The following is a 96,310-nucleotide window of genomic DNA, read 5'->3' as shown; positions in this document are numbered from 1 at the left end:
AGACAGCCAAGATGAACAACGTCGATCCGCTCGACTGGCTCTCCCAGACATTGACCCGCATCGCTCAAGGCTGGCCGGTATCCGAGCTCGAGGCGCTTATGCCGTGGAACTTCAGGCCTGACGCCATCAGCTAACCGCTTACAGTGCGACTCCATTGTTAACCGCTCTTCCTTCGACAGCTTAGACAATTCTAGTCGTTTCTCCTGATCAATGCCCGGCAGTGAGTCAGGTAAGAAAACTTCATCAATAGCTGATTGGATTTTTGACCGAGGGACGCGACGCATGGCTTTTATGCCTTATGTAGCTACGTCGGTTCCGTGTCATACTCGTCGGAACGAAAGCAGCTCTGGAATTCCTCGCATTGTTGGTAATTCGGAGGGGAGCACAGAATGAAACCTGCAGATTGACAGATTTGGTGGTAGAGGTTTTCTTCCACTCATATTGTGGGTGTTCTCAGCAGCGAGCTGGGGGAATGATTGGCGACCAATCTGGTTCGTTCGCCCGGGTCGTGAGGCCGAACTCCTTCCATAGGTCATCATCTCGCAAGCGCGAAGCGCAATAACTTTGGCAAATAGGCTGCTGATGAGCTCGTGCGGCCGGGCGTAATTCAGCAACAGACCATGCAACAGTCCTTGTCGACGCCAACCTCTGCATCCCGCACGTTTTCAACGGCAAATGACAAAGTAAGCGTGGTTGGATAGCGCATCTCGGAGTTCAATCTGCGAAATCCGGCACCTCCGTAGCCGTCGCCTCGCCGGCCTCAACCTCCTCCAGTGCCCGCGAAAGTACGCAAGTGATGACATACTGATCGAAGTCAATTTCGCCCTTCAGAAGGGGGTAGTGAGACAGCCACCGCTTCAGAGCGTCGCTTTGCAACGCGAATTTTTCGGAAGCTCCACTCCTGCTCACCCCGATCGGGTGCTATGGAGCTCAGCAGGATGCCTTCGCCGCGGCGGAGCCCGGAGGTACCATTCGTGCGGTCGGCGCGGCAGAAGATTGGCTTCACTTCCAGGCAGCGGAGCAGTATCCTAATGGCGCCGATGCTCACTCGCCTCTATGTGCCTCTACGCACCATGGCGATGGTCCTAGAGGCGCAGGCGTTTCTGACCCGGAAGTGTCCGTGACAAAAACGACGAGGTATCGAAAAGACGCGCGTTCTTGGCAATCAGTGCGCAACCTCCCGGCGTTTTTTCGAGGGGCTGCCTCTAAGGAGGTATGCAATGACACTCGCCACATCAACAGTGTTGCTGATCACACTTGGGGCGATCTCCGTCTGTACTATCGTTCCAACCGACGCCCATCAAGCGAAGAGCGGCTGGACCTATCCTCCGGCGTGCTGCAAGGCCCACGGTTTGAGTGGAGATTGTCAGTCCATTCCGACTCAGAACATTCGTAGAGGGGCCCGCGGTTTTTCCGTCTTACTGCATGCGGGCGACCACCACCTCGCGACAAAACCACATCTTTTCTTCATTCCGTATGGGGACGAAATCCCTTCCGGAGATGGCCGGTATCATATCTGCCTTCACCCGACTGAAAACGACGTGAACTGCTTCTTCTCGCCGCCTGACAGTACCTAACTAGCTTTGCCAACTTGGCCACCGCTAGCTTCTCCACTCGTATCACTGGCGCTGAATCAGTACGCATTCTCCATTTCAAATGGTTCTGAATTAGTTAATGGCTATGGGCCAAGTGCGGGTGTAGGGATCCCGACTTTAGCTTTGAAGCGGTTTTCGAAGCGCCAGGACTCTTTCCCAATTTCTACAATGGTGAGTCAACCAATCGAGCAGTGCTGTCGTCATCTTGGCATCACCGAACGCCGACGGGCCGTTCACCGAAGGCCATGTTCGCCGGTGACGAGGATCGAGGTGCGCTCGTAAAGCCTGCGGATAAGATGGAACAGGAGCGGGCCTCCGTCCTTCGCGAACGGCAGATAGCCGATCTCATCGAGGGTGATGAAGTCGAGGCGTGTGAGGTAGTCGACTATCCGCCTTGCTTGTCGTCACGGGTTTCCGGTTCCAACCGGTTGACCAGATCGATGACATTGAAGAAACGGCCGCGCATCAAGTCCATGAAGCGATCTATAGAGTCTGATCTGCCAGCCCCTACGCGGCGTCTCCTCATCTCCCCAATCGTAACACCTTTCATCCTATAAAGCTAAGATCTGGAAATGCAGGGACATACAACCGCACTGGCTCCTGATCCTTCCACCTCAGAAGGGACCGTGATTTCGCCCGGGTCGGCCTTACGCCACTTCGATCGACCGAAGGAAAGCAACGGTTCGGCCGAACATCCAAAATGGCATCGAACGCTTAGACGCCTTCTGAACATCGGGGCGAGCGCTGTTGTGCCCTGGGTCAGACGTGGCAAGAAGCGTTGACGTTTGAGCAACCCTTTGAAGGTGGATATCCCGGGTTATTCACCTGGTGGATCAATGCCATACAAACAATTAATTTTACGAAGCCGTGGGATGTTATTAAACACCTCGACTATGAATTGGGGATACCATGATGTTGCTCCACCGGAGAGCAGCCGAGGGCTAGGTCACAGACCTGGCCGATAAATGGAGACGAATATGGCCAACGTGGAAATGCAGAACGCACTCTCGTCTGCCAATCAAGTGCGGAGACATAGCTCTGGGTCCTTTCTTCGCCTACTGCAAGAGCCTCGTCGCATTACACCGAATACCAGCCATAACCCGTTCGGGTCGCCACAAAAGCTGAACAACCACTAATCGAACTTCCCAATCCTTGGGTTCTCAAAAGTGAACGGAGCTGTGGGTATGCGAGATGGGGTGTTACTCGCCGCGAAGTCATACAGGGAATGTGAAGGATCCAATATCATTTCAGCGTGAGCATTATGTTCAGCTCATCGGCGTCAGCATCGGTTTCAGAGCCAACGGCTTTACGAAGAGAACCGCAAGGATGTTAAGTATGGGTGAGGTAGTGAGCCTGGCGCTTTCGGAGCGGGGCTTTCGATCACCCTTTCGAAATTAACTTCGCACTTTTCAGGGCCCGGGCGGGTAAAAATGGAAGGTTTTGGAAAAGGGAATTAGAACGGAGAAATTTATACTGGCAATGTTTCCGAACGAAGCTCTTTGCCATTCCATATGCGTTATCGGTACGGCAACGCAGATAAATCCATTGATGAAACTGTAGACTGCATTCTTGGAGCAGCCACCTGATTGCGGACACGAGAGCCGTCGCCAGCAATCGCATGCTCGTAACGGTAGATGAAGCGGGTGGCGTCCTGGTCTAGGGGGTGAAAGCTGAGCAGGTTCAATAAACTCGAAGCCCCCAACAATTATCGGCTCTGGAGGTGCGGCCTCCAATTCCTGCCAGACCCTCAAACCACCTAGCGCAACGGGCTTCGGATAGATTTTCCGGCGCCGCCGTAACCATAAGATAATTCAGTGTAAACTTAAGAACGGCGAATAATTCCTGGCGAAAGACATCGGGGCCACCCTCCGGTCCTGGCCACCGAAAACTCGCCGCCAAACTTGGAGACATTCAGATGACAAACTCTCTTCCCGCAAAGCTGATGGTTGGCATTTTCGACCATTTGGACGAAGACGGCAGAGAGATTGCGCGCCAATATGAAGATCGCATGAAGTTGGCAGAGGTTTGCGATCGCCTTGGCTTTTATGGATATCACGTCGCAGAGCACCACTGTACCCCCATGGTAGGGGACCTTCGCCGAATCTATTTCTAGCAGGCGTAGCTCAGCGCACGCAGCATCTTCGTCTCGGTCCGTTGGTTATGCTATTGAACCTTTATCATCCGATACGTGCGTTTGAAGAAATTTGCATGCTGGATCATCTGAGTGGTGGCAGGCTCGAGTTGGGCATGGGACGCGGCTCCTTACCAATCGAATGGGGCTTTTTCGGTATTGAGGAGGAGGTGGCGACATCGCGCTATCTCGAAGCCAGCGAGATCGTCATCCAAGCGATGAAGGGAGGAACCCAAGCTCTTTCCTATAAAGGCGACCACTTTGAACTCGACAAAGTCCCGTTGATGTTGAGGCCACACCAACGTCCTCAGCCTCCGACATGGATTACAACCAGTCGTCCTGAGGTTGCGCGGTGGGCGGCTGAGAACGATACAAATCTTGCCTGCGGCGGCCCAGCTTCTGCTGTTCGCCAGATCACTGATGCCTATCGAGCACACGAGAGACATACCGCCGGGGCAGGAAACGGGCGCCATTCCTTGGGTTGGTCCGAATGGTGGTGGCCGGCAGCACGACGAAGCATGCCATTTCGCTCGCGGCCCCTGCTTATCAACGGTGGCTTCGGAGCTTTAAGTTTCTGTACGAGTTAAACGGGATACAGACTCCTCAGAACCTCCCGCCAGATTTTGATGCAGCAGTAGACTGTCAGTTGTGCGTAGTTGGTACTGCGGCGTCAGTTAGGCAAGATCTTCTCGATCATGTCGAGGAAGCAGGTGCTAATTATCTTCTTTGCCAACTGGCGTTTGGCGATTTGCCATTGGAAGCTTCCTATTACACTGCAACGAGCGTTCACTCTGGAGTTATGGCTTAATCTGGACTGGCCTCAGGTTGCTTTCCGAGCACAGAGATTAGGTCTCTGTGGCCGCGCCCTCAAATCGGTTGAGGAGCGCAAAGGCGAATTCAGCCATCGCCGTAGGAACAACCATTGTGGAAAGGCTGCATTATTGGATAGTTAAAAGATATGCGATTTAAGGGCCTCGATCTCAACCTCCTTGTCGCGCTCGATGCACTAATGATTGAGCGCAACCTTACTGCGGCGGCACGTAGCATCAATCTGAGCCAGCCCGCAATGAGTGCAGCCGTCCGACGGCTCCGCTCCTATTTCCGCGATGAACTTTTTACGATGCGTGGTCGTGAATTTGTTCCAACGCCGCGTGCGGAAGACCTCGCGCCTGCGATTCGTGAAGCTTTACAGCATATTCGGCTCAACATCATATCCTGGGATAAATTTACTCCTGATCAATCAGATCGTCATTTCAGAGTAAGCTTGTGCGATTTCGTTACAGTTGTTCTTTTTCAGAAGATACTGGAGCGTCTTGCGCGGGAGGCGCCCGGCATTAGCTTTGACTTGCTGCCTCTTACTGACAATCCAGACGAGCTCTTGCGACGCGGCGACGTAGACTTCCTTATTAGCCCACCGTTATTCATGTCGAGCGCGCACCCTAAGATAGATCTATTTCAGGAACGACTGACTTGCGTCGGCTGCAGTAATAACAAACAACTTGAGGAAGCCCTTACTGCCGAGGAGTATTCATCGATGGGGCACGCGGTAGTTAGGTTCGGTCGGACGCAGCAGCCTACCATAGAAGATTGCTTCTTGCAGGAGCATGGCCTCAAGAGGCGGGTCGAAGTCGTTGTTTCAAGCTTAGCATGATCCCCGCCGCCCTGATGGGCACTGATCGCATCGCAACCATTCCATTACGATTAGTTGGGCTTTTTGAGGAGAAGATACCATTGCGGATGACTGCGCCCCCGATAACGCTGCCGACATTCACCGAGGCGGTCCAATGGCCGGTACTTCAAGACAAAGATCCGGCGAATATCTGGATGCGAGATATAATGGTTCAGGAGGCAGCGCGATTGCCGTGACCATCTTGAAACCTGGGAAGCTGGGCTGCGTTGGATCGATCGACCCGCGACGTAGCCGATTAGCTGAAGACGGCACCACCTGCGACTGACCCGCAGGCCATTTTATCGACGAAGCTGAGCGCCAGTCCGTCGCCGGTCGGCCGCCCTTCGGACGATTGCGCGACCTGCGGTCTAGCACCTTCGGCGGCAAAGCGAAGGGTGCTGGGGGACCACAATTGCTGGTATTGTTCGTTTCTGATGGTTTTTGGTGCATCTGCTAAGCTCCGACGCTGCTCCTACGCAAGCAGGGACGGAGGCCTCGGGAATGTGGCCAGTGTTCACGTTTAACCGCTTCACAGGGGATTCAATCTCGAATTCTGAACTAGATTATGATAGCAGCCTTTCTAACCGCGGCTTCTTCAGCGATCCAATGCGAGCGCTCCAATGTGAATTTTCATGCGCTTGGGCTCTGAAACGCCTGTTTGGTGGGTGCAGTATCATGACGGATCTAAATACCACATGCTCTCCTTCGGCCTCGGCCGCGAATTCTCCGCGTTAGTTGAACTTGTTCGGACTCGGCAGATCGTACTCAAGCAGGAACCTCCGTCAGGAACCGGATTATTGCAGCGAGCCATGTATTTTAGGTGCGTTGGAGGAAATCATATGGGAAGCTTCCTCAACCAATATCTCCCTAAACCAGATGCTCCCTGGATCGGCATTATGTAGCGCTGGCCATTGAACAGCTTCGGTGAAGACGGGAAGCGGTAACGGAAGGTTGATGATCCGCAAAGGGAAAGTACTTTCGTAATGCTCGACTAAGCGAAGCGGTAGGTTAGCTATGCGTTTCGTGCCACGCAGGACTGATGTATTAAGCTAAACCCTTGCACGACGACCTCCACCCGCCTCTGAATCCCATTCTCGAGCAAGAACCAGCCCTCGACCGATGGCTTCAAAAAGCGCCCAAACGCGGCAGCGACGTGTCCCATGGAAACATATTGCTCAATCGTCAGCGCTGAAGGTAGGTCCACATTTGTCGAACAGGCTACACATACAAATTTCTCTGTGAACAGCTTTGCGCTCGGATGTGCGCCCGAGAGAAAAAATTCAGGCAGGATGAGGAAATCGACGTCACCGCGGCTAAGCATTTCGTACGGATCACTATCTAAAGGCAGCAACTCGAAGCTGACTGCGGGCGCTTCTCGAGCAACGCGCTCAATGATCTTATTGAAGTATATCAGCATCATGAAATCGGACAGAACTATTCTAAAGCATCTGTCAGACTTCGACGGGTTAAATGGCTCCCAAGAGATGATTGAGCATTGTACTTGCAAGAGAGTTTCGCGCACTGCCGAGGCAAGTCCTTCGGCACGTGGCGTCAGCCGAAGTTCTCGACCATTCATTGTAAACAATTCGTCGCGGAAATAGTCCCGCAGCCTGCCAATGGCGGCACTCATGCTGGCTGACTTAGATTGATACTACGTGCGGCAGCCGTTAGGTTGCGCTCGGTCGTGAGCGCGTCCAGTGCAACGAGCAGGTTTAGATCAAGACCCTTGAAACGCATCTTTAGTCACATCCAAACAACGGATATTTTATATCCAAACAATCAATTTTTCCAGTACAGAACCTTCCAGCGTAGATCCAATGAAGGTTCGTCAAAAAGGCTTAGGTTAGTTTGACGATCTATTAAGTAGCGTTCATAGTTACGATAGACGTTATAGTTGCAGATAGTCTAATTTAAGTATGGAAAGGCGCCTTAGCAATAGGCGATGTGGAGCGGCGTCACTGAGCGACATGACATTCGGAACGCTAGTGAACGGAATGGGCGGAAGTAGGTGCATCATATCGCGACACCGGAGGGCTTTGGTGATTGGTCGCTCGCGGCGGTCGGGCGCTATGCGCAACGGATGAGCCGCACGCTGGCTATCGACGGGCGGGGCTCCTTCTGTTTGGAGCCGGCTCAAGATATTGGTGGCGTGCCAGTAATCTGTGATGAAAAGATCAACGCGCCTGAAGGCGCTTGAGGAAGAGCCGACATGTTCACGAAGAAGTTGGAGCGCGGCCGCTTCATCTGGCCGTCGGCAGCCGACGGCAGATCGGAACGCATCCATTGGACGGATGAGTTCCATCCAAACAAATGATTTCACTTGCTTATACCGGTGCCATTAGAAGCGCTCAAACAGTGCGTATCAAGTAGTTGCTCTGTCGACGCCTGGACAGAGTATTAAGTGGAGGTTTAGGTATGAGCCCTCAGGTGCGGTGGAAAGTGTGCTGGGAAAACGAGTTGGAGCTCTCTGACCACACGGAGCTCGCAGATTTCTTTCGGAAGACCTATGGGCCAACTGGCGCTTACAACGCCCTTCCATTCGAAGGTGCTCGTAGTTGGTCAGGAGCTAGGCCCGAGCTTCGCGTAATAGGCTATGATGCGCACGGTGTGGCCGCTCATATGGGGTTGTTGCGTCGTTTCGTTCGGGTTGGCGAGGTCGATCTACTCGTATGCGAGCTTGGATTGTGGGGCGTGCGTCCAGATCTTGAGGGGTACGGCATCAATTCAATGCGCATTGTTTACCCAGTGCTGCAGCAACTTGGCGTTCGGTTTGCGTTCGGCGGTGTTCGGCAGGCGTTGCGCAACCTTGTTCTCAGGCTCTGCCGAAATGGTCTTGCGACTGTTTTGGAAGGGGTACGCGTGCGATCCACCCTTGCCGATGTTTATCTCAACCTCCCGCCGACGCGCTGTGAAAACGTAATTCTGGTAGTATTCCCAATAGGATGCTCAATGAGTGACTGGCCATCGGGGACCTTGATCGAGCGGAATGGCCCTGAGCTATGAAAGAGCATGGTCCCATAGGTGAAGTTATCCGAAGAGACGGTGGCGGCCCAGTGATCGGTGCGTCTATCTAACCCTCGATGACGGACCGACCCACACGATGACACATCCCGACCTTTCGATCTGCGAACGCTTAGACGTCAAGCGTGAGATATTCGAGACAAGCGGGACTATCAGGGACATATGCCCCGAAGCCTCGCAGGCGATGCGACTACCTTGTCTGCGATCGTTCTGGCAATCGCGACGTAGTCACACCTGTGCACGGATACTGTGGGCAGGCGCTTCGCGGTTCAATGTCATTCTCCCGCCAAAGAACATGGACAAACGCAAAGTCCAGATTGTTGCTATCAGGGGATCATCGGAATAGCTTTCACCGTCGATGCGACATGGAGAATTATTCACCTCGTGCCGTAGTGGTGCTTGCGCCGCCACGGCTTGTCGTCGATACCAATCACCGAGGGCGGGGTCGATGGCGGTTCCTTGTCTGCGGATGACACAGAGCAAGGTGTCGTCTCTAACGGAAGCATCAGCCGCTGGGCAAACCGCGCCGCCGGGCGTCCTCCAAGCGCCAACTGGTGAACGACATGCTCGAGGCGTCCGTCTGTCATAGGGCGGCAGCAGATCGTCAAACCGCTCAGCAAATACTGGCTGCCGCAGAGCACGGCATCGGAGCCTGCGCACAAGCGCACTGCCGACCATACTGCGATGGCCGACAACCCAGATCTTCTTGTTGGACAAGTCGTACACTTAGAGCTCTTCCCGACTGTTCAGGGCCTTCCAGTGCTTGACACCTCGCGCACCTTCTCGGCGACGAGCTTCCGAACCGGGTTCTTGTGTTGCCAGCCCAGCTTCTGGCGGGCCTTGGTCGGATCACCGGCAGAAGATCGACTTCCGTCGGGCGGAGGTATCGAGGATCGCCTTCCACAAGGCAGGCACCGGACGCGGAGTCGTAGCCATTTCGTCGACGCCTGACGCCTTCCATTCCAAAGCAATGTCCACGTCGGCAAAAGCCCGCTCGTGAAATTGGCGGACACTCGTCGTCTCGCCGGTCGCCAAGACGTGGCCATCCGGCTTGTCCTGCTGCAACATGCGCCACATGCCCTCGACATACTCACGTGCGTGGCCCCAGTCGCAGCTCCTGGCGCTGTTTTTGGCCAGCTGTCGGGCGCTGCGGGCCTGCGCGATCGAAGTTGGCTTGTTCAGCCACAAGGCAAAGCTCTATCACCTGGGCGCTTGCAGCGTCGCCCGTGCGATACGCCATTTCTCTCTTGGCTACAGGGATGTGCGATTGTCTCCAGTTTTCGGAGCTTCGTTTGATCCTGCTGATAGTCGCGGTCGCCCTGCCGCGCGGTCGCCCTAGCGGTGCAAGTGATGCCCTTACGACACCGTCTGTCGGCTTTGTCTTGTCGGCGACATTAGGGTTGGTTGGCCAGTTTCCTGTGCTGGCTCGGGCTAACTTCCTGAAACCCAACAAAAAGATCTTTCCTTCGGCTCGATCGGCCCACATGGCACGGGTTTTGAAGATTGCCCTGGGAGGCGGCGCGAGCTGCCGGCCTTTTACTCAGCGATGGATGGAACGAAAGAAGGAAGGCGATATGTCAGATTTGCGTCAAATCGCATTTTACGGCAAAGGGGGGATCGGCAAGTCCACCACCTCCCAAAATACGCTCGCAGCGCTTGTCGACCTCGGGCAGAAGATCCTGATCGTCGGATGCGACCCGAAAGCCGACTCCACCCGGCTGATCCTGAACGCCAAAGCACAGGACACGGTTCTGCATCTGGCAGCACAGGAAGGTTCGGTGGAAGATCTTGAGCTCGAGGACGTGCTCAAGGCCGGCTACAAGGGCATCAAGTGTGTGGAGTCCGGCGGTCCGGAACCGGGCGTCGGCTGCGCCGGGCGCGGCGTCATCACCTCGATCAATTTCCTCGAGGAGAACGGCGCTTATGACGATGTCGACTACGTCTCCTATGACGTGCTTGGCGATGTGGTGTGCGGTGGTTTCGCGATGCCGATCCGTGAGAACAAGGCCCAGGAGATCTACATCGTGATGTCCGGCGAGATGATGGCGCTCTATGCCGCCAACAACATCGCCAAGGGCATCCTGAAATATGCCCATTCCGGCGGCGTGCGGCTCGGCGGCCTGATCTGTAACGAGCGCCAGACGGACCGCGAGCTCGACCTCTCCGAGGCGCTGGCTGCCAGGCTCAATTCCAAGCTCATCCACTTTGTGCCGCGTGACAACATCGTCCAGCACGCCGAGCTCAGGAAGATGACGGTGATCCAGTACGCGCCGGACTCCAAGCAGGCCGGGGAATATCGGGCGCTAGCCGAGAAGATCCATGCCAATTCGGGCCAAGGGACCATTCCGACCCCGATTACCATGGAAGAGCTCGAAGACATGCTGCTCGACTTCGGCATCATGAAGAGCGACGAGCAGATGCTGGCCGAACTACAGGCCAAGGAGTCAGCGGTGGCTGCGGCTCAATAACTGCCGCTGTCGACAGGACGCGCTGGCCCTTGAGCCAGCGCGTCCTTCCACGAAAGACGCTTCGTCGACGACGACATAACCCGAACCTTGAAAGGGGCAGGGGCCCATGAGCCTTGATTACGAGAATGACAGCGTTTTGCATGAAAAGCTCATTGCGGAAGTGTTAGCGCAATATCCAGACAAGGCGGCAAAGCGCCGCAAGAAGCACCTCAGCGTCGCAACGAGCGGCGACGAGCCTGGCGATGAGCCGAAGGCGCTTTCCGAATGCGACGTCAAATCAAACATCAAGTCCATTCCGGGCGTGATGACGATCCGCGGCTGCGCCTATGCCGGCTCCAAAGGCGTGGTATGGGGGCCGGTCAAGGACATGGTCCACATCTCGCACGGGCCGGTCGGTTGCGGTCATTATTCCTGGTCGCAACGCCGCAACTACTACGTCGGCCTGACGGGCATCGACACGTTCGTGACGCTGCAGTTCACCTCAGACTTCCAGGAAAAGGACATCGTGTTCGGCGGCGACAAGAAGCTTGAACAGGTCATCGACGAGATCGAGGCGCTTTTCCCCCTCAACAACGGCATCAGCGTGCAGTCGGAATGCCCGATCGGGCTGATTGGCGACGACATTGAAGCGGTGTCGCGCAAGAAGGCCAAGGAGCACGAAAAGACGATCGTGCCGGTGCGCTGCGAGGGCTTCCGCGGCGTCTCGCAATCGCTCGGCCACCACATCGCCAACGACGCCATCCGTGACTGGGTTTTCGACAAGAACGAAGTCGAGTTCGAGACCGGCCCTTATGACGTCAACGTCGTCGGCGACTACAATATCGGTGGCGACGCGTGGGCTACGCGCATTCTATTGGAGGAGGTGGGGCTGCGCGTGGTCGGCAACTGGTCGGGTGATGCCACGCTCGCTGAGGTCGAGCGCGCGCCAAAGGCCAAGCTCAACCTCATCCACTGCTACCGCTCGATGAACTACATCTGTCGGCACATGGAGGAAAAGTACGGCATCCCGTGGATGGAATACAATTTCTTTGGTCCGTCCCAGATCGAAACCTCCCTGCGCGAAATAGCCAAGCACTTCGGTCCGGAAATCGTCGACAAGACCGAGGCTGTCATCACCAAGTACCGGCCCCTGGTCGATGCTGTCGTCGACAAGTACCGGCCGCGCCTCGAAGGCAAGACGGTGATGCTCTATGTCGGCGGCCTGCGTCCTCGCCACGTCATCACGGCCTATGAGGACCTCGGCATGCGGATCGTCGGCACCGGCTACGAGTTCGCCCACAACGACGACTATCAGCGCACCGGCCATTATGTGAACAAGGGTACGCTGATCTATGACGACGTGACCGGTTACGAGCTGGAAAAGTTCATCGAAGGCATCCGCCCCGACCTTGTTGGGTCCGGCATCAAAGAGAAGTATCCGGTGCAGAAGATGGGCATCCCCTTCCGCCAGATGCACTCCTGGGATTATTCGGGCCCCTATCACGGCTATGACGGCTTTGCCATATTCGCCCGCGACATGGATCTGGCCATCAATAATCCGGTGTGGGATCTCTACGACGTCCCCTGGAAAAAAAAGGCCGCGCCAGCTGAGGCGGTTGCGGCCGAATGAGAGCTTGGCCTGTCTTGGGAAGGGGCAGGCCAGGCCCTTCCATCGGCCTTGATCCGCACTCGTGACAGATGACATCCCATTGCCGCCACCGGTGCGGCGCGATGAAAAGAAAGGTGCTTACTATGCCGCAGTCGGCGGAAAAAGTTCTCGATCATGCTCCCCTGTTCCGCGAGCCGGAATACAGGCAGATGCTCGCCGAGAAGAAAGCCAATTTCGAATGCCCCCACCCGGATCAGGTCGTTGCCGATCAAAACGACTTCACGAAGACCTGGGAGTATCGCGAAAAGAACCTGGGCCGCAAAGCCCTGGTCGTGAACCCGGCCAAAGCCTGCCAGCCGCTCGGTGCCGTCTTCGCAGCCGCAGGCTTTGAGCAAACGATGTCCTTCGTCCACGGCAGCCAGGGCTGCGTCGCCTATTACCGTTCGCATCTGTCGCGTCACTTCAAGGAGCCTTCATCGGCGGTCTCGTCCTCGATGACGGAGGACGCGGCGGTGTTCGGCGGGTTGAAGAACATGGTCGACGGGCTCGCCAATACATACAAGCTCTACGATCCGAAGATGATCGCCGTCTCGACCACCTGCATGGCCGAAGTCATTGGAGACGACCTTCACAGCTTCATCGAAAACGCAAAGAACGAAGGGTCGGTCCCGCACGACTTCGATGTTCCTTTCGCTCACACACCTGCCTTCGTCGGCAGCCACGTCGATGGCTATGACGGCATGATCAAGGGCATTCTGGAGAACTTCTGGAAAGGCAACGAGCGGAAGGAGGTTGCCCAAGCCATCAACATCATTCCCGGCTTCGACGGCTTCTGCGTCGGCAACAACCGCGAACTGAAGCGCCTGCTCGACATGATGGGCGTATCCTACATCTTCATCCAGGATGCCTCCGACCAGTTCGACACGCCGTCTGACGGTACGTACCGCATGTATGACGGCGGCACGAAGATCGAAGACGTGAAAACGGCGTTGAACGCCGAAGCGACCCTGTCGCTGCAGCACTATAGCACGCGCAAAACGCTGGAATATTGCAAGGAGGTCGGTCAGGCTACGGCCTCGTTCCATTATCCGCTGGGTGTCCAGGCGACCGACGAATTCCTGATGAAGGTCTCGGAGATTACCGGCAAGGAAATTCCTCCGGCACTCGGCCTGGAGCGCGGCCGTCTCGTCGACGCTATGGCAGATAGCCAGGCCTGGCTGCACGGGAAGAAATACGCGATCTACGGCGATCCTGACTTCGTCTACGCTGTTGCCCGGTTTGTCTTGGAAACCGGCGGTGAGCCGACCCACTGCCTTGCTACCAACGGCACGTCGGCCTGGGAAGCCGAGATGAAGGCGTTGCTCGCATCCTCGCCCTTCGGCAAGGCTTCCCAGGTCTGGGCGGGCAAGGACCTGTGGGCGTTGCGCTCGCTGCTCTTTACCGAGCCGGTAGATCTTATGATCGGCAATTCCTATGGCAAGTATCTTGAGCGCGACACCGGCACCCCATTGATCCGGCTGAGCTTTCCGATATTCGACCGGCACCATCACCACCGTTTCCCGCTCATGGGCTACCAGGGCGGCCTGCGCGTCGTGACGACGATCCTCGACAAGATCTTCGACAAGCTCGATCGCGAGACGAGCGAGCCGGGTGTGACGGACTATTCTTACGACCTGACCCGCTAGGAGCGGCGGCGGTCGGCCTTGCGAGGCCGGCCGCCTTCATCTGAACTTGGAGACCGCAATGCCCTCGCTCAATGCTAAAGTCCAGGATGTCTTCGACGAGCCTGCCTGCGAGAAGAACCGCAGCAAGGATTCCAAGGCGCGTAAGAACGGCTGCTCGAAGCCGCTGATCCCCGGGGCGGCAGCCGGCGGATGCGCTTTCGATGGCGCCAAGATCGTGCTGCAGCCCGTCACCGACGTCGCGCACCTGATCCACGGGCCTCTCGGCTGTGAGGGCAATTCCTGGGACAACCGAGGATCGGCTTCCTCAGGTCCAACGCTCTGGCGAACGAGCTTCAAGGTGCTGACCGAATCAGGCGCCACCGAAAAGAAGCCTTTCGATGAGGAGGACTAGGACATGGGTACATTGACAGGAAGTACGGATGGCCCTGCTGTCAAGGAGGATGGGGATCTCGCCACCCCTTTTCTCAGATGCCTCATAAGGCTCATCCGCGCTCAGGATGCCCATGGGGCGTGGGAGGGCAAATCGGACGCTGACCTGCTGGCCGACTTCATCCTCACCAAGGAGCAGCGCCGTAAGATCCCGATCATCGGCGATCCCGATCCGGATGTGCTGTGGAGGCTCCAGAATTTTTACAGTTGCGTGGGGCTTGTGATCGAAGAGTGCACAGGCCTGTTGGCATCGCCGATCATGACGATCGGCCATGAGGGCTTCGGCCGCGTGCTTTTCACGACTGGACGGTTGGTCGTTCTGTCGAAGACCCTGCGCGATGTCCACCGGTTCGGCTTTGAGACGCTTGGCAAGCTCGCCGAGGTCGGCAACAAAATGGTCGATGACGCGATTGCAGTTATCGAAACCTATCCCGACGTTGCGCGGGCATCATGAAATCAGTTTTCGAGGAGAGAGATCATGTCAGACCTTGAGGAACTGCAGAAGAAAGTCCGTAAGCTGCAGTCACGTGCCGCCACTGCGAAAATGGAGTTGCACGATCTTGCCGAGGACCTTCCGATTAATTGGGCTAAGATCAAGACCATTGCTGGAGAGACGTTCGACGCCTTCGCCGAGTTGAACGCTGCGAAGGAAGAGCTCGCCGCATTGGAGAATTCATGATGACCGGCTCTTTCGTCACGCGCGACGGCTCCAGCTGGGTGCCGAAGTACCTGACCTGCATCGATGCTGCAACCTGCATCGGCTGTGGCCGATGCTTCAAAGTCTGCTCTCGCGAAGTCATGCACCTCTATGGCGTCGATGAAGCGGGTGGAATCCTCGGCATCTGCGACGACGAGGATGAAGACTTCGATGGCGAGCTCAATCGTATGATCATGGTTGTCGACCAGGCCGGCCGCTGCATTGGTTGCGGCGCCTGCGCGCGCGTCTGCCCGAAGAACTGTCAGACCCATCTCGCGGCAGACAAGGTTACTGCGTGATCTTGCGAACAAATCAGGAGAACGCTTTTGCCTTCATCTGGTTTGTTGCCTCCTGCTGCTCGTACTCTGCGCAAGCCAACGAACGAAGTTACTTCCTGTGGCATTCCATCCACAAAGTTAGCGTTGCGATGGTGGCTAGTTCATCGCTTCTTCAGTGAAGCTTTTTCAAAAGCGCGAAGTGGCGATCGCTGTCTCGTCGCCTTCGGCGATGAACCGATTATCCGGTTGCCAAGGCAGATGCCCCGTGATCGGATCGCCACACATGGTGACATTCGTGTCCCATGCCGGGTCCGCGGATGCGGATGCGGCGGTTTCTATCCAGATGACGGCCGGTGTAAAGAAGGCACTGCGCTTGCACGCAATGTCTCGCGCAAGCTGACCGTCAAGGCAAACACCAGTGCGCGGCTGGAGGCACTTGCGGCGAGGACCGCAACGTCACTTTCCACCCCGCAGGCTCAATACGATCCGACACAGGACGATCCTGAGCGCGATTGAATTACATGCTCATTCGCTTGTCCCCATCTCAGCTGTCCACATGTCTCGCAAATGTCGGGCACCCGACACCTATTGTCGGATTGTCGAGATTAGAACGTTTGTTCGTCCGCCAAATACCGATCAATCCGCCCATCGATAAACGAAACTCATCTTCTTGGAGCGTCTGAGCAGTTGGCATGGTGTTTGCTGATCCTGGTTACAAGCGGCAGAAAGCAGTCTGCATGATGGCGGTTCATGAAACGAACGGAACGGGGGCCACATGACGGTTCGTCATCGAACCGACGTTCTACCAAGCGGCCATGCATAGTCCGCCGGCGGAAGGGGTCAATCCCGACGTCACAGCTTGCAACCAACTCAAAGAGAAGGAAAACGCTATGACCAAGATTTCCGAAAGATCCTTTGAAACGATCGAAAACCCGGCGTCATCGCCGCTCAAGGTGCCAGATCAGTTCGGCGCATCCGTTGAAAAGGGGAACAAGCAGGTGACAGAGGCTTTTTTGAAATTTGCGTCCGGCGCTGAAGCGACACAGAAAATGCTGCCTCCGATCCTCGAAACGACAAGTCTGTTCGGCAACGAATTGTCGTGGAAGACGATCGCTGCACTGCAGGCCGACGCCGAGGCCGGCTTCTCGCATCTGCAAGCTTTGCTTAGCGCAAATTCGCCGTCGCAGGTCCTCGAACTGCAGTCGACCTTCCTGCGCAAGCGGGTTGAGACAAGTTTGCAGCACGCCAAGGAATTCCGGGTACTCGCAAGCAGGACGGTGGAGGAAATCTCAAAGCCGGTCAAGGATGCTTTTGACAAGGTGCTGACGGACCTCAAGGCGACGTAAAACTGAGGAGAGCCTGGAAATACCGCGCGGTGATCGGCCCGGTGAAGAAACAGCTGAAGTTCGCACTCGCTTCGATGACCGCTCAGTAGCCCCCGATCTTTCCCATCCATCTTCTGTGCACGGCTGATGCGCGGGACCATGTCTATGGCGCTCATATTCGCGCCCGAATGCAGAGCCCGCTCGAGCAACTCGTTGTTGGCTACGGGATAGATGAAAGAGATCAGCGTCTTTTCAGGCGACAGCAGGGCGACCTCATTAGTCGGGGCGCACCTTGACGATCACGTCGGCGGCCGCGGCGAGGGCCTGTGGACTTGGAACGACCACGACTTCCGCATTTCGGTAGGCTTCGTTCGAGATTTCCGCCGTTAGGCCGGCACCAGTTTCCACTGGCGATCAGCAAAATATCGCCGGGGGCCCGCGCATGGAGCGTGCCGAGACCGTGGGATGCGGCTCGACCGGCGACACCACGCGGACATCAATTTGAGTTGTTTCACCCGGTATCAGTCATTCTTGCTCGTTTCCTTGTGCCACGTCTCTTCGAACAGACGGGATCGCGGCTCGACCCATGTCAGAACGAGATGTTAGGCGGGTTCGAAAGTGCTGACTTTCACAGCGGACAAAGATCGGGCTGAGTCTGGCCTGAGACGTCATCATTGATTTGGGACAAGGAAGCCGGCGCGGCCGGAGGTCATAAAGCATCCTGTTTTGGGAAGGGATGCGAAAATGTCCGATGATCTGATCGCCAAATACGGCGATGCGCGGGTTCCGCGTTATACGAGCTACCCCACGGCGGCGGCTTTTTCAGCCGCCGTGGGGCCGGATGAATATGTCGGCAACCTCGCCCATATCGCCGCGGCTGGCCCGGTTTCGGTTTATCTCCACGTCCCGTTCTGCCGTTCGATATGCTGGTACTGCGGCTGCCACACAACCATCACCCGGCAAGACGCTCCGGTCGCCGACTATCTCGACGTGATGAAGGAGGAGATCGAGCTTGTTTCCTTTGCGGCCGGAAACGACGTGCCCGTCAAGTACGTGCATTTCGGCGGCGGCACGCCGTCGGTCATGAAGCCGCAGGAATTTTCGGCTCTAATGGCAAAGCTCAGGAGCGCCTTCACATTCGAAGCGAAAGCCGGCGTCGCAGTCGAGATCGACCCTCGCACATTGGTCGCCCCCATGATCGACGCGCTCGGCGAAAACGGTATCGACCGCGCAAGCCTCGGCGTCCAGAGCTTCGATCCGATCGTGCAGGCCGGTATCAAGCGGCTGCAATCCTTTGAGCAGACGGAAAGGGCGGTCGCCGGGTTGCGCTCAGCAGGCGTCAGCAGCATCAACTTCGACCTGATTTATGGCCTTCCGAAACAGACCGTCCAATCTTGCATCGAAACGGTCCGGCTGGCTGCAGAACTGCGTCCCGAACGTTTCGCCGTTTTCGGTTACGCTCACATACCCGCTTTCAAGAAACATCAGCGCCTGATCGACGAAGCATCGCTGCCGGACGCAAAACAGCGGAACGAGCAGGCGGAAGTGATCGCCGAGGAGCTGCAGAACGCCGGATATCAGCGCATTGGGCTCGATCATTTTGCACTGCCGGACGATCAGTTGGCACTCGCCGCGCGCAACAGAGCGCTGAGGAGAAACTTCCAGGGCTATACCACGGATGATTGCGATAGCCTGATCGGCCTCGGCGCATCTGCGATCGGGCGGCTGCCGGCCGGCTATATGCAGAACCACGTGCCTCTCGGCCTCTATGCCGAGCGGATTGCCTTCGGGGTGCTGCCGACCGCCAAGGGATATCTTCTCAGCGAGGAGGACAAGCTTCGGGCGAGGGTCATCGAGAGGCTGATGTGCGATTTCGAAGCCGATCTCGGCCAGTTGAGCAGCGGGTCGGGTTTCGACACCGGCTTCCTTGTCGAGCGCAACGACCGTCTCGGCGAGCTCATGGCCGACGGCGTCGTGACGATCAGCGGTGAACGGATTGTCGTATGCGAGGAGGCGCGCTTTATGGTCCGTGCAGTCGCGGCGGCATTCGACGCCTATTTTGGCTCGCACGGGCACACGCACAGCAAGGCAGCCTAATGCATGTCGCCTGAAGTTTGCATCGGTTCCGGCGACACGAAACGCATCAAAGGCCGCGCGAGAAGACATCGAGTTCCCGTTTCTCGATCGAGGACCCTGCGGTTATCTTCCCAGGAGTCCCGTCGACAACCGCACGTCGACGAGGATCAACGTCGCAAGTTCGTGTGAAGCAGGGCGGGCGCACTCACAAATATGGTGATCGGGCGCCCTGTCGCAAGCAGATGGGCGCGCGCCCGTATTACCGCCTGGACGTCGAGGTCGTTACCGTCGAGCTTTTCGGCTCATTGAAATACAGCTCGATCTCGGCAGGCCGCGGTCTAGGATATCGTTGGCGACTGACGTCGAACCTTTCAGGTGGCGTCGGCAAGCGCCGGTCCGCAGAAATGTGCCCATCGCGATTATGGCGGCCGCGCAGGCGCCTGAAGGAGCCTTGTCGCGAGGTGAGCTACCGAGCGCCACATGGTCGACGGCTCTCGCCCGCTCACGAAAGCGGTTGTTCGAGCACGTCGAAGGACGAGGGCAGGGGTCTCGTAATTGTAGCACGACTTGCCTGCCGCGGGATTTCGATCAAACGTTCGACGGCGCCTTCCGTGCAATTCCTAGAGCAAATTCTGTTCAATCTGGGTCATATCCAGCGGCCTTAAAGTAGTTTGCGCATTCTGCCGCAGTGAAGCGAGGCATCAAGGCCCCGACCGCATCCCACAGGGCGTCGATCTTTCGCTCGGCTCGGCCTCGCAACATGGCTTTCAGCTTCGAGAATGCGTTCTCGATCGGATTGAAGTCTGGGCTGTAAGGGGGCAGGAACATGAGCGTGGCGCCGACACGTTCGATGGCGTCGCGTACACCGGCTGTCTTGTGAGCCGGTAGGTTGTCCATGACCACCACGTCGCCGATCTCCAGGGTAGGCCCCAATACCTGTTCGACGTAAGCCAGGAAGACATTACCGTTCATGGCGCCATCGTAGACAAACGGCGCGGTCATCCCAGTGAGGCGCAACGCTCCGGTAAAGGTCGTTGTTTTCCAATGGCCATGTGGCACGCCAGCTCGGCAACGCTCACCTCGAAGTGCACGTCCGCGTAGCCGTGCCATCTTGGTCGAAAGGCCGGGGTGAGTAGGCCGGAGGGATTTCACCTGCCGGCCTCTCGCAGAACGGTGCGTGAACCTCTCGATTCACACCGCTCCCATCAGGTAAACGTGTTCGTTCCGAACGCCTGCCAGTGTACGAAGAGGTCCCGTCTATCTCGGGCAAGTTGCCGCAGGAACTGCGAAGCCCGAGTTTTGTGGAACCGAAAGCGCTTGTACTTTCGCATGATCCAGGCCTTGAGCTTCCGATCGACATAGTCAGTGAGAGAACAGGGCCGAACGACTGAACCGCCCATAGTAGGCAATCCATCCCCGGAGGAGCGGATTGATCTGTTTGGCGATTTCAGCCAGCGTCCCCGGCGTTTGCCGCGGAATGTTCAAGCTCTTGATCGTGGCCCGCATTGATTTTAGCGCCGCCGGACTGGCCGCTGGGGTATAGCCACAGAAGAACTCATTCCGCTGTGAAGTCGCCACCTGTCGCGGCCTGAACTGGTATCCAAGGAAGTCAAATTTGACAGTCGGATACATTTCCCGGCGCCGATTATCTTTGCAGTAGACGATATGGGTCTTAGTCGGATGCATCTGAAGTCCGCATTCTGCCAGCCGCGCTTGGAGCTCGACCATGAGGGCCTCTGCTTACTGCTCGGTCCGGCAGTGCACCAGACCATCGTCTGCATACCGACACCATGGTAGATCCGGATGCGTCCGGGTCATCCAGACGTCAAACGCGTAATGCAGGAAGAGATTCGATAGGATCGGGCTGACCACGCCCCCTTGCGGGGTACCACGCGTCCGCTCAATGACTTCTCCGTTCTTTTCCATAGGCGCGGTCAACCATCTTTCGATGTAGAGCAGAGCCCAGTTGCATTTGACGTCTTTTCTGACCGCCTTCAGCAAGAGATCATGCGGAAGATTGTCGAACAGCCCTTTGATGTCGAATTCCAGAACCCAATCGTATTTCCAGCACCGCTGACGCGTTACCCCAACGGCATCCAAAGCCGACTTCATCGGCCTGTAGCCATAGGAGTCTGGCAAGAAGAGCGGCTCTAAATCCGGCTCAATCATCTGCTTGACCACCATCTGCGCGATCCGATCACTGACCGTCGGCACACCCAAAACCCTTTCGCCTCCAGTCTTCTTTGGAATGGAGACGGCGCGCACCGACGGCGGAAAGTAAGCCCCAGAAGACATCCGATTCCAGATCTTGTAGAGATTTCTCGCAAGGTCTTTGTCAAACATCTCCAGGGTCTCACCGTCCACCCCGGCTGCACCACGGTTGGCTTTGACCGCTTTGTAAGCTTCGTACACTTGCCGCTTCTCAATCCGAAACGGCTTGTCTGTCGTACCTATCGAAGTCATCCTGTTTCCAGTTGTTCCAAACAATACGACCACCTGATCCGATCCCTTTGCTCTGGCCCCATTACAGGGCCCTCAACGCTCATACGGATCGGTCCGCCCCAGTCTCCTGCATCGGTACTCTCGCCTTACGGTTTCTCCGCTTGGGCTTCTCCCTTGGCATCAGGAGCCCGGTTCCTGCAGTTCCGCGTGAAAGCCTGTGTCCAACTCACGCCCCTCTACGCCGGTCGCCGCCCGCCCAATCATCAGGCACCCGACGGACTTGTCCCAGGATGACGAAACAGTCCTGGTTTCGACGACGCTTTATTCATAACGGCGCGTCTTCGGAGGGTTCACTTTCGTTCGTCTTTCGGACACGCACCTGCTCGGATCTCGTCCGAACTTTTTCATCCGACGCTCACCACCACGGCTCTTTACCGCAGCAGCTCGGACTGAACCCGCTCCTGAAAGCCGATCCCGGGGGGCCTTCCCCCATCATTCACGCAGCTTTACGCTACGGTCTTAGTTCATGTAACTCCTTCCGCTGCTCTGCAGCACACTTTCGTCGATGAAGATCAGTTTCTCCGGATCGAGATCCAGTTGGCCGTCGAACCAGACACGCCGGCGCTTCAGGACGTCCGGCCGGTCCTGCTCCAGTGCGTGGGCGGTCTTTTTTTAAAGGTCCATCCGCGGCCTCGAAGCCAAGCGCCAAGTGCGCTGCGGCTGATCTTCACCTGCCGCTCGACAGACAAACGTTCGACCATTCATCGAGCGTCACGTCCTTACGCTCTTCAATCAGTGTGACAACGAATTCCTCGTGTGCATCCACCGCCGACCGGCGTCTCCACCCTTGCGGCCGAGCAGTCAGCTCACCCTCTTTCGCTCTCGCAATCCAGCGGATCGCCGTCGAAATCCCAACTCCGAACCGAGCTGCGGCCTGTCGAGCCGACATTCCCGCCGCAGACGCTTTCAAAACCCGTATTCCAAGATCATCGCTCAGTGCTTGTCCCATCATCCACCTCTTCTCTGTGGATGTTTGAATCAGCTTCGATGGACGCCGTCACATCACAATCGATTCATCGATCGCAGGACTTGCTTAGACGACCGGAACGAAACCGCGGGTTTCGGCTGGCATCTCCTTCGCGACTGCCCGCAAAAAACGACCTCGTTATGCCGCCGGGCCAGTGATCTCGCCCACGCGTTTCTTCGCAGGTCTGCCGTGCAGATCATAGCTCTTTTCACAGGCCGCATTGACGTTCGCGACGATCCAGCCAAGTTTCGGCATTGGCTTTGCCGACAACCGTGTCCGACGCTAACCACTGCCTGGACGCCTTGCCTGACGCGCCTGGCTCTGCTCGATGCTCACGGGAGCATCAGTTGCTCCTGAGAGGCAGAAAGCCCCCGCGAACGCCATCGTCATGGGCTGCGCGGCCCTCCGCACCTGCCGTTTATCACTGGGTGATGTGTGTGAGGTCGGCATCGAGCCGCTTACGCACCATGTTCGGCACCTTTGCAGTCTTGATCGCTTCGAGATTGGCCGGGCTGTCGCCCACCTGGATCAAGGCAACCATGCCCATGCCGGAATGTGGGGTGCATTTCAGGACATAGACGCCTGGAACATCGAACTTCGCCCGATATTGCTCGTTCGGCTTTGACTTATATTCCGCAACGCCATCCGGAATGAGGCCTTTGAAGGTTTCAACGTTGTGGCCCTTGTCGGTGGGGATGAAGGTGACGGTGTCGCCGGGGGCGATCTTCAGGAAGCCGGGCTCGAACACCATCGCGCCTTCCGTGCCTTTGTTGAGCATCCGAACCTGATGGTCGGCCGCCATCAACGGCGCTGCCGAGACAATCAAGGCTGCTGCTGCAGCGATCGGACTGAATTTTAACCGCATTTGCAAGCTCCTGTTCTGCGAGACCCAGTCAGCCTCATGAATGTTTTTAGCAGATGCCGGATTTGGGTTCTTTGATGCCCGTCAAATTCGGGAATAAAAGGCAGAAGATCCCAATTTTTGCCTGCTTGCCCAGCGCCCTTGCGAGGGACATGGCAGCCTGCAAGCGATGTAGGAATCACCGGAGGACAAGCACGCTCGGCGAACGTCGGCGCTGCTGAACCAGCTTGGGATTGCCGCGACTGAGCTCATATCGCGTCGGGAGTTCGCGAGGGCATTAATGTCGATCCCCCGGTGTCGCGTGTGTGGAAGTTGACCCTTTGACAGGAATCCTCCGAAAACGACGCGCCGTTGAGATCGTCGGCGAAGTGAAGAGCGATTATCACGCGATGATCTTCGCCGATGAAACGAAGCAGGCGCACGACACCTTCTTCCACCTGGACGAGATGGTTGGCTTATCACCCTCCCACCAAATCGGCTTACCGGCCGCGACGGCTTCCGCCTCCGAGCCTACGAAAAGCGACGAGAGGGATTGGCCGGCATGAAGAGCTTCTAACGTCTTCTCGACGAACGCGTGGTTGTTCTGCACAGCATCTTCATACCCCCTTGTGGCAGTGGGTGCGGTAGAAGCAGCTGCGTCACATGGGAATAGCGGGCGGTGCCAAAAGGGGAAAGTTTTTAACAGAGTGTAACAACGTCCGTTCGTCCACCGCTTCCAGTCCGCTTTTTGATGTAGATCAAGGAGCCGTTCCCGTCTTCGTGACAGTCCTGCCTCGAAATCCGAGAAAGCCGGCCGCGAGGCGGTCGTCTGCGCACTGGGGACGACATCATGAATTACACGGCAGAAACGATGGTGGTCGCGGTCGCAGCGTTTCTGGCGCTGCTCGCAGCGGCATTCGCGCACGATCATCTCTTTGCAGTCCATATGGGTATACTTTGCCTCTGCCTGGTTGCGGGAACGCTGCTGCTTGTTAAAAACGCAGAGTTTTCGCCGACGGGCCAACAGCGCAAAACAGACCTTACGGGCTATTGCGATGAGGTAATCCGCTACGGCCTGATCGCCACGGTGTTCTGGGGCGTCGTCGGCTTCCTCGTCGGCGTGATCATCGCGCTGCAGCTCGCCTTTCCCGACCTCAACATCGCGCCCTATTTGAATTTCGGAAGATTGCGACCGGTTCACACGTCGGCGGTGATCTTCGCCTTCGGCGGCAACGCGCTGATCATGACATCCTTCTATGTGGTGCAACGCACCTGTCGCGCGCGCCTCTTCGGAGGAACACTCGCCTGGTTCGTCTTCTGGGGCTACCAGCTGTTCATCGTGATGGCCGCGACCGGCTACGTGATCGGCATCAATCAGGCGCGCGAATATGCCGAGCCTGAATGGTACGTCGACCTGTGGCTTACCATCGTCTGGGTCGCCTATCTGGCCGTCTATCTCGGAACGATCCTGAAGCGCAGAGAGCCGCATATTTACGTGGCAAACTGGTTCTATCTCAGCTTCATAGTCACCATTGCGATGCTGCATGTGGTCAACAACCTCGCTGTTCCCGCTTCGTTCCTCGGCTCCAAGAGTTATTCTCTCTTCTCCGGCGTCCAGGATGCACTCACCCAATGGTGGTACGGCCACAACGCCGTCGGCTTCTTCCTCACCGCCGGCTTCCTGGGCATGATGTACTATTTCGTGCCGAAGCAGGCCAACCGCCCGGTTTATTCCTACCGGCTGTCGATCATCCACTTCTGGGCCCTGATCTTCATGTATATCTGGGCCGGCCCGCATCATCTGCATTACACGGCGCTGCCTGACTGGGCGCAGACGATCGGAATGGTCTTCTCCGTCATGCTCTGGATGCCCTCCTGGGGCGGCATGATCAACGGTTTGATGACCCTTTCGGGCGCCTGGGACAAAATTCGCACCGACCCGATCATCCGGATGATGATCGTCGCCATCGCATTTTATGGGATGTCGACCTTCGAAGGCCCGATGATGTCGATCAAGGCGGTCAATTCGCTCAGCCACTATACCGAATGGACGATCGGTCACGTGCATTCCGGAGCACTTGGCTGGGTGGGTATGATCACCTTCGGGGCGATATACTACCTGACGCCGAAACTGTGGGGGCGCGAGCGCCTCTACAGCCTGCGGATGGTCAACTGGCACTTCTGGCTTGCGACGCTCGGGATTGTGATCTACGCCGCGGTGCTCTGGGTCGCGGGCATCCAGCAGGGGCTGATGTGGCGAGAATACAATTCCCAGGGCTTCCTCGTCTATTCCTTCGCTGAAACGGTCGCGGCGATGATCCCCTATTACGTGCTGCGTGCCGTCGGCGGAGCACTCTACCTGGCCGGTGGCCTCGTTATGGCCTGGAACGTGTTCATGACGCTCCGAGGCCACCTGCGCGACGAAGCCCCAATGCCGACCAGTTTAGTGCCCCAGGCACAGCCTGCCGAGTGAGGTGAGACATGGCATCGTTACTTGATAAACATAAGACCCTCGAGAAGAACGCGACGCTTCTTCTGGTCAGCTCGCTGCTGGTCGTCAGCATTGGCGGCATCGTTGAAATCGCCCCGCTGTTCTACCTGCAGAACACGATCGAAAAAGTGGCAGGGATGCGGCCCTACACGCCGCTAGAGCTCGCCGGACGGAACATCTACATCCGTGAAGGCTGCTATCTCTGCCACAGCCAGATGATCCGGCCGTTCCGTGATGAGGTCGAGCGTTACGGTCATTATTCGCTCGCAGCGGAATCGATGTACGACCACCCGTTCCAATGGGGATCCAAGCGGACAGGGCCAGATCTGGCCCGCGTCGGGGGGCGTTACTCGAACGAATGGCACGTCCAGCATCTCGCAAATCCGCGGGCCGTGGTGCCGGAATCAATCATGCCCAGCTACGCCTTCCTAGAAGAGAAGGAGGTGACGGTCAGGAGTGTCGGAGAGGACCTCAAGGCCAATGAGGACGTGGGCGTGCCTTACAGCGACGACATGCTGGCGAATGCCGAGGCCGACATGAGAGCCCAGGCCGATCCGAACGCGGACGCGGCGGCCCTACTCAAGCGCTACCCAAATGCGAATGTCGGCGATCTCGACGGCGATCCAACCCGGCTGACCGAGATGGACGCGCTGGTGTCCTACCTGCAGATGCTCGGAACGCTGGTTGATTTCTCGACCTATGACGACGCGACCGGCTACCGGTGAGGTGATCCATGGAAACTTACACTGCAATGAGACACTTCTCCGACAGCTGGGGCCTCCTGGCAATGGCGGCATTCTTCGTCGGCGCGGTCATGCTCACCCTTCGCCCAGGTAGCAAGCAGACGGCGAAAGATGCCGCCGATATTCCCTTGAAGGACGATTGAGATGTTGGAAAAGCATATCGATGAACTGAGCGGCGTCGAAACGACGGGTCATGAATGGGACGGCATCCAAGAGCTCAACAATCCCATGCCGCGCTGGTGGATCTGGACCTTCTACGTGACGATCCTCTGGGCGATCGGCTACGCCATCGCTTACCCAGCCATCCCGATGATCACTTCCGCCACTAACGGCTATCTCGGTTATTCAACGCGCGCCGAGCTGCAGCAGGACCTCAATCTCGCTAAGTCATCGCAGACGAAGTTCCATAATCTGATGGCTGCCAAGACAGTGGAGGAGATCGACGCGGATCCTGCTCTTCGTGAATTCGCGATCGCTGGCGGCGCATCCGCTTTCAAGGTGAACTGCGCGCCCTGCCATGGATCGGGAGCGAGCGGCGGTCCGGGGTTTCCGAATCTCAACGACGACGACTGGCTGTGGGGCGGCGATCTGAATGCCATCCAGACCACGATCGCTCATGGCATCCGCTTCGACGGCGATACGGATAGCCATTCCTCCGAAATGCCGCCCTTTGCCGGTGTTCTGGAGCCCATCCAGATGAAGCAGGTCGCCGCCTATGTCTGGGGGCTGACCAATACGCCCTCGGATGTCGGTCTGGCGGCGGCCGGAAAACAGGTTTTCTTCGACAATTGCGCCCCATGTCACGGCGAGGACGCCGAAGGAAAGGCGGAAATGGGTGCGCCGGATCTCGCCGATGCAATCTGGCTGAAGTCGCGGGGTGAAGACGCCATTCTTCGTCAGGTTGCCTCTCCCAAACATGGCGTCATGCCTGCCTGGGCAGCGCGCCTGGGGGACACAACGGTCAACGAGCTTACCATTTTCGTTCATGCGCTCGGGGGCGGCACGTAAGGAGAAAAGACATGACAGCCCACGACCGCAATCCGATCCTCCGTCTCTACGGCACGCCGCGTGCTGTTATCCGATCGCGTGTCTCAGCGCGCGCCCAACAGATGCCTGCGTCTTCGGAGCAGGACGACCCGGCAAAGATCGGCAATTCGATGGTGAGTTTGATCTGCCTCAAAGACCACATGCAGACGAGCCGATAGTTTCAGCTCCTGTGGAGGACGTCCCAGCGGTTTCTCCGCCGCTGTCCTCCGGCCACGCCCTTACTCTGGGGCGTGGCCTTTTCGCTTCTGCACGGTCGTTCTTGATCTGCATCAAGGAACAGATGCGCCACGGCTGGGAAAAGAGTGGTGAAAATCGGACAGGTCCTATGAATCTCTATACCCGCTCCAATCTAAATGACATTGACCGCGTTTGCGTCGAACCCGTCAACGTCCGGGGCAACCGCCAGCCTCTCTATGCGCCGCGCAAGAAGATCTTTCCGAAACGCGCCGAAGGGCCATTTCGCCGGTTCAAATGGGTCTTGATGCTGCTCACGCTTGGCACCTATTACCTCGCGCCGTGGATTCGCTGGGATCGCGGTCCCTATGCGCCCAATCAGGCAATCCTCGTCGACCTCGCCTCGCGGCGCTTCTTCTTTTTCTTCATCGAGATCTGGCCGCAGGAATTCTACTATGTGGCGGGCCTGCTCGTCATGGCGGGCTTCGGCCTCTTTCTCCTCACCGCCGCTGTCGGCCGCGCCTGGTGTGGCTATGCCTGTCCGCAGACCGTCTGGGTCGATCTCTTTCTCGTCGTCGAACGCGCTGTCGAAGGCGATCGAAACGCTCGGATAAAGCTCGATGCCGACCCCTTCACTTTCGACAAGCTCAGGAAGCGGGTGATCAAGCACGCGATCTGGCTACTGATCGCCGTCGCCACGGGCGGAGCGTGGATCTTCTATTTTGCCGACGCGCCGAACCTGGCGGCCTCACTGTTTGACGGCAGCGCTCCTGCCGCTGCGTATGCCACGATCGCCACCCTGACCGCGACGACCTATGTGCTTGGCGGCCTCATGCGCGAACAGACATGCACCTATATGTGTCCGTGGCCGCGCATTCAGGGCGCGATGCTGGATGAGAATTCGCTTGTTGTCACCTACAACGACTGGCGGGGCGAGCAGCGGTCGCGCCATGCCAAGAAGGCTCAGGGTCTGCCGGTGGGCGATTGCGTGGACTGCAATGCCTGCGTCGCCGTCTGCCCGATGGGGATCGACATTCGCGACGGCCAGCAGATGGAATGCATCACATGCGCCCTCTGCATCGATGCCTGTGGCGGCGTCATGGACAAGCTCGGAAAGCCACACGGCCTGATCGCCTATGCGACGCTCAAGGAATATTCGAGCAATATGTCGCTTGCTACTGACGGAGGACGGACAGCCATCCAGCCCTCCAATGTCCGAAACGACGACGGAAGCTTCATCCCGACCGTCCGGCATTTCGACTGGCGCATCATCTTCCGCCGAAGAACCGTCTTCTACGGTGTCGTCTGGGCATTGATCGGCATCGCCATGGTCGTCCATCTCGCCTTCCGCGCTCGGCTCGGGCTCAACGTCGTCCACGACCGGAACCCTCAATATGTTCTGGAAAGCGACGGCTCCATCCGAAACGGCTACACGCTGCGTGTCCTCAACATGGTGCCGAAGCCGCGGGACGTGACCATCACCCTCGTCGGGCTGGGGGGGGCACAATGCGGATTCCCGAGTTCGGCAGGCAGGATGTCCGCAGCTTCACCGCTCACGTCGTACCCGATGCGGCCACGACGCTCAAGGTCTTCGTCACGCGCGCCCCCGACGGGGCAGAGATCAACGAATTCCTCTTCGTCATCGAAGATATAGGCCAAGACGCCGGTCAAGCGGACCGGGCGACCTATCGCGCGGCCTTCAACGCGCCGGGAGACGTGAAATGAAGACTTTTACTCGAGGCTTTACCGGCTTGCACGTGCTGCTTGCCACCTCGGCATTCTTCGCCGTGGTGATCGCCGTCAACGCCACCATGGCCTTCTATGCTGCATCCAGCTGGAGTGGCATCGTCGTGGAAAACACCTATGTGGCCAGCCAGGAATTCAACGCCAGGGCGGCAGCGATGAAGGCAATGGCCGCCTCCGGCGTCGAGGGCGCGCTCGTCGTTAAGGGCAGCCAAATCCGTTACGACATCCACGACAAGGCCGGCACGCCTGCGATGATCGATGATGTCACGCTGAACTTCAAACGGCCCGTCGGCGATCATGAGGATTTCCGCTTGACGCTCCGGAAGACGGGCGAAGGGCGGTTCGAAGCTGATCACCAGGTTGTCGCTGGCGACTGGATCGTCGAGGCCATATCGAGAATGAATGGGGCGGTCGTCATGCATGAGGCCAAACGCTTCGACACCGCGGAGTTCCGCCAATGACCTGCTGTTCGATGGATGCGGAAAGCGTTCTCGCCCTCAGCGCGACATCTGCCAGCGCCGGGGAGGTACGCCTTGCCAGCCACCCGCTGGGGGTGGATTACGCCAGGTCGACCTCAGCGTGCCCGACGTTCACTGTGGCGGCTGCATATTGACCATCGAAAACGCACTGTCGGCGCTTGCGTTCGTCAGGAAAGCCCGGGTCAATCTCACCGCCAGACGTGTCAGCTGCGTCTATCAGGAGGAGATCGAGGCGAAGGCGACCGATCCCTCCGAAATCCTCGCCGCGATCACTTTGGCCGGATACCGCGCCCATCTCATCACGTCGACAGTACTCGAAACCGACAGGATCCGGAACCAGCTACTGCTGGCGATTGGAGTTTCCGGCTTTGCGGCCGCCAACATCATGATGCTCTCGGTGTCGGTATGGTCGGGCGCCGATGCGGCCACGCGCGACATGTTTCACTGGATCTCGGCGATGATCGCGGCACCTGCGCTGGTTTATGGGGGACGCCTCTTCTTCAAATCGGCGTGGAACGCGGTGAAAAGCGGGCGCACCAACATGGATGTTCCGATCTCGCTTGCCGTGACGCTATCCTATGCTGTCTCCCTGTGGGAAACCGTGCACCATGGCGAGCATGTCTGGTTCGACGCATCGGTGTCCCTGCTGTTCTTCCTGCTGATCGGTAGAACGCTCGATCATGTCATGCGGGAAAAGGCGCGCGCTGCAATCAATGGGCTTGTCAGACTAACGCCGCGCGGTGCGCTGCTGATAATGGCGGACGGGTCGCGGCGCTATGTTGCGGTCGAAGAGATCGCAGTTGGAGACGAGATCTCGATTGCGGCCGGCGAACGCATCCCCCTCGACGGCATGATCGTCAGCGGCAAGAGCGACGTCGACCTCTCCATCGTCACCGGCGAAAGCAGCCCGGTCGCCGTCGCCGCAGGCAGCGCGGTGAATTCGGGTGCGATGAACCTGACCGGTTCGCTCGTCCTGCGGGCGACCAAAGTGGCAAGGGATTCGCTTCTTTCCGAGATCATCGGCCTGATGGAAGCGGCCGAGGGCGGCAGGGCTCGTTATCGCCGAGTCGCCGATCGCGCCGCAGCACTTTATTCTCCCGCCGTGCACCTGTTGGCGTCGGCCTCCTTTCTCGCCTGGGGCTTGCTTGGCGGCGATTGGAAACAGGCCATGCTGGTCGCGGTCGCGGTGCTGATCATCACATGCCCCTGCGCATTGGGCCTTGCTGTACCGGTGGTCCAGGTGGTCGCCGCCGGCGAACTTTTCCGCAGGGGCATCATGGTGAAGGACGGTTCGGCGCTCGAAAGACTGGGCGATGCGGACATCGTGGCCTTCGACAAGACCGGCACCCTGACGATGGGCCGGCCCCGCCTCGTCCGAGCCGACGCGATCGACGGGGGCAATAGCGCCATCGCCTGCGCAATGGCGGCGCATTCCCGGCATCCGCTTTCCCAGGGTCTGGTGCGGGACATAGAGATCTCTTACCCCTTCGCCTTCGACAGGGTCACGGAAATCGCCGGCGGGGGGCTGGAAGCCTGGAAAGGAGCGGACTTCTATCGGCTCGGCAACCAGGCCTTTGCCTGCGGAACCGGGCTCACGCCCGCAGGCGATAGTCCGTTTTCGGAGGTGGTCCTGTCGAAAAACGGCGTTGATCTCGCCCGTTTCCTGTTTGACGACACGCTTCGTCCGGGCGCCGCCGAGGCTTTCCGCCAGCTCGCTGCAGCCGGTATCGAAACGCTGATAGTATCCGGCGACAGGCAGGCCGTCGTCGACAACACAGCGCGGGCTCTCGGTATCGGCAAAGCTCTGGGCGTCCTGGCGCCGAAACAGAAGGTCGAGGAACTCCAGAGGCTGGGCGCCGAGGGCCATCGCGTGCTCATGGTGGGCGACGGGATCAACGACGCACCGGCGCTGGCCGCCGCGCAGGTCTCGATGGCGCCCGCAACCGCATCCGACGTCGGCAGGCAAGCCGCCGACCTTATCTTCTTCAACGATCGTCTCGATGCCGTTCCTGAGGCAATCGCCGTTGCGCGAAGATCCGCCAGCCTCATTCGGCAGAACTTTGCTCTCGCCATCGGTTACAACCTGCTTGCGGTACCAATTGCAATCGCCGGCCTGGCAACGCCGCTGATAGCGGCGGTGGCCATGTCGACTTCGTCGATCATGGTCGTGACGAATGCGCTGCGATTAAATGCCTTCGGCAGGCGCCCCGGCCTACGGAGCGAGCCTCGCCGGCGGAAGTGCGGAAGTTGAAACCACATGAACATGCTGATCTTTCTGATGCCGATCGCACTGCTGATGGGGGGAATGGGTCTCCTGGCGTTCCTCTGGTCGCTGACGAGCCGCCAGTACGACGACCTTAAAGGAGCCGCTTGGCGAATCCTGGTCGAGGACGAAACCGATTGCAAAAGACCTTGAACCGCTCACGGCCGAAACGAAAGGAAGATCGATGCTATCGAGACATCCCATACTTTTGCGATCTGACCTGTTTCACGGCCTGGACAAAGCAAGGATAGAAGAACTGGCCGACACGGCTCAGTTCCAGATCTTCGCACCGGACGAGCGGATCATCGCCGAGGGCCAGCAGGCGTCGTTCGTCTATTGCGTGATGCGCGGCTTCGTGCGACTTTCGAAGTCGGAATCCGCAGGGCGCCAGGCAGATATCTGCATCTGCGAACCGGGCGAGACGTTCGGCGAATATCTCCTGTCGGGAGGCGGCTCCTACACCTACAGCGCATGGTCCGCCGACGGTGCAGAGGTCGCGTTGTTCGACCTTGTGGAGTTGCGGGTGCTCGCCGACCGCTATCCGATCATGCATCGCAACGTGATGCGCATCATAACCCAGCATCTGCTCGGTGCCATGGATTGCATAGCGGGAGACCGGCTGCACACGGCTGCACAGCGTGTTGCGAATTACCTCGTCAGCCGCTGCCCGGCCTCAGCCTCGCAGGCCACCTTTCGCCTGCCTTACCGGAAGAGAATTCTGGCCGGCAAACTCGGGGTTGCGCCCGAAGCCCTTTCGCGGGCTTTCGCTGCCCTCGGTCCTGCAGGGGTCGAAGTCAGAGGCAGGGTCGTCGTGGTCGACAGCGTCGATCTGCTGCGGAAGGCGTGCTGACCTCGGGGCAGGGCGATAACCGCGCCGGGATTCAACCGCCGTCAATGTGGCGATCGCTTGCTCCGTTATGGCCAGGCGCAAAATGTACCAGGACGTCATGCTCATCGGGATTGTTCTTGTCATCTCGACTCTCTTCATCGCTTGCTTCAGGCCTTGTCCGCATCAATGGTGGCGCTGACGACACGATACCGTCGGACTGGCGGGCTTAATAGGGAAGGGCAGACGAACGGGCGCAAAGAGCACCAACATGCGACGGAGAGCGTCCGGCGTTATTCTTCGAGGAGCAGGGCCGTCGCGAGATAACCCATGCTGATGGTGCTTGCGAAGAGGTAGATGAACAGGCCCTGCGCGAGATAATTCTCAAGCGTGCCTGCCGCGGCAAATCCATTTTGCCAAACGAAGAAGCCCACGGCGGATCCAATTGCGAACCCCGTCGCCAACCGCGTGAGCATGAACCTGATCATGCGAGGCATGGCACCACCTCAGACTTAATCATTACAAATGGCCGGGCAACGGGAATGGTGGCTGGCCAATTGAGTTTTGTCAACGACTGGCGCAAGCCGTCATGCAAGCAGCGGCGGGAACCGGAGACTACAACAGTGCATCTTCTGTCTTTCGCAGCCGATCACCCTGCGAATGCGTCGTGAGTTGAGCTGCGAGTTGCAAGGACGATGCGCGCTAAGACCTAGCGCGGCGGCGGCTTCTTCGCGCGGTTTGCCAGACGTGTCGGGATGCGGGAATAAAGAACGGCACCGGCCACGCCCACGACAGCATAGAGCACGAACATCAGCTTGATGGCGATCTGTCGACCAAGCCCGACGAAGGCCCTCGCATCAGGCAGGGCGGCGGCAAAGGCGCCGACGAGGCTGCGGCGCGCGAATGTCCTCGTCCGATCGGAATCGCCGACGTGCGAGCTTGCTATGCCAATGATGCAGGTCGAGCGCGCGGTGCCGTTTCCATTCACCGAAGGCGCCCAATAGCTACCCTTCACAACAATGATCCGGCAAGCCTTTGGACGCGCGAGACGCTAGGAGAGGATGCGCCCCCGCCTTGTCTCGTCGCGTGCTGCGCCCACATTGCGATCCAGTGAAGACCTCTCGTCAATCCTGCGCGGGCGCCGAGAATTTGTTCAGCGGAGTGCCGGTTCATAAAGCCAGCTCATGCTCGGACGACTCGTCAGTCAAGATCAAGCGAGTCGGATCTTTCAAGTCGAACTCTATAACGCGTGGCACGAAGAGACGGGCATAGCGCGTGAAGGCGCTGGTCGGCGGAAAGCGAATTACCGTATCGCATCGGGCGAGAAGGTACAGCTCTGTAAGAGCAGAGATACCGCCGTCCGCTCCCAGCGATGCACAGTGTAATAGCCCGGCCTGGGCCGCCTGGAAGCATTCGGGATAGTGATTAGATCGGGAAACACACCAGTAAATGGTCCCGTACCTGCGCGCTGTCCGTACACAAGAAAACCAGGGCATCGATGCGGTAGCGCTTTGGCCTTCTCAACGGCAGTGCACACTTGGCGTAAGGCGAACTCCGGATCGGCCCAGTAGGGCGTATGGTCCATTAAATCTTCGCCATTAGCTTGGTCGCACCGCCACGTTAAACAGGCATCACAAACTACCCTGTCGGCATCAGTATCGTGTTGGGCTTGAAGAAGCTCGGTCAGTTCGTCACGTTCAAATAACCCGTACGCCAGCAATATCTTGAATCGGCTCGAAGAACACCGTAAAAGCGTTCGTGAAGGGCTGATTGAGATAGCAGGAGCCACGCCAATCGATGGCCAGCGTCCGCCCCGTTCGCTGTGCATAGCGCCAAGCTGCCGCCAGCGACCACAGACAATCACCGAAACCAGTCCGCCGTCAAGAAACAACATACCGATCCCTCTTCAGGTCGTCAGCGAGCATGTTCTTTGCCTCGTTCTGGAAAAGCGCATCGGCTTAAAATCTGCTGAAATTCTGCATATCAATTCGGACCTGCATCAGCGATCGTGATTCTCGCCAATTTTTATGCATGACCCTTCGTCTCACAGATTTACGATTTTCTGCCGGACTGGAAGTTGCGGCGCCATACGCCTTTTCAGTCCGGGCGTTGAAGCCGCCGCATATCCCTCCGTCATCGTTCAGTCTTTTATCTCGCACCCGATCCGACCCATCGGCATCGCACTTGGGTCGGAGCGAGAGGCCGGAGCTTCCGTGCAAATGGGCGATAACGTATGTTGCGGTACGTGACAGCCATAGCCGAGCAATTCTATCCAGCGCTTTCAGGCTTCCGGAAGGTTTCAATCTGCTCCAGAGCTTTACCCAGAGTAGGTTAGAAAGCCGCCAATGCCGAGCCAGATAAGTTCTTCAAGGGAGCGACGACGCAAGTCCCGCGCCAGCCACGACAACAGGCTCGGTCCGTTAGCAGGAACCCGTGGAGCTAGAATTTTATCTATCGCGTGGATGGGTATCATCCAAACAATCGATTTTACGAATTGAATGGCATGATCCATTAGACGGGCATCTTGACGGAAATCAAGTCGTCGATGGCGCGCCAGTGGTGTAGAGGGGTCAAATGTGTGGCTTTGGAATGCGATGCTTGCATAAGCGTTCGATCAGCCCATTGCATCACCTTGCGATCGTCGACAGCTCGGGGATTCACCACCAATCGTCACTTTGATCGCAAGATCGGACGCTTTGGCAAAATCGGCAAAAATTATGAGGCCTTTGCATGCGCTTTAACGTGCGTTGGGAACCGTTGCGGAAAAGGAATCGCAACTCCGAGCATGTCGAGGGATCATCTATCGCTCGAATTTACATTCGCACTCGGTACAGTCCGCAACGAGCCGCGGTATTGACAGATTCAGACGAGGCGGTGTGGTGACCGCTATTTTGGGAAACGGCGTACGCTACACGCTGCCCCGCGCGCGTTTCGACCCGCGTCCACGCGCGGCGTCATCATCCTACCCTTTGGGCGGCCGGTCTCCGAATGGCACACCAGGATAATTTACCGGAAAGGACGAGAGCAATGACGCACCTCGATTGCTCGTGCGAAGTGCACGGTAAGCGCGATGACGGCACTGGTCGTCACAGCGTTTATTTGACGTTCGACGACGGTCCGCATCCATTTTGTACACCGGAGATTCTCGATATTCTGGCTGAACACCGGGTGCCGGCAACATTCTTCGTCATCGGCGAGTTCCTGGCCCATCAGTCGAAATTGATCCAGCGAATGATTGCAGAGGGGCATGAAGTCGCCAACCACACAATGACGCATCCAGACCTGTCTGACTGCGAACCCGACGAGGTGCAACGTCAGATACTCGAGACAAACAGAGCCATAAAAATGGCGGCGCCTCAGGCGGTGGTGCGGCACATCCGGGCTCCTTACGGCATCTGGACCGAAGAAGTGCTCAAGGCTTCGGCAAATGCGGAACTCACTGCCGTGCACTGGTCGGTAGATCCACGAGACTGGTCTCTTCCCGGGGCCGACGCCATTGTCAATGCTGTGCTGCAGTCTGTCCGACCGGGGTCGATCGTGCTCTTGCACGACGGTTGTCCCTCCAGTGAAATGCAGCAAGGAACTGACCGCAGTCTGCGCCACCAGACTATTATGGCGTTATCTAGAATAATTCCAGCTTTACATGATCGCGGCTTTGTATTCCGCTCGCTTACTCGGGAGTTCTGAAGATCCGATGGATATGCTTGACACAACCAGCACTGTCGCCGTCTCGCTTTATACACTTCTCTCGACTGCTTATAAAAGCATGCAGGCCGTTTATTCTCTGCCGACCGATGTTTCATTGGCGTCCCAGGGCTTGGACGGCTTTGACGAGCTGCCGAGCGTAGATGTCATCGTGCCAAGCTTCAACGAGGATCCCCGCACGCTTTCGGAGTGCCTGGCTTCTATTGCGGGTCAGGAATACGGGGGAAGGCTGCAGGTTTACCTAGTTGATGACGGTTCCGAAAATCGCGAGGCTTTGCGACCTGTGCACGAGGCCTTCGCACGAGACCCCAGATTCAATATTCTCCTGCTTCCCCAGAATGTCGGTAAACGGAAGGCACAGATCGCCGCGATACGCCGCTCTGCTGGAGATATGGTGTTAAACGTCGACTCCGACACGATCCTTGCATCTGACGTCATCAGGAAGCTCGTGCCTAAAATGCAAGATCCGGCTGTCGGCGCGGCCATGGGACAGTTGACGGCCCGCAACCGAAACGATAGTTGGCTGACCCGTTTGATCGATATGGAGTACTGGCTGGCTTGCAACGAGGAGCGTGCGGCACAAGCTCGCTTCGGAGCCGTTATGTGCTGCTGCGGTCCATGTGCTATCTACCGTCGCTCTGCGCTCGCTTCGCTGCTTGACCAGTACGAATCACAGTATTTTCGGGGAAAGCCAAGCGATTTCGGTGAGGATCGGCATCTCACCATTCTCATGCTGAAGGCAGGCTTTCGAACGGAGTACGTGCCGAGCGCCATCGCAGCGACAGTCGTTCCGAACAAGCTAGGACCGTATCTGCGCCAACAACTACGCTGGGCGCGGAGCACGTACCGGGACACGTTGCTTGGGCTGCGCCTGCTGCCCAACCTCAATCGCTTCCTTACGCTCGACGTTGTCGGACAGAACCTCGGACCGCTGCTTCTGGCACTATCAGTGCTGACGGGGCTCGCACAGCTTGCATTGACGGGCACCGTGCCTTGGTTGGCAGCCCTGATGATTGTGGCCATGACGATGATCCACTGCAGCGTTGTCGCGCTTCGGGCCCGCCAACTACGGTTCCTCGGGTTCTCTCTGCATGCATTCATCAATATTTTTCTGCTACTTCCCTTGAAAGCCTACGCGCTGTGCACGCTGAGCAATAGCGACTGGCTGTCGCGCAGCTCGGCTGGTAACTCGAATCAACATCCGGCGACTGATGCGCGCACTACAGAATGTTCTGGACATGCGACAGCGCCTCGAAGGCTCAACCCCGCCCGCGATCCTGCCGCGCGAACGACGTCTGACTGCATGTGCAGCGACGAGTAAGATCTATTTACCGAGGTGAACGAGTTGACACAAAGCGACAATTATCAATTGCTGGATCGGGAACTGGCTGCACCCGATCCATGGGGACTCGACGCCAATCCATTCGAGCGTGAGCGTCACACGCAAATGCTCCGCTTGGCGCTTGCCCAGGGATCCATCTCAAATGCGCTCGAAGTGGGATGCGCTGCCGGCGCATTTACGGTGCAGCTAGCCCCCCACTGCAAACGGCTCACCGTGATCGATGTTGTGCCTCACGCTATAGAAAGATCGCGTCGACGCATGAGGGATTCTCCGCACATCAGCTGGATAGTCTCTGATGTTCAACAGTTTTCACCTGACGAGAGGTTTGATTTGATCGTTGTGGCGGAAGTGCTCTACTACATTGGAGGAATAGCCGAGATGAGAGGGGCTGTTCAGAATTTAGTGCGGATGCTTGCGCCAGATGGATATCTGGTTTTCGGATCGGCGCGCGACGCCAATTGTCGTCGCTGGGGCCACGTTGCTGGTGCTGAGACGGTCCTCGGCATGCTGAACGAAACTTTGCTCGAGGTAGAGCGGCTTGAGTGTCGGGGTGAGTCGGTCAACGAAGATTGCTTACTCGCCTGTTTCCGAAATCCGGCCTCCTAACGGCCCCAACCCTCGACGTTCAGACATGGAGACACTATGCGCGTCTGTGGTATTAAATTGACCCGTGTCGGAGCGGACGCGCTTGTCGAGGGTGGGTGGCTCGCCTTCTGCGTCGAGCAGGAGAAGCGGGGCAACAACCCGCGATATGAAACTGTCGACAATTTCGACGCGATTGGCGCCGCTTTGGCGCAACACGGTCCGGATCCACGCGTTATTGATCAAATCATCATCGATGGCTGGGGTGCAATGCTGAAAGTTCTCTCGAATCCGTCGAGGGCTCCGGTCTCGTTCCAATGACAGGGCATTTCCTTACAAGACCTATCCTCGTGATACGTGCCGCACGGCCTCCGCAGCCCGTGGCTCCGATCTGCCTGGAGGACCGCGCGCCTTATATAGTCAGCCCTCGAACACCGGATTGCGATATGTTGTTTAAGCATCAGACGCGGATGGGACGCCAGGAGAGAATTCCGGCTGTTGTCAATCTCGATGAATCTGCACGATTGCAGACCATTCCAGGCACTCTCTCCACGAAGTTGCCGAGGTACTCTTCGAATATAAAAAGCTCAGGGACATTCGGCTGCTCTGCAACACGATTGCTAATTACCACGGACGAGGCGTTTTCCCGGATGCTGCTGCAGCCCTTTAATGAGGACGCAATGAACACATACGGTGCGATAGACCAGGAGGAACCCAGCCAACGGAAGAAATGCCAGTCAACGGCGCCCGACGGTCAGATGAGGGCATGTTCATGCCCGCAATAGATTTTTCCGACGTAAGCAAGACATATGGCGACAAGGCCGTGGTCAACGCGCTATCGTTCCGTGTTTCCCCGGGGGAATGCTTCGGGCTGCTTGGACCGAACGGCGCGGGCAAGAGCACGATCGCACGTATGATCCTTGGCATGACATCCCCTGATGCGGGGAAGATTACTGTGCTCGGCGTGCCGGTACCTGCCCAGGCTCGTTTGGCGCGCAAGGGTATCGGCGTGGTGCCGCAATTCGACAACCTTGAGCCCGAATTCACTGTGCGCGAGAATCTGCTGGTCTACGGCCGCTACTTCGGCATGAATACACGCAGAGTTGAAGCGGTCATGCCGTCGCTCCTTGAGTTTGCACGCCTAGAGAGCAAGGTGAATGCGCGTGTGTCTGAACTTTCAGGCGGCATGAAGCGGCGCCTGACGCTAGCGCGTGCGTTGATCAATGACCCGCAGCTACTTGTCATGGACGAGCCGACCACCGGTCTCGACCCACACGCGCGCCACCTGATCTGGGAGCGCCTGCGTTCCCTGCTTACGCGCGGCAAAACGATCATCTTGACCACCCATTTCATGGAAGAGGCTGAACGGTTATGCGATCGACTCTGCGTACTCGAAAGAGGTCGCAGCATTGCCGAAGGGCGTCCGCATGACCTGATCGATGAACTGATCGGGTGCGAAGTCATTGAGATCTACGGCGGCGATCCGCATGAACTGGAATCGCTGGTCGGGCCATATGCCGGTCGCATCGAAGTTAGCGGCGAGACCCTATTTTGCTATGTGTCCGACCCGGAGCAGGTGCGTGTGCGGTTACGGGAGCGCGCGGGCTTGCGTATTCTGCAGCGTCCGCCGAATCTTGAGGATGTGTTTTTGCGGTTGACCGGGCGCGAGATGGAGAAGTGAACGATGGGTGAAGGTTGTGCCGCGGCTCTGCCCGCCAACGCTTTTAACTGGATTGCGATATGGCGACGCAACTATCTGGCATGGAAGAAAGTAGCACTTGCGTCAATTGTTGGAAGTCTGGCCGATCCTATGATCTACCTGTTTGGCCTCGGCCTTGGCCTCGGAATTATTGTGGGTCGCGTTGACGGCACAACCTACGTTGCGTTCTTGGCCGGCGGCATGGTGGCGACAAGCGCGATGACGTCTGCGACGTTCGAGACGATTTACGCGGCTTTTACGCGAATGCACGCCCAACGCACCTGGGAAGCCATGCTCTACACACAAATGACACTAGGGGACATCATCCTGGGTGAGTTGGCATGGGCAGCGAGCAAGGCATTTCTTGCCGGTACGGGAATCATAATTGTCGCTACCGTGCTAGGCTATGCGACGTGGCCGTCAGTCCTCTATGTGTTGCCAGTTATCATGCTCACTGGATTTGCATTCGCGAGCCTGGCGATGGTAGTCACGGCGCTTGCGCCCAGTTACGAGTATTTCATTTTTTACCAGACGCTCGTCCTCACACCAATGCTGTTCTTGTGCGGCGCGGTGTTTCCAATCACGCAACTGCCCCAGACCTTTCAGCAGGTAGCGCAGTTCTTGCCTCTAGCGCATGCGATCGACCTCATACGCCCGGCAATGCTTGGGCGCCCCGCGGGCAGCATGGGCCTGCATATAGGCGCGCTTTGCATCTACGCGATTTTGCCGTTCTTCCTGTCGGCAGCGCTGTTGCGTCGGCGCCTGATGTCTTGACGCTACTCGCCACCACGCCAGGAGGGGTACTGCGATGCAGTGTCTTGAAAAGACCGCAGAGCTCTGAAGATAACCATCATAGTCTGGGAACAAATGAACCTGTGTCGGCGCCGGTGAGACGATGCAGGTCGCTCTGCAACTGGCCGAACTCGGTAGCAGCTTCAGGAAGATCCGGCGTGCATCAGGAGAAAAGCAAATGAAGATCATCTCAATCGCCACGGCGCTCTTTGCTCTGGCGTGTCCCGCGAACGCGCTCGAAAACAAAGCGGTCGCGGCTACGCTTATCTTAAGGACCGATCGTACGATTGCCGGTCAGCCCATCATCGTTCCACGGAAGGACGTCGAGGTCATCGCTTCGATTTATGAGATTGCGCCCGGTGCGACGTTGCCAATTCATCAGCATCGCGATCAGCGCTATGGCTATGTGCTTTCCGGGGAGATCACGGTCATCAATACAGAATCTGGGAAAGAAAGCATTTTCACGGCAGGGGATTTTATCGTCGAGTCCCGGGGGATATGGCATAAAGGGGCGAACAACGGCACCGAGCCGGTAAAGCTGCTCGTGATCGATCAGGTGGAAAAGGGCAGCGAGAATGTTCTGCAGCAAAAATAAAGACGTCGAGGTATCACCGGAGGGCAATCTGGCGCCACGGCTCGGATGTGGTGAACCCGTCCCATATTAGGGGTTGGTTTGCCGCTCCTTGCTAATGTCGATTGGAACTGCGTGAACCTTCGACTTGCGTCGTCGACAAAACTGTCGAGGAGGTTGTTTCATTGGTCGGTTGAACGGCGGGGGTAGTAGAGCATCTGTCTAGTTCCTCCATGCTTGGTCGTCAGTCAGCGCGGCTGTTGGGCCAGCGGCGACACGATCGATCATCCTTGAGACTGTAGCGGCGGCGTCTCAAAGAGGCTCCTCATTCCGACGCCATGAATCACGCCGAACGACAAAACCACGAAAGAATGCTAGGAAATCCTGAGACGTCTCATTACCTCATTCGGCGAGGGCATGCGGGATGCTTCCTGACATAGCACGTCCCGCATCCAGAGGCTTGCCTGATCACTATTGTGAAGGGCGGGCCATTGGAGGGCCTGTGTGAACGCGGGCAACGGTAGCGGAAGGTCAGCGATCCGCAGGGGTATTGTCTTTTCGAGCTGCTTGACCAGGCGTAAGGGCATTGTCGCTATGCGCTCGGTCCCTGAAAGCATGAACGGAATCATGCTGAAGCCCTGCACGACTACTTCGACATGTCTCTTAAGCCCGTGCTCAAGCAAACACCATTCCTCGATGGAAGCCGTCCGGGCGTTCCCAAACTTCACCACAACGTGTCCCATCGACATATACCTCTCGAGTGTAAGTTGCTCCGAGAGTAGTTTGTTCGAGCGGCAGCCCACGCACACGAGGGTCTCTTCGAATAGCGTCACCTTAGGATGTGCGCGCGACATCAGCAATTCCGGAAAGATGAGAAAATCGGCGTCGCCGCGCCGCAGGTAATCATCGTAGTTATCGGCGATAGGCAGCAACTCGAAGCAGACGGCGGGCGCTTCTCGGGCGACACGCCTCACGACCTTCTCAAAAAAAACGAGTGCGGCGTAATCGGAAAGGATGACTCTGAAGCAGCGATCCGATTGAGCCGGGCTAAACGGATCCCAGGATATGATCGAGACCTGGATGTGAAGCAGAGCCTCGCGGACCGAAGGCGCGAGCCGCTCCGCACGCGGGGTTGGAACGAGTTCGCGACCGACCATGGTAAAAAGGTCGTCATTGAAATAGGTGCGTAACCTGCCGACGGCCGCGCTCATGGCCGGCTGGCTCAGGTTGATGCTGCGCGCCGCCGCCGTGAGATTACGCTCGGTCATCAGGGCGTCGAGTGCGACGAGGAGATTCAGATCAAGGCCCTTGAACCGCATGTCTTCATCCGTAGCGAGGTGGGGAGAGAAAAGGTGAAAAGGCTCGGTCTCGCGGTGCGGCGCCGAGAGAGATCAGCAAGCAAAGGGTCGCCTAAAATTGGGAAAGTATCGACATTCCAGCCGCCGTGGCTTCAATGGTCTTACTGCTATCTTCAACCGACAAGATTCAGTGGCGCCTGATCATTCTGGCGAGTAGCAGTGATTTCCGCGGATATAGGTTGCGGTCTGCGACGTCGATGACTTCGGCGTCTTGAATATGTACTTCGGGGGGTAAGACGCACTCGTAGCATTCACCTTCTTCGGCAGGTGCATCTTGGCAATTGCAGTCTTGAGTGTGCTCTGCTGAATGGGTTTTGTCGGCACCGGTCTGGTTTGCGCGGAGGTCACTTATCGCCGGGCCGGAATCTTGGTCACGATCATCTGCTGCAAACGACGGCCCGGCCTGCAATGTCAATGCGAGCAACGCGGCGACGATGACGTGGTAGTAGCCAATAACCTTCATGGGACGTTTCCTTTCGTTGGCTAAGGCCAGGCGACACCAAGTAGGATTGATGCCATTCCCGCCGCCGGTACTTCGGGGCTACGGGTGTTGTTGGATTGGTCGAGAGCCTTTCAACGGATCATACCCGGTGGAGTGGAGATGGCCGTCTATGGAGCATCCGCGAAAATTGGTGAAATCTATTGTTTAAATGCGAGTCATCCATTTGATGCATGTAGACGACGTCTTGCCAGCCCGAACCATCAAGTGTCCGCCAAACCCACTGTTTTCGGCGGTGCTTTTTCACCCAATCGCGACTTCTATCCTCGGTGGTCTTGCGCATGTCGTTGCCGCAATCCCCCTTCATCCCGGATGGCAAAGGGCGCCGCATGCACCGGAGTGACACCGAGGAATCCCTCATCGATCTCCTAAAGATCTGCCGGTGTCATACACGGTCCAGTGATACTGTGATGATAGCCCGCTATCATCCCAGAGGACTCGGTTGGATTTCGCCTCATCGGACTCTACGATGTAGCCCAGCGGCAAAGGTCGAAGGAGGATTGGTTCACTTTGCTAACCGGCGGCGGAAATGAATTGCAAAAAAGGAGATCGAAACGGCTATAGGCTCGTGTTTCTGAGCAACACGCCACCCTCCACTCCTCGGGGATACTCAACTACCATCTGGAAGGAAGGTAAGAGCTCAAGAATGGCGCGCAGGGGAGCTGGCCTTCATAGAGCTCCTGATCACTATACTCAGTATATATGTAGCGCGTTCTGCTCAGGATCTGATTGCCCCCGGCAATAACGTCGGCCTCGGCTCCTTGCACATCCATCCAGATGACATCGATGTTCTCTGGGCCAGCTTCGCCGCACCAGTCATCCAGCCTTCTCGTCTCAACGGAAATCGGACGGTCAAACCGAACCAACGCATACTCAGAAAGGTGGTTCTTGGGACGGCGTATCGAGCCCGAGAGATCCCATTCCTTAGCGCTGCCATTTCCATTGCTGGGGTGAAACTCGATCATTCCGTTTCGGTCGCTGATCGCAACTTCGGATAGCCTCATCCGATCCCGATGGTAAAGGGTGCAACGGCTCTGGGGTCTGGCTCAAAGCACTAGAGCTGGGCGCCCGGAAGAAGGCGCAGAAAGCGTTGAGCATCGCTTCCGTCATTGCACCCGATGTCAAAGATTACAGGGTCAGGCTTATCCAGAAGCGAAACGATCTGTCGATGTACGTTTAAGTCACACACCGGATCCATCAGAGTCTCCTTAAGTTTTCGACGTGCCCCTGCTGAACGAGGTCGGGCAGGATATCGCTGACATATGGAGCTATGTCCATTTGGCACTTCCTTTCGACGTAGTTGTTGATGCTTCGCCGTGCGATTAGGCGGCGCATTATCGGTCTCAGGCGTTGTTATTTCCACTGAGCCCTAGACACAGCATGTTGCTCTCCAGTTCGTTTCGAAAGGTAGGTCGCTCTGGCCTGGCCACCGGCTTTCGTAGTTTCATAGGGTGGTGCTTGACATTGCAGCTAGATGCTCACGGGCCGAAGCCGAAATCAGATCGTGACCGGATCGGTGAGATTGCGGACAATCGGCGCTATCAGAAACCCAGACCGAAGCATTTGCGGCAGTAACGCCGCGTTACGTATCCACATTACCCAGTCCTTCATCTTTCCGCCCCACAGCCACAAGGGAAAATCAACGACGTTTGGTCGTCGCTGCAAAGGTCGTAGACCGTGTCCTTGCAACGGCTAGTGCGCCTGCGTTGGCTCCGAGGCATAGCAAACAGAGTTCCGCCGCCGGTCTCCATCACCCGCATATGCGCCAGTACCGAACTCAGCTCCCTGGCGGTGGGACCGCCATTGATAATCACGTTGAACGGCGGCCACGGTGTGAGAACCAATCTGCGCTCAATGTGCAAAACGCGTGTTCCTTTAAGGGAAACAGTAGAAAGATGACCAGCGCGCGCGGTGAAACTCGACGAATAGGAGGCGGCATCGACCGGGGCAAAAGTGCGTCCCTTGAGAGCCCGCTGAAACGTCGAGAAGCAACGACCAAGATTCTGCCGATCACGTCGAGTGCAAGATAACGATCGAGACCAGGCAGCAGACGGACTGCCCCAGGCCGTTTTCCCAGCACAGTCTGCACGGCACCCGAGGACCCATTTTAAGAACTCCGAATTATCGCTTTACAAAGCGCTTCTTCAGCGTCTTCTAATGGCAACCGTTTCGATCAGTAAAATCGATTGTTTGGATGGAATGCATCCATAAAAAAGATGGCGTGACTCAGCAGTGAAGCGGGCGGCGCCCCCATCCTTCTCTCAATGGCGGCCGTGTTCAACGCAGATCCCTGCGACATTCGACCGACGAACTCCTCGTGTCTAGTCGTATAAGCAACACTCCTTCGCTAACCTTGTTCAGCCGACAAAGCCAAGCCGCGTGTTCTCTCGGCACGTCGATGAGCGTGATAGCCGCGCCTGCTGCAAGGAAACGGCGTTCGGTCTTGGTGAGCACTGCCGCAGCGAGTGCCGCGAAACGTAGGCCAAGCGCTTCATCATTTTCCCGAGCGTAAGTGCGCAGCATCTGGTCGTTGAAGCGCGAGCCGAAGGAGAAGTTTGGGTTGGTGCGCCGCTCCTTCACCACTTCAGGGATCGGGCTCTGAGTATCGATATCGGTCAGGACTTCGATATAGTCGGAATTTGCGACTAAGAGGTTTGCGGCCGGCCTGACGCTGCCGTTTGCAATATAGAGGCGGTCTTCGCCGCTGACCCCAGTCCGATTTCCCTCCCAACAAATCGCTTTCGCCCAGATGTCGCCGGATGAGGCTTTCCCACTGTACCGCCTCGAATTGCATGGAGTGCGACGAGTTCAAGAGTTGCTTCGGACCAGAGGAAGTCTGACCGGCCCCGCATGGGCACTCCTTCGATCGACATTGAAGCCGTACGTTACATCGCGGCGGTGTTGCACGGAGGAGGGCAGACACTGCCACGGCTGAAGCCGAGAAGCTTCGCCTGGCGCACGACGGATAGCTTATGCTCGCGGTCGATCATTTCTTTCCGCCCAGCAATCCCGCCTTGCCGAGCGCACCGGCTAAAAAATCGTTCTCCAGTGTCAGCTCGCCGATCTTGGCGTGCAGTGTTTTGACATCGACGGTTGGACCCGCCGGTTCCGCCTTTGCTTCATCGCCGAAAACGCCTGTCGCCCCTCAAGGAGCTGGTCTTTCCACTGTTTGATCTGGTTGGCGTGCACGTCAAACTGCTGGGACAATTCCACCAGCGTCTGCTCGCCCCTGATGGCGGCAAGCGCCACCTTTGCCTTGAAAGCCGGGCTGTGGTTCCGGCGCGGTCGTCTCGTCATGGTCTCTCCTGTTCCCGGCATCTAAGCCGAAGTCAGGCAGAAATTCCACTTATCCTAGCTGTGCAGATTTCCCCGAGCCAGGTCTGGCTGTCCATTGCCTCCCTATGCTTTGTGACAGTGCGGCGCGCAATGCTGATGCCGGTTTCCTTCAGCCAAGCGACGATTTCATCGTCGGAAAGTACTTCCGAGGCCTCTGCGGCGATACTTGCCTTGATGCGGTGGCGGATGCGCGAGCGCTTCCCCGGGGGCGACGATAAATCGGCAGAGGCGCGGTAACTTCAAAAAAATAACGCGGGGCTAAAAAATTGGCCGCAGGCTAGTCCGTGGGTATGGACTGGAAGTCCGGTAGGCGCTATTCGTGCCGTTCCAGCATAACATCAGCCACCCCGTGGATTCTCCAAGGCCTCTTATATTGAAAAAAGTGCAACGCAGTTTTGCCGTCGAGTACAAGAACGGCAGGCGAAAACTCGATACCAGATCGAACTCGATCTGGGGCAATGTGGATCTAAAGTCAGTCGCGCGCGATCTAGAGGAAGAGGCATTGCCTGCTCTGTCAGGTAGCTCTCAGAGTGGCAAACCCGACAGCGAAATGTCTTTGCCGGAACAAGATCAGGCCGAGCAGTTGTTGACAGCGCCTCTCGGCCCGTCGACAACTGCATCAGATACACAGGAGATGAGCATGGCCGACGAGACTAATACGACAACCAATGTCGATGGACAGACCGTTGTCGAAACGCCTAATGCGCCGAAGAAACAGCGCAAACCGCGCGCCAAAAAAGCCGCGGCACTCGAGACCGCGTCCGCTGACGCTACGGCAGAGCCAGCAGCTGCTCTGGCCGGGGCCGGTGGTGTAAAGAGGAGAGGGCGCAAGACAAAGGCGATCGAAGCCACGGCGAGCGCCAAACGTGCACCTATGCGCCGCGCTCCAAAAGCTGAGCAGACAGCGCCGGCCGCCCCGATGACGGCGATCGATGAGATGGCAGACCTTTTGCAGTTGGAAGAAGAAAATCAGCGACTGCGCAAGCTTCTTGCTGAAAAACTTCGCGCTGAAAATGAAGATCTGCGCAAACGGCTCAAGCTCGATTGATATAAGCAGCCGGTCAATTAGCCGGCCGTATCTACACTCTTATCGAGACAAACAATTCGGCAACGGTAAATGCTGTTGCCGGACCTAAAACTCACTGCCTGCTTGCGGGATAAAACGCGAGGTCAGATAGATGGCGTCTCCCTGGAAACTTCTTGCCCGACTGATCTCACCGGGCCGCGAACAAAAGCGAGAAAACGGCTCGGACCAAAAAGTTACGCCGGACCCGTTGGCTATTGCCGGTCCGACCGAAACGCCTGCCGAGAAGAGCCTGATTAGCGCCGTTCGACCGGCAAGCGAGGGGCTTCCCCGTCACGGCCATTCTCCTGCAATTTCCACCGAGTTTGTTGTTTCCAAAGAAGTCGGAATCGGTATCGGCATGAACGAGACTGAGGAGGCCATCTCTCGTCGCAGCCACGATCAGGTCGACGGCCAAGACGCCAAAATCGTTGAGGCGGCTGATCCACCTCCATTCGGCGAGCTTGGTACCGACATCGTCGCTGGGCATGATGCTACAAAGCTCGTGCGAACTCTCGAGGTCGCCCCGCGTAAGAAGGCATCAGCCGCGATTGCAAACGCGGCCCCGGCAATTCACACTGCGGACCAGATGAGCCTCGACGAAGACATCAGGGTGCTCAGGGGGCAGCTAGCCAGAAAGCTAAGGCTGCAAAACGCGCAGTTGAGAACAATGCTGGAGCGGTTTGAACGGTGACCTGTCGCAGTGCAACACGTTGAGCCCCGTTTATTGCAAGTGACGGCATTGAAAGCGTTCTCCTAGGCCACGTCGAAGGATCATTGTTCAGCGTCAGGCAACCTGTCGCCCTGGGCATGTTGATGGGTCTTGCCGCCGGTGCTTCGCGGAGCCAGCGGCAGCATCACCTGTGTACGGCTAGGACAAATAACTGGGTCCAAGCACGGTCCCATTTCGCCGAGATCGACGACAAGCGTGTTTAGGCCATGTTCTAGGCATTTAACCGCGCTCGATCGCCACCGTGGACATCGAGCCTGCCGCAGGTTTTTTGATGCGCGTCTCCGCCGCTTGCGCAATCGAAGCCGCATTGGTGACGTCAAGCTGAACTGTCCGGGCGTCTGGTCCGGCGCTTTGAACAAAGTGTCGCCTGCTTCAAGTTGGCGCGCGCAACCGAGCCGGTGAAGCCGTTCTGCGCCAGACCTTTCACGATCTGACGGCGGATTTCTTTGCCAGTGGCGAGAGCTGACCTGTGACGCGATCGAGACCGACACATGCCATGGACTTCGAATTCAGCGATCGATTTAAATCGAGCAATTGGGGGCTTGCCTCCTGCCTAACATCTCGACGAACTCGAGCTCGATTATGTGATCACTCTAAGGCCCTCCGTTTGCCAGTCTAGATGGGCTGGCGGCCAAGATAAGCATCGAACGCGGCAGCGACATGGCGAAGGGCAGAGCGACATTCGTGCCGCACACGGACTAAACCGTTGTCAAACTCAACGATCCCGTCCTCAGCCAGAATCTCTAGCTGCTTAGCTGAACTCACTAGATGGGTCTGATCAAATCCCTGGGCCGTACAGATTGCTGATATGTCCGCCTCCAAGTAGCACATGAGCTGTTCGATGATTGCAGCTCTTACGCGATCCTCGGTAGTTAAACGGTAGCCCCTTGAGATCGCCAAGCGGCCGGATGCTATGTGTCGGTTATAACAGCTTTGCGTGAGATCGTTTTGAACGTAACCGTCGCCGCAACGACCGATGGCGGACGCGCCCAAACCGATGACAGTTGGGCAGGTTTCGGCAGAGTAACCAAGCGAATTGCGGCGCAGACGACCAGCTCTCTGTGCTATTGCAAGCTCGTCATCCGGCAAAGCAAAATGGTCGAGACCGATTTGCAGATAGCCTGCTGCAACTAACGTATCGGCCATGGCTGAGGCCTGCTCAGCTCGCGCGGCTATATCGGGCAGTGCTGCGGTGTCAATCAAGCGCTGATTTTTTCGAAAAGATGGAACGTGGGAATAACCGAAAACCGCGAGGCGGTCGGGACGCATCGCAATAGCTAACATTGCGCTCTCTAGACAGGACTGGACGGTTTGGTTCGGCAAACCGAACATCAGGTCGAAATTGATACGCCTGACCCCATACAGGCGGAGGTTTTCGACGGCGGTCATCACTTGCGCCTCGCTCTGAATCCGGTTGATCGCTTTTTGTACGACGGGATCGAAGCTCTGCACACCGACGCTTGCGCGATTCACACCGGCTCTTCCTAGGGCTTCGGCCATATCGGTGGTGAACGTGCGCGGGTCGACCTCAATGGCAATGGTTGCACCTCGCTCAAGCGCAAAACGGCCGCGCAGGAGTTCCATTAGCGACAGGAAGTCTGCCGATGGCATAATGGTCGGGGATCCGCCGCCAAAGTGCACGTCACCCACGGAGAGTGCCTGCGGCACTTGCTCGGCGACCAGGCGGATTTCCTCGCGCAGCATTGCTAGATAATCGGTTATCAAAGTATCCCGACGAGTGATGCTAGTCGGAAAACCACAATACCAGCACATCGAGCGGCAGAATGGAATGTGGAGATAGAGCGAGACAGCGTCATCAGTTCCCTGGCTTCTCAGCCATTGCTCATAAGTGTGGGCGCCGATTTCTGGAGAAAACTCCTGTATTGTTGGGTAGATAGTATACCAAGGCAACTGCGCCCCGCTATTTGTGTTCGGAACGAAAATCGACGACGGTGCGCGCACAGACTTTCGCCTGCAGTCCGTGTCACGTTCACATTCAATATTTGACACGTTTTTTTCCCTCGAAAGCTGGGTCCTATTGGGCACGTGCCACGCCCGGAATGGACTTGATGTTTGATTTGACGTCGCATTCGGAAAGCGCCTTCGGCTCATCGCCAGGCTCGTCGCCGCTCGTTGCGACGCTGAGGTGCTTCTTGCGGCGCTTTGCCGCCTTGTCTGGATATTGCGCTAACACTTCCGCAATGAGCTTTTCATGCAAAACGCTGTCATTCTCGTAATCAAGGCTCATGGGCCCCTGCCCCTTTCAAGGTTCGGGTTATGTCGTCGTCGACGAAGCGTCTTTCGTGGAAGGACGCGCTGGCTCAAGGGCCAGCGCGTCCTGTCGACAGCGGCAGTTATTGAGCCGCAGCCACCGCTGACTCCTTGGCCTGTAGTTCGGCCAGCATCTGCTCGTCGCTCTTCATGATGCCGAAGTCGAGCAGCATGTCTTCGAGCTCTTCCATGGTAATCGGGGTCGGAATGGTCCCTTGGCCCGAATTGGCATGGATCTTCTCGGCTAGCGCCCGATATTCCCCGGCCTGCTTGGAGTCCGGCGCGTACTGGATCACCGTCATCTTCCTGAGCTCGGCGTGCTGGACGATGTTGTCACGCGGCACAAAGTGGATGAGCTTGGAATTGAGCCTGGCAGCCAGCGCCTCGGAGAGGTCGAGCTCGCGGTCCGTCTGGCGCTCGTTACAGATCAGGCCGCCGAGCCGCACGCCGCCGGAATGGGCATATTTCAGGATGCCCTTGGCGATGTTGTTGGCGGCATAGAGCGCCATCATCTCGCCGGACATCACGATGTAGATCTCCTGGGCCTTGTTCTCACGGATCGGCATCGCGAAGCCACCGCACACCACATCGCCGAGCACGTCATAGGAGACGTAGTCGACATCGTCATAAGCGCCGTTCTCCTCGAGGAAATTGATCGAGGTGATGACGCCGCGCCCGGCGCAGCCGACGCCCGGTTCCGGACCGCCGGACTCCACACACTTGATGCCCTTGTAGCCGGCCTTGAGCACGTCCTCGAGCTCAAGATCTTCCACCGAACCTTCCTGTGCTGCCAGATGCAGAACCGTGTCCTGTGCTTTGGCGTTCAGGATCAGCCGGGTGGAGTCGGCTTTCGGGTCGCATCCGACGATCAGGATCTTCTGCCCGAGGTCGACAAGCGCTGCGAGCGTATTTTGGGAGGTGGTGGACTTGCCGATCCCCCCTTTGCCGTAAAATGCGATTTGACGCAAATCTGACATATCGCCTTCCTTCTTTCGTTCCATCCATCGCTGAGTAAAAGGCCGGCAGCTCGCGCCGCCTCCCATGGCAGTCTTCAAAACCCGTGCCATGTGGGCAGCAGCATATAAAACAGTTGGTTTGCTGATCTTCAGCTATTTCATTCCAAACTTTCGAAGGAGGGTTCGACAAACTCTTGTCCCGAAGCCGCCAAACTGGACGAAGCGGCTGTGAGGTTTTGTCGGTTGGAAATCGCTAGCGTCAAAGATCAACAAATGTCGTCCGTATCCCTACATCCCAAGCGAAGGGACAGAAGTAGTGTGGCAAGTCGTAGAGCCAAACAGATCGATACCGTCTTGATGGCCGATCGGCTTCGCACCACGCGTCGGATTAAGGCCGGATGATCAGCAGAACGCAGATGAAGGCACAGTAGAGATTGTCGCTTACAACAAACTCGCTGTTATGCTGTCTCCATGAACACATAGGAGGAATGCCGCCAGCTTGGCAGCTGCAGTCTTGCGGCCGGATTGTTTCGCCATAGGCTGAGATTGACAACAGAGCCGGCTTCGACCGTCAGCGGGTCAGATTCGGAGGAAATGCTCGAAGGCTACAGCAAAGATCGTGAGCAAGGTATCAAGTAAAAGCGCTAGTCGCAGATGCTTTTTTCCAGGCGCACGCTCAGCTCCGACAAATTGTGGATCGCGTAGTCGAATACGGCGAAGAGCTTATGGCAATTTTAGTAGGTGCTATCAAAATCGCCCGATGATCACCATCCGACGACGACATCACCGCTCATCTTTAAGGAAGTGGCATTTGCGCGTGCCGCACAGTCGCAAATATCGGGAGCAAGGATCCCCGTTCTCGGTTCAACGTCGCCGGACAAGCCCGCTAGGTTGCATCTGGAGCCTTCACGTTTTCAAGATCTGGCGCCCGACGAACTCTGCCGCTCCAGAAAGACTTCCGCTTTCCTCAGGCAGAAAGCATTCATTAAAATCGCCGCATTCCTTGCAGCTGGGAGCGCTACAAAGGGAAAAGCCTTCAGCTTCGCAAATCTTGCGGTAAAAATACTTCTTCCACCTCATGTTGTTGGTGTTGCCTGCCGCCAGCGCCGGAAAATGCGCGAACAGCAATCTGCCAAGTTCGGTCTTGTCAAGCAAGCCGAGATCCCGCCAGAGGTGGTCTTCACGCATGGAACGTCGCGCAATGATCTTAGCGAAACGCACGCCCTCAGGGTCGCCTGGCCGGACATGCGCTAGGAGCATGTCGCGCAACAGTTGCTCCTCCGCATCAGGCACGCAATCACTCGCCTCTTGCAGGGCAAAGGCGCGGATGAGCCTTGCCGGGAAACTGCGGGTTGGAATATCCCGCAGCTCCCTAAGCGAAAGGCCGATTGCCTCGGTCGCGGTGGCAATCCCCATCTCGATTTCTTCAAGTGCGCGCGAAAAAACGCGGAAGAGCACATAGTCATCAAAATATAACCTAAGACCCATCTGGCATGGTCGGCTGACATAGAGTGTTTGGCAATCGTCGCAGTGGTCGACGGCTATGCTGGTTTGACGTGCTGCGTCCGCTACCGTCGAGACCCCGATGTGATGCACATTTGGCATGCGCTTCGTCGCTTTCTCCAATAATCGAATTCAGTTGGCTTTGGCCCTCGCAAGGCGAACAATCAAAGATTGTGCCAGCTTGAGCAAGCGACACTTGAAGCCTCGATCGCCCGTGCAGCGCGGAGGCGATCCCGCCTCCAGTGGTCGCCAAACGGACAAACGCAGGCTTTCAATCTGCGGCGCCGATCGAGCAGTCTGAATGCAGCAATCCGAGCGAAGATCAAAGATCAACGCCTGCGCAAAGACGCGTTAGCCGATAGAGTTATCCATATGTCTCTTCTTATAGTCCTCAGAGTAGTTGGAGACCGGGCCTGTTCGCCGCGCTCCGAAGGCCGCCGCCATAGCGAGCAACAAGGCGGCGCCAGTTATCCGGGATACGCAATAAAATCTGCCGCTTCCTATCTTATTGCATTTTTGTACGCTCTCCGCTGCGGTCGCGATCGGCTTCCTTGGTTAGACACCTCCGTCATGCACCAAGGTCGCCAATCAGGAAAAATAGATTGATTGGATGTCATCATTTGCGTTTTGAATAACACTCAAAACGCGGCACCAAAAACGCCTGGGGACCGAGGGCGAATTCGCGACCGCGGCACTCAGCACACTTGAGTAAGCCAACAGTGAGCGCGGCTGTTGCCCCGGTTGCGCTAGCCAAATGTCGTGATGCTCGGATGGAACTCGCCGATTGCAAATTTTCTTTCTGCTTTCAACGTCGTGAGGAGTGCCTTGATAGAAGCTCCACTCGTCAGCTTCGAGTTCAGGCTCTCGCGTCTGCAGCGGTGGGAGATGATTTCTAATTCTGCCGGGTATTCGTACAACGTACAGATCTCGTCAAATCTGGAACACGCACTCGTTTGCATAATCTGCCCAAGGTCGGGATTCCGTTCCGCAAAAGTGGGACAAATGTCGAGCCATACGAGCGGCGACGCCGATGGCCGCCACGTTCGATTGCTGAACCCGCCCTGGTCGACTGCGCGGCCGCCGGTATGGTTTAACATCGTCGCGTACATTTTTGGCGCGAATTCTGTGTAGGGGCGTGCCGGAATAAAAACATGCCAATCAGAATATCACATTAAATACAACATGATGATCGCTATCGGAGCGCCGCGTCCGGAGCCAAGCTTGGTTTAAGCCGAACCGAATTGGCGCAGGACCATTTACACAGCACACTGAAATCTGCATATTGCCGCGCGTTGTCGCTATCCCGAGTTGATGGACAAGTCGCTTTCGCTCCAGCCAAAAGCAGCTGGGCACGGGCTCTTTTCAAGAAATTAGAAGGCAAGGATATGGAAAATTTTGTGTATCTGTTGGAGCCGGAAAGTGCGATCTTTCGCGCCGCTGAGCTCCCTGATCGCAACAGCATTGCATCGATCTCCGGTTTAATTGGCAGTGATCTTATTCAGATGATCCGCTTCGACGACATGCACTCGCTATTTGTTGGGGAAGAAGCTTTGCGAGCTGGGTTAACCGCCTTTACGATCTTTGACGGGTACCCGATCCCTCTTGCCGGGAAAATAGCGCTTTTGGGAGGCGATGGTAGTAAACCTTATCGTTCGCCGTCAATAATGATGACGGAAGCCGCGCGACGTTTTGAATGTTGCCGGCCGGTGCTTGATCCTGTGTTTGTTCCGATGGACCGAGTGGTGAACAAGGGCCTCATCGTTGCGGGCGCACTGGAAAGCTTGCAAGTGCGTATTGATCGCCGCTCCCCGGTGCTCCTATGAGCGCAATGACGAATGATAGGATCCGCGAGAATGAACTCTATCGCGCCGGTTCGCTCAGAGTCCGCGAGCGTGGCGCCATGGGCACGAGAAACGGAAAGCTGACGCCTCAAAATTGCGGCGTTTGCTACGTTGCCGAAGGCCTCCCGTTTCACTGGACAAGGTCAACACTGAAGGGCGGAAGACATTCATTGCATTTGCCGAGTTGGAAGCCGCGAAGGAAGAAGTCGCCACTTTGGCGTATTCGCGCTTACCCGGCTTTTGGCAACCTATGGCACCAGCTGAATGCCGAAGTATTTGATCGCTGTCGACGGCGCAGCCCGCATTGATTGCAGACGCTGTTTCAACGCCTGCTTACGGCGAAGTCATGCACGTTCATAGGGTGGACGAATCGGGCGAAATCGTCGGCGTTGACGCAGTTGAAACATTGGACGAACGAACGGGGAGCAAGACCTTGCCCTTTAGAACCTTTTTTTGCATCCTGCTGCTGGTCACGTGCACCAGTGCTGTTTCGGCTTACGCTGCCTCGCTTTCCATCTTCAAAGCGTTCGCCGTAACCTTAGCGGCTTCGTTTTTCCTTCAGGTCATCTATTTCTTGAGCCTGCTATTTATGTCCTTCCGGCCCACGCGCGAGAGCGACAGGTCGATACATTCAGGAACTCGGCAGGCAGACCAGCCACAAAAACGTGATCGCGATGAAACTGAGCAGTCCAACGTCCCCCAGCTTGACCCAAGGCGTAAACGGCGCACCCCTTAAGGCAATTTCGGCGGAGGACGGATTATCAAATATACCGGGCATTGCCACTTGGTGTATTCTGCGTGCTTCGCGGTTATACGATCCTATTTGCTGTATCAATACTTATGCCATCGGATACGACCAAGTCCAATACCGAAGAAAGGATCGCTTAACCGCCCGAATCATTTCAAAAAATATTATAGATAGTGGAGGAAGCCCGTGGGCTTACGTGTAATCGCGTGTTCTGCCCCCCAGTTTTCTCACGGCGAGGCGGGCGAAATGGCATTATCAAGCGCCGATCCGGCAAGCCTCTACAATGCCTGCAGATATGCTGCGTCACTGGCATCCAAGGCGGAAGGTGCATGGGGCGAAAGCAATTGGCGCGGCACCAGGAGTGACAGGCGACAATCAACGCTTCTGCTATCTGACATGGACGATGTGCAGCGAAGGCTAACGCCGCTATTAGTCCGGGTCCGGCCCAATTTGGTTCTCATAGGAGCGATGTCGATATGCTTCCGTGGTGCGATTGAGACAGCGAAATACATCAGAGAGTTTCTAGGCGATGACGTTTGTATCGTTCTTGGCGGTCGCCACGCCACCGAAACAATATATCGGGATGACGAAAATCGTGTAAGACATCATCTAGCATCCCCTCTGCGACTAATTGCTGACGGAAAAGTTTCCAACTGTTTCGACATCGTGCTCTCCGGAGATGGTGAACACTTTATCGCGGAAATTGGGTGCGTCGTAGCTTCCTTGGAAGCAAGAGGTTTTTCGCCAAGGGAGGCGAAATTCTCATTGGGCCACCTGACGACCACCCCGGGGCACTGGATCGCCGGCACAATCATGGACGATCAGGTCCACACTGTGTGCTCTTCGGGCATGCCGCTCGATTATAATGGGATGCCATCCCCAGCCGAAATGTTCGGACTTACAACTAGCTTTGACGTGTTTGGTGGCGCGCCTACCGCGCACGTCTTCAGCGACATCGGGCGTGGATGTATCTATGATTGTATCTTCTGCAGTGAGAGGATCAGCGTTGTCGGGCCTCCTCGACAGTTCAAGACAAGCCCCCACCGGTTATGCGGCCAGCTCGCAGCAGCCCACCGCGTAGTCAAGGCAGATTACGGCGAAAACTTTCCTGTCTCGGCGTTCATTGAAGACTCAACTCTTCTTGGATGGAATTCGGCCCTCGTAGCTCAGTTTGAAAAGGTATTCGACCCACTCGAAAATCCTGTGCGGCTTGGCGGACAAGCGACCATTGACCAAATCATTAATAACCCAGCCCTTGCACGAAGACTAGGCCGCATGGGCCTGGAATATCTTTTCATCGGGGTCGAGACACCGCGCCCAGAACTTGTTGGAGGTCTTCACAAGAACATCGCCACCAAGAAGGGTTCGTGGATGGAACGCGCGGACAAAGCAGTTGAAATCTTGTCCGAAGCCGGAATCAAGGTTGGGGTATCCCTCCTATTTGGCATGGGCGAGGGAGCTGCTGAAAGGCAGCAATTGTTTTCGGCCTTAGAAAGCTGGCGGAAAACGGGCTCTCTGATCACAATCAGCATGAACTGGGCCGTCCAACACCCTTTGAGAAACACGGTTCAGGGGAATGAATATACCTATTTGGATTGGGCGGTGGAGCCCGGTCCCATGCTGTCGTTGTTAAGGAATTTTGGCGAAGCCTCTGAGATCTATCCAATTGCCGGCGGTACAAACCCAGACGAAGCCTCGGTAAAGGATATTCTTCAAGCCACCACGGAGATCATGGCTATGCCGCCTGCACACCCAATGCAAAAGCAAGAAGCGGAGCATATATATGCTGAACGGAGCGCCTAAAGGCGGAATAAATTACCCTAGCTCAGACCGAGTATGCGCCGGAACCCATCTCTTTATCGATATGTGGGACGCAGAAAATACGGGAAATGCTGAAGCGATTGAGGCGGCGGTAGCGCAAGCCGTTCATGACTGCCGCGCAACGATGTTGGAATCGAGTTATAGAAAATATAGCGAAGATGGGGGCGTCACGGGCTTCGCAATTCTCGCTGAATCGCACATTTGCGTAAATACCTGGCACGAAGAACGCATGGTCGCGATAGACGTATTTTTTTGTGGTTCGCTAGACCCGTACGCGAGTATCACCGCGTTGCGCGACGTATTTCGCCCATCTCGGATCGATATTATCGAGCACAAGCGTCTTCTTGGAACAAGAATAACGCATCCTAATATTGTGGAAGCGCTTCAACCGAAAGTATTCTCCGAAATCGAGGTGGAACATGTTTTAGAGCCCGATTTAAAAGAAGTTGAGCGATAACAGGCAGTTGTGATTCCCTATTGGTGCTAAATCAAATGGGGTTTCGATGAGCTGGACTGCTATCGCTCGCCGTGAGCATAACCGAGACGTGCTTCGTTTTCCAAGTGATTTGAAGGACCGGGAATGGCGTTGATCAAACCGCTGATCCCGCCAGCGCGTCGTGGCGGGCGGCGTCGGACGACGAATATGCGCTCGGTCGTGGAGGCGATCCTCTATATCGCCTCGAGCGGCTGCCAATGGCGCATGCTGCCGGGCGATTTTCCGCCGGTTTCGACGATGCGCGGTTATTTTTATGCTTGGCGCGCGATCGGACTGTGGCAGAGCATCAACCAGCTTCTGGTGATGGCGGCGCGGGAAATCGAGGGACGGGAGGCGCAACCGACGGCAGGGATTATCGACAGCCAAAGCGTCAAGACCACGGAAAGCGGCGGAATATCCGGCTATGATGCAGGCAAGAAGATTAAGGGCCGCAAGCGTCAGATTGTCACCGATACGCTTGGATTTCTGATCTTCGTGTTCATCCATGCTGCCGACATACAGGATCGCGACGGCGCACCCCATGTCCTCAAGGCGATCCGCCGCCGTTTTCCGTGGCTGCGCCACATCTTCGCCGATGGTGGCTACGCCGGAGCCAAGTTGAGGCGAGCAATGTGCGGCCATGGTGACTGGACGATCGAAATCGTCAAGCGTTCGGATCACGCCAAGGGCTTCGTCGTCCTGCCCAAGAGATGGGTGGTGGAAAGGACTTTCGCCTGGCTTGGACGCTGCCGCCGTCTCGCCAAGGATTGGGAGAAATCGATCGAAAGCGCAACCGCATGGGCGCAAATCGCTTCAATCAGAATGCTCACAAGGCGCATCGCAAGATATTGGATATACGAATGAACTTTTGAATCGGGCTCTTAGAGCCTGGCCGAAAAAGAGTTGAGTGAAATCAGCCAGTTGTGATTCTGTTTTTTTGCTTAGGACGAACGGAGACCACAATGGGCTGGACTTTTCACCCGTCGGCAATATGCCCGACACGCAATGCGGTATGCAAGCGATCTGACGGAACGGGAATGGGGATCGATCTCGCCTTGTCTACCTGGACCGAGGCGATTGGGCAGGCCGCGCAGCACCGATCGTCGCAAGGTCGTGAATGCGTTGCTTTACATTGCTACGACGGGCAGTGGCGGATGATGCCCAGGGATTTTCCGTCTTTTACAACTGTGCAGTCCTATTTCTACGAATGGCGAGCGACAGGGTTATGGGGTCGGATCAACCATCATCTTGTGATGGAGGCGCCTGAATTGGAAGGCCGGGAAGCCTCGCCGTCTGCAGGCGTAATCGAAGTCAAAGCGTGAAAACCACGGAAAGCGGGGGAATTTCCGGCTATGACGCGGGCAAGAAGATCAAGGGACGCAAGCGTCATCGATGGTCGGCCTCATCGTTCACAGCGCCGATATTCAGGATCGCGACGGCGCGCCTGCCGTCTTCAAAACCATTCTCAGGCGCTGGCCGTGGCTGAGACATATCTTCGCCGACGGTGGTTATGCCGGACCGAAGCTGAAGGGCACACTGCAAAAGATCGCTGCGTTCACGCTCCAGATCGTCAAGCGGACCGATAAGGCCAAGGGCTTCGAGGTTCTGCCGCGTCGCTGGGTCGTGGAGAGCACCTTCGCATCGCTTGGCAAATGCCGACGGTTGGCGAAGGATTGGGAAAAGTCCGTCGCACCAGCCGAGGCCGGGATCACTATCGCCCACATCCGGCTCCTGACACGACGCTTGGCAAGGTACGGATATTGTTGAAACCTTTTCGAGTCAGGCGTAAGCGGCAAGGAGACCCCGTCTGGCGTAGAGGGTTAGCGGTCGGATATCGGTAGCGCACGTTGTGAGCCAAAGTGAGCTTCTATGTCTGCGCCTAGTTCTGGAACTAGAACCTTCCATATGATCGAAGCGGTCGCCGAGCGACTTGAGGGTGCTCCACGGCAATTGCGCCGGCGCTGGTCGGATGAGTTCAAAGCGCAGGCGGTGGCCGAGGCGCTGGAGCCGGGCGCGAGCGTATCGGCGATCGCCCATCGGATCGGCATTCATCCGTCGCAGCTCTTCGCCTGGCGTCGTGACGCTCTGGACCATGCCGCCTCGCGTTCGGCTGGCGAAGTCGCCTCGGCGCGCCCGGCTGCCCCGGTGATCGAGGTTGTCATTGGCGACATTGTTGTGCGCGCCGGCGCAGATGTTGACGAGGCGCACTTGCAGCGGGTGATCCGCGCGGCGCGTTCGGCATGATCCCCTCCGGCGTAAAGGTGTTCCTGGCCAGTCATCCGGTCGACTTCCGCAAGGGCCCGGACAGCTTGCTGTCGCTGGTGCGGGATGCCGGCAATGATCCGTTCAACGGTGCACTTTACGTCTTCCGGGCCAAACGAGCGGATAGAGTGAAGATCGTCTGGTGGGACGGCTCCGGCGTCTGCCTTTATGCCAAGCGGCTGGAAAAATCGCAGTTCTGCTGGCCCCGCATCGGTCATAACCGGGTTCAGCTCAACCATGCCCAGCTTCTGGCGCTCATCGATGGCATGGACTGGAAGCGGGTTCGATCCGTGCCGGTCAAGCCGCCGGAGATTGTTGGGTAAAGCCCTGCGGCGAAGTGAATCAGCGGCCTGAAAGGGCAGGAAAACCGGAGCAAAATGTGCTCTGGTCGGGTCGATGACGCCGCCCGATCTCAAACTCCCGGATGATGTAGAAGCGCTAAAAGCCATGGTGCTTGCCATGGCCGAAAAGGCGGCGCGGGCCGACGCCCTTGAGAGCGAGGTCGCAGATCTCAAGGCGCGCAACGCCGATGCCGATGAGCGCATCGAGCGGCTGACGCAGATCCTGAAGGCCTTCGATCGCGCCCGCTTCGGGCGGCGATCGGAAAAGCTCGGCTCTCCCACCATTGACGACGAGCAGCAGGCCTTTGTCTTTGAGGAGATTGAGACCGGCATCGCCGCGATCAAGGCACAGGTCAACAAGGGCCGCGAGCGCCCAGAAGGCAAACGTCCGCCGCGACCGCGCAAGGGCTTCGCACCCCACCTGGAGCGGGTCGAAGTCGTGATAGAGCCGGAGGAGCGGCCGGAGCATGCCGGCAAGCAGAAGGTGCTGATCGGCGAGGACGTCTCGGAGCGGCTGGATGTGGTGCCGGCGAAGTTCCGCGTCATCGTCACCCGCCGCCCGAAGTATGCCTTCAAAAATGAGGACGGCGTCGTCCAGGCACCGGCGCCGGCACACATCATCGAAGCCGGCATTCCGACGGAAGCACTTCTCGCCCAGATTGCCGTCTCCAAATATGCCGATGGCCTGCCGCTCTACCGGCAGGAGGCGATTTACGCCCGCGACAAGGTCGAGCTCGACCGCAAACTGATGGCGCAATGGATGGGCAAGCTCGGCTTTGAGCTGGAGATCCTGGCCGACTACCTCTTTGATGAGATCAAGAAAGCCGAACGGATCTTCGCCGACGAAACCACCTTGCCGACGCTCGCTCCCGGGTCCGGATCGACGAAGACAGCCTATCTATGGGCCTACGCCAGGGATGACCGACCATTTGGCGGCAGCGGTCCGCCCATGGTCGTCTATCGCTTTGAGGACAGTCGGGCCGGCGAGTGCGTCGCCCGTCATCTCAAGGGCTACCGCGGCATCCTGCAAGTCGACGGATATGCCGCCTATAACAAGCTGGTCCGCTCCGATGGCGGCAATGACGGCGTCACATTGGCTGGCTGCTGGTCGCATAGTCGGCGCAAGTTCTATGAGCTGCATGTCGGCAAAAGCTCCGAGATTGCAACGGCGACGGTCGAGCGGATGGCGAAGCTCTGGCAGATTGAGGAGACCATCCGCGGCAAAAGCCCTGAGGTCCGTGTCGCGGCGCGTCAGCAAACCTCTGCGGCGGTCGTCGCCGACCTCTTTGCCCTCTGGCAAAAGACCCTGCCGCGGGTCTCCGGCAAATCGAAGCTCGCCGAGGCGCTCCGCTATGCCATCTCGCGCCGCGCCATCTTCGAGCGCTTCCTGATCGACGGCCGCATCGAGCTCGACTCCAACATCGTCGAGCGCGCGATCCGGCCCCAGGCCATTACGAGAAAGAACTCACTCTTCGCCGGCAGCGACGGCGGCGGAAGGACCTGGGCGACCATCGCGACACTGCTGCAGACGGCAAAACTGAACAACGTCGATCCGCTCGCCTGGCTCACCCAAACGCTCGAGCGCATGGCCAATGGCTGGCCGAGCAGCGAAATCGACGCACTTATGCCGTGGAACTACGCCGGCTGAACGGCCTCGGCTTGCCGCTTACAGTCAGGCTCTTAGCGGTGTAGGTATTGACCCAATTCATCAGGCTTAAGCTCAATTCGATGTCATGGAACTAGTCAACAACCTCCAGCAACCGAGGACCGCTTTCTTCACCACGGTGCGGCGGTCCATGAGATGCTGCATTGGTCTCTCGATTGCTTCATCTTCGGCAGGAGGCTTCTGGGGGGCATCGTCTGGTTTAGAAAGCACCTCCGACTAAGGCGACTGTTGCCGACCGCCGCTTCTGATTAGATGACATGTTTCCGGAAGAGAACATGCCTCGAAAATTTAAGCGTTTCCCGTTGCCTTTTGGACCTACGCCGATCGAGAAGCTCGACCGTCTCGGTAAGCGCGGGGGTGGAAACATTGAGAACAACGTCAAACGAGATGACTGCAAGTTCGCAACTTGCATTTGGCGGAAATAAGCTCCGCAAACTTTATTGCAGTGTTCCGGACGGTGAGTCGAGGCGGGTCCAGTGAGATTTGCCCAGGGCCGGCGCTTTTAACGCGGCGGCCTCGGCGCAGTCGACGACGTTCCCGCCCATCGGACGAAAACTGGCGGGGCAACTTCGACGTCGAAGGTGGCGCGGATTGTTGCACGAAAGCCCGCCGCGGGGACATCCCAATGCAGGTCGCCGACTATCGGACGCAGACCGGCGTTAGAGCAGGCTTTTGTCAGACATGTACTCAGCGGTTGTCGGCATTGAGACTGAATGGCGGGAGCTTGACACTACGCGCTGCTACGAAATGCCTGCTGAGCCCACGAATTCACCTCGGCACGCAATTTGCTCTGGTCACGGTATGTCGCCAATCGCAGCGCGATGGTCTTCGGGCGGTGCGTCGCTGTTCGCGTCTGGTGAGGTCCCCATGGTTTGCTGTGGCAATGATAGTGGCTCCGTTGTGACCGGGAAAATCTCAGGAGTGTTGGATGCGATCTAGAGTTCTTCATTTGCGAGCCACAACGATCGCCCACGTCGCGGGCGGTACAGCCAAAGCGGCAGACCTTGAGCCAGGAGGGAGGCCGGGGGTGTGGGACTGGTCTGGAAGTTATGTTTGCGGACGGGTCGGTAGGTGGGTGCGGTCGAACCTGCTGCGCCAATTCCTACGGTCGGGCGACCTATGGCGATACCGACATGTTCGATTTCAACCGGCTGCACAACCCGCACCTGCCGCTCGGCTAAGGGCTGTATCTGTGCCTGGGCGCTGCGCTGGCGCGCCCGGAATTGGGAAGTGCCTTCCCCCCGCCGTTCGTGCGGTCGGAGGATCTGGCGCTGGTAATCGCCGCAGAGGACGTCGTCTACGCGCTGTCTTAACTCATGTGCTGCCCGCAGTCTGCCCATCATCTTCCGCCCCTTCCAGGCTCAGAGAGTAAATCGTCACCATGTCCGAACAATCCTTGCCGGCGCTGCCGATGTGGCGGGTCGATCACATCGAGCCCTCGCCCGAGATGTTGGCGCTACGTGCCAAAGGTCCGATCCACCGCGTGCGCCTTCCGTCCGGGCACGAATGCTGGTGGGTGACAGGCTATGACGAGGCCAAGGCGGTGCTGTCTGACGCGGCATTCCGGCCCGCGGGAATGCCTCCGGCGGATTTCACCCCGGATTCGGTCATTCTCGGTTCGCCGGGATGGCTGGTCTCGCACGAAGGGGACGAGCATGCTCGGTTACGCACGATCGTGGCGCCGGCCTTCAGCAACAGCAGGGTGAAGCTGCTTACGCAGCAGGTCGAGGCGATCACCGTGCAGTTGTTCGATACGCTGGCGGTTCAGCCCCAGCCCGCAGACTTGCGACGCCATGTCTCCTTTCCGCTTCCGGCCAAGGTAATCAGCGCGCTGATGGGCGTGCCCTTCGAGGAACACGCCTTTTTCGCAGGACTCTCCGACGAGGTGATGACGCACCAGCATGAAAGCGGCCCGCGCAGGGCGTCGGGCCTGGCCTGGGAAGAGCTCCGCGCCTACATTCACGGCAAAATACGGGGCAAGCGACAGGATCCGGGCGATAACCTGCTGACGGATCTGCTCGCCGCGGTCGACCAGGGCAAAGCGACCGAGGAAGAGGCGATCGGCCTCGCGGCGGGCGTGCTGGTGGCGGGGCACGAGAGCACCGTCGCGCAGATCGAATTCGGCCTGCTGGCCATGTTTCGCCATCCGCAACAGCGCGAACGCCTGGTCCGCGATCCGTCCCTGGTGGACAAGGCGGTGGAGGAAATACTGCGCATGTATTCGCCTGGTGCGGGCTGGGACGGCATCATGCGCTATCCCCGGACCGACGTGACCATCGCAGGCGTGCATATACCCGCGGAGAGCAAAGTACTGGTCGGCCTGCCGGCGACCTCGTTTGATCCGCGCCATTTCAAAGACCCGGAAGTCTTCGACATCGGACGCGACGCAAATCCCCACCTGGCGTTCTCCTACGGGCAGCACAATTGCATCGGGGCGGCGCTGGCCAGGCTGGAACTGAAGGCCGTATTCGGTTCGATCTTCCAGCGCTTTCCCGCGTTGCGCCTGGCCGTGGCGCCCGACGAACTGAAGTTGCGCAAGGAGATCATCACCGGCGGGTTCGAGGAGATGCCGGTGATCTGGTGCGGACGCCGCCCGGTATCGCAATTTTCTCATTTGACGGCGCCTGGCGCGCGCCGGTCAGATCAGCCACCCGACAGGTAACCAAGATGGACGTGCAAGAAACCAAGGCAGCATGCCACGACGCCTTCGCCGAGCTGGCGTCGCCAGCATGCATCCAAGACCCGTACCCGTTCATGCGGTGGTTGCAAGAGCACGATCCGGTGCACCGCGCGGCGTCGGGCATCTTTCTGTTGAGCCGCCACGCCGACATCTACTGGGCGTTCAAGGCCACGGGCGATGCGTTTCGGGGACCGGCGCCATCCGAACTGGCGCGCTATTTCCCGCGTGCGGCGAGCAGCCTGTCGCTCAATCTGCTGGCGTCCACGCTAGCCATGAAGGAACCACCGACGCATACGCGTCTGCGCCGGCTGATTTCGCGCGATTTCACCGTGGGTCATATCGACAACCTGCGGCCGAGCATCGCGCGCATCGTCGCAGCCCGCCTGGATGGCATGGCGCCCGCACTGGAGCGAGGAGAGGCGGTGGACCTGCATCGGGAATTCGCACTGGCCTTGCCCATGCTTGTCTTCGCTGAATTGTTCGGCATGCCCCAAGACGACATTTTCGAGCTCTCAGCGATCGTCAGCGCCATTCTAGAAGGCCTGAGCCCGCACGCCAGCGATCCACAGCTCGCCGCGGCGGACGTGGCCAGCGCCAGGGTGAAGGCCTATTTCGGCGACCTCATATTGCGCAAGCGCGCCGATCCCTGCCGCGACATCGTGTCGACACTGGTCGGCGCACACAGCGACGATGCCGACACGCTTTCGGACGCGGAGTTGATCAGCATGCTGTGGGGCATGTTGCTGGGCGGCTTCGCCACCACTGCTGCGACTATCGACCATGCGGTGCTGGCGATGCTGGCCTACCCCGAGGAGCGGCACTGGCTCCAGGGAGACGCCGCAGGGGTGGAGGCATTCGTGGAAGAAGTACTGCGCTGCGAGGCGCCCGCCATGTTCAGCTCCATTCCGCGTATCGCCCAGCGCGACATCGAATTGCGTGGCGTGGTGATCCCGAAGGACGCGGACGTGCGCGTGCTGATCGCGGCCGGCAATCGCGACCCGGACGCTTTCGCTGATCCCGACCGATTCGATCCGGTGCGGTTCTACGGCACCAGGCCTGGCATGTCGAACGACGGAAAGATTATGCTGAGCTTCGGCCACGGCATCCACTTCTGCCTAGGTGCGCAACTCGCCAGGGTGCAGCTGGCCGAGAGCCTGCCGCAGATCCAGGCGCGCTTTCCCACGTTGGCCTTGGCCGAGCAGCCGACCCGGGAGCCCTCAGCGTTCCTTAGGACGTTCCGCGCGCTGCCGGTGCGGCTGCACGCGCAGGCGGCGGCTGAGGTTCGCGTCGTGGTCGACCAGGACCTGTGCGGAACCACTGGTCAGTGCGTGTTGACGCTGCCGGGCGCCTTTCGTCAGCGCGAACCGGACGGCGTGGCCGAAGTGTGCATGGCGACGGTCCCGCAGGCGCTGCACGCCGCCGTGCGGCTAGCAGAAAGCCAGTGCCCGGTCGCGGCTATTCGGGTGATCGAAAGCGAAGCCGGCGATAACCACTGCACCAACCCCGGCCCTACGCCCTCTCAGGCAGACGCTGAGCGACATGCAGCGAAAGACCTACGCAATCCAGGAGAACATGATGGAACGATTTAAAGGCAAGGTGGCCGTGGTGACCGGCGCCGGCGCCGGGATCGGCAAGGCATGCGCCCTCGCCATCGCACGCGAGGGCGGAAGAGTGGTGGTGGCCGACATTGATGGCCCCGCTGCCATCGCCTGCACCGCACAGATCGCAGCCGAAGCGGGCCAAGCGCTGGCCGTGGCCATGGACATCGCAGATGCGCAGGCGGTGGCAGAGCTTTTCCAAACGGCGAAGCGGCGCTTCGGTGGGGTAGACGTGCTTGTGAACAATGCGAGCGCCATGCATTTGACCCCGCACGACCGCGCGATCCTCGACCTGGACGTGGCGGTCTGGGACAAGACCATGGCGACCAATTTGCGCGGCACGCTCCTCTGCTGCCGGCAGGCCATCCCACAAATGATCACCCGCGGTGGTGGCGCGATCGTGAACATGTCATCGTGCCAAGGGCTCAGCGGCGACACCGCACTGACGTCCTACGCCGCGTCGAAGGCCGCAATGAACATGCTGTCGGCCTCGCTTGCCACCCAGTACGGACACGCGAAGATCCGCTGCAACGCGGTTGCGCCAGGCCTTATCATGACGGAACGCCTCTTCGCCAAGCTGGACGAGTGCATGCAACGGCATCTACACCGGCACCAGCTCCTGCCGCACGTCGGCCGCCCCGAGGACGTAGCCGCGCTGGTCGCATTCCTGCTCTCCGACGAGGCTGCGTTCATCACCGGCCAGGTGTTGTGTATCGACGGCGGCATGTTGTCGCATGTTCCAACCTACGCCGACGGTGGCAACAGCGCGGCTCTGCCGGCCGGTGACGCCGCCGAAGCAGCCGCAACGTCGCACTGGTGATGGACATGCTGCTCAACCCGCTGAACCGCTGGCACCGGCTACGGGACGACATCCCGGTCATGCCTGGCGCTTTCCCCCTGGTCGGGCATCTTCCCGCCATCGTCTGCGATCTGCCGCGCCTGCTGCGGCGCGCCGAAAGGACGCTAGGCAGCCACTTCTGGCTGGATTTCGGCCCGGCCGGACACCTGATGACATGCCTGGATCCGGATGCGCTCGCATTGCTCCGGCACAAGGAAGTGTCCTCGGCACTGATCGAAGAGATGGCGCCCGACATCCTTGGCGGAACGTTGGTCACTTTGGACGGCAGCGCGCACCGGCAGGCGCGCGATGGGATAAAGGCGGCGTTTCTGCCCAGGGGTCTGACTGAGGCCGGCATTGGCGAGCTGTTCGAACCAATTATTCGGGCTCAGGTCAGGGCGTGGCGCGACCGCGGTGAAGTCGCTATCCTGCCAGACACCCGCAACCTGATGCTTAAACTCACCTTCAGTCTCATGGGCATCCCCGCCCAAGACCTGTCGGAGTGGCATCGCAAGTACCGGCAACTGCTACACTTGATGGTCGCGCCCCCGATCGACCTGCCGGGGATGCCATTGCGGCGCGGCCGCGCCGCCCGCGATTGGATCGACGCGCAGTCGCGCCAGTTCATCCGGGACGCGCGCGCGCGCGCCGCGCGCACCGGGTTGATCAACGACATGGTGAGCGCCTTCGATCGCAGCGACGGCGCACTCTCCGATGACGTCCTGGTCGCCAATATCCGCTTGCTGCTGCTTGCCGGCCACGAGACCTCCGCCTCAACGATGGCCTGGATGGTGATCGAGCTGGCGCAGCAGCCAGAGCTGTGGGACGCCCTGGTCGAAGAGGCGCAACGCGTGGGCGCGGTGCCGACCGGGCACGAGGACCTGGCGCAATGTCCGGTCGCAGAGGCACTGTTTCGGGAGACGCTACGAATGCATCCGGCTTCCTCGCTCGTACCGCGTCGCGCGATGCAGGAATTACAACTCGGCCAGCGGCGCATTCCTGCGGGCACTCATTTGTGCATCCCACTGCTGCATTTCTCGACCTCGGCGCTGCTGCACGAAGCGCCTGATCAGTTCCGTCTGGGACGGTGGCTGCAACGCACGGAGCCGATCCGGCCGGTGGACATGCTGCAGTTCGGTGCCGGCCCACACGTCTGCATGGGCTATCATCTAGTATGGCTGGAGCTGGTGCAGTTCAGCATCGCCTTGGCATTGACCATGCAGGAGGCCGGGGTGCGGCCGCGGTTGATGAGCGGCGTCGATAATGGCCGGCGCTATTACCCGACCGCACATCCGTCCATGACAATCCGCATCGGATTCTCATGAGCTGGGATCGTCTGCCCCGTGTCAGGAGGCAGCGGCGCCGGCGATGGGCGGCATTGCTGCACTCGGCGCGCGCGCCCGGTGCGACGCCGGCAACACCGCGGCTCGCCGCTCGCCGCGGCATTCTCTGTCACGTACGAGGAGATGAACAACATGCAGACGGGTTCCATGCTAAACGACGACCGAACTGGCGTTTCCCCGTTCGGCGGATTGGGCGCGCAGGCGTGCGGCGGAGTGCCGGTGCGCGCGTCCGTACGCATGGTCGCGCTATGCGCCGTCGCGGAGGATGCCGCGCGTTACGCTGTTCCGCGCGCTGGATCGCTATCGCGCCTGTTTCGGATCGTAGGTGGTCGAGGATGACACGCCAGCGGATGACACGACGCTGGGCAAGCCCCCGGCAAGCATGTGGCGGAGAAGAATGCAACCGGCGTGCCGATCACGGAGCTGCATGCAGCGCGCCAGTCAGTGCCGGGCCTATGGCCCGAGGCCGAGGAAGCCATCACCCCACTGCGGCCGCGTGCGGAGCGGTTGGCGCAGGCCGTGCAGCGGGCCAAAAGGGTATCCGTTCAAGCACGCGCCGTGCGCAAGGGCGCCGGTCGGCACGGAGGCGCCGCCGTAACGCTGCGATCCGCCGGCGGCAGCGCTAGATGCTACATTGTGTCCGATTCCGCGGCGCAGATCGCAGCGGTTGCCCACCGCGGTCCGCCGCGCTGTCCGGCGGACCGCCGCCAGCATGGGTGCGCTTCGCCGCGACGGGCCCGCGGCGGTGCCCGACGTCCGCCCCATCCTGCTTCTCGTCAACTGCCTGCAGAGGGAACATCCCGCATGAATGCGCTGTCCGAACAGATCCTTTCTGAATTGCGCCACCTGCTGAACGAGACGCGCGATGGCGGCAGCGTCAGTCCCTCCGTTTACGACACGGCGCGCGTTTTGCACTTCCGCGGCAACGTCACCGGTCGGCAGAACGCATACGCGTGGCTCATGGCGCAGCAACAGGCTGATGGCGGGTGGGGAAGTGCTGACTTCCCACTGTTCCGCCATGCACCCACGTGGGCGGCGTTGCTTGCATTGCAGCGTGCCGATCCTCTTCCCGGCGCTGCGGACGCAGTTCAGGCTGCAACGCGGTTCCTCGAGCGCCAGCCGGATCCCTACGCAGATGCGGTGCCGGAAGACGCGCCGGTAGGCGCGGAGCTGATCCTGCCGCAGATCTCCGGCGAGGCCGCATCCTTGGTGGACGACGTGGTGTTTCCGCGCTACCCGGCGCTGTTGCCGTTGCGGCAGGCGTGCCTGGCCAAGTTGGGGACGGTGGGACCGCTGCCGAGCGGCCATCCGTTGTTGCACTCCTGGGAAGCCTGGGGCACGTCGCCGACCACGGCATGCCTGGACGACGACGGCAGCATCGGCATCAGCCCGGCGGCAACCGCCGCGTGGCGTGCGCACGCCCTCACACAGGCGAGCGCGCCACAGGTCGGGCGTGCCGACAGGTATCTTCAGGCCGCATCGCGCGCGGCACGTAGCGGCATTGAAGGTGTCGTTCCTAGCGTCTGGCCGATCAACGTATTCGAGCCATGCTGGTCGCTGTACACCCTGCACCTGGCCGGGTTGTTTTCGCATCCCGCGCTCGCCGAGGCGGTAGGCGTGATCGTCGCGCAGCTCGATGCCTGTCTGGGCGTGCGCGGTCTGGGTCCGGCCTTGCACTTCGCGGCCGATGCGGACGACACCGCCGTTGCGTTGTGCATCCTGCGCCTAGCAGGACGCAACCCGGCTGCCGACGCGTTGCGCCATTTCGAAATCGGCGGGCTGTTCGTTACCTTCCCCGGCGAGCGCAATGCCTCGGTCTCGACCAACATCCACGCCCTGCATGCGTTCAGACTGTTGGGAAAGCCCACCGCCGGCACCAGCGCTTACCTTGAGGCCAATCGCAACCCGGACGGTCTATGGGACAATGAAAAATGGCACGTTTCGTGGCTGTATCCCACCGCGCATGCAATTGCTGCGCTCGCGCAAGGCGTGCCCCAGTGGCGCGACGAGCGCGCGCTGGCGGCGCTGTTGCAGGCGCAGTGCGACGACGGCGGCTGGGGCGCCGGTCGCGCGTCAACATTTGAAGAAACCGCCTATGCGCTGTTCGCCTTGCACGTGATGGATGGGCGCGAAGAGCCGACAGGGCGCGCCCGCATCGCGCTGGCGGTCGCGCACGCGTTGGAGTGGATGCTCGCTCGCCATGAGGCGCATGAATTGCCGCAGACGCCGCTGTGGATCGGCAAGGAATTGTATTGCCCGACCCGGGTCGTGCGCGTGATCGAACTCGCCGGCTTGTGGCTGGCTCTTCGTTGGGGGCGGCGCATCCCGGCCGAGGGAGCAGGAGGAATAGCGCAATGATCCCGACCGAAAGCGCGCTGCAGCAAGTACTGGAGTGGGGGCGTTCTCTAACCGGATTCGCCGACGAGCATGCCGTGGAAGCAGTTAGGGGCGGACAGTACATCCTGCAGCGTATCCAACCGAGCCTGCACGATACCAGCGCCCGCACCGGCCGGGATCCGCAGGACGAAAAGCTGATCGTGGCGTTTTATCGCGAGTTGGCGCTACTGTTTTGGCTCGACGATTGCAACGACCTTGGCCTGATCGCGCCAGAGCAGCTGGCCGCGGTGGAGCAGGCGCTGGGGCAGGGCGGCCCATGCGCGATCCCCGGGTTCGAGGGCTGCGCTGTGCTGCGCGCTTCCCTGGCCGCGCTCGCCTACGATAGGCGCGACTATACTCAGCTTCTTAACGATACCCAGTGCTACTGCGCGGCGCTTCGCGCCGAACACGCGCAGGCGGCGGGGGCGCAACGCTGGTCTTACGCCGAATACTTGCACAATTCCATCGATTCGATCGCCTACGCGAACGTGTTCTGTTGCCTGTCGTTGCTTTGGGGGCTGGACATGGCGACCCTGCGCGCGCGTCCGGCGTTTCGCCAGGTACTGCGGCTCATCTCCACGATAGGGCGCCTGCAGAACGATCTGCATGGACGCGCCAAGGATAGGTCGGCGGGAGAGGCCGACAACGCTGCCATCCTGCTCCTGCAGCGTTATCCGGCTATGCCTGTGGAGGATTTCCTCAACGACGAGCTGGCCGGCCATGAGCGCATGCTGCACCGAGTGATGGTGGAGGAACGCTTTCCTGCGCCATGGGGACCGTTAATCGAGGCCATGGCGGCGATTCGCGCGAAGTACTACGAGACCTCGATCAGCCGCTACGGCAACCATGCTGCGGGGGGAGGCCAGCGTGCGCCGGCGTGAACGCGCGGGAGGCGGCGGCGTGCGCGTAGCGCCCTCGGTCCGATCCGACGCAACGCCAACGCCCAATACGGCGGATAGAGCGAGCATGTGCGACGACGCCCTGACCCGGCGCAAGGACGACCATCTGGACCTCGTGCTTAATCGGCGAACGGCGCCAGCCACGGTCGCCGCCGGCTGGGAGCAAATCCGGTTCGAACACTGCGCACTACCCGAGCTGGACCTGACGCAGATCGGACTGCGCACCTCGCTGTTAGGCAAGCCCATGCGTGCGCCGCTGCTGATCAGTTCCATGACCGGCGGAATGCCACGCGCCGAGGCCATCAATCGGCATCTGAGCGAGGCGGCGCAAGCCTTGGGGATCGCCATGTGCGTCGGTTCGCAGCGCGTGAGCCTGCAATCGCGCAATTCCCAGGGACTGACGCGCGCGCTTCGCCGCCTGGCGCCTGACATTCCCTTGCTGGCCAATATCGGCGCCGCGCAACTGCGTGAGGCCGACGGCCTTGATCTGGCGCGCCGGGCTGTCGATGCGCTGGAGGCTGATGGGCTGATCGTCCATCTCAATCCGCTGCAGGAAGCGCTACAGCCGGATGGCGACCGCGACTGGCGCGGCGTCCTGGCGCAAATGGCTCGCGCCGCGCGTAGCGTGGGCGTGCCGATCGTGGCCAAAGAAGTGGGGTCGGGCCTGTCCGCCTCGGTGGCCTGCGCGCTCGTCGAGGCGGGTGTTGCGGTGATTGATGTCGCCGGAGCGGGCGGCACCAGTTGGGCCGCGGTGGAGGGCGAGCGCGCCCGCGATGCCGCCGGCCGTGCAGTGGCGATGGCGTTCGCCGATTGGGGGATCCCGACACCGGCCAGTTTGCAGGCGGTACGTCGGGCGCTGCCAACGGTGAAGCTTATCGCGTCCGGCGGGATCCGCGATGGCGTCGACGTGGCCAAGGCCATTCGCCTGGGCGCGGACATCGCCGGGCAGGCAGCCGGCGTGCTGCCAGCGGCTACGGTATCGACCGAAGCGGTCGTCGCGCATTTCGAGGTCGTCATCCGCCAGTTGGCCGTCGCCTGCTTTTGCACCGGCTCACCTGATCTGGCGACGTTGCGCCAGGCGCGCTTGTTGCCCTCCGCGCATCCGCCAGCTGGATGATGCCGGCGTCGCTCGCTCGTGTCGGCCGGCGCCTAGCTGGTTGCAAAAACCGTTAACGCTAAAGCTAGACCTCTAATCCACCTGGCCCACGGGTTCGATACAGGGAACGAAGTGTTCATGAGGCAGCTGTTGACGATGAAGCGGTAATGATGCCGCCGGTTAGCTAGGTTATGCGTAACGGAATTCGGAGCTCATAAAGGTGCGCAATCCAGCGCCGCTTGTTGAATTAGCCCGGCTTTTCCCGGTCCCGCCACGCCTTTGCAAAGTGCATGATTCAGCCAGTTAACGAAGGACCGTTTGTGAGGGCTGGCAGGAACGGTGTCACCTATCTGTTCGAGATACGCGTAAAATCTGGCGGCTGCGCTATCCAATCCTTCGCCGCGAACGATACTGGGCCGCTTCAGCTGCGTGTCCACGGCAGGCAATTTGCCAAGCACTTCGGCGCGACCGACTGTATCTGCGATGTCGTCGGCGATCTGATACGCATGCCCGAGCAATTCCCCCACCTTAGACCATGGGGCCGGATCAACATCACTTGCCAGGGCACCGCACGTGGCCGCTGCGACAAAGAGGGAGCCGGTCTTGTAATGGTGATAGCGGTCGATTGGGACGTGCGTCATTGCCTCCATCGACTGTCCGGCGATCAGTCCGTGACTGGGGCCGACCGCCTCCGCAACCACCTCGATCATGCGCGCGCCCAACTCAGGTGTTAGCGCAGCCTGCAAGCTGAGGTATTTGAAAGCCATCACAATCAAGGCATCGCCAGCCAAAACGGCGATAGGCTCTCCGAAAAGCCGGTGCACTGTCGGTCTGCCGCGGCGTAGCGCGGCGTTATCGAAGCAAGGCAAGTCGTCATGCACCAACGAGGCACAGTGTAGCAATTCAATTGCTGCCGCGGCTCTTGTCGCCAGCTCAGGATGTCTTTCGCCGCACACATAGGAGACTTTCAAGCAGAGCTTGGGGCGCATTCGGGAGCCACCTGGAAACACTGCCGCGTCTAGCGCTCCACGCAGGTGAGCCGGCGCAGCCGGACTTAGAGCAGTATCCATGGCAGCTCGCAGCGCATGCTCGATGAGCTTGTCGCTATCGCCAACGACGTCGGCTTGGTGATTCGAAATCATATCGCGTCTCCACTTTTGAGACGAAAACGAACATCGGGCCTAGTCCAACCGGTGCCAAACAAAAGGCCAATTTCGCTGTGTCTCTTCAGGTTCCAGGGCGCCGTTAAGTTTAGCGGGTTGCGGCGGCCAACATGCGGCACCGGCGTCACCAATGAACCCGCGTGCCAGTGGGAGCCCTAACTCGGCAAGGCGATCTCCCGCTGGAATCCCTCGAAGCAGTCCCATTCGCGGCGACATGACATCTCGACGAATTCGGTTATTTCGATCGCGTGCGAAAAACATTGGCTCTGGCGGCGCTGTCGGCCAGAATGGCATTGCTCTAGACGTCTTGATCCAAAGCCGAAGAGGCTCCCGCGCTGAGCAGTGGCTCGTGACAAAGCTCTTTGGATCGGCTGCACGCCGCCGCGCGTGATGATCGCTGACGATCTCCGTTCGTAGGGTACGACATGGGCGAAGATGGGCCTTACATCTAAAAGTGTTGGTCATCGTCGATAGTAACCACTGGAGCTTGGACCGGAACCATTGCCGGCAGAGATCTGGGCTCTTACAAGCAATTGGTGTGCCACCAGAGCATTGTTAGTGAATGTTTCAATGGCGACAGAAGGCGCCTTCCGGTGCTCACCGTGTGTCGGGAGTCGTAGATTGTGCCACTCCGCCTAGTATGTGAACGCCGTCAACCTTGCGAGCGATCCGTCCGAAGGCCGACCCAGCATTGGGAGTGAATTGGGTCGAGCTCACAATGCACGTCGGCACTTGCATCATGCCAACCTGTCAATGTGCGCGATCGCACGCGACTGTTATCTTTGCGTCAATTGCGATCGAACCAATGCTTTTGACGCTTCACGAGGTTACGCTGCCGATAGACCCAGCGTGAGAAGAGGACTGAGCCCTTCCTGTTGCTCTTCGGCGCGATGTTGCCGAAGCCTTAGACTCGACCGGCTTGGCGAGGATTTCGGCGCTGCCGTAGCCCTAGTCGGCCGGCAGGAAACCGCTTCGAGAAGTCGGTCCCCGACCGCCTTTTGCTAGCGGACTAAAAGGTCGGAGCAGGTGGATCTATGCAGCGCTCTCTTTCGATAGCTTGGTTGAAGGAGGCGGAATTTCGAACCTACACGCTTGCGGGAGAGGTAACCGATATGGGTTCTTGGCTGGGTGATCTCCAGCACGGCGGAGCTTTCCCAGCTAGCCAAATGGGATATCGTGGGACGGGGAAATGGATCGGTTTTCGAGGTTTACTTTTCTCGTCCTCACCGATGACGGCTTAGAAGATGTTGAGCATTGAATGTGAATTTGCGCTCAAATTCAACGCTAACCTAGATGATTCAGTGGCGAGGTGCGGCCATAGCCGACAGATCTTTCACGGAACTGGGCGACCGGTCTCAGCGGCTGTTTTGCATGCAATCCTGAAGCAATTTGGCTAAACCCTCAAATATTTGCTATAACGCAAAAAATGCCCAAAATGGGTATTTAAACGGTTGTAGTGTGGCGATGATAAGTGGTTCAAATCCGTTCAGTTGGGGCACGCCTACAACGAGTGGCAGGAAAACAGGGACGTGCGGTGACGGAAGATCTAGCAAGCTACAGAAGTTCGAGAGGCCTCGTCAGCACCGCCGATCCGGAGGTTGACAAGCCGATCTATCGAAAGCCAGGTTTCGACGGCAAAATTACATCCCTGGGACACATGGAGGAATTGATCAGCGCGTTCCTGAAAAAGACACGCGAAGCGCAAGGCCTGTCTCGTGCGGACGTTGCTCCAATGCTTGGTCTGTCCATCCCTGTATACGGACGCTACGAGCGGGCATTTTCCAAAATGACTGTTACCCGGATGATCCATCTGTGTGAGATTCTTGGCTTTATGCCTATCGATATGATCTTTGAAGCTGCGCCACATCTTTGGGGCCGCACATCGGAGGAGGCCGAGGATTGTCTCACACTGGCTCGGGTTCTCAGGAGACTTCCGAACGGCACGACGCGCGATCTTATTCGGCTCCTGCAGCGAATGATCCCCGATGACGACGATAGCGACAGGGGTATCAGTGATGTAGCGGAGACCGTGAAGTGAGCCGGGTTTGTCTGTGACGCCCCTGACCAGTAGCAGTATCGGTGATAGCCGGGTGTCGCAGCCGACGCGCTGTCGTCGGTGTGTAGACACCCGCAATCTCACAACTTAGTTTTTCACATTTCCGTCTGAACACAATACGTGCCGATTGCGCAATATTCGATCGTTGGTTGGCGTCGATCTTGCTCGATGCTCAAGCGATTCGTCGACGAGCGACGCCAAGTCTATTTGCATGCGCTTTGCTTCGACAGTAGGGTCTGTGATTAACTCCCACATTGGGTTCTCCTGCTCAATGCCATGTGGGTATTCGAGCTGCCGGCGCGCATGCTTTTTTAATTACTAAATCGAAGCCTGTCCTCTCCGCGCCTCTGTTCCATCGCGCCGATCCCTTTGTGCCATTCGGCTCGGAAATAGCCTTTCGACATCACGGATCAGGTTCCGCGAAAAGGGGTCGAGTCGCGGAGACGGGAAACGCAGCTAGACAAACCTCGCTGTTCATGGCTGCCGCCCTTCAGAGGTACTATGAGGGCATCGCCTAGGGCAGCCAACACGCGCAGCCGTGATTGGTTGGCCGTGAGCCGAGAGTCTCCACGTGCAGGACAAAAGACCACCATGCCCGCACACGACGTCCCGGAAGGTGTTCATAGCCAATTTGGCGCAATTGGATAATCCTTGCGTGAAGCGATTTCGGTGTTGGCTAGATCTATGTACTTGCGCTCACTGATATATTTGAGTGAACGATAGCTATCGGGTGAGGTTCGCGTGGACAAAAATGCGCCAAATGAGACCGAAATCGAAACATTGGTGGTTCCAAGCACATCACTTTCCGGGTAAAGAGCTCTGGCGCATTTACCTCAGTCGGAGCAATGTCAGGACCATCATTGAAGCAATGGATTAATGAACTCGGTTTGCAACAAGTCGATGATCCAGGCATAGACAAGCCGGTCTATCGAAAACCTTTTGACGGACGGATTGCACTTAGCGCCGAACTCGAAAACTTGATCAGCATCAGCCTTCGCGAAGCCCGCGATAAGCGAAAACTCCCGCGCTCGAAACTGGCGCCCTTGCTTGGCATCACTAAGCAGGTCTACGGCCGGTACGAAAATGGAGTATCCCGCTTGACCGTGAGCCGACTGATTCATCTGTGTGAGGTTTTGGATGCAACTCCGGAAGAGATTATCGCCCCGGCGGCACCTTATCTTTGGGGCGAAACTGAAACCAAAGCGGTTCTGCTGTTGGCTACTATCGTGAAGTTGCGGACTTTCGATGAAGAGATTTTGCAAGATATTTACAGCTTACTAAGCCGCATAGACGAGACCGGTAGCGACAGCGGCGATGGTGCTGTGAAAGTCGCGTCTACCAGCGCCACTGCAGACGATCGCGAATAGGACGTAGATCGCTCGCGTCAAGAAACAGAACGTGCGTCCGTCCCTGATGAAGTTCTATCAGAAGCCGCGACCAAACGCTCGCGCCGTTGCTGGTTGCCGAAGCGAGCTTTGCGCAGGCGGTTAGGACTAGCTGCCGACCATTCATCGCCACAGCTCTGCGGGGCATAGGTGGGTAACGGGGAGGCGCATGTTGGGTCAACTGGTCCAACTCATCCCTGCTCTCGGCCGCTGAAGGGGTTGCGCGGTCGTCTTACGCGGCAAGCAGGAAGGTCACGTCAAAGCCTAAGAGCCCGATTCAAAAGTTCATTCGTATATCCAATATCTTGCGATGCGCCTTGTGAGCATTCGGATTGAAGCGATTTGCGCCCACGCGGTTGCGCTTTCGATCGATTTCTCCCAATCCTTGGCGAGACGGCGGCAGCGTCCAAGCCAGGCGAAAGTCCTTTCCACCACCCATCTCTTGGGCAGGACGACGAAGCCCTTGGCTTGATCCGAACGCTTGATGATTTCGATCGTCCAGTCACCATGGCCGCACATTGCTTGCCTCAACTTGCTGCCGGCGTAGCCACCATCGGCAAAGATGTGGCGCAGCCAGGGAAAACGGCGGCGGATCGCCTTGAGAACATGGGGAGCGCCGTCACGATCCTGTATGTCAGCAGCATGGATGAACACGAAGATCAGAAATCCAAGCGTATCGGTGACAATGTGACGCTTGCGGCCTTTAATCTTCTTGCCTGCATCATAGCCGGATATTCCGCCACTTTCCGTGGTCTTGACGCTTTGGCTGTCGATGATCCCTGCCGTGGGGTGCGCCTCGCGTCCCTCGATTTCCCGCGCCGCCATCACCAGAAGCTGGTTGATGCTCTGCCACAGTCCGATCGCGCGCCAAGCATAAAAATAACCGCGCACCGTCGAAACCGGCGGAAAATCGCCCGGCAGCATGCGCCATTGGCAGCCGCTCGAGGCGATATAGAGGATCGCCTCCACGACCGAGCGCATATTCGTCGTCCGACGCCGCCCGCCACGACGCGCTGGCGGGATCAGCGGTTTGATCAACGCCCATTCCCGGTCCTTCAAATCACTTGGAAAACGAAGCGCGTCTCGGTTATGCTCACGGCGAGCGATAGCAGTCCAGCTCATCGAAACCCCATTTGATTTAGCACCAATAGGGAATCACAACTGCCTGTTATCGCTCAACTTCTTTTAAATCGGGCTCTAAGAAACCCGTATATTCATCATCCAAAGCATCGATGATTTCATTGATACAATTAATTTTACCAATCTCCCATGATGATGCATTAGGAATTTTGATCTCAGACGCGAGTGACGCCGAAACCTTCGACGGTCCGGACTGGCTATAGCGCGAACCCGAGCAACGGAGCCGACATGCAGCGGAGTGACCGCTGCTTCAATCAAACAATGCGTGCTTCAAAATAGCAGCAAGAAATACCAAAGGAGGTCTTTGCATGCGTTCTGAGCTGCGGTGGAAGCTGTGCTGGGAAAACGAGCTGGACATCATCGACCATGTCGATCCTCCCGAGTTCTTTCGCAAAGCCTATGGGCCGACCGGGGTCTTCAATACAAAGCTTTTCAGCGGTAGCCAAAGCTGGGCAAGGCGCGCCGACAACGTGCATTGGCAGGCGACCGGCTTTGACAAGGGCGCGCGCGCGGCGATGAAGAGCCAGCGGCCAGCCGTCCTGTGGTTCACCGGACTTTCCGGCTCCGGCAAGTCCACAATCGCCAATGCGCTCGACCGGTTGCTGCATGCCCGCGGTAAGCACACCTACATCCTCGACGGCGACAACGTGCGCCACGGGCTCAATCGCGACCTAGGCTTCAACCAGTCTGATCGTGTCGAGAACATCCGCCGCGTCGCCGAGGTCGCTAAGCTGATGGCCGATGCCGGGTTGATCGTGCTCGTGTCCTTGATCTCGCCGTTCCGCGGCGAACGCCGGATGGCTCGCGAACTGATGGAGGAGGGGGAGTTCATCGAAATTTTCGTCGACACGCCGCTCGAGGAATGCGCGCGGCGCGATCCGAAGGGGCTTTATCGGAAGGCGTTCGCTGGCAAAATAGCCAATTTCACCGGCGTTTCCTCGCCGTACGAGATCCCTGAGAGCCCTGAGTTGCAGCTCGAAACGGTTGGCCACGACCCTGCGGCGTTGGCGTTTGAGATCGAACAGTTCCTCGAAAGGCGAATGGAGCAAAGTGACGCATGATTGTGAGAGTGCGGAGGCTTAAGCATTGGCGGCTTGAGGCGGCCGCGGCGGTCCTTGGCTATTAACTACGCGGTGGTCGTTGCAGCCCCAGGCGGGCCGCGCCAACGTCCGATGCTATTGTTGGCTTCAGCATGAGACATGCCGATTACGCGCTCACGGATCGGCTTACTGAAACGGAGAAAAGATATGTCTGATGCAAAGCTGCAGGGCGTGCTTTCGGCTCTTTCGCCGCTGGCGAGAGAGCTAAATGCGCTACCCTCCAATCAACCGAGCCGAGATGCAAACTGCGTTAAACTAAACACGAATGAGAATCCATTTCCGTTGCCGATGATGGTGATGCAAAGTGCGCTGGCGGCCCTCGAACGGCATTATCTGTATCCCGAAGATGACAATCTGAGTTTGCGCGACGCAGCCGCCAATGCGTATGGCCTCTCCCAGGATCAGGTGATCGCCGGGAACGGCTCGTCTGAGCTGCTCGGGCTCATCTACAGAGCATTCCTAGACCCGGGAGATAGCGTGGCGATGATATCGCCAGGTTTTTCCTTTAACCGCAAACTTGCCATGTTGCAGGGCGCTCGATTTCTCGAAATCGAATGGGGCGAGTCTTATTCTCTGCCGATCGAGCAGCTGCTTCTTGGTCCAGCAAGAGATGCAAAATTCATACTGCTGGCCAATCCGAACAATCCGACCGGAACATTCGTTCCCGTGGACGAAATCGACCGCCTCGTCGCGCAATCGGACCAATTGATAGTGGTGGACGAAGCGTATGTCGACTTTGCGCCCGATGATGCCCTGCGCCTCGTCGATCGCCATTCAAACCTTCTGATATTGAGAACATTTTCGAAAGGCTTTGCAGCCGCTGGAATACGTGTTGGTTTCGGCTTTGGTCATCCTGAGCTTATTGAGAGGCTCCGCAACCTCCAAAATGTCTTCAATATGAACGTAATCGGCCATGCGGTGGGCATTAGTATCCTTTCGCACCGCGCCGACTACCACGAGAACCACAAATATATTAAACATGAAAGACACAGAACGACGACTGCCTTGTCTCAATTGGGCTTTTCTGTGATCCCCTCCCACACAAACTTTTTGCTTGCTCGGGTGCCACCCGCACAAGATGGCAAGTGGTGGCAAGCGTCTTTGGCTAGGCAGAACGTACTTGTAGCCGTCTTTCCCGATGCCGGATTGGAAAATTATATTCGCGTCAGCATCGGCACCAGAACCCAAATGGATGCGTTCCTTTCAGCCGCCAGGGACATCATGTCTGAAAGCATGAAGACGCAGAGCTAGCCGGTTCGAACTATTGCTCACTGCTTGTCACGTGGAAATAAGATCACAAATAGGCGCAACACAGTAAGGCATGCGCCGTCACGATTCCCTTGATTACGCGTGTTGTTAGCGCACGAGTGGAGCACCCGGTCACAGACGACATGGCCAATTGGACGGCTCTATATAGATAAGACCACGGCTCCAGTGTTTGGATCCGGGGCGCGGCAGGACGAAAATAGCTATCTCTGGGGCTGCGACCGCGGCTGGAACGGATCTTTGCCGTCCGGCGGGGTGCTCGGCCTGGGCGCAACGGCGAATATGCTGCCGAAATTAAGACGGATTCAACGGCGCGATCCAAGTCGATGCCTATGGCGGCTACTCTCACCTGGTTACGCCAGACCGCATGCGCGGTAATCCGCTGAGGCTCGCCTTCTGGTGGGCTCATGGCGGCAGAAAGCTGATCAAGGCAAAGCCGAAGAAGGGCTCGCCTATCGTCGACGAGGCGTTGCTGCGTATCGCGCTCTTTACAGGATCGAAGATGGCATCCGCGGTTCTGATCCCAAAATCGTAAGCGTACTCGGAAATGAGCACGTGGGGATACGTCACCACCATCCCCTTGCGTGGATGGCTGGAGAGGCGATGGGCCAAACATGGTTGTTAGTGATGGGCCGCTCAATGGCTATTTTTGTCGGGTTTCATCGACTTACGACAAAACTTGGTATGTCCAGCCGTGCACCGAAGCGGTCGAATCGTTGATTAACATCGGCAATTGCTCCCAGATCTGAATTGGCACAGCTCTTGATACTCCTCGAATCAAGTCCAAGAGCAACACACGTGGTCAGAGCAAGTTGTGTAGCCCTTCCGGCAGCAACGCCGGAGTTTCTGCATCGAAAACTCTGTAACGACGGTGACGATGTTTGGAGGCAAAGGATGCGGCGGCAGAGCTACAGAACTTGGGTGAATGCATTCTGTCGAGGCCGCGGAGCCGACAGGTACCTATCCTTTCAGCTTTCTTTTGGTTCCGCTCATGCAATTCCCTAAATCAATCGAAGAAGCGCATGCAGCTGAATTTTACCAATTCCTCGAAAAAACTCAGGGCATAATTCGATCCCCGAAGCTTTTCGAATTGTTGTGTTCATTTGCTCGGATTCTCGAATTCCCATGGGTCGCCTATCATCGTCAATCGGGCGGTGAAATCCTAAAGATGGTCCGCTGCAATCCGCCTGTCGTCAGCTATCCTGATGAGTGGCAGGACCATTATGCCAAGATGGGCTATGACAGAATTGATCCCATCATCAAAAAGAGCCGAAAGCAGGCGGATGCTTTTCGTTGGAGTGAAGCGCACAATGACATGAGCAAAACGGAACTGGAACGGCGATTTTTCGAGGAGGCTGCAGCGTTCGGTTTGAGGTCAGGGGTCAGTGTTCCATTGCACGGACCCGGAGGTAGTTTTGCGATTATGAGCTTTGCTCGGCCCTCGTCCTGCGAGCCCGAGAATAAAATGGTTACATATCTGAAATTTGCGGCTGTGCACTTCCATCTGAGTGTCGCGGATTTTGCGAAACAGCGGGTTGCGGGAAAATACCCCGAACTTACTCCAAGAGAAAGAGAGTGTATTCTCTGGGTAGCAAGGGGGAAGTCTTCATGGGATATAGGGCGGATACTTGGTATTTCTGATAATACCGTAAATTTTCACATAAAAAATATAACGCGGAAGTTGGATGTCAGTAGCCGAACGGTCGCGGCTTTGAAAGCAGCAAGCCTTGGAATTATCGAATTGTAGGACCAACTCGGGGTGTGGTCCTGCGTCCGGCCGTTGCGGGGCGGCCATCGGAACCTGTCTTCGGTCATATCGCAACTGCTGATGTTGGACTGGGCACAACGCTGCCGTCCGGCAGTAACGGCAATTCTCCAAACGTGTATCCGGCACGCGCTGAGCCTGTTACCAAGAAACGGTCTATGACGATACTCCCTTTGCAGGTAGGTGCAATGGGTCGCCGTTGTCGGCTAGGATGCCAGCCTCCAATTGTAAAGGGTTAGTGAAGGCAGACCGGGAGCGGTTCGACTAGTTCACGACCAGATGAGACTCTGCAAGTTTCTTATGGAGGAAGATCATGCCTCAAGAGAGTAGTTCTAACTCGCTACTGGAATTTGAAACCCTCGAGTCAAATGTGAGGTCATATTCACGATCCTTCCCTGTGGTGTTCAGAAAGGCGGCAGGAGCCATCCTCGAAGACGAGAATGGTTGTGAGTTCATTGATTTTCTTTCCGGCGCGAGTGCCCTTAACTACGGTCACAACGACCCCCACATCCGAAATGCTGCAGTGGAATACCTGCAATCGAATCGGATTGTCCACGCGTTAGACATGGCAACATCAGCGAAACGAGAATTTATCAAAAATTTTGACCATATAATTTTGCGCCCGCGCGGGCTGGCGTACAAATTTCAGTTTACCGGCCCCACGGGTGCCAACGCTGTTGAAGCTGCTTTGAAACTCGCACGTAAGGCAACCGGCCGGCACAACGTAATCTCGTTCACAAACGGCTATCACGGAGGGAGTTTGGGGGCCCTTGCCGTAACCGGCAATCGATATTTCCGAAATGCAGCAGGTCTTACCCCTGCCGGCGCAGTTTTCATGCCCTACGACGGCTACTGGGGAGCCGACAACGATACGTCCGACTACTTGGATAAGGTGCTTGCTGATAGTAGTAGCGGAGTCGACTTGCCGGCAGCTATTATTCTGGAAACTGTTCAAGGCGAGGGAGGTATCAACCCTGCAAGCACAGACTGGCTGCAGTCACTTGAGCGGCTCTGCAGAAAGAACGACGTCCTACTGATTGTTGACGACATTCAGGCTGGCTGCGGCCGAACTGGCGAATTTTTCAGTTTTGAGTCTGCGGGTATATCCCCAGACATCGTGCTTTTATCCAAATCCCTCAGCGGTTATGGGTTACCTCTATCGCTTCTGCTGCTCAAATCCGAATTGGACGTTTGGCAGCCAGGTGAACACACTGGGACTTTCAGAGGCAATAACCTTGCACTCGTGACGGCAAGTGCTGCTTTGCAAAAATACTGGACAAATGAAAACTTATCTAAGGGCGTTATCGAAACAGGACGCCAGCTCATGGAGCGCCTTCGGGAAGTTGCTCAAAGCAACCAACGTTCTGAACTTGCCGTGCGGGGAAGAGGCATGATGTTGGGGCTCGACTGCCGTACGGGGAAACTAGCGGAGAAAATCGTCCGCCAAGCCTTCGAACAAGGGCTGGTGGTAGAGCGATGCGGCGCGGAAGACCAGGTAATCAAGCTTCTTCCTCCCTTGACTATCGACAGTCAAACTGCCCAACGCGGTTTGGACATACTGGAGAAGTCGGTGCGGGTGAGGGTTTAAAGACAAACCTTGGTCTCTCGTTTCGGCCGATCAGCGTACAACTTGATTATGGTGGCCGATGCGAGGGCTTATCTTTGGCGATTCCGGCCGCGGTTCTGCCGCGTAGTGGGAATTGTTTAGGTTTTTTTTGATAACCATCGGTCCTCCGCATGGCATTGAGCGAACAGTAAATCTGCGGTCGTCCCCGATCTTGCCGTCGATCACCTGCGACAGAGCCTCGATCCGCTGCAGAGATCACGCGCGCTCATCGCCACCACGTCAGCAAACCTGGGCAGTATGACATTCGAACTTAGCAGAAACAGAGCACTTTCTATCTGCGGCTACACCCTAGCCGCTACGGAAATTCGAACCGGAAGCCGTGTGGCCTTCCTCACCATCCGTCTTAATGCCAAATGGGACAAGCAGCGCCGTGGCTTCGCCGGTCGGCAGGTCGACAACCGTGATTGCGCTCGCTGCAAGGAAACGCTGCTCGTTTTTGGTAAGGCCTTCCGCATCAAGTACTGCAAAGTGGGGGCCGTGGGAGCGCTTGATGATCTGTCGAGCGTAGATCCGGAGCATTTGATCGTTGAAGCGGCAGCCAATGAAAAGAAAACCGCGATCTGTACGCCGTTCTTTCACCATTTCAGGTATTGGCGTCTGGATATCAATTTCGGTTAGGACTTCCACGTAATCGGAATCGGACACTAGAAAGTTCGAGGCTGGCATAACACTGCCGTGCGGCGCATAGAGGACCGTCTTTGGCGCTGAGACGCGTTCGACGTCTCTCCCGGAGAGATCGTAGGTTTTTGTCCAAATGTCGCCGCCGCCGTTCGCACGCGTGACGCCTTGCATCTCGACGACATCCGTTCGACCGGTCTTCGCGAAAGCCGCACGCATTGTCCCGTCGTACCAGCCGTCGACGATAAGGGAGATCGGCAACGTCGCGAGCCAGTCGTGGAGGGCCGTCGGCGCCACGGGTGCTCCAAATATTTCTGCCATCCAGGTCTGAAGCGTCCGGCGATGCCGTCGCTGTTCAATGAACTCCGCGACTGACCACATATTGCTGCGTATCCTGGAGGGAGCAAGTGTGCGTTTGTTGAGTGCCGCGGAGACGGCTTCCGGGGTGTCCGGTACAGGTGGTTCCGTGGATTGCAGCCGAAGGAGATCCGGACCGAGATAGGGAACGATCCGATCCGCAGCGAGCGCTTCCTGAAGCAGCTTAAGTCTTTTTTCCGCGTCACCGTTGCGAACGATTAGGAGACGGTCCGAGGTCAAGATTGTGTTCATGCTGGTTTCTCTTGTCTGTCGTTGCAGCATCAGTCCTCGTCAGGAATCTTCCTTGCTTGGACGGTGATCGGCAGAGGCGTATCCCGCGATAGCTTGGGCAGGACGAGCCTCCAGCCGTTCCTGAGTGTGACCGTGCCGCCCCACAAGTCTTCAGTCTCGACGTCTACGATCGGCTCTTCGAGATCTTTCTTTGGTACGTAAGCCGACAAGCCGGCGCTCGTTCTGCGAATCATTATCTTCATGTCGCTATTCCTTCGTTGGGGGCCCCGCGATTTCAGCAGCGCCGCAAGCAGCGGCGTTGTCCAGGCTCGTCAGTTCACGCGCACGCATGCCGACGATAGTGCCATGTTCGACCCATTCGACCGCATAGATGTAAAACTGCTGGAGAAAGGTGCCGATGTCGCGCACATAGCCTTCGTCGCCCTTCCGCACCAAATTTTCGCCGATGTTTTTGCCAGCATAGGTGCCGTCATTCTTTACGTGAAGTCTGGCCCTCACCCGCTCGCCGGGTATAAATCGTGGAGGCTTGTGGATTTCGACCTCCTGTTCACGTCCAAGGCCCATCGGCGTTCCTCCTTCTGGGAGCTGCAGGATGTCATTGAAGGCGGCTTTCTCCGCAGGAGCCCCGACCATGCTGAAGGTCAAATCGCAGGTGCGGCGGCGACGCAGGTCTTCGGCACGGGACAAACCTCCGCGCATTGCTGCGTTTCAAAGGTGCCCTTGCATTCGGTGCATTTTTCCGCGTCGATAACGTAGATCTCTCCTTTGAACCTGATCGCGCCGGAGGGGCATTCGAACTCGCAGGCACCGCACTGGGTGCATTGGGACGCTATGATCCTGAAGGCCATTTTAAAACTCCTGAAGATGTTGGATTAAGAGCGCTCACGCCGTCGCCGCTTGTGGTTCGACGCCAAACTTGGCGGCGTAAAGGGTGCCGATGGCGGTCTCGATGTAGTCATAGCAATAAGCATCCGTTGCCCGAACCCCGGCCTCGATGAGCCGATTCTTAGGGCACTCCCCGATCTTGGCGCATAGCACGACGTCAATGCCCTCCAGCGCAGTTATGATGGCGTCGAGGGTGGCTTCCTCGCCCATGCCTCCGAGGCAATACTGTTCAATCCTGCGATGCCCGACGTAGGTGATGCCTCTCGACGAAGCTTCGTATACTTGGAATTCCTTCGCATGGCCGAAGTGCTCGTTGATGCGACCGCCACCCTTTGTCGCGACCGCGACGTGGAGGGACCCGTCGCCGGCTGCTTTGACTGTCTCGATTGCCTCGCTCTTGGCGGTCGCGTGATCGCCGCGTTCGCGCGCGACCACTTCCCGATAGGCCTCGCGCTTATGGGCGTCATAGGTGATCTCTCCGGGAATCTGGTCGAGTGCGAACTCCTGGCCGCGATCATCCCCAAGCAGGCCGACGGCGTCGGCCCTGCACTGCCGACAATGGCGCATCAGCTTTGCGCCGCCTTCGAGACGATCCTGGAGCGCCTTCAATTCGAGCGCCCGCGGGCCGCGCTGTCCGGTCAAGCCGTAGTAGGTGCCATGGGCGGGATCCGAAATAAGCGGCATGACGTTGTGCAGGAACGCCCCCCGCTCCTTGACCCATTTGTTTACCTCGACCAGGTGTTCGTCGTTGACGCCAGGGATCATCACCGAATTGACCTTAGTAAGGATGCCGCGCGCGGTCAGCATCTCCAGGCCCAACATCTGCCGCTCGTGCAGGATTCTGGCGCCTTCGATGCCGGTGTAACGACGGTTGTGGTAAAAGATCCAGGGATAGATCTTTGCGCCGATTTCAGGGTCAACCATGTTGATCGTGATTGTCACATGATCGACATTCATGTCGACAAGTTCGACGACGTGATCCGGCAGCGCAAGCCCGTTGGTGGAAATGCACAGCTTGATGTCGTGGATCTCGCCCGCGACTCGTTCGAACGTTTCCTTTGTCTTCTTCCAGTCGTAACAGGCATCGCCCGGTCCGGCGACACCCAGCACGGAAAGCTGCGGCACTTCGTTGGCGACGGCAATGACCTTGCGCCGCGCTTGGTCTGGCGTCAACTTTTCCGAGACTACCCCAGGCCGGCTTTCGTTGGCGCAGTCATATTTACGGTTGCAATAGTTGCACTGGATATTGCAGGCTGGTGCGACCGCGACATGCATGCGCGCGAAATAATGGTGAGCTTCTTCTGAATAGCAGGGGTGGTTTTTGATCTTCGCCCAGATAGCCTGGTCCATGTCGGCCGGCTTTGTGGACACGCCACATGACGAGGATGTGCAGCCACTCGGTTTCGCGGTCACCAGCAATTGATCCGAGGATGTCGTGGTGGTCACACTCTCAAGCGAAATCATCGGTGCGGACATTGAATGCTCCGTTGCTAGTTGACGTCGCGTTTCAAAACGCAAAAGCCATGCCATCCCAAGCATTGGATTCGCTTCAATAATTTGCTTATTGTTGTTCGATTCCGACCGTGTTCTGACACAGATTTGTCGAGCTTTCGACAGTCGACAAAGGAGTTGGCCGAAGCCACCAAACCAGGCATTGAAAATGCGAGAAGGTCCAAACGTCACTTGGACGCTTAAAGCTTTTTCACCTCGATGCGATGCTGGCGTAAAGCATAGCCGACCTGACGTGGCGTAAGGCCGAGGATACGAGCCGCCTTGGCCTGAACCCACCCGGCCTTCTCCATCGCCTCGATCAGCCGGTCCCGTTGTGTGAGGCGCGACTCCATTGCGGGACAACCGGAACCGTTCGGATCACAGGCCTTGACGGAAGACACCTCGTCCGACGCACCGACGTTCCCGCTCGAGCGCGGCGATGCAGCCGGCATCACATTGCTCCGGGCACGCCCATCGATGGTATTGCCGCTGGGCGACCCGTCGGTTCCTTTCCAGAGGAGCGACGAAAGGCACTGACTGTTCTTGCAGGCAAAATCAGACGAAACGATCGAGCTTGAACGCGCAAGGGTAGCAGTCCTTCGCACGCAATTTTCGAGTTCCCGGACGTTGCCTGGGAAATAGCATTGCGACATCACCTCGATCGCCGACGGCGAAAACGTAAGCTCGCTTTGGTTCTCCTTGTTGAATCGGTCAAGAAGAGCTTTCGCAAGGCGTGGAATATCACCGGGTCGCTCTCGAAGCGGCGGCAGGACAATTGGAACTACGCTGATGCGGTAATACAGGTCGGCCCTGAATTCGGCGTTTGCAACAGCCATTTCGAGGTTTTTATTCGTGGCGCATATGAGCCGGACGTCGACCGCAAGCGTCTTGGTCCCGCCCACTCGCTCCAGTTCGCCTTCCTGCAGGACGCGCAGCAGCTTGGCTTGAAAGGCGGGCGAAATCTCGCCAATCTCGTCAAGCAGAAGCGTTCCGCCATTTGCCAGTTCGAAGCGTCCGGCACGCTGCGCGATGGCCCCGGTGAAAGCGCCCTTTTCATGCCCAAACAACTCCGATTCCAGGACGCCTTCAGGCAGCGCGGCGCAGTTCAATTTGACGAACGGCTTGTTTCTACGAGGGGAAAGCTCATGGATCGCCTGAGCAAAAAATTCCTTGCCGGTGCCGCTTTCGCCCCGCAGAAGCACGGTGGAATTCGTCCTTGCCACCACCGAGACGGTTTCAACCACCTGCTGGAGAGCCGGGCTATCCCCGACAATCCCGTCGATTTTGACGGGTGGATGTCGGCCCGGGGCGCCCCTTTGCGTGTTGATCGGCTTCTCCGGTCTCTCTTGTTCGCCGATAAGTCGCCGACTCTCCAGGTTCAGGAAGCGATGAAGCCGGATCGTCCGGCTGACCAGATTGGCGACCATGGTCAGAAAGCGAACGTCCTCGTCGGCGGGGAAGGGGGCGGCGTCGTTCCTGACGCGATCGACCGATATTGTGCCAATTATTTTGTTATCGGCTTTTACCGGAACGCCAACAAAAGAAATCGGGACGGTGCCGCTGCTCCAAGGCGGTTGCGGATCAGCCTGAAACAATTCGGACTTGCCAACATCCTTTACGATAAAGGGCATACCGGTTGTCACGATATGGTCGATTACGGCCTTCGGTATAACGCCTCGAGCGGCTGATTGAGAGGATGGGGGGATGTCGCCAGTTGCGGCAATCTCGGGATGACCTCCAGCGTCCAGAACAACGATTGCTCCCTGTCGAATCTGCAGAAAGGAAGAGAGGATGTTCACGACGTTGGCAAGCGTGATCTCTAGCCGGGCGGGGGCAGTTAGAACCTTTGATATCTCGTAGATTCCGCTGCCCGCTTGGCGCATGGGTTCAGCAGGTAGCGCAGATAGGGGCTCCACTCCATCGACCGATCGCGCGGGCATGTGGGTCATTATATGGCCTTGGGTTGTCTAACGTTTCTTATAACCCCTGCTTGCATGTATTTATAGTAATTTCTAATGCCAATCCGCAACGCGCACCTCTGCAAGTTTCCGATGCGCCTGTCTGCAAACCCAAGTTGGTTCTGAGTCGTTGAGTTGCAAACCTTTATCCGAACTTGAAGAGAACGCCGAAACCGCCTCTCGGATAGTTCCACTCGATATCTCCACTTGCCTCACAGAGTACGCGGCACGTGCCGCACTCCATGCACCCGTCGGCGATAACCTCCACTTGGCCCTGGTCATTCAATTCGTAGCACTTGGCCGGACAGACACCTGTCAGGGCATACAGATTTACGCTCGGCCACTCGTGTGGACGCACCCTAATATGCGGACGTCCGGCATCGACCACATATCGATTTTGGTAAAGCTTGTCCTCTACGCGTATGTTCGTCACTGCAACCGTCATCTCATCTTTCCTTTATCGCCACGCGCGCGCCAAGCGGACCGCATCACCAAACAGCCCCCAGCGCGAGCGTGCCTTGATGAAGGTGGCCGTGGTCGCCCGTTCCTTGTCGATCTTCGGGGTGCCGTCCACTCGCACAAAGTTCTGTGCGGCCTGCGACAGCAATTTTGGATAAGTCGTGAAGAAATTGCGGGAATTGGTGTGCAGCAGGGCAGGCATGTCCTTGTACTTCCGCAAGTCTTTGATGACGAATGAATTTTCAAGCATCGACTTGTAAAGGGAGAGGTGCTCCTTGACCATCGGTTTCTTGCGATTCCTGATCTGGACGATTGCTTCGCCGGCGATGCGCCCCGACGTCATGGCGAGGTTGGACCCCTCGCGGTGCACCGCATTATTAAGCTGTGCCGCGTCGCCGACGACGACCCAGCCGTCACCAAAAAGCTGCGGAATTGCCTTGTAACCACCTTCTGGAATGAGATGAGCCGCATATTCCTTGACTTCCGATCCTGCGATCAGCGGCTTGACCGAGGGATGGGTTTTGAATTTTTCGAGCAGGCCATAAGGACTTTCCATTGTTGCCGCGAGTTCGGAGACAAGGCAGCCAATCCCGATCGAGATCGATTCTTTGTTGGTGTAGAGGAAGGCAAGCCCGGCCATGTTGCGAGAGATCGTGCCAACTGCCTCGATGACGCAGCCTTCATTGGCCTTGAGGCCGAACCGCTGGTCAATCACCTCTTCGGCCAGGAAATGCATTTCCTTGACGGCGAGCGCGACAGTTTCCGGCTTTGGCGTGTCACGCAATCCAGCCCGCGTGCCGAGCAGTCCATTGACGCCCTCTGCGAGAACGACCACGTCAGCAAGGATCACGTCGCCGGCGCGGTCGGTGCGAACGCCAGTCACCCTGCCCTTTGGATCACGAACGAGTTCCGTCACGGTCGTCTCGCATAGAAGAGTAGCTCCGGCCTCGCGCACCTTGCGTGAAAACCATTTGTCGAATTGGGCGCGAATGACCGTGTAGCGATTGGGTCTTGACTCGTTGAAGTCGTCCGACCGGTATTGCATACCGATGTGGGATGAGTCGTCCATCATCCAGAAGCGCTGCTCGACCAAGTGCCGCTCCAGTGGCGCATCATCCCGGAAGTCCGGCAGGATTTTCTCCAGCATGTCCGCGTACATGATGGCGCCCTGCACATTCTTGGAGCCCGGATACTCGCCACGCTCCAATTGCAGCACCTTCATGCCGCGGCTCGACATCGTGTAAGCAGCTGCGTTTCCGGCCATGCCGGCCCCGATAACTATGGCGTCGAAGTTTTCCTCGGTCATGGGGCGCCCTCAGTTTGCAAGCTTATCGCGACTGTGCGGCGACAGTCGATGGGTGAATAGTTCCGTCAATGACGGCAGTAAACGGATCGCATCGGTGACCACGCCAAGGTGAGCGAAATCAAAAATCGGCGCGTTAGGATCGGTGTTAATGGCTAAAATAAGATCAGCTCCCTCGACGCCAACGCGATGCTGGATGGCGCCGGAAATGCCGGCCGCTATGTAGAGCTTCGGCCGGATGGTTTTGCCAGTTTGGCCGATCTGCCGATCAGCAGGCATCCAGCCCTTTTGGACGAGGGGGCGCGAACAGCCATAATCGGCCCCGATCGTCCGCGCGAGTTTCTTCATAAGCTTCACGTTCTCCACCGCGCCGAGACCGAGGCCTCCAGCAACCACGACATCCGCATAGGCGAGATTCGCCGTCTCCGACTGACCATCAGACAAGAAACCGAGGACCTTAGTGACGATCTCTTCCTCGATCATCGACACTTTGTGTCGAATGACGCGTCCGATCTTATTATTCCCGCGCGGCGGCATGGCCATGACCCTCGGCCGAACCGTTGCCATCTGCGGCCGGCAGTTGAGCGTGTAGATCGTGCACAGCAAGGAGCCGCCGAAAGTCGGCCGGGTCGCCGCAAGCGAGCCGTCCGCATCCACATCAAGTTCGGTGCAATCCGCCGTGAGCCCTGTCAACAAGGTCGTCGCCACGGAACCGGCAAGGTCGCGCCCGAGCGTCGTTGCCCCTAAAAGAAGGATTTCCGGTTTGTAGTTAGTAACCAGATCCGTCAATGCTTTGGTGAAGGGCTCGTTTCGATAGTCGGCGAGCAGTGGGGCCTCGATGAGGTAGGCAAGGTCGGCGCCATATGCAAAAGCCTCGGCGACGGCAAACCACGTGGCCTCTTCCGGCGGTCCGAGAACGACGCCGGCAAGCTGGACGCCCAGCTTGTCGGCGAGCTTGCGGCCTTCGCCGAGCAGCTCGAAGGAGACGGGATGGACCTGGTCGCGCTCCAGCTCGATGAAGACCCAAACGTGCCGATGGTCCTTAAACTGATCGGGCAGCTCTTTCTTCATGGCGGCACGGCCAACGGCTGGAGGAGGGCTCTCTCGATTGGTGCTTAACATCGTCGCTCCTTGCCTTTACGCTTCGCCGTCAAAGGCGAGTTCGCTTTCGAGCGCCGGCTGGCGCAAAAAGATCCCAGCGATCAACTCCTCCGCGAGATCGCGCGGCGTTTTTTCCGCGGTATCGATCTGCTCCGCCTTTTCCGGCCGCTCAGGAGGGGCAAAGACCCTCTTAACGACGGTTGGCGAGCCACGCAGGCCGCACTTGGTGAGGTCCTCTATGCCAGCGTCGGCCGCATTCCACTTCACGATCTGGCTGCGCGCGGCCCGTAGCGCGTCATCGAGCGAGCCGCGGCGGATTTCGTTTGTGCCTTCGAGCATTGTAATCAGGCAAGGGAGCTTGCTCAACAGCGTCTGCGTGCCCCCTTCCGAGCGGCGCTCCACCGTAATCTCGCGCCCATTGATGTCGACAGAGACGATTTTCGCCACGTAGGTGAGCTGCAGGAGGTCCAGGCGCTTGGCGATGCCAGGCCCAACCTGGGCGGTATCGCCGTCGATGGTCTGTTTGCCCGTAAAGACGATATCGGGCGTACCGAAGGCCTCTCCGATCTTCGCGATGGCTTGCGAAAGAGCAAACGAGGTTGCCAGAGTGTCGGAGCCGGCAAAATGACGGTCGGTCAAGAGTACGGCGCGGTCGGCGCCGTAAGTGAGCGCCTTGCGCAACGCGTCCTCTGCCATGGGCGGCCCCATGGTGAGCACGGTCACCTCGCCGCCATGGCGGTCGCGCAACTGGAGTGCCTCCTCAAGGGCGAACAGATCATAGGGGTTGATGATGGTTGGCACCCCCTGACGCATGATTGTGTTCGTCACCGGATGCACTCGTATTTGTGCGGAGTCCGGTACCTGTTTGATACAGATAACTATGTGCATGGCGGTTTCTTACTCCCTCCCTCTATGGGTGGCCGGTTTGTCAGTACATATGCTTGCGTGCATCATTCGTGCCAACCGTTTGGCATCCGCTATCCCCTTGAAACGGCTGTAATTCCGGCGTTGCTAGCATATGACTGAATTGTAGGCTTCCCGACATTGTCGTGTCGCAACCGTGCTCATTCCTTTTCGAACGGCTTCAGGAAGGAGTCCAATGGGATAATGGTGCGGCCGGGTGTGACAGGTCTGTCCGGATTGTGGTCCCTGAGCACCTTGAAGACCCGGTGCGTGAGCGGCGCGGAGGTGGCGAAATCACAGTAGGCCCTTTCCAGTATGGCACGGGCACGAGCAGCGATTACCTGGTCAGGGAGATGGGAGAAGTCCTCTGCCGCGAGGTATTGGCCCATACGCTTCATGATATGGAGTCGTGAGACATCGAGAACCTTCGGGTCATAGCGGACCCCTAGGGCTGCGAAGAACTCCTCCGCAGCTGAGAGACATTTCAGCCGATTGAGGATATCCTCGACATTGATGGGACTGCTGTCAGCGGGGCAACGGCACATAAGATTTCCCTTTGTCGTGAGCGGTGATCTCGAGACCGTTCTCCCGTAGCTCAAACTGCAACATACGGAATTCGCGGTTCGACGCGGTTTCCCGCAAGGCAGTCGCGTTGCTACTGGAATCGGCATAGGCTGGTGGTCGAAATCGATCCGCCGATGGTGTCGAGAGATCCAATAAGATGATGTGGCGCGGGACGCCCTCATGAACACGCATTGGCGGTGAACTGGCGATCTGTGTGACTGAACGAGCCCCAGCTTTTCTCTGATCGTTCATACGATGCCGGTGAAGGTTCGCCGTAATGCAGGTCGTATCGGTGAGAAGGAATTGCCGTTTCATGAGCGTGCCTGCTACTACTCCCCTGAACGAACACGGCTGCTCGTGTCGGCCACGTGGCCGCAACGGGATTGGCTCCGCAGCTTCTCAACGATGCCAGGTAAAACTTCGAGCACCCGGTCGACATCCTCCTCACAGTTATCGCGCGAGAACGAGAAGCGGATTGTTCCGTGCGCCACGGCATGAGGGATGTCCATTGCCCTCAAGACATGGCTCGGCTCCAGCGAACCGGAGGAGCAGGCAGACCCGGAAGAGCAGGCGATGCCATAGCGATTGAGAAGAAGGAGCATACTGTCGCCTTCGACACGTTGAAAGGCGATGTTCGCCGTGTTCGGCAACCTCTTAAGCCGATCGCCGGTTACGAAGGCGCCTGGAACACGCTGGACGATGCCGTTCTCCAATCGATCTCGGAGCGACCTTAATCGGGTCGTCTCGTCGTCCATTGATTTCAAGGCGAGTTCGGCAGCCTTGCCTAAACCTACAATCCCGGCCGTATTTTCTGTCCCTGCGCGTCGGTCGCGCTCCTGATGACCTCCCTTGACCAGTGAGGAGAAAGATACGCCCCGTCTAAGATAGAGTGCGCCGATTCCTTTTGGTCCATGGAATTTGTGTCCGGTCAACGACAGCATGTCGATTGCAGTAGGTTGGAGGTTCATTGGAACCTTACCGACCGCCTGGACCGCGTCCGTGTGGAAAAGTGCACCGATCCTCTTGGCCATGTCGGCAAGCTTAGCGACCGGAAAAATGGTTCCCGTCTCGTTGTTCGCCCACATGATCGAAACAATCGCTACGCGATGAGTGAGGGCGTTCTCGTAGGCGTCAAGATCGAGACGTCCATGCCGATCCACTGGGATCCTGTGTACCTTCACGCCGCGCGTCTTCTCCAGATGGCCGCAGAGTGTCAGCACCGCTGAATGCTCGACTGCGGAGGTCACGATCTCTGTGCGCTCAGGCATCACCTCCAGCGCCGAAAGGATCGCTGTATTGTCGCTTTCCGTCCCCCCCGAGGTGAACACGATCTCATGATCGAACTCGGCGCCGATCAGCGCTTGCAATTGCCGGCGCGCCTTCCTCACCGCCTCCCGGATGGAGGAGCCAAAAGCGTGCGCCGACGAAGGGTTTCCAAACTGATCCGCAAAGAACGGCAGCATGGCTTCAACCACTTCAGGA

77 protein-coding genes and 23 pseudogenes (1 of these 100 cut by a window edge) are annotated in these 96,310 nt (G+C 57.9%); 61 read left to right on the top strand and 39 right to left on the bottom strand.

Annotated features, from left to right (window positions below):
• Window positions 1-11 precede the first annotated feature (11 nt).
• Window positions 12-134: a transposase domain-containing protein gene (locus tag CO657_RS25650; RefSeq protein WP_128715608.1), complete on the top strand. Its 123-nt coding sequence runs from the start codon at window positions 12-14 to the stop codon at window positions 132-134.
• 170 nt (window positions 135-304) lie between these two features.
• On the opposite strand, the gene CO657_RS38300 is transcribed toward CO657_RS25650, so the two are convergent.
• Entirely contained in the window at window positions 305-436 is a 132-nt protein-coding gene (locus tag CO657_RS38300) for a nitrogen fixation protein NifQ (protein WP_116275255.1), read from the bottom strand.
• Window positions 437-1,220: 784 nt separating this feature from the next.
• Here CO657_RS38300 and CO657_RS25640 point away from each other — a divergent pair.
• Complete coding sequence (locus tag CO657_RS25640; RefSeq protein WP_128715607.1) at window positions 1,221-1,577, top strand: hypothetical protein; 357 nt, start codon at window positions 1,221-1,223, stop codon at window positions 1,575-1,577.
• 101 nt (window positions 1,578-1,678) lie between these two features.
• Here the strand turns inward: CO657_RS25640 and CO657_RS25635 are convergent.
• A pseudogene (locus CO657_RS25635) lies at window positions 1,679-2,067 on the bottom strand (ATP-binding protein); the annotation flags it as partial.
• Window positions 2,068-3,510: 1,443 nt separating this feature from the next.
• Between CO657_RS25635 and CO657_RS25630 the strand changes: the two are divergent.
• Both CO657_RS25630 and nodD3 read left to right on the top strand, forming a co-directional pair.
• Window positions 3,511-4,534: pseudogene (locus tag CO657_RS25630) on the top strand (LLM class flavin-dependent oxidoreductase).
• A 150-nt stretch (window positions 4,535-4,684) separates the two neighbouring features.
• Window positions 4,685-5,592 (top strand): annotated as a pseudogene (gene nodD3, locus CO657_RS25625) (transcriptional regulator NodD3).
• A 597-nt stretch (window positions 5,593-6,189) separates the two neighbouring features.
• On the opposite strand, the pseudogene nodD2 reads toward nodD3, so the two are convergent.
• Window positions 6,190-7,132 (bottom strand): annotated as a pseudogene (gene nodD2 / locus CO657_RS25620) (transcriptional regulator NodD2).
• Window positions 7,133-7,403: 271 nt separating this feature from the next.
• On the opposite strand from nodD2, the gene CO657_RS25615 reads away from it, so the two are divergent.
• Entirely contained in the window at window positions 7,404-7,592 is a 189-nt protein-coding gene (locus CO657_RS25615) for a hypothetical protein (protein ID WP_425349973.1), read from the top strand.
• A gap of 218 nt (window positions 7,593-7,810) precedes the next feature.
• Window positions 7,811-8,398, top strand: a complete 588-nt coding sequence (nodA, locus tag CO657_RS25610; protein ID WP_004679687.1) for a nodulation N-acyltransferase NodA — start codon at window positions 7,811-7,813, stop codon at window positions 8,396-8,398.
• A 744-nt stretch (window positions 8,399-9,142) separates the two neighbouring features.
• On the opposite strand, the pseudogene CO657_RS36910 reads toward nodA, so the two are convergent.
• A pseudogene (locus CO657_RS36910) lies at window positions 9,143-9,526 on the bottom strand (GDP-mannose 4,6-dehydratase); the annotation flags it as partial.
• Between the two features lie 464 nt (window positions 9,527-9,990).
• On the opposite strand from CO657_RS36910, the gene nifH (CO657_RS25590) reads away from it, so the two are divergent.
• From nifH (CO657_RS25590) to CO657_RS25550, 8 genes and pseudogenes are all read left to right on the top strand, one after another.
• Window positions 9,991-10,884 (top strand): nitrogenase iron protein, encoded by an 894-nt coding sequence (nifH, locus tag CO657_RS25590; protein WP_054186393.1) that lies wholly within the window; start codon window positions 9,991-9,993, stop codon window positions 10,882-10,884.
• Window positions 10,885-10,990: 106 nt separating this feature from the next.
• Window positions 10,991-12,493: a nitrogenase molybdenum-iron protein alpha chain gene (gene nifD, locus CO657_RS25585; protein ID WP_007636846.1), complete on the top strand. Its 1,503-nt coding sequence runs from the start codon at window positions 10,991-10,993 to the stop codon at window positions 12,491-12,493.
• Window positions 12,494-12,615: 122 nt separating this feature from the next.
• Window positions 12,616-14,157, top strand: a complete 1,542-nt coding sequence (nifK, locus tag CO657_RS25580; RefSeq protein ID WP_054186339.1) for a nitrogenase molybdenum-iron protein subunit beta — start codon at window positions 12,616-12,618, stop codon at window positions 14,155-14,157.
• Between the two features lie 58 nt (window positions 14,158-14,215).
• Window positions 14,216-14,533, top strand: a pseudogene (locus tag CO657_RS25575) (nitrogenase component 1); the annotation flags it as partial.
• 18 nt (window positions 14,534-14,551) lie between these two features.
• Window positions 14,552-15,040 carry a NifX-associated nitrogen fixation protein gene (locus CO657_RS25570; RefSeq protein WP_088397325.1) on the top strand — a complete coding sequence of 163 codons (489 nt, stop codon included), beginning with the start codon at window positions 14,552-14,554 and terminating at the stop codon, window positions 15,038-15,040.
• Between the two features lie 24 nt (window positions 15,041-15,064).
• Window positions 15,065-15,265, top strand: a complete 201-nt coding sequence (locus CO657_RS25565; protein WP_054186391.1) for a CCE_0567 family metalloprotein — start codon at window positions 15,065-15,067, stop codon at window positions 15,263-15,265.
• A complete protein-coding gene (gene fdxB, locus CO657_RS25560) occupies window positions 15,265-15,582 on the top strand; it encodes a ferredoxin III, nif-specific (protein ID WP_054186392.1) in 318 nt (105 codons plus the stop codon). The genes CO657_RS25565 and fdxB overlap by 1 nt, the downstream gene beginning before the upstream one ends.
• An 869-nt stretch (window positions 15,583-16,451) precedes the next feature.
• The gene (locus tag CO657_RS25550) at window positions 16,452-16,907 is read left to right on the top strand and encodes a phasin (RefSeq protein WP_054186405.1); all 456 of its coding nucleotides are present in this window, start codon (window positions 16,452-16,454) and stop codon (window positions 16,905-16,907) included.
• A gap of 164 nt (window positions 16,908-17,071) precedes the next feature.
• Here CO657_RS25550 and CO657_RS38120 read toward each other — a convergent pair.
• Both CO657_RS38120 and CO657_RS38115 read right to left on the bottom strand, forming a co-directional pair.
• A pseudogene (locus CO657_RS38120) lies at window positions 17,072-17,119 on the bottom strand (hypothetical protein); the annotation flags it as partial.
• A 43-nt stretch (window positions 17,120-17,162) separates the two neighbouring features.
• Window positions 17,163-17,294: an NAD(P) transhydrogenase subunit alpha gene (locus CO657_RS38115; protein ID WP_007637035.1), complete on the bottom strand. Its 132-nt coding sequence runs from the start codon at window positions 17,292-17,294 to the stop codon at window positions 17,163-17,165.
• A 336-nt stretch (window positions 17,295-17,630) separates the two neighbouring features.
• On the opposite strand from CO657_RS38115, the gene hemN (CO657_RS25535) reads away from it, so the two are divergent.
• Complete coding sequence (gene hemN, locus CO657_RS25535) at window positions 17,631-18,983, top strand: oxygen-independent coproporphyrinogen III oxidase (protein WP_054185950.1); 1,353 nt, start codon at window positions 17,631-17,633, stop codon at window positions 18,981-18,983.
• 615 nt (window positions 18,984-19,598) lie between these two features.
• On the opposite strand, the pseudogene CO657_RS25520 reads toward hemN (CO657_RS25535), so the two are convergent.
• The 4 genes and pseudogenes from CO657_RS25520 to CO657_RS25495 form a co-directional block, all read right to left on the bottom strand.
• Window positions 19,599-20,087 (bottom strand): annotated as a pseudogene (locus CO657_RS25520) (IS630 family transposase); the annotation flags it as partial.
• 80 nt (window positions 20,088-20,167) lie between these two features.
• A pseudogene (ltrA, locus tag CO657_RS25515) lies at window positions 20,168-21,425 on the bottom strand (group II intron reverse transcriptase/maturase).
• 522 nt (window positions 21,426-21,947) lie between these two features.
• A pseudogene (locus tag CO657_RS25505) lies at window positions 21,948-22,413 on the bottom strand (helix-turn-helix domain-containing protein); the annotation flags it as partial.
• Window positions 22,414-22,852: 439 nt separating this feature from the next.
• Entirely contained in the window at window positions 22,853-23,296 is a 444-nt protein-coding gene (locus CO657_RS25495) for a pseudoazurin (RefSeq protein WP_007637029.1), read from the bottom strand.
• A 317-nt stretch (window positions 23,297-23,613) separates the two neighbouring features.
• On the opposite strand from CO657_RS25495, the gene CO657_RS38295 reads away from it, so the two are divergent.
• From CO657_RS38295 to CO657_RS25440, 11 genes and pseudogenes are all read left to right on the top strand, one after another.
• Window positions 23,614-23,838 (top strand): hypothetical protein, encoded by a 225-nt coding sequence (locus CO657_RS38295; protein WP_054185952.1) that lies wholly within the window; start codon window positions 23,614-23,616, stop codon window positions 23,836-23,838.
• Between the two features lie 284 nt (window positions 23,839-24,122).
• Complete coding sequence (gene ccoN, locus CO657_RS25485; RefSeq protein ID WP_054185953.1) at window positions 24,123-25,745, top strand: cytochrome-c oxidase, cbb3-type subunit I; 1,623 nt, start codon at window positions 24,123-24,125, stop codon at window positions 25,743-25,745.
• Between the two features lie 8 nt (window positions 25,746-25,753).
• Entirely contained in the window at window positions 25,754-26,488 is a 735-nt protein-coding gene (gene ccoO, locus CO657_RS25480; protein ID WP_054185954.1) for a cytochrome-c oxidase, cbb3-type subunit II, read from the top strand.
• A gap of 8 nt (window positions 26,489-26,496) precedes the next feature.
• On the top strand, window positions 26,497-26,649 hold the full coding sequence (locus CO657_RS25475) for a cbb3-type cytochrome c oxidase subunit 3 (protein ID WP_004674411.1): 153 nt from the start codon (window positions 26,497-26,499) through the stop codon (window positions 26,647-26,649).
• A 1-nt stretch (window position 26,650) separates the two neighbouring features.
• Window positions 26,651-27,514 (top strand): cytochrome-c oxidase, cbb3-type subunit III, encoded by an 864-nt coding sequence (ccoP, locus tag CO657_RS25470; RefSeq protein WP_054185955.1) that lies wholly within the window; start codon window positions 26,651-26,653, stop codon window positions 27,512-27,514.
• An 11-nt stretch (window positions 27,515-27,525) separates the two neighbouring features.
• Complete coding sequence (locus tag CO657_RS25465; protein ID WP_054185956.1) at window positions 27,526-27,711, top strand: hypothetical protein; 186 nt, start codon at window positions 27,526-27,528, stop codon at window positions 27,709-27,711.
• Window positions 27,712-27,878: 167 nt separating this feature from the next.
• A pseudogene (gene ccoG, locus CO657_RS25460) lies at window positions 27,879-29,452 on the top strand (cytochrome c oxidase accessory protein CcoG).
• A complete protein-coding gene (locus CO657_RS25455; protein WP_054185958.1) occupies window positions 29,449-29,934 on the top strand; it encodes a FixH family protein in 486 nt (161 codons plus the stop codon). Before ccoG ends, CO657_RS25455 begins: the two are co-directional and overlap by 4 nt.
• Window positions 29,931-32,213, top strand: a pseudogene (locus CO657_RS25450) (cation-translocating P-type ATPase). Before CO657_RS25455 ends, CO657_RS25450 begins: the two are co-directional and overlap by 4 nt.
• Complete coding sequence (gene ccoS, locus CO657_RS25445; protein WP_054185959.1) at window positions 32,210-32,368, top strand: cbb3-type cytochrome oxidase assembly protein CcoS; 159 nt, start codon at window positions 32,210-32,212, stop codon at window positions 32,366-32,368. Before CO657_RS25450 ends, ccoS begins: the two are co-directional and overlap by 4 nt.
• 31 nt (window positions 32,369-32,399) lie before the next feature.
• Window positions 32,400-33,065, top strand: a complete 666-nt coding sequence (locus tag CO657_RS25440; RefSeq protein ID WP_054185960.1) for a Crp/Fnr family transcriptional regulator — start codon at window positions 32,400-32,402, stop codon at window positions 33,063-33,065.
• Between the two features lie 269 nt (window positions 33,066-33,334).
• Here CO657_RS25440 and CO657_RS25435 read toward each other — a convergent pair whose 3' ends face one another.
• The 3 genes and pseudogenes from CO657_RS25435 to CO657_RS25425 form a co-directional block, all read right to left on the bottom strand.
• Window positions 33,335-33,538, bottom strand: a complete 204-nt coding sequence (locus tag CO657_RS25435; protein WP_054185961.1) for a hypothetical protein — start codon at window positions 33,536-33,538, stop codon at window positions 33,335-33,337.
• Window positions 33,539-33,750: 212 nt separating this feature from the next.
• Window positions 33,751-34,056: a hypothetical protein gene (locus CO657_RS25430; RefSeq protein ID WP_245293075.1), complete on the bottom strand. Its 306-nt coding sequence runs from the start codon at window positions 34,054-34,056 to the stop codon at window positions 33,751-33,753.
• 154 nt (window positions 34,057-34,210) lie between these two features.
• Window positions 34,211-34,909 (bottom strand): annotated as a pseudogene (locus tag CO657_RS25425) (nodulation protein NodZ); the annotation flags it as partial.
• A gap of 1,159 nt (window positions 34,910-36,068) precedes the next feature.
• On the opposite strand from CO657_RS25425, the gene nodB reads away from it, so the two are divergent.
• The 8 genes and pseudogenes from nodB to CO657_RS25385 all read left to right on the top strand — a co-directional run bounded on the left by nodB (window position 36,069) and on the right by CO657_RS25385 (window position 41,756).
• Window positions 36,069-36,728, top strand: coding sequence for a chitooligosaccharide deacetylase NodB (gene nodB, locus CO657_RS25420; protein ID WP_054185962.1), 660 nt, complete (start codon window positions 36,069-36,071; stop codon window positions 36,726-36,728).
• Between the two features lie 7 nt (window positions 36,729-36,735).
• Entirely contained in the window at window positions 36,736-38,067 is a 1,332-nt protein-coding gene (nodC, locus tag CO657_RS25415; protein ID WP_054185963.1) for a chitooligosaccharide synthase NodC, read from the top strand.
• Window positions 38,068-38,082: 15 nt separating this feature from the next.
• Window positions 38,083-38,694: a nodulation methyltransferase NodS gene (gene nodS / locus CO657_RS25410; RefSeq protein WP_054185964.1), complete on the top strand. Its 612-nt coding sequence runs from the start codon at window positions 38,083-38,085 to the stop codon at window positions 38,692-38,694.
• Between the two features lie 36 nt (window positions 38,695-38,730).
• Window positions 38,731-38,991: a carbamoyltransferase N-terminal domain-containing protein gene (locus tag CO657_RS25405; protein WP_054185965.1), complete on the top strand. Its 261-nt coding sequence runs from the start codon at window positions 38,731-38,733 to the stop codon at window positions 38,989-38,991.
• A gap of 53 nt (window positions 38,992-39,044) precedes the next feature.
• Window positions 39,045-39,334 (top strand): annotated as a pseudogene (locus tag CO657_RS25400) (carbamoyltransferase C-terminal domain-containing protein); the annotation flags it as partial.
• 66 nt (window positions 39,335-39,400) lie between these two features.
• Window positions 39,401-40,351: a nodulation factor ABC transporter ATP-binding protein NodI gene (gene nodI, locus CO657_RS25395; RefSeq protein ID WP_096765069.1), complete on the top strand. Its 951-nt coding sequence runs from the start codon at window positions 39,401-39,403 to the stop codon at window positions 40,349-40,351.
• A gap of 3 nt (window positions 40,352-40,354) precedes the next feature.
• Window positions 40,355-41,143, top strand: coding sequence for an ABC transporter permease (locus CO657_RS25390; RefSeq protein WP_054185967.1), 789 nt, complete (start codon window positions 40,355-40,357; stop codon window positions 41,141-41,143).
• 196 nt (window positions 41,144-41,339) lie between these two features.
• Window positions 41,340-41,756, top strand: a complete 417-nt coding sequence (locus CO657_RS25385) for a cupin domain-containing protein (protein ID WP_054185968.1) — start codon at window positions 41,340-41,342, stop codon at window positions 41,754-41,756.
• A gap of 350 nt (window positions 41,757-42,106) precedes the next feature.
• Here the strand turns inward: CO657_RS25385 and nodD1 are convergent, their stop codons facing one another.
• From nodD1 to CO657_RS25355, 6 genes and pseudogenes are all read right to left on the bottom strand, one after another.
• Window positions 42,107-43,051, bottom strand: coding sequence for a transcriptional regulator NodD1 (gene nodD1 / locus CO657_RS25380; protein WP_054185969.1), 945 nt, complete (start codon window positions 43,049-43,051; stop codon window positions 42,107-42,109).
• Window positions 43,052-43,217: 166 nt separating this feature from the next.
• Window positions 43,218-43,553: a hypothetical protein gene (locus tag CO657_RS25375; protein ID WP_054185970.1), complete on the bottom strand. Its 336-nt coding sequence runs from the start codon at window positions 43,551-43,553 to the stop codon at window positions 43,218-43,220.
• A 650-nt stretch (window positions 43,554-44,203) separates the two neighbouring features.
• Window positions 44,204-44,593, bottom strand: a complete 390-nt coding sequence (locus CO657_RS37955) for an FkbM family methyltransferase (RefSeq protein ID WP_280950516.1) — start codon at window positions 44,591-44,593, stop codon at window positions 44,204-44,206.
• 1,273 nt (window positions 44,594-45,866) lie between these two features.
• Window positions 45,867-46,274, bottom strand: a complete 408-nt coding sequence (locus CO657_RS25365; protein ID WP_342637202.1) for an SIR2 family protein — start codon at window positions 46,272-46,274, stop codon at window positions 45,867-45,869.
• 221 nt (window positions 46,275-46,495) lie between these two features.
• Window positions 46,496-46,907, bottom strand: a pseudogene (locus CO657_RS25360) (transposase); the annotation flags it as partial.
• Window positions 46,908-46,918: 11 nt separating this feature from the next.
• Window positions 46,919-47,113, bottom strand: a pseudogene (locus CO657_RS25355) (RNA polymerase factor sigma-54); the annotation flags it as partial.
• A 185-nt stretch (window positions 47,114-47,298) separates the two neighbouring features.
• On the opposite strand from CO657_RS25355, the gene CO657_RS25350 reads away from it, so the two are divergent.
• Both CO657_RS25350 and CO657_RS25345 read left to right on the top strand, forming a co-directional pair.
• A complete protein-coding gene (locus tag CO657_RS25350; RefSeq protein ID WP_054185972.1) occupies window positions 47,299-47,973 on the top strand; it encodes a transcriptional regulator in 675 nt (224 codons plus the stop codon).
• 130 nt (window positions 47,974-48,103) lie between these two features.
• Window positions 48,104-48,682, top strand: a complete 579-nt coding sequence (locus tag CO657_RS25345) for a hypothetical protein (protein ID WP_054185971.1) — start codon at window positions 48,104-48,106, stop codon at window positions 48,680-48,682.
• 654 nt (window positions 48,683-49,336) lie between these two features.
• On the opposite strand, the gene hemN (CO657_RS25335) is transcribed toward CO657_RS25345, so the two are convergent.
• From hemN (CO657_RS25335) to CO657_RS25320, 4 genes and pseudogenes are all read right to left on the bottom strand, one after another.
• On the bottom strand, window positions 49,337-50,683 hold the full coding sequence (hemN, locus tag CO657_RS25335) for an oxygen-independent coproporphyrinogen III oxidase (RefSeq protein WP_082366395.1): 1,347 nt from the start codon (window positions 50,681-50,683) through the stop codon (window positions 49,337-49,339).
• A gap of 88 nt (window positions 50,684-50,771) precedes the next feature.
• Window positions 50,772-50,969: pseudogene (locus tag CO657_RS25330) on the bottom strand (nitrogenase); the annotation flags it as partial.
• Between the two features lie 106 nt (window positions 50,970-51,075).
• Window positions 51,076-51,969, bottom strand: coding sequence for a nitrogenase iron protein (gene nifH, locus CO657_RS25325; RefSeq protein ID WP_054186393.1), 894 nt, complete (start codon window positions 51,967-51,969; stop codon window positions 51,076-51,078).
• 885 nt (window positions 51,970-52,854) lie between these two features.
• On the bottom strand, window positions 52,855-53,553 hold the full coding sequence (locus CO657_RS25320) for a nitrogen fixation protein NifQ (RefSeq protein WP_054186154.1): 699 nt from the start codon (window positions 53,551-53,553) through the stop codon (window positions 52,855-52,857).
• A gap of 1,283 nt (window positions 53,554-54,836) precedes the next feature.
• Between CO657_RS25320 and CO657_RS25315 the strand changes: the two genes are divergently transcribed.
• The 17 genes and pseudogenes from CO657_RS25315 (at window position 54,837) to fni (ending at window position 73,456) form a co-directional block, all read left to right on the top strand.
• Complete coding sequence (locus tag CO657_RS25315) at window positions 54,837-55,274, top strand: DUF3846 domain-containing protein (RefSeq protein ID WP_054186152.1); 438 nt, start codon at window positions 54,837-54,839, stop codon at window positions 55,272-55,274.
• Between the two features lie 322 nt (window positions 55,275-55,596).
• On the top strand, window positions 55,597-56,028 hold the full coding sequence (locus CO657_RS25305) for an exopolysaccharide production repressor protein (protein WP_245293091.1): 432 nt from the start codon (window positions 55,597-55,599) through the stop codon (window positions 56,026-56,028).
• Window positions 56,029-56,286: 258 nt separating this feature from the next.
• Entirely contained in the window at window positions 56,287-57,843 is a 1,557-nt protein-coding gene (locus tag CO657_RS25300; RefSeq protein ID WP_245293090.1) for a radical SAM protein, read from the top strand.
• Entirely contained in the window at window positions 57,824-58,318 is a 495-nt protein-coding gene (gene speD, locus CO657_RS25295) for an adenosylmethionine decarboxylase (RefSeq protein WP_054186151.1), read from the top strand. The genes CO657_RS25300 and speD overlap by 20 nt, the downstream gene beginning before the upstream one ends.
• Before the next feature lie 46 nt (window positions 58,319-58,364).
• Window positions 58,365-59,200 (top strand): IS5 family transposase gene (locus CO657_RS25290; protein ID WP_097609991.1). Its coding sequence is split into 2 segments (ribosomal slippage): window positions 58,365-58,446 and window positions 58,446-59,200, totalling 837 coding nucleotides; the frame shifts between segments, so codons are not numbered across the junction.
• 98 nt (window positions 59,201-59,298) lie between these two features.
• Window positions 59,299-60,103, top strand: a pseudogene (locus CO657_RS25280) (IS5 family transposase).
• A gap of 138 nt (window positions 60,104-60,241) precedes the next feature.
• Window positions 60,242-60,580, top strand: coding sequence for a transposase (locus tag CO657_RS25275; protein WP_054186150.1), 339 nt, complete (start codon window positions 60,242-60,244; stop codon window positions 60,578-60,580).
• A complete protein-coding gene (tnpB, locus tag CO657_RS25270) occupies window positions 60,577-60,921 on the top strand; it encodes an IS66 family insertion sequence element accessory protein TnpB (protein WP_010003750.1) in 345 nt (114 codons plus the stop codon). Before CO657_RS25275 ends, tnpB begins: the two co-directional genes overlap by 4 nt.
• A gap of 73 nt (window positions 60,922-60,994) precedes the next feature.
• Complete coding sequence (gene tnpC, locus CO657_RS25265) at window positions 60,995-62,587, top strand: IS66 family transposase (RefSeq protein ID WP_054186149.1); 1,593 nt, start codon at window positions 60,995-60,997, stop codon at window positions 62,585-62,587.
• Between the two features lie 293 nt (window positions 62,588-62,880).
• Window positions 62,881-63,061: pseudogene (locus tag CO657_RS37560) on the top strand (1-aminocyclopropane-1-carboxylate deaminase); the annotation flags it as partial.
• Between the two features lie 925 nt (window positions 63,062-63,986).
• Window positions 63,987-65,267: a cytochrome P450 gene (locus tag CO657_RS25255; protein ID WP_054186148.1), complete on the top strand. Its 1,281-nt coding sequence runs from the start codon at window positions 63,987-63,989 to the stop codon at window positions 65,265-65,267.
• Window positions 65,268-65,272: 5 nt separating this feature from the next.
• Window positions 65,273-66,874, top strand: coding sequence for a cytochrome P450 (locus CO657_RS25250; protein WP_054186147.1), 1,602 nt, complete (start codon window positions 65,273-65,275; stop codon window positions 66,872-66,874).
• On the top strand, window positions 66,861-67,703 hold the full coding sequence (locus CO657_RS25245) for an SDR family oxidoreductase (RefSeq protein WP_054186146.1): 843 nt from the start codon (window positions 66,861-66,863) through the stop codon (window positions 67,701-67,703). Before CO657_RS25250 ends, CO657_RS25245 begins: the two co-directional genes overlap by 14 nt.
• Entirely contained in the window at window positions 67,703-69,046 is a 1,344-nt protein-coding gene (locus CO657_RS25240; protein ID WP_054186145.1) for a cytochrome P450, read from the top strand. Before CO657_RS25245 ends, CO657_RS25240 begins: the two co-directional genes overlap by 1 nt.
• An 822-nt stretch (window positions 69,047-69,868) precedes the next feature.
• Window positions 69,869-71,422, top strand: coding sequence for a hypothetical protein (locus CO657_RS25230; RefSeq protein ID WP_054186143.1), 1,554 nt, complete (start codon window positions 69,869-69,871; stop codon window positions 71,420-71,422).
• Entirely contained in the window at window positions 71,419-72,321 is a 903-nt protein-coding gene (locus CO657_RS25225; RefSeq protein ID WP_054186142.1) for a terpene synthase family protein, read from the top strand. The genes CO657_RS25230 and CO657_RS25225 overlap by 4 nt, the downstream gene beginning before the upstream one ends.
• Before the next feature lie 85 nt (window positions 72,322-72,406).
• Window positions 72,407-73,456 carry a type 2 isopentenyl-diphosphate Delta-isomerase gene (gene fni, locus CO657_RS25220; RefSeq protein WP_007636917.1) on the top strand — a complete coding sequence of 350 codons (1,050 nt, stop codon included), beginning with the start codon at window positions 72,407-72,409 and terminating at the stop codon, window positions 73,454-73,456.
• A 191-nt stretch (window positions 73,457-73,647) separates the two neighbouring features.
• Here the strand turns inward: fni and CO657_RS25215 are convergent, their stop codons facing one another.
• Together CO657_RS25215 and CO657_RS25210 are read right to left on the bottom strand one after the other, a co-directional pair.
• The gene (locus tag CO657_RS25215) at window positions 73,648-74,577 is read right to left on the bottom strand and encodes a polyprenyl synthetase family protein (RefSeq protein ID WP_054186141.1); all 930 of its coding nucleotides are present in this window, start codon (window positions 74,575-74,577) and stop codon (window positions 73,648-73,650) included.
• Between the two features lie 835 nt (window positions 74,578-75,412).
• Window positions 75,413-75,499 (bottom strand): annotated as a pseudogene (locus CO657_RS25210) (IS5/IS1182 family transposase); the annotation flags it as partial.
• Between the two features lie 633 nt (window positions 75,500-76,132).
• On the opposite strand from CO657_RS25210, the gene CO657_RS25205 reads away from it, so the two are divergent.
• Window positions 76,133-76,636, top strand: a complete 504-nt coding sequence (locus CO657_RS25205; RefSeq protein ID WP_054186140.1) for a helix-turn-helix transcriptional regulator — start codon at window positions 76,133-76,135, stop codon at window positions 76,634-76,636.
• An 878-nt stretch (window positions 76,637-77,514) separates the two neighbouring features.
• Window positions 77,515-78,021, top strand: coding sequence for a helix-turn-helix domain-containing protein (locus CO657_RS25200; RefSeq protein ID WP_063856477.1), 507 nt, complete (start codon window positions 77,515-77,517; stop codon window positions 78,019-78,021).
• A gap of 303 nt (window positions 78,022-78,324) precedes the next feature.
• Here the strand turns inward: CO657_RS25200 and CO657_RS25195 are convergent, their stop codons facing one another.
• The gene (locus tag CO657_RS25195; RefSeq protein WP_116275258.1) at window positions 78,325-79,161 is read right to left on the bottom strand and encodes an IS5 family transposase; all 837 of its coding nucleotides are present in this window, start codon (window positions 79,159-79,161) and stop codon (window positions 78,325-78,327) included.
• Between the two features lie 326 nt (window positions 79,162-79,487).
• On the opposite strand from CO657_RS25195, the pseudogene CO657_RS37950 reads away from it, so the two are divergent.
• From CO657_RS37950 to ectB, 6 genes and pseudogenes are all read left to right on the top strand, one after another.
• Window positions 79,488-79,628: pseudogene (locus CO657_RS37950) on the top strand (adenylyl-sulfate kinase); the annotation flags it as partial.
• A 6-nt stretch (window positions 79,629-79,634) separates the two neighbouring features.
• Window positions 79,635-80,240 (top strand): annotated as a pseudogene (gene nodQ, locus CO657_RS25190) (bifunctional sulfate adenylyltransferase/adenylyl-sulfate kinase NodQ); the annotation flags it as partial.
• Between the two features lie 186 nt (window positions 80,241-80,426).
• A complete protein-coding gene (gene hisC / locus CO657_RS25185) occupies window positions 80,427-81,530 on the top strand; it encodes a histidinol-phosphate transaminase (protein ID WP_054186095.1) in 1,104 nt (367 codons plus the stop codon).
• Between the two features lie 153 nt (window positions 81,531-81,683).
• A pseudogene (locus tag CO657_RS25180) lies at window positions 81,684-82,073 on the top strand (IS66 family transposase); the annotation flags it as partial.
• A 397-nt stretch (window positions 82,074-82,470) separates the two neighbouring features.
• The gene (locus CO657_RS25175; RefSeq protein WP_082366399.1) at window positions 82,471-83,292 is read left to right on the top strand and encodes a LuxR family transcriptional regulator; all 822 of its coding nucleotides are present in this window, start codon (window positions 82,471-82,473) and stop codon (window positions 83,290-83,292) included.
• Between the two features lie 331 nt (window positions 83,293-83,623).
• Window positions 83,624-84,898: a diaminobutyrate--2-oxoglutarate transaminase gene (ectB, locus tag CO657_RS25170; protein WP_054186096.1), complete on the top strand. Its 1,275-nt coding sequence runs from the start codon at window positions 83,624-83,626 to the stop codon at window positions 84,896-84,898.
• Window positions 84,899-85,225: 327 nt separating this feature from the next.
• Here ectB and CO657_RS25165 read toward each other — a convergent pair whose 3' ends face one another.
• The 13 genes from CO657_RS25165 to nifS form a co-directional block, all read right to left on the bottom strand.
• A complete protein-coding gene (locus tag CO657_RS25165; protein WP_054186110.1) occupies window positions 85,226-86,164 on the bottom strand; it encodes an SIR2 family NAD-dependent protein deacylase in 939 nt (312 codons plus the stop codon).
• Between the two features lie 29 nt (window positions 86,165-86,193).
• Window positions 86,194-86,406: a putative nitrogen fixation protein NifT gene (gene nifT / locus CO657_RS25160; RefSeq protein ID WP_054186097.1), complete on the bottom strand. Its 213-nt coding sequence runs from the start codon at window positions 86,404-86,406 to the stop codon at window positions 86,194-86,196.
• Between the two features lie 4 nt (window positions 86,407-86,410).
• Entirely contained in the window at window positions 86,411-86,728 is a 318-nt protein-coding gene (locus tag CO657_RS25155; protein ID WP_007636887.1) for a nitrogen fixation protein NifZ, read from the bottom strand.
• 77 nt (window positions 86,729-86,805) lie between these two features.
• The gene (locus tag CO657_RS25150; protein ID WP_082366400.1) at window positions 86,806-87,012 is read right to left on the bottom strand and encodes a 4Fe-4S binding protein; all 207 of its coding nucleotides are present in this window, start codon (window positions 87,010-87,012) and stop codon (window positions 86,806-86,808) included.
• Window positions 87,013-87,046: 34 nt separating this feature from the next.
• On the bottom strand, window positions 87,047-88,525 hold the full coding sequence (gene nifB / locus CO657_RS25145) for a nitrogenase cofactor biosynthesis protein NifB (RefSeq protein WP_054186098.1): 1,479 nt from the start codon (window positions 88,523-88,525) through the stop codon (window positions 87,047-87,049).
• A 215-nt stretch (window positions 88,526-88,740) separates the two neighbouring features.
• Window positions 88,741-90,489 (bottom strand): nif-specific transcriptional activator NifA, encoded by a 1,749-nt coding sequence (gene nifA, locus CO657_RS25140; RefSeq protein WP_054186099.1) that lies wholly within the window; start codon window positions 90,487-90,489, stop codon window positions 88,741-88,743.
• 154 nt (window positions 90,490-90,643) lie between these two features.
• Entirely contained in the window at window positions 90,644-90,943 is a 300-nt protein-coding gene (locus tag CO657_RS25135) for a ferredoxin family protein (protein WP_007636883.1), read from the bottom strand.
• A gap of 12 nt (window positions 90,944-90,955) precedes the next feature.
• Window positions 90,956-92,263 (bottom strand): FAD-binding protein, encoded by a 1,308-nt coding sequence (locus CO657_RS25130; RefSeq protein WP_054186100.1) that lies wholly within the window; start codon window positions 92,261-92,263, stop codon window positions 90,956-90,958.
• Window positions 92,264-92,272: 9 nt separating this feature from the next.
• A complete protein-coding gene (locus tag CO657_RS25125; RefSeq protein ID WP_007636879.1) occupies window positions 92,273-93,382 on the bottom strand; it encodes an electron transfer flavoprotein subunit alpha/FixB family protein in 1,110 nt (369 codons plus the stop codon).
• 15 nt (window positions 93,383-93,397) lie between these two features.
• Window positions 93,398-94,249 (bottom strand): electron transfer flavoprotein subunit beta/FixA family protein, encoded by an 852-nt coding sequence (locus CO657_RS25120; RefSeq protein ID WP_007636877.1) that lies wholly within the window; start codon window positions 94,247-94,249, stop codon window positions 93,398-93,400.
• 176 nt (window positions 94,250-94,425) lie between these two features.
• A complete protein-coding gene (nifW, locus tag CO657_RS25115; protein ID WP_054186101.1) occupies window positions 94,426-94,809 on the bottom strand; it encodes a nitrogenase stabilizing/protective protein NifW in 384 nt (127 codons plus the stop codon).
• Window positions 94,790-95,143, bottom strand: a complete 354-nt coding sequence (locus CO657_RS25110) for a hypothetical protein (protein WP_128715605.1) — start codon at window positions 95,141-95,143, stop codon at window positions 94,790-94,792. Before CO657_RS25110 ends, nifW begins: the two co-directional genes overlap by 20 nt.
• Before the next feature lie 14 nt (window positions 95,144-95,157).
• Window positions 95,158-96,310 carry the 3' portion of a cysteine desulfurase NifS gene (gene nifS, locus CO657_RS25105; RefSeq protein WP_054186102.1) on the bottom strand. Its footprint extends 44 nt past the window's final position, so only the last 1,153 of its 1,197 coding nucleotides appear in the window; the start codon falls outside the window, past its right edge — the gene reads right to left on this strand; it ends in the stop codon at window positions 95,158-95,160.

Source organism: Rhizobium acidisoli (assembly GCF_002531755.2).
In the GTDB taxonomy this organism is placed as follows: Bacteria; Pseudomonadota; Alphaproteobacteria; order Rhizobiales; family Rhizobiaceae; genus Rhizobium; species Rhizobium acidisoli.
Note: the sequence above shows the minus strand (reverse complement) of the source record. Positions and strands in the feature narration are given on the sequence as shown.

Excerpts from the sequence above, each read along its gene's own strand:
- CO657_RS25650 (WP_128715608.1), top strand. The coding sequence starts at position 12 with ATGAACAACGTCGATCCGCTCGACTGGCTCTCCCAGACATTGACCCGC.
- CO657_RS25640 (WP_128715607.1), top strand. The coding sequence starts at position 1,221 with ATGACACTCGCCACATCAACAGTGTTGCTGATCACACTTGGGGCGATC.
- nodA (WP_004679687.1), top strand. The coding sequence starts at position 7,811 with ATGAGCCCTCAGGTGCGGTGGAAAGTGTGCTGGGAAAACGAGTTGGAG.
- nifH (WP_054186393.1), top strand. The coding sequence starts at position 9,991 with ATGTCAGATTTGCGTCAAATCGCATTTTACGGCAAAGGGGGGATCGGC.
- nifD (WP_007636846.1), top strand. The coding sequence starts at position 10,991 with ATGAGCCTTGATTACGAGAATGACAGCGTTTTGCATGAAAAGCTCATT.
- nifK (WP_054186339.1), top strand. The coding sequence starts at position 12,616 with ATGCCGCAGTCGGCGGAAAAAGTTCTCGATCATGCTCCCCTGTTCCGC.
- CO657_RS25570 (WP_088397325.1), top strand. The coding sequence starts at position 14,552 with ATGGGTACATTGACAGGAAGTACGGATGGCCCTGCTGTCAAGGAGGAT.
- CO657_RS25565 (WP_054186391.1), top strand. The coding sequence starts at position 15,065 with ATGTCAGACCTTGAGGAACTGCAGAAGAAAGTCCGTAAGCTGCAGTCA.
- fdxB (WP_054186392.1), top strand. The coding sequence starts at position 15,265 with ATGACCGGCTCTTTCGTCACGCGCGACGGCTCCAGCTGGGTGCCGAAG.
- CO657_RS25550 (WP_054186405.1), top strand. The coding sequence starts at position 16,452 with ATGACCAAGATTTCCGAAAGATCCTTTGAAACGATCGAAAACCCGGCG.
- hemN (WP_054185950.1), top strand. The coding sequence starts at position 17,631 with ATGTCCGATGATCTGATCGCCAAATACGGCGATGCGCGGGTTCCGCGT.
- CO657_RS25495 (WP_007637029.1), bottom strand. The coding sequence starts at position 23,296 with ATGCGGTTAAAATTCAGTCCGATCGCTGCAGCAGCAGCCTTGATTGTC.
- ccoN (WP_054185953.1), top strand. The coding sequence starts at position 24,123 with ATGAATTACACGGCAGAAACGATGGTGGTCGCGGTCGCAGCGTTTCTG.
- ccoO (WP_054185954.1), top strand. The coding sequence starts at position 25,754 with ATGGCATCGTTACTTGATAAACATAAGACCCTCGAGAAGAACGCGACG.
- CO657_RS25475 (WP_004674411.1), top strand. The coding sequence starts at position 26,497 with ATGGAAACTTACACTGCAATGAGACACTTCTCCGACAGCTGGGGCCTC.
- ccoP (WP_054185955.1), top strand. The coding sequence starts at position 26,651 with ATGTTGGAAAAGCATATCGATGAACTGAGCGGCGTCGAAACGACGGGT.
- CO657_RS25465 (WP_054185956.1), top strand. The coding sequence starts at position 27,526 with ATGACAGCCCACGACCGCAATCCGATCCTCCGTCTCTACGGCACGCCG.
- CO657_RS25455 (WP_054185958.1), top strand. The coding sequence starts at position 29,449 with ATGAAGACTTTTACTCGAGGCTTTACCGGCTTGCACGTGCTGCTTGCC.
- ccoS (WP_054185959.1), top strand. The coding sequence starts at position 32,210 with ATGAACATGCTGATCTTTCTGATGCCGATCGCACTGCTGATGGGGGGA.
- CO657_RS25440 (WP_054185960.1), top strand. The coding sequence starts at position 32,400 with ATGCTATCGAGACATCCCATACTTTTGCGATCTGACCTGTTTCACGGC.
- CO657_RS25435 (WP_054185961.1), bottom strand. The coding sequence starts at position 33,538 with ATGCCTCGCATGATCAGGTTCATGCTCACGCGGTTGGCGACGGGGTTC.
- nodB (WP_054185962.1), top strand. The coding sequence starts at position 36,069 with ATGACGCACCTCGATTGCTCGTGCGAAGTGCACGGTAAGCGCGATGAC.
- nodC (WP_054185963.1), top strand. The coding sequence starts at position 36,736 with ATGGATATGCTTGACACAACCAGCACTGTCGCCGTCTCGCTTTATACA.
- CO657_RS25405 (WP_054185965.1), top strand. The coding sequence starts at position 38,731 with ATGCGCGTCTGTGGTATTAAATTGACCCGTGTCGGAGCGGACGCGCTT.
- nodI (WP_096765069.1), top strand. The coding sequence starts at position 39,401 with ATGCCAGTCAACGGCGCCCGACGGTCAGATGAGGGCATGTTCATGCCC.
- CO657_RS25390 (WP_054185967.1), top strand. The coding sequence starts at position 40,355 with ATGGGTGAAGGTTGTGCCGCGGCTCTGCCCGCCAACGCTTTTAACTGG.
- CO657_RS25385 (WP_054185968.1), top strand. The coding sequence starts at position 41,340 with ATGAAGATCATCTCAATCGCCACGGCGCTCTTTGCTCTGGCGTGTCCC.
- nodD1 (WP_054185969.1), bottom strand. The coding sequence starts at position 43,051 with ATGCGGTTCAAGGGCCTTGATCTGAATCTCCTCGTCGCACTCGACGCC.
- CO657_RS25375 (WP_054185970.1), bottom strand. The coding sequence starts at position 43,553 with ATGAAGGTTATTGGCTACTACCACGTCATCGTCGCCGCGTTGCTCGCA.
- CO657_RS37955 (WP_280950516.1), bottom strand. The coding sequence starts at position 44,593 with ATGAGGCTATCCGAAGTTGCGATCAGCGACCGAAACGGAATGATCGAG.
- CO657_RS25345 (WP_054185971.1), top strand. The coding sequence starts at position 48,104 with ATGGCGTCTCCCTGGAAACTTCTTGCCCGACTGATCTCACCGGGCCGC.
- nifH (WP_054186393.1), bottom strand. The coding sequence starts at position 51,969 with ATGTCAGATTTGCGTCAAATCGCATTTTACGGCAAAGGGGGGATCGGC.
- CO657_RS25320 (WP_054186154.1), bottom strand. The coding sequence starts at position 53,553 with ATGCCAAATGTGCATCACATCGGGGTCTCGACGGTAGCGGACGCAGCA.
- CO657_RS25315 (WP_054186152.1), top strand. The coding sequence starts at position 54,837 with ATGGAAAATTTTGTGTATCTGTTGGAGCCGGAAAGTGCGATCTTTCGC.
- CO657_RS25300 (WP_245293090.1), top strand. The coding sequence starts at position 56,287 with ATGGCATTATCAAGCGCCGATCCGGCAAGCCTCTACAATGCCTGCAGA.
- speD (WP_054186151.1), top strand. The coding sequence starts at position 57,824 with ATGCTGAACGGAGCGCCTAAAGGCGGAATAAATTACCCTAGCTCAGAC.
- CO657_RS25275 (WP_054186150.1), top strand. The coding sequence starts at position 60,242 with ATGATCGAAGCGGTCGCCGAGCGACTTGAGGGTGCTCCACGGCAATTG.
- tnpB (WP_010003750.1), top strand. The coding sequence starts at position 60,577 with ATGATCCCCTCCGGCGTAAAGGTGTTCCTGGCCAGTCATCCGGTCGAC.
- tnpC (WP_054186149.1), top strand. The coding sequence starts at position 60,995 with ATGACGCCGCCCGATCTCAAACTCCCGGATGATGTAGAAGCGCTAAAA.
- CO657_RS25255 (WP_054186148.1), top strand. The coding sequence starts at position 63,987 with ATGTCCGAACAATCCTTGCCGGCGCTGCCGATGTGGCGGGTCGATCAC.
- CO657_RS25250 (WP_054186147.1), top strand. The coding sequence starts at position 65,273 with ATGGACGTGCAAGAAACCAAGGCAGCATGCCACGACGCCTTCGCCGAG.
- CO657_RS25245 (WP_054186146.1), top strand. The coding sequence starts at position 66,861 with ATGGAACGATTTAAAGGCAAGGTGGCCGTGGTGACCGGCGCCGGCGCC.
- CO657_RS25240 (WP_054186145.1), top strand. The coding sequence starts at position 67,703 with ATGGACATGCTGCTCAACCCGCTGAACCGCTGGCACCGGCTACGGGAC.
- CO657_RS25230 (WP_054186143.1), top strand. The coding sequence starts at position 69,869 with ATGAATGCGCTGTCCGAACAGATCCTTTCTGAATTGCGCCACCTGCTG.
- CO657_RS25225 (WP_054186142.1), top strand. The coding sequence starts at position 71,419 with ATGATCCCGACCGAAAGCGCGCTGCAGCAAGTACTGGAGTGGGGGCGT.
- fni (WP_007636917.1), top strand. The coding sequence starts at position 72,407 with ATGTGCGACGACGCCCTGACCCGGCGCAAGGACGACCATCTGGACCTC.
- CO657_RS25215 (WP_054186141.1), bottom strand. The coding sequence starts at position 74,577 with ATGATTTCGAATCACCAAGCCGACGTCGTTGGCGATAGCGACAAGCTC.
- CO657_RS25195 (WP_116275258.1), bottom strand. The coding sequence starts at position 79,161 with ATGAGCTGGACTGCTATCGCTCGCCGTGAGCATAACCGAGACGCGCTT.
- hisC (WP_054186095.1), top strand. The coding sequence starts at position 80,427 with ATGTCTGATGCAAAGCTGCAGGGCGTGCTTTCGGCTCTTTCGCCGCTG.
- CO657_RS25175 (WP_082366399.1), top strand. The coding sequence starts at position 82,471 with ATGCATTCTGTCGAGGCCGCGGAGCCGACAGGTACCTATCCTTTCAGC.
- ectB (WP_054186096.1), top strand. The coding sequence starts at position 83,624 with ATGCCTCAAGAGAGTAGTTCTAACTCGCTACTGGAATTTGAAACCCTC.
- CO657_RS25165 (WP_054186110.1), bottom strand. The coding sequence starts at position 86,164 with ATGAACACAATCTTGACCTCGGACCGTCTCCTAATCGTTCGCAACGGT.
- nifT (WP_054186097.1), bottom strand. The coding sequence starts at position 86,406 with ATGAAGATAATGATTCGCAGAACGAGCGCCGGCTTGTCGGCTTACGTA.
- CO657_RS25155 (WP_007636887.1), bottom strand. The coding sequence starts at position 86,728 with ATGGGCCTTGGACGTGAACAGGAGGTCGAAATCCACAAGCCTCCACGA.
- CO657_RS25150 (WP_082366400.1), bottom strand. The coding sequence starts at position 87,012 with ATGGCCTTCAGGATCATAGCGTCCCAATGCACCCAGTGCGGTGCCTGC.
- nifB (WP_054186098.1), bottom strand. The coding sequence starts at position 88,525 with ATGTCCGCACCGATGATTTCGCTTGAGAGTGTGACCACCACGACATCC.
- nifA (WP_054186099.1), bottom strand. The coding sequence starts at position 90,489 with ATGACCCACATGCCCGCGCGATCGGTCGATGGAGTGGAGCCCCTATCT.
- CO657_RS25135 (WP_007636883.1), bottom strand. The coding sequence starts at position 90,943 with ATGACGGTTGCAGTGACGAACATACGCGTAGAGGACAAGCTTTACCAA.
- CO657_RS25130 (WP_054186100.1), bottom strand. The coding sequence starts at position 92,263 with ATGACCGAGGAAAACTTCGACGCCATAGTTATCGGGGCCGGCATGGCC.
- CO657_RS25125 (WP_007636879.1), bottom strand. The coding sequence starts at position 93,382 with ATGTTAAGCACCAATCGAGAGAGCCCTCCTCCAGCCGTTGGCCGTGCC.
- CO657_RS25120 (WP_007636877.1), bottom strand. The coding sequence starts at position 94,249 with ATGCACATAGTTATCTGTATCAAACAGGTACCGGACTCCGCACAAATA.
- nifW (WP_054186101.1), bottom strand. The coding sequence starts at position 94,809 with ATGTGCCGTTGCCCCGCTGACAGCAGTCCCATCAATGTCGAGGATATC.
- CO657_RS25110 (WP_128715605.1), bottom strand. The coding sequence starts at position 95,143 with ATGAAACGGCAATTCCTTCTCACCGATACGACCTGCATTACGGCGAAC.